The organism is Halosaccharopolyspora lacisalsi (assembly GCF_014137975.1).
Taxonomy (GTDB): Bacteria; Actinomycetota; Actinomycetes; order Mycobacteriales; family Pseudonocardiaceae; genus Halosaccharopolyspora; species Halosaccharopolyspora lacisalsi.
Window position 1 is genome coordinate 1 of sequence record NZ_JACGWZ010000005.1, and the last position, 114154, is coordinate 114154.

Annotated in this window: 107 protein-coding genes and 3 pseudogenes (1 of these 110 cut by a window edge); 65 read left to right on the forward strand and 45 right to left on the reverse strand. The window is 68.8% G+C overall.

What is annotated here, in order from left to right; all coding sequences use genetic code 11:
• Positions 1–1145, forward strand: a 1145-nt coding sequence (gabT, locus tag FHX42_RS16605; RefSeq protein WP_182545346.1) for a 4-aminobutyrate--2-oxoglutarate transaminase, incomplete at its 5' end; no start/stop codon positions are given.
• Positions 1146–1279: 134 nt separating this feature from the next.
• Here the strand turns inward: gabT and FHX42_RS27450 are convergent.
• From FHX42_RS27450 to FHX42_RS16620, 3 genes are all read right to left on the reverse strand, one after another.
• Positions 1280–2698: a helix-turn-helix domain-containing protein gene (locus FHX42_RS27450; protein ID WP_182545347.1), complete on the reverse strand. Its 1419-nt coding sequence runs from the start codon at positions 2696–2698 to the stop codon at positions 1280–1282.
• 12 nt (positions 2699–2710) lie between these two features.
• Positions 2711–4168 carry a PucR family transcriptional regulator gene (locus FHX42_RS16615; RefSeq protein ID WP_182545348.1) on the reverse strand — a complete coding sequence of 486 codons (1458 nt, stop codon included), beginning with the start codon at positions 4166–4168 and terminating at the stop codon, positions 2711–2713.
• A 679-nt stretch (positions 4169–4847) separates the two neighbouring features.
• Positions 4848–5306 (reverse strand): nitroreductase/quinone reductase family protein, encoded by a 459-nt coding sequence (locus FHX42_RS16620; RefSeq protein WP_182545349.1) that lies wholly within the window; start codon positions 5304–5306, stop codon positions 4848–4850.
• Between the two features lie 173 nt (positions 5307–5479).
• On the opposite strand from FHX42_RS16620, the pseudogene FHX42_RS16625 reads away from it, so the two are divergent.
• From FHX42_RS16625 to FHX42_RS16645, 6 genes and pseudogenes are all read left to right on the forward strand, one after another.
• A pseudogene (locus FHX42_RS16625) lies at positions 5480–6892 on the forward strand (type I polyketide synthase); the annotation flags it as partial.
• A 14-nt stretch (positions 6893–6906) separates the two neighbouring features.
• Positions 6907–7380 (forward strand): KR domain-containing protein, encoded by a 474-nt coding sequence (locus tag FHX42_RS26710; protein ID WP_328796273.1) that lies wholly within the window; start codon positions 6907–6909, stop codon positions 7378–7380.
• Positions 7361–7696 carry an acyl carrier protein gene (locus FHX42_RS26715; RefSeq protein ID WP_182545351.1) on the forward strand — a complete coding sequence of 112 codons (336 nt, stop codon included), beginning with the start codon at positions 7361–7363 and terminating at the stop codon, positions 7694–7696. The genes FHX42_RS26710 and FHX42_RS26715 overlap by 20 nt, the downstream gene beginning before the upstream one ends.
• Positions 7697–7724: 28 nt before the next feature.
• Positions 7725–8894, forward strand: a complete 1170-nt coding sequence (locus FHX42_RS16635; protein WP_182545352.1) for a geranylgeranyl reductase family protein — start codon at positions 7725–7727, stop codon at positions 8892–8894.
• A gap of 76 nt (positions 8895–8970) precedes the next feature.
• Entirely contained in the window at positions 8971–9168 is a 198-nt protein-coding gene (locus FHX42_RS16640) for a hypothetical protein (protein WP_182545353.1), read from the forward strand.
• A gap of 558 nt (positions 9169–9726) precedes the next feature.
• Positions 9727–10002: a hypothetical protein gene (locus tag FHX42_RS16645; RefSeq protein WP_182545354.1), complete on the forward strand. Its 276-nt coding sequence runs from the start codon at positions 9727–9729 to the stop codon at positions 10000–10002.
• Positions 10003–10219: 217 nt separating this feature from the next.
• On the opposite strand, the gene FHX42_RS16650 is transcribed toward FHX42_RS16645, so the two are convergent.
• The gene (locus FHX42_RS16650) at positions 10220–12046 is read right to left on the reverse strand and encodes a sigma-54-dependent Fis family transcriptional regulator (protein WP_182545355.1); all 1827 of its coding nucleotides are present in this window, start codon (positions 12044–12046) and stop codon (positions 10220–10222) included.
• Positions 12047–12240: 194 nt separating this feature from the next.
• Here FHX42_RS16650 and FHX42_RS16655 point away from each other — a divergent pair, with 194 nt between their 5' ends.
• The 10 genes from FHX42_RS16655 (at position 12241) to FHX42_RS16700 (ending at position 22827) form a co-directional block, all read left to right on the forward strand.
• Positions 12241–13875, forward strand: coding sequence for a ferritin family protein (locus FHX42_RS16655; RefSeq protein WP_182545356.1), 1635 nt, complete (start codon positions 12241–12243; stop codon positions 13873–13875).
• A gap of 134 nt (positions 13876–14009) precedes the next feature.
• Complete coding sequence (locus FHX42_RS16660; RefSeq protein WP_182545357.1) at positions 14010–15065, forward strand: FAD-binding oxidoreductase; 1056 nt, start codon at positions 14010–14012, stop codon at positions 15063–15065.
• A gap of 93 nt (positions 15066–15158) precedes the next feature.
• Positions 15159–16265: an aromatic/alkene monooxygenase hydroxylase subunit beta gene (locus tag FHX42_RS16665; RefSeq protein ID WP_182545358.1), complete on the forward strand. Its 1107-nt coding sequence runs from the start codon at positions 15159–15161 to the stop codon at positions 16263–16265.
• A gap of 2 nt (positions 16266–16267) precedes the next feature.
• Positions 16268–16612 carry a propane 2-monooxygenase effector subunit MimD gene (gene mimD, locus FHX42_RS16670; RefSeq protein ID WP_182545359.1) on the forward strand — a complete coding sequence of 115 codons (345 nt, stop codon included), beginning with the start codon at positions 16268–16270 and terminating at the stop codon, positions 16610–16612.
• Positions 16613–16835: 223 nt separating this feature from the next.
• Positions 16836–17294, forward strand: a complete 459-nt coding sequence (locus FHX42_RS16675; protein WP_407926268.1) for a hypothetical protein — start codon at positions 16836–16838, stop codon at positions 17292–17294.
• Positions 17295–17360: 66 nt separating this feature from the next.
• Entirely contained in the window at positions 17361–19010 is a 1650-nt protein-coding gene (groL, locus tag FHX42_RS16680) for a chaperonin GroEL (RefSeq protein WP_182545361.1), read from the forward strand.
• Positions 19011–19192: 182 nt separating this feature from the next.
• Entirely contained in the window at positions 19193–20221 is a 1029-nt protein-coding gene (locus tag FHX42_RS16685; RefSeq protein ID WP_182545362.1) for an NAD(P)-dependent alcohol dehydrogenase, read from the forward strand.
• 72 nt (positions 20222–20293) lie between these two features.
• Positions 20294–21337, forward strand: a complete 1044-nt coding sequence (locus tag FHX42_RS16690) for an amidohydrolase family protein (RefSeq protein WP_182545363.1) — start codon at positions 20294–20296, stop codon at positions 21335–21337.
• Positions 21334–22056 carry an iron-sulfur cluster assembly protein gene (locus tag FHX42_RS16695; RefSeq protein ID WP_182545364.1) on the forward strand — a complete coding sequence of 241 codons (723 nt, stop codon included), beginning with the start codon at positions 21334–21336 and terminating at the stop codon, positions 22054–22056. Before FHX42_RS16690 ends, FHX42_RS16695 begins: the two co-directional genes overlap by 4 nt.
• Before the next feature lie 159 nt (positions 22057–22215).
• Positions 22216–22827, forward strand: coding sequence for a hypothetical protein (locus FHX42_RS16700; RefSeq protein ID WP_182545365.1), 612 nt, complete (start codon positions 22216–22218; stop codon positions 22825–22827).
• A gap of 121 nt (positions 22828–22948) precedes the next feature.
• Here the strand turns inward: FHX42_RS16700 and FHX42_RS26720 are convergent, their stop codons facing one another.
• Complete coding sequence (locus FHX42_RS26720) at positions 22949–23176, reverse strand: hypothetical protein (RefSeq protein WP_235987443.1); 228 nt, start codon at positions 23174–23176, stop codon at positions 22949–22951.
• On the opposite strand from FHX42_RS26720, the gene FHX42_RS26725 reads away from it, so the two are divergent.
• From FHX42_RS26725 to FHX42_RS16730, 6 genes are all read left to right on the forward strand, one after another.
• Positions 23156–23497: an AMP-binding enzyme gene (locus FHX42_RS26725; protein ID WP_328796280.1), complete on the forward strand. Its 342-nt coding sequence runs from the start codon at positions 23156–23158 to the stop codon at positions 23495–23497. The genes FHX42_RS26720 and FHX42_RS26725 overlap by 21 nt on opposite strands.
• 163 nt (positions 23498–23660) lie before the next feature.
• Entirely contained in the window at positions 23661–24878 is a 1218-nt protein-coding gene (locus FHX42_RS16710; RefSeq protein WP_182545366.1) for a cytochrome P450, read from the forward strand.
• Positions 24875–25519 carry a TetR/AcrR family transcriptional regulator gene (locus FHX42_RS16715; protein WP_182545367.1) on the forward strand — a complete coding sequence of 215 codons (645 nt, stop codon included), beginning with the start codon at positions 24875–24877 and terminating at the stop codon, positions 25517–25519. The genes FHX42_RS16710 and FHX42_RS16715 overlap by 4 nt, the downstream gene beginning before the upstream one ends.
• Positions 25520–25546: 27 nt before the next feature.
• Complete coding sequence (locus FHX42_RS16720) at positions 25547–25747, forward strand: ferredoxin (protein ID WP_182545368.1); 201 nt, start codon at positions 25547–25549, stop codon at positions 25745–25747.
• Positions 25744–26943, forward strand: coding sequence for an NAD(P)/FAD-dependent oxidoreductase (locus tag FHX42_RS16725; RefSeq protein WP_182545369.1), 1200 nt, complete (start codon positions 25744–25746; stop codon positions 26941–26943). Before FHX42_RS16720 ends, FHX42_RS16725 begins: the two co-directional genes overlap by 4 nt.
• A gap of 210 nt (positions 26944–27153) precedes the next feature.
• Positions 27154–28431, forward strand: coding sequence for an RNA-guided endonuclease InsQ/TnpB family protein (locus tag FHX42_RS16730; RefSeq protein ID WP_182545370.1), 1278 nt, complete (start codon positions 27154–27156; stop codon positions 28429–28431).
• On the opposite strand, the gene lexA is transcribed toward FHX42_RS16730, so the two are convergent.
• Entirely contained in the window at positions 28432–29097 is a 666-nt protein-coding gene (lexA, locus tag FHX42_RS16735; RefSeq protein WP_182545371.1) for a transcriptional repressor LexA, read from the reverse strand.
• Positions 29098–29541: 444 nt separating this feature from the next.
• Between lexA and FHX42_RS16740 the strand changes: the two genes are divergently transcribed.
• Positions 29542–29742, forward strand: a complete 201-nt coding sequence (locus FHX42_RS16740) for a cold-shock protein (protein WP_182543966.1) — start codon at positions 29542–29544, stop codon at positions 29740–29742.
• A gap of 133 nt (positions 29743–29875) precedes the next feature.
• Here the strand turns inward: FHX42_RS16740 and FHX42_RS16745 are convergent, their stop codons facing one another.
• Genes FHX42_RS16745 through FHX42_RS16755 form a run of 3 tightly spaced genes read right to left on the reverse strand, consistent with a single transcriptional unit; the run spans position 29876 to position 33235 of the window.
• Positions 29876–31135: a cytochrome P450 gene (locus FHX42_RS16745; RefSeq protein WP_182545372.1), complete on the reverse strand. Its 1260-nt coding sequence runs from the start codon at positions 31133–31135 to the stop codon at positions 29876–29878.
• On the reverse strand, positions 31132–32019 hold the full coding sequence (locus FHX42_RS16750) for an alpha/beta fold hydrolase (protein ID WP_182545373.1): 888 nt from the start codon (positions 32017–32019) through the stop codon (positions 31132–31134). Before FHX42_RS16750 ends, FHX42_RS16745 begins: the two co-directional genes overlap by 4 nt.
• Before the next feature lie 37 nt (positions 32020–32056).
• A complete protein-coding gene (locus FHX42_RS16755; protein ID WP_182545374.1) occupies positions 32057–33235 on the reverse strand; it encodes a glycosyltransferase in 1179 nt (392 codons plus the stop codon).
• Positions 33236–33880: 645 nt separating this feature from the next.
• Between FHX42_RS16755 and FHX42_RS16760 the strand changes: the two genes are divergently transcribed.
• Complete coding sequence (locus FHX42_RS16760; RefSeq protein WP_182545375.1) at positions 33881–34264, forward strand: MDR/zinc-dependent alcohol dehydrogenase-like family protein; 384 nt, start codon at positions 33881–33883, stop codon at positions 34262–34264.
• A gap of 5 nt (positions 34265–34269) precedes the next feature.
• The gene (locus tag FHX42_RS16765; RefSeq protein ID WP_182545376.1) at positions 34270–34488 is read left to right on the forward strand and encodes a hypothetical protein; all 219 of its coding nucleotides are present in this window, start codon (positions 34270–34272) and stop codon (positions 34486–34488) included.
• Between the two features lie 186 nt (positions 34489–34674).
• Here the strand turns inward: FHX42_RS16765 and idi are convergent, their stop codons facing one another.
• Positions 34675–35283 carry an isopentenyl-diphosphate Delta-isomerase gene (gene idi, locus FHX42_RS16770; protein ID WP_182545377.1) on the reverse strand — a complete coding sequence of 203 codons (609 nt, stop codon included), beginning with the start codon at positions 35281–35283 and terminating at the stop codon, positions 34675–34677.
• 327 nt (positions 35284–35610) lie between these two features.
• On the opposite strand from idi, the gene FHX42_RS16775 reads away from it, so the two are divergent.
• From FHX42_RS16775 to FHX42_RS16790, 4 genes are read left to right on the forward strand one after another with little or no spacing between them, the layout of a single operon-like run.
• The gene (locus FHX42_RS16775; protein WP_182545721.1) at positions 35611–37011 is read left to right on the forward strand and encodes a family 2B encapsulin nanocompartment shell protein; all 1401 of its coding nucleotides are present in this window, start codon (positions 35611–35613) and stop codon (positions 37009–37011) included.
• 8 nt (positions 37012–37019) lie between these two features.
• Positions 37020–39368, forward strand: coding sequence for a terpene synthase family protein (locus FHX42_RS16780; RefSeq protein ID WP_182545378.1), 2349 nt, complete (start codon positions 37020–37022; stop codon positions 39366–39368).
• A gap of 50 nt (positions 39369–39418) precedes the next feature.
• The gene (locus FHX42_RS16785; RefSeq protein WP_182545379.1) at positions 39419–40825 is read left to right on the forward strand and encodes a family 2B encapsulin nanocompartment shell protein; all 1407 of its coding nucleotides are present in this window, start codon (positions 39419–39421) and stop codon (positions 40823–40825) included.
• Between the two features lie 13 nt (positions 40826–40838).
• Positions 40839–41876: a family 2 encapsulin nanocompartment cargo protein polyprenyl transferase gene (locus tag FHX42_RS16790; RefSeq protein WP_182545380.1), complete on the forward strand. Its 1038-nt coding sequence runs from the start codon at positions 40839–40841 to the stop codon at positions 41874–41876.
• Between the two features lie 50 nt (positions 41877–41926).
• Here the strand turns inward: FHX42_RS16790 and FHX42_RS16795 are convergent, their stop codons facing one another.
• The gene (locus tag FHX42_RS16795; RefSeq protein WP_182545381.1) at positions 41927–42781 is read right to left on the reverse strand and encodes an SAM-dependent methyltransferase; all 855 of its coding nucleotides are present in this window, start codon (positions 42779–42781) and stop codon (positions 41927–41929) included.
• A 197-nt stretch (positions 42782–42978) separates the two neighbouring features.
• On the opposite strand from FHX42_RS16795, the gene FHX42_RS16800 reads away from it, so the two are divergent.
• Both FHX42_RS16800 and FHX42_RS16805 read left to right on the forward strand, forming a co-directional pair.
• The gene (locus tag FHX42_RS16800; RefSeq protein WP_182545382.1) at positions 42979–43350 is read left to right on the forward strand and encodes a hypothetical protein; all 372 of its coding nucleotides are present in this window, start codon (positions 42979–42981) and stop codon (positions 43348–43350) included.
• A 295-nt stretch (positions 43351–43645) separates the two neighbouring features.
• Positions 43646–43912, forward strand: a complete 267-nt coding sequence (locus FHX42_RS16805; protein ID WP_182545383.1) for a substrate-binding domain-containing protein — start codon at positions 43646–43648, stop codon at positions 43910–43912.
• A 34-nt stretch (positions 43913–43946) separates the two neighbouring features.
• Here the strand turns inward: FHX42_RS16805 and FHX42_RS16810 are convergent, their stop codons facing one another.
• Positions 43947–44852, reverse strand: coding sequence for a LysR family transcriptional regulator (locus tag FHX42_RS16810; RefSeq protein WP_182545384.1), 906 nt, complete (start codon positions 44850–44852; stop codon positions 43947–43949).
• Between the two features lie 71 nt (positions 44853–44923).
• Here FHX42_RS16810 and hisD point away from each other — a divergent pair, with 71 nt between their 5' ends.
• From hisD to FHX42_RS16825, 3 genes are read left to right on the forward strand one after another with little or no spacing between them, the layout of a single operon-like run.
• Positions 44924–46252, forward strand: coding sequence for a histidinol dehydrogenase (gene hisD, locus FHX42_RS16815; RefSeq protein ID WP_182545385.1), 1329 nt, complete (start codon positions 44924–44926; stop codon positions 46250–46252).
• Entirely contained in the window at positions 46252–47448 is a 1197-nt protein-coding gene (locus FHX42_RS16820) for an ester cyclase (protein WP_182545386.1), read from the forward strand. Before hisD ends, FHX42_RS16820 begins: the two co-directional genes overlap by 1 nt.
• A 28-nt stretch (positions 47449–47476) precedes the next feature.
• Positions 47477–48283, forward strand: a complete 807-nt coding sequence (locus tag FHX42_RS16825) for a nitrilase-related carbon-nitrogen hydrolase (protein WP_182545387.1) — start codon at positions 47477–47479, stop codon at positions 48281–48283.
• 82 nt (positions 48284–48365) lie between these two features.
• Here FHX42_RS16825 and FHX42_RS16830 read toward each other — a convergent pair whose 3' ends face one another.
• From FHX42_RS16830 to FHX42_RS16845, 4 genes are read right to left on the reverse strand one after another with little or no spacing between them, the layout of a single operon-like run.
• The gene (locus tag FHX42_RS16830; protein WP_235987444.1) at positions 48366–49082 is read right to left on the reverse strand and encodes an HpcH/HpaI aldolase family protein; all 717 of its coding nucleotides are present in this window, start codon (positions 49080–49082) and stop codon (positions 48366–48368) included.
• Positions 49079–49846 (reverse strand): SDR family NAD(P)-dependent oxidoreductase, encoded by a 768-nt coding sequence (locus FHX42_RS16835; protein WP_182545722.1) that lies wholly within the window; start codon positions 49844–49846, stop codon positions 49079–49081. Before FHX42_RS16835 ends, FHX42_RS16830 begins: the two co-directional genes overlap by 4 nt.
• Positions 49843–50568 (reverse strand): alpha/beta fold hydrolase, encoded by a 726-nt coding sequence (locus tag FHX42_RS16840; RefSeq protein ID WP_328796289.1) that lies wholly within the window; start codon positions 50566–50568, stop codon positions 49843–49845. Before FHX42_RS16840 ends, FHX42_RS16835 begins: the two co-directional genes overlap by 4 nt.
• Positions 50561–51700 carry a cupin domain-containing protein gene (locus FHX42_RS16845; protein WP_182545389.1) on the reverse strand — a complete coding sequence of 380 codons (1140 nt, stop codon included), beginning with the start codon at positions 51698–51700 and terminating at the stop codon, positions 50561–50563. Before FHX42_RS16845 ends, FHX42_RS16840 begins: the two co-directional genes overlap by 8 nt.
• Positions 51701–51850: 150 nt before the next feature.
• Between FHX42_RS16845 and FHX42_RS16850 the strand changes: the two genes are divergently transcribed.
• The gene (locus tag FHX42_RS16850; protein ID WP_182545390.1) at positions 51851–52885 is read left to right on the forward strand and encodes a LacI family DNA-binding transcriptional regulator; all 1035 of its coding nucleotides are present in this window, start codon (positions 51851–51853) and stop codon (positions 52883–52885) included.
• Between the two features lie 66 nt (positions 52886–52951).
• Here the strand turns inward: FHX42_RS16850 and FHX42_RS16855 are convergent, their stop codons facing one another.
• The 3 genes from FHX42_RS16855 to FHX42_RS16865 form a co-directional block, all read right to left on the reverse strand.
• Entirely contained in the window at positions 52952–54298 is a 1347-nt protein-coding gene (locus FHX42_RS16855) for an MFS transporter (protein ID WP_182545391.1), read from the reverse strand.
• A gap of 184 nt (positions 54299–54482) precedes the next feature.
• The gene (locus FHX42_RS16860; protein WP_182545392.1) at positions 54483–56141 is read right to left on the reverse strand and encodes an alpha-amylase family glycosyl hydrolase; all 1659 of its coding nucleotides are present in this window, start codon (positions 56139–56141) and stop codon (positions 54483–54485) included.
• Between the two features lie 340 nt (positions 56142–56481).
• On the reverse strand, positions 56482–57243 hold the full coding sequence (locus FHX42_RS16865; protein ID WP_182545393.1) for a FadR/GntR family transcriptional regulator: 762 nt from the start codon (positions 57241–57243) through the stop codon (positions 56482–56484).
• Between the two features lie 156 nt (positions 57244–57399).
• On the opposite strand from FHX42_RS16865, the gene FHX42_RS16870 reads away from it, so the two are divergent.
• The gene (locus FHX42_RS16870) at positions 57400–58269 is read left to right on the forward strand and encodes a carbon-nitrogen hydrolase family protein (protein ID WP_328796293.1); all 870 of its coding nucleotides are present in this window, start codon (positions 57400–57402) and stop codon (positions 58267–58269) included.
• 56 nt (positions 58270–58325) lie between these two features.
• A complete protein-coding gene (locus tag FHX42_RS16875; protein WP_220480499.1) occupies positions 58326–59699 on the forward strand; it encodes an APC family permease in 1374 nt (457 codons plus the stop codon).
• A gap of 281 nt (positions 59700–59980) precedes the next feature.
• Here the strand turns inward: FHX42_RS16875 and FHX42_RS16880 are convergent, their stop codons facing one another.
• The gene (locus FHX42_RS16880; RefSeq protein ID WP_182545769.1) at positions 59981–60295 is read right to left on the reverse strand and encodes a hypothetical protein; all 315 of its coding nucleotides are present in this window, start codon (positions 60293–60295) and stop codon (positions 59981–59983) included.
• Positions 60296–60373: 78 nt separating this feature from the next.
• On the opposite strand from FHX42_RS16880, the gene FHX42_RS16885 reads away from it, so the two are divergent.
• The 5 genes from FHX42_RS16885 (at position 60374) to FHX42_RS16905 (ending at position 66314) form a co-directional block, all read left to right on the forward strand.
• Positions 60374–60856 carry an alpha/beta fold hydrolase gene (locus tag FHX42_RS16885; RefSeq protein WP_220480500.1) on the forward strand — a complete coding sequence of 161 codons (483 nt, stop codon included), beginning with the start codon at positions 60374–60376 and terminating at the stop codon, positions 60854–60856.
• Positions 60857–60950: 94 nt separating this feature from the next.
• Positions 60951–62084: a Gfo/Idh/MocA family protein gene (locus tag FHX42_RS16890; RefSeq protein ID WP_328796296.1), complete on the forward strand. Its 1134-nt coding sequence runs from the start codon at positions 60951–60953 to the stop codon at positions 62082–62084.
• Complete coding sequence (locus FHX42_RS16895; protein ID WP_182545396.1) at positions 62081–63001, forward strand: DUF6807 domain-containing protein; 921 nt, start codon at positions 62081–62083, stop codon at positions 62999–63001. Before FHX42_RS16890 ends, FHX42_RS16895 begins: the two co-directional genes overlap by 4 nt.
• Positions 63002–63580: 579 nt before the next feature.
• Complete coding sequence (locus FHX42_RS16900) at positions 63581–64921, forward strand: MFS transporter (RefSeq protein ID WP_182545397.1); 1341 nt, start codon at positions 63581–63583, stop codon at positions 64919–64921.
• A 232-nt stretch (positions 64922–65153) separates the two neighbouring features.
• Entirely contained in the window at positions 65154–66314 is a 1161-nt protein-coding gene (locus FHX42_RS16905; RefSeq protein WP_182545398.1) for a Gfo/Idh/MocA family protein, read from the forward strand.
• A 175-nt stretch (positions 66315–66489) separates the two neighbouring features.
• On the opposite strand, the gene FHX42_RS16910 is transcribed toward FHX42_RS16905, so the two are convergent.
• On the reverse strand, positions 66490–67707 hold the full coding sequence (locus FHX42_RS16910) for a metal-dependent hydrolase family protein (RefSeq protein ID WP_182545399.1): 1218 nt from the start codon (positions 67705–67707) through the stop codon (positions 66490–66492).
• The gene (locus FHX42_RS16915; RefSeq protein WP_328796300.1) at positions 67704–69206 is read right to left on the reverse strand and encodes a peptide MFS transporter; all 1503 of its coding nucleotides are present in this window, start codon (positions 69204–69206) and stop codon (positions 67704–67706) included. The genes FHX42_RS16910 and FHX42_RS16915 overlap by 4 nt, the downstream gene beginning before the upstream one ends.
• A gap of 169 nt (positions 69207–69375) precedes the next feature.
• Here FHX42_RS16915 and FHX42_RS16920 point away from each other — a divergent pair, with 169 nt between their 5' ends.
• Positions 69376–70323 carry an Lrp/AsnC family transcriptional regulator gene (locus FHX42_RS16920; RefSeq protein WP_182545400.1) on the forward strand — a complete coding sequence of 316 codons (948 nt, stop codon included), beginning with the start codon at positions 69376–69378 and terminating at the stop codon, positions 70321–70323.
• 172 nt (positions 70324–70495) lie between these two features.
• On the opposite strand, the gene FHX42_RS16925 is transcribed toward FHX42_RS16920, so the two are convergent.
• A complete protein-coding gene (locus tag FHX42_RS16925) occupies positions 70496–71707 on the reverse strand; it encodes a PucR family transcriptional regulator (protein ID WP_182545401.1) in 1212 nt (403 codons plus the stop codon).
• Positions 71708–71864: 157 nt separating this feature from the next.
• Between FHX42_RS16925 and FHX42_RS16930 the strand changes: the two genes are divergently transcribed.
• The 4 genes from FHX42_RS16930 (at position 71865) to FHX42_RS26730 (ending at position 77126) form a co-directional block, all read left to right on the forward strand.
• Positions 71865–73418: a GMC family oxidoreductase gene (locus FHX42_RS16930; protein ID WP_182545402.1), complete on the forward strand. Its 1554-nt coding sequence runs from the start codon at positions 71865–71867 to the stop codon at positions 73416–73418.
• A 58-nt stretch (positions 73419–73476) separates the two neighbouring features.
• Positions 73477–75813, forward strand: a complete 2337-nt coding sequence (locus FHX42_RS16935; protein ID WP_182545403.1) for a molybdopterin cofactor-binding domain-containing protein — start codon at positions 73477–73479, stop codon at positions 75811–75813.
• Between the two features lie 11 nt (positions 75814–75824).
• Entirely contained in the window at positions 75825–76301 is a 477-nt protein-coding gene (locus FHX42_RS16940) for a (2Fe-2S)-binding protein (protein ID WP_182545404.1), read from the forward strand.
• 192 nt (positions 76302–76493) lie between these two features.
• The gene (locus FHX42_RS26730; RefSeq protein WP_235987446.1) at positions 76494–77126 is read left to right on the forward strand and encodes an acetoacetate decarboxylase family protein; all 633 of its coding nucleotides are present in this window, start codon (positions 76494–76496) and stop codon (positions 77124–77126) included.
• Between the two features lie 233 nt (positions 77127–77359).
• On the opposite strand, the pseudogene FHX42_RS27850 reads toward FHX42_RS26730, so the two are convergent.
• Positions 77360–77776, reverse strand: a pseudogene (locus tag FHX42_RS27850) (Na+/H+ antiporter NhaC family protein); the annotation flags it as partial.
• 134 nt (positions 77777–77910) lie between these two features.
• Here FHX42_RS27850 and FHX42_RS16950 point away from each other — a divergent pair.
• The gene (locus FHX42_RS16950; protein WP_182545405.1) at positions 77911–78201 is read left to right on the forward strand and encodes a hypothetical protein; all 291 of its coding nucleotides are present in this window, start codon (positions 77911–77913) and stop codon (positions 78199–78201) included.
• A gap of 80 nt (positions 78202–78281) precedes the next feature.
• On the opposite strand, the gene FHX42_RS16955 is transcribed toward FHX42_RS16950, so the two are convergent.
• Genes FHX42_RS16955 through FHX42_RS16975 form a run of 5 tightly spaced genes read right to left on the reverse strand, consistent with a single transcriptional unit; the run spans position 78282 to position 84621 of the window.
• Positions 78282–79691, reverse strand: coding sequence for a rhamnulokinase (locus FHX42_RS16955; protein ID WP_182545406.1), 1410 nt, complete (start codon positions 79689–79691; stop codon positions 78282–78284).
• Between the two features lie 13 nt (positions 79692–79704).
• Complete coding sequence (locus FHX42_RS16960) at positions 79705–81753, reverse strand: bifunctional aldolase/short-chain dehydrogenase (protein WP_328796304.1); 2049 nt, start codon at positions 81751–81753, stop codon at positions 79705–79707.
• A gap of 29 nt (positions 81754–81782) precedes the next feature.
• Positions 81783–82958 carry an L-rhamnose isomerase gene (rhaI, locus tag FHX42_RS16965; protein WP_182545408.1) on the reverse strand — a complete coding sequence of 392 codons (1176 nt, stop codon included), beginning with the start codon at positions 82956–82958 and terminating at the stop codon, positions 81783–81785.
• Positions 82955–83320, reverse strand: a complete 366-nt coding sequence (locus tag FHX42_RS16970) for an L-rhamnose mutarotase (protein ID WP_182545409.1) — start codon at positions 83318–83320, stop codon at positions 82955–82957. Before FHX42_RS16970 ends, rhaI begins: the two co-directional genes overlap by 4 nt.
• Entirely contained in the window at positions 83317–84621 is a 1305-nt protein-coding gene (locus FHX42_RS16975) for an MFS transporter (protein ID WP_182545410.1), read from the reverse strand. Before FHX42_RS16975 ends, FHX42_RS16970 begins: the two co-directional genes overlap by 4 nt.
• A 645-nt stretch (positions 84622–85266) precedes the next feature.
• On the opposite strand from FHX42_RS16975, the gene FHX42_RS16980 reads away from it, so the two are divergent.
• Both FHX42_RS16980 and FHX42_RS16985 read left to right on the forward strand, forming a co-directional pair.
• Complete coding sequence (locus FHX42_RS16980; protein ID WP_182545411.1) at positions 85267–85437, forward strand: hypothetical protein; 171 nt, start codon at positions 85267–85269, stop codon at positions 85435–85437.
• A 163-nt stretch (positions 85438–85600) separates the two neighbouring features.
• A complete protein-coding gene (locus tag FHX42_RS16985) occupies positions 85601–85768 on the forward strand; it encodes a hypothetical protein (protein ID WP_182545412.1) in 168 nt (55 codons plus the stop codon).
• A gap of 135 nt (positions 85769–85903) precedes the next feature.
• Here FHX42_RS16985 and FHX42_RS26735 read toward each other — a convergent pair whose 3' ends face one another.
• Positions 85904–86401 (reverse strand): hypothetical protein, encoded by a 498-nt coding sequence (locus tag FHX42_RS26735; protein ID WP_235987447.1) that lies wholly within the window; start codon positions 86399–86401, stop codon positions 85904–85906.
• A 459-nt stretch (positions 86402–86860) separates the two neighbouring features.
• Between FHX42_RS26735 and FHX42_RS16995 the strand changes: the two genes are divergently transcribed.
• Positions 86861–90004, forward strand: a complete 3144-nt coding sequence (locus FHX42_RS16995; protein ID WP_182545413.1) for an amidohydrolase family protein — start codon at positions 86861–86863, stop codon at positions 90002–90004.
• Positions 90005–90069: 65 nt separating this feature from the next.
• Here the strand turns inward: FHX42_RS16995 and FHX42_RS17000 are convergent, their stop codons facing one another.
• Complete coding sequence (locus FHX42_RS17000) at positions 90070–90432, reverse strand: hypothetical protein (RefSeq protein WP_182545414.1); 363 nt, start codon at positions 90430–90432, stop codon at positions 90070–90072.
• Positions 90433–90477: 45 nt separating this feature from the next.
• Positions 90478–91269, reverse strand: a complete 792-nt coding sequence (locus FHX42_RS17005) for an SDR family NAD(P)-dependent oxidoreductase (RefSeq protein WP_182545415.1) — start codon at positions 91267–91269, stop codon at positions 90478–90480.
• Positions 91270–91465: 196 nt separating this feature from the next.
• On the opposite strand from FHX42_RS17005, the gene FHX42_RS17010 reads away from it, so the two are divergent.
• On the forward strand, positions 91466–91909 hold the full coding sequence (locus FHX42_RS17010) for a PPC domain-containing DNA-binding protein (protein WP_182545416.1): 444 nt from the start codon (positions 91466–91468) through the stop codon (positions 91907–91909).
• 131 nt (positions 91910–92040) lie between these two features.
• Here FHX42_RS17010 and FHX42_RS17015 read toward each other — a convergent pair whose 3' ends face one another.
• Complete coding sequence (locus tag FHX42_RS17015; RefSeq protein WP_182545417.1) at positions 92041–92319, reverse strand: WhiB family transcriptional regulator; 279 nt, start codon at positions 92317–92319, stop codon at positions 92041–92043.
• 225 nt (positions 92320–92544) lie between these two features.
• Here FHX42_RS17015 and FHX42_RS17020 point away from each other — a divergent pair, with 225 nt between their 5' ends.
• The gene (locus tag FHX42_RS17020) at positions 92545–93480 is read left to right on the forward strand and encodes an NADP-dependent oxidoreductase (protein ID WP_220480543.1); all 936 of its coding nucleotides are present in this window, start codon (positions 92545–92547) and stop codon (positions 93478–93480) included.
• 284 nt (positions 93481–93764) lie between these two features.
• Complete coding sequence (locus tag FHX42_RS17025) at positions 93765–94004, forward strand: hypothetical protein (protein ID WP_220480501.1); 240 nt, start codon at positions 93765–93767, stop codon at positions 94002–94004.
• Between the two features lie 240 nt (positions 94005–94244).
• Here FHX42_RS17025 and FHX42_RS17030 read toward each other — a convergent pair whose 3' ends face one another.
• Positions 94245–94460: a hypothetical protein gene (locus tag FHX42_RS17030; RefSeq protein WP_182545419.1), complete on the reverse strand. Its 216-nt coding sequence runs from the start codon at positions 94458–94460 to the stop codon at positions 94245–94247.
• A gap of 245 nt (positions 94461–94705) precedes the next feature.
• Between FHX42_RS17030 and FHX42_RS27855 the strand changes: the two are divergent.
• Positions 94706–94771: pseudogene (locus tag FHX42_RS27855) on the forward strand (hypothetical protein); the annotation flags it as partial.
• Positions 94772–94900: 129 nt separating this feature from the next.
• Here FHX42_RS27855 and FHX42_RS17040 read toward each other — a convergent pair.
• Positions 94901–95356: a DUF6098 family protein gene (locus FHX42_RS17040; protein WP_182545420.1), complete on the reverse strand. Its 456-nt coding sequence runs from the start codon at positions 95354–95356 to the stop codon at positions 94901–94903.
• A 151-nt stretch (positions 95357–95507) separates the two neighbouring features.
• Between FHX42_RS17040 and FHX42_RS17045 the strand changes: the two genes are divergently transcribed.
• Entirely contained in the window at positions 95508–95909 is a 402-nt protein-coding gene (locus FHX42_RS17045) for a ChaB family protein (RefSeq protein ID WP_182545728.1), read from the forward strand.
• A gap of 291 nt (positions 95910–96200) precedes the next feature.
• Entirely contained in the window at positions 96201–96758 is a 558-nt protein-coding gene (locus FHX42_RS17050) for a hypothetical protein (protein ID WP_182545421.1), read from the forward strand.
• Between the two features lie 97 nt (positions 96759–96855).
• Here FHX42_RS17050 and FHX42_RS17055 read toward each other — a convergent pair whose 3' ends face one another.
• Positions 96856–97395 carry a hypothetical protein gene (locus FHX42_RS17055; protein ID WP_182545422.1) on the reverse strand — a complete coding sequence of 180 codons (540 nt, stop codon included), beginning with the start codon at positions 97393–97395 and terminating at the stop codon, positions 96856–96858.
• A 365-nt stretch (positions 97396–97760) separates the two neighbouring features.
• Positions 97761–98471, reverse strand: a complete 711-nt coding sequence (locus tag FHX42_RS17060) for an NPP1 family protein (protein ID WP_235987480.1) — start codon at positions 98469–98471, stop codon at positions 97761–97763.
• 544 nt (positions 98472–99015) lie between these two features.
• Here FHX42_RS17060 and FHX42_RS17065 point away from each other — a divergent pair.
• A complete protein-coding gene (locus FHX42_RS17065; RefSeq protein ID WP_182545424.1) occupies positions 99016–99219 on the forward strand; it encodes a cold-shock protein in 204 nt (67 codons plus the stop codon).
• 166 nt (positions 99220–99385) lie between these two features.
• Here FHX42_RS17065 and FHX42_RS17070 read toward each other — a convergent pair whose 3' ends face one another.
• Positions 99386–100279 carry a hypothetical protein gene (locus FHX42_RS17070; RefSeq protein ID WP_182545425.1) on the reverse strand — a complete coding sequence of 298 codons (894 nt, stop codon included), beginning with the start codon at positions 100277–100279 and terminating at the stop codon, positions 99386–99388.
• Between the two features lie 601 nt (positions 100280–100880).
• Between FHX42_RS17070 and FHX42_RS17075 the strand changes: the two genes are divergently transcribed.
• The 3 genes from FHX42_RS17075 (at position 100881) to FHX42_RS17085 (ending at position 102682) form a co-directional block, all read left to right on the forward strand.
• The gene (locus FHX42_RS17075; RefSeq protein ID WP_182545426.1) at positions 100881–101216 is read left to right on the forward strand and encodes a hypothetical protein; all 336 of its coding nucleotides are present in this window, start codon (positions 100881–100883) and stop codon (positions 101214–101216) included.
• Positions 101217–101222: 6 nt separating this feature from the next.
• A complete protein-coding gene (locus FHX42_RS17080) occupies positions 101223–101570 on the forward strand; it encodes a hypothetical protein (RefSeq protein ID WP_182545427.1) in 348 nt (115 codons plus the stop codon).
• A 365-nt stretch (positions 101571–101935) separates the two neighbouring features.
• On the forward strand, positions 101936–102682 hold the full coding sequence (locus FHX42_RS17085) for an MBL fold metallo-hydrolase (protein ID WP_182545428.1): 747 nt from the start codon (positions 101936–101938) through the stop codon (positions 102680–102682).
• Positions 102683–102964: 282 nt separating this feature from the next.
• Here FHX42_RS17085 and FHX42_RS17090 read toward each other — a convergent pair whose 3' ends face one another.
• The 4 genes from FHX42_RS17090 to FHX42_RS17105 all read right to left on the reverse strand — a co-directional run bounded on the left by FHX42_RS17090 (position 102965) and on the right by FHX42_RS17105 (position 106857).
• A complete protein-coding gene (locus tag FHX42_RS17090; protein ID WP_182545429.1) occupies positions 102965–104170 on the reverse strand; it encodes a cytochrome P450 in 1206 nt (401 codons plus the stop codon).
• A gap of 29 nt (positions 104171–104199) precedes the next feature.
• A complete protein-coding gene (locus tag FHX42_RS17095; RefSeq protein WP_220480504.1) occupies positions 104200–105168 on the reverse strand; it encodes a PDR/VanB family oxidoreductase in 969 nt (322 codons plus the stop codon).
• Between the two features lie 72 nt (positions 105169–105240).
• Positions 105241–106017, reverse strand: a complete 777-nt coding sequence (locus tag FHX42_RS17100; protein ID WP_328796309.1) for an IclR family transcriptional regulator — start codon at positions 106015–106017, stop codon at positions 105241–105243.
• Positions 106018–106254: 237 nt separating this feature from the next.
• Positions 106255–106857 carry a TetR/AcrR family transcriptional regulator gene (locus tag FHX42_RS17105; protein ID WP_182545731.1) on the reverse strand — a complete coding sequence of 201 codons (603 nt, stop codon included), beginning with the start codon at positions 106855–106857 and terminating at the stop codon, positions 106255–106257.
• Positions 106858–106955: 98 nt separating this feature from the next.
• On the opposite strand from FHX42_RS17105, the gene FHX42_RS17110 reads away from it, so the two are divergent.
• The 3 genes from FHX42_RS17110 to FHX42_RS17120 all read left to right on the forward strand — a co-directional run bounded on the left by FHX42_RS17110 (position 106956) and on the right by FHX42_RS17120 (position 111406).
• On the forward strand, positions 106956–108023 hold the full coding sequence (locus FHX42_RS17110) for an NAD(P)-dependent alcohol dehydrogenase (protein ID WP_182545430.1): 1068 nt from the start codon (positions 106956–106958) through the stop codon (positions 108021–108023).
• Positions 108024–108583: 560 nt separating this feature from the next.
• Positions 108584–109462, forward strand: coding sequence for a glycoside hydrolase family 16 protein (locus tag FHX42_RS17115; RefSeq protein WP_182545431.1), 879 nt, complete (start codon positions 108584–108586; stop codon positions 109460–109462).
• Between the two features lie 147 nt (positions 109463–109609).
• Entirely contained in the window at positions 109610–111406 is a 1797-nt protein-coding gene (locus FHX42_RS17120) for a coagulation factor 5/8 type domain-containing protein (RefSeq protein WP_182545432.1), read from the forward strand.
• A 146-nt stretch (positions 111407–111552) separates the two neighbouring features.
• Here FHX42_RS17120 and FHX42_RS17125 read toward each other — a convergent pair whose 3' ends face one another.
• The 3 genes in view from FHX42_RS17125 to FHX42_RS17135 are tightly spaced (each overlapping or abutting the next) and all read right to left on the reverse strand, a layout consistent with a single transcriptional unit that may run on beyond the window.
• The gene (locus FHX42_RS17125; protein ID WP_182545433.1) at positions 111553–112485 is read right to left on the reverse strand and encodes an ArsA family ATPase; all 933 of its coding nucleotides are present in this window, start codon (positions 112483–112485) and stop codon (positions 111553–111555) included.
• Complete coding sequence (locus tag FHX42_RS17130; protein ID WP_182545434.1) at positions 112482–112790, reverse strand: cory-CC-star protein; 309 nt, start codon at positions 112788–112790, stop codon at positions 112482–112484. Before FHX42_RS17130 ends, FHX42_RS17125 begins: the two co-directional genes overlap by 4 nt.
• A protein-coding gene (locus FHX42_RS17135) for a carbon starvation CstA family protein (protein WP_182545435.1) crosses the window boundary here: on the reverse strand, positions 112780–114154 show its 3' portion. 344 nt of this gene lie beyond the right edge of the window; the window shows 1375 of its 1719 coding nt (coding positions 345–1719); its start codon lies off the right edge, out of view; the stop codon is at positions 112780–112782. Before FHX42_RS17135 ends, FHX42_RS17130 begins: the two co-directional genes overlap by 11 nt.

Sequence of the window (114154 nt, forward strand, 5' to 3'; positions counted from 1 at the left end):
TGGGTTCCGGGATCGCGGTGACCAACGTCGGCAACGCGGCCCCGGAGGTCGTCGAGCCGGTGCATCGGCAGGCGGACGCGTTCACCCACACCTGCTTCATGGTCACCCCGTACGAGAACTACCTCGAGGTCTGCGAGGAGCTCGCCGGGCTGACGCCCGGCGAGCACGCCAAGCGCACCGCGTTGTTCAACTCCGGCGCCGAAGCGGTGGAGAACGCCGTCAAGATCGCCCGTCGGGCCACCGGACGCCAGTCGGTCGTGGCCTTCGACCACGCCTACCACGGCCGCACGAACCTGACCATGGCCCTGACGGCGAAGTCCAAGCCGTACAAGCACGGCTTCGGCCCGTTCGCCCCCGAGGTCTACCGTGCTCCCATGTCGTACCCGGCGCGCGACGGGCGCGACGGGGCCGAGAGCGCGCGGGAGGCCCTCGAGCGGATCGACAAGCAGCTCGGCGCCGACACCGTCGCGGCCGTGCTGATCGAACCGGTGCAGGGCGAGGGTGGCTTCATCGAGCCCGCCCCCGGTTTCCTGCCCGAGCTCGCGGCGTGGTGCGCCGACAACGGCGTCCTGCTGATCGCCGACGAGATCCAGACCGGGTTCTGCCGCACCGGAGCCTGGTTCGCCTGCGACCACGAGGGCGTCGTGCCCGACCTCATCACCACGGCCAAGGGCATCGCGGGCGGTCTGCCGCTTGCGGCGGTCACCGGACGTGCCGAGGTGATGGACGCGATTCCGCCGGGCAGCCTCGGTGGCACCTACGGCGGTAACCCGCTGGCCTGCGCCGCCGCGCTCGGTGCGATCCGCGCGATGCGCGAACAGGACCTCGCCGCCGCCGCGTGCGGCATCGAGAACCTGGTGCTGCCGCGGTTGCGCGCGTTCGCGGCGGACTCGGGCCGGGTCCTGGAGGTGCGGGGGCGCGGCGCGATGCTCGCCATCGAGTTCGTCCGCCCCGGCGGTACCGAGCCGGACCCGGAACTGACCGCGGCGATCGCCAAGACCTGTCACGCGCGGGGAGTCGTGGTGCTGACCTGCGGCACCTACGGCAACGTGATTCGCCTGCTGCCGCCCCTGGTCATCGGGCACGACCTGCTCGGCGAGGGAATCGGCGTGCTCGAGGAGGCCATCGCCGAACGCACCCGCTGACCCTTCGAACTCGGGCCGCGAGTACCTGGCCGGGAGTGCTCGCGGCCCGGTTCGCTCCCGGCCGCTCCCGGCGCCGCGGCGGGCGAACGGCGCATCGCCGGGCGCCGTCCGGCCCGGAGCCGCTCCGTCGGGGGTCAGCTCTGCCGGAGGGCGCGCAGGGCGAGGTAGAGGTCGACGCGGTCGGAGGTGCGGGACAGGCTGCGCTCGGTCAGCTCCTCGACCCGGCTCATCCGGTGCCGGAGGGTGTTGATGTGCACGTGCAGCCGCTGTGCGGCCTCCTGCCACCGGCCTCCCGCGTCGAGGAAGACGGTCAGTGACGGCAACAGGTCGCCGCCGCGGCGCTCGTCGTGGTCGAGCACCGGCCCCAGCAACGTCTTCGACGTCGCCGCCAGCAGCTCCGGGTCCTGCACCGACAGCAGCAGCGTCGGACTGCTGAGCTGCTCGTGCGTCATCCACCCGCCGCCGGGCCGCGACGACATGGCCTCGGCCGCGTGTCCCGCCTGGAGCAGGCTCACCCGCAGCTCCGCAGCGGTTCCCGGTTTCCCGACACCGACGTGGACGATCTGTCCGGAGTTGTTGAGCGCGTCGTGGATCCGGCGCGCGAGATCGGCTTCGGTGCCGCGGATCCGCGCGAACGCGACCACCTCGCCGTCGCGCTGCACCGCGACGCCGTCGGTTGCCAGCAGATCTCCCAGGCGCGCCGAGTCGACGTCCGGGTTGGCGCTGCGCAGGACGACGGCCGCGAGCGGGCCGTCCGGCGGCATCCCCAGGGAGTGCAGCCGGGTGCGGACGGTGTCGATCGCGACCGTTCCACCGTGGACCCATTCGAAGAGTTCCCACGCGTAGCGGAGCTCGGTGGCCCGGACGGCGCGGGTGCGTTCGATCTCCAGCGCGATGAACGGCATCGCCTGCACGACGGCCGCGTGCTGTTCGACGTCCAGCTCTTCCAGCGGTCGCGGCAGCAGGAGTTCGGCGTCGGCGAGCCCCTCGCCGACCAGGGGCAGCGGATGGTTCGGCTCCGGCGCATCGCCTTCGACGAGCCCCGCGCCGTCACGCACCGCCACCGGCAGCCCGAGCTGGCCGGACAGCGTGCGCAGGACCGTCTCGACGCCCCGACGCATGCGCAGCGCCGCGACGATCGCGTCGTGCTGGCCGAGGTGGCGCCGCAGCGGACGTTCCCACTCCGCGCGCTTGGTGCTGACGAACGCCTCGACGATCTGCAGGAACGCGATGTCGACCGGCACGACGAAGCAGGTCAGCCCCTGTTCGCGGGCGGCATCGATGAACTCCTCGGGCACCTCGGTCTCGGGGGGCACGAGTCCGAATCCGACGGCCGCGACGTCGGCGTCGGCCAGGTCGGCGACGAAGGCTTCGGCGGTGATCCCGGCCGACCGCCACACCCCGGCGGTGAGCACCACCTCGCCGCCGCGCAGGAACCGTCCCGGGGCCCGCACCTCGATGGTGTGCACCCACCGGATCGGCCGGTCCACTTTGCCGCGCACCCGCACCTGCAAGGCAAGCTCGGGGTCGCGGAGAAGATCGTCGACTGTCACCGCGAACCTCCGTCATTCGGCTGGCCGGTCCAGCACCTGCAGCGCCAGCCACAGCTCCGCCCGCACCCCGGGCTGGTCGAGGCCGCGCCCGAGCAGTGCCTCGACCTTGCCCATGCGGTTGCGCAACGTGTGGCGGTGGACGCCGAGCCGACTCGCGGCCGGGTCCCACTGGCCGTGCTGGGTGAGCCATTCTTGCAATGAGCGTCGCAGTACATCATGCCCGCGCAGCGGCGCGAGCATCGATTCGGAGAAGGCCCGCGCCTCGTCCTCCGGCACGAGCCGCAGCAGCCCGCCTCCGGCGAGCTCGCCGAACCGGACGACGCCGCCGTGCCGCCGTGTCGCACCGGCGGCCTGCCGCGCTTGGCGGAGCCCTTCGGCCACCTCGTTCAGCGCGCACGGTTCGGAGATCCCGATGCGCAGTTCCAAGCTGGTCAGCCACCCCACGTCGTCCTCGGCGGCGAGGGCGACGACGGCGCCGTCGTGCTCGGCCAAGAACATCGGTGCGCTGGGCTTCTCGGTCTCCAGCCACTGCAGGAGGTCGTCCGGATCGCGCTGGCCGTGCAGCACCAGCACCCGCATCGGCTCGGCGGGCAGCTCGGCGTGCAGGTCGCCGGGGGCATCGCGGAGGGATTCACCGTGCACCAGGAGCCAGAAGAACCCGGCTCGGAGCCTGCGCCGCGCGGACCTGAGCACGTCGCCCTGCTCCAGGGCGAGTGTGAGCAGCGAGGCCGCGGAGTTGATCACGTGGTGGTCGGTCGTGGCGAACGGGCCCTCGCGGCTCACGGCGAGGAATCCGCGAACTCGGCTGCCCAGCACCTGCAGGCTGACTTCCCGCGACCCCACCGAAATCCCCGACGCGGCGAGACCCTGCTTCGCCCGCAGCCGATCGACTTCGGCGATCAGGGACTCCCGGCACGCGGCGGCCGAGGCGGGAGCCGCGTGCAGCAGCGTGCCCGCCGGGTCCAGCAGCAGCACCCAGGCGTCCAGCAGCGTGGCCAGCTTGCGTACCAGCGCCGCCACGCCGTTGGACGTGCCCGCCGCCTGCGCCAGTTCGTGCTGCGCCCGGCTCGTCCGGCGCAGCCCCGCGTACTCCTCGGCGGCGATCGCCCGCGACACCGCTTTGCTGAGCGCGATGAACGGGATTTCCCGCGGCACCTCCAGCAGCGGCAGTCCGGCCCGATCGGCGGCCGCGGCCAGCGCTTCCGGAACCGCGCCGTGGCTCAAGCCGATCCCGAAGCCGAGCCCGGCCACGCCCGTTGCGGTCAGTCGGTCCACGAACTCCGCGCATTCCTCGGGGCGCAGCGCCAGTCCTGTGGTAAGCAGCAGCTCGCCGCCGGCGAGGAACGGCGTGGGATCGGTCAACTCGCTGACGTGCACCCACGACACCGGGCGTTCGAGCGCCTCGGCGTCGGCGTGAGCGGTGAGCCGCAGCTCGGGATCTGCGAGCAGCGCGCGCAGCGTCACGGACATGTGCCACCTCCCTGACACTGTGTCGAATCGAAGTGGCCCGAGTTAACCAGATCGTCCACTGTTCGTTCCCCTCGCCTCCGGCCACGCTGTGCTCGTGACGACGTGACCAGGAGGGCCGCGCGACCACGGCGGTGACGCCGGTCTTCGGCACCGAAGAGCCCGGTGGCGTGCTCCGCGACGTCGAAGGCGAATCGCCGGGTTCGGTCCGTTTCCGGGACACCCGGCGTCGGCACCGAGTCCGGTTGACCGACTGCTTCACCCGCGCCGGCGGGCCCGCCGAGATCTGTGGTTGGTGCCGGTTCCGGCGATATGGCACCACTTCCGTTGGTCGTCTTTCTTCGGCGTGTGCGACCTCTCAGCTCGCTTCCGCGACCGCACTGGGTGCGGGAGTTCCGTCATCGGAATCCGCTGTGTGCTCAAAATACCGAAAGCATTAAGAGGTCATCGGCTGATCGATGCCTCCGGAATGTCGGCCGCAAGAGTTGCTCCACCGAGAGTGAGCGGCGTTTTCGATTTCCAGTCCTTCGGCTGAAGCAAAGGTTCGAGGGCGTCCCCGACTGTCGGGAGCGCGAGTCTTCGCGGTCCTGTTGTTCTGCGGTCGCTACGTGCCGCTCCGGGGTGGGGGAGGCGCGTCGCACTGCCCGCCGCTCCCTCTCGTCGAAGTGCCCGCGTGACCGAGTCATCGATGTGCGTCCGGTCGGAGGAGGAACATGCGGAGCTCGCGACCGGACCGTCGGGTATAGGTCTCGTACGGCGGCCAGGTATCCAGTACGAGAGGCCAGCGTCCGTCCCGCTCACGGCCGGTCAGCAGGCTCGCGTGCACCGGGATGGTGATGCCGTCGAGGGTGACTGTGGCACGCGGCTCGCACAGCAGGTCGTACGACCACTGCGGGTGCTTCGGGCGGCCACCGTGCGACCCGAGCACGAGGTGACCGTCCTCGTCTTCGGTGTGGATGAGTGGGACTGCGCGGTGCAGGCCGCTGCGGGCGCCACGAACGCCGAGCAGCAGCAGGGGGACGCCCAGCGCGCCGGTAATGCTGCGTCGTCCCCTGCTACGGATCAGGAGGGTTCGCTCCACGGGGGCGAGTCGCAGCGCCAGCTCGCCCGCCCAGTTGTGATGGCTCAGCTGCTGCGTCAATCGTGTCAGTGTTCGCATCCGTGGTCCCCCGATCGGTGGTCGGAATTCCTGCACGTGTTCACGACTTCTGGTGTCGAGCGGATATCCGATCGGCATGGCTTGTTGTTTCTCGATGTTCGCACCCCTCGGTTGGAGGTATTCGATTAGTTACGTAGATCATTACGATCTTCAGTATGCCTGAGAGCGGAACCAGTGACTTTCGACCGCAGTACGAGCCGATCGCGATCGTGGGCATCGGGTGTCGGTTCGCCGGTGGCGTGGACTCGCCGGAAGCGTTGTGGGAAGTCCTCAGCGAGGGTCGTGACGTGGTCACCGAAGTGCCCCCGGATCGCTGGAGCGTCGATGAGTCCTACGACCCGGAACCGGGTGTTCCCGGGAAAACGGTGTCGAAGTGGGGCGGTTTCCTCGACGACGTCGGTGGCTTCGATCCGGAGTTCTTCGGCGTTTCCGCGCGTGAGGCGGAAGCCATGGACCCGCAGCACCGCCTGTTGCTGGAAACGGCGTGGGAGGCCTTGGAGAACGCGGGGGTCCGACCGCGAGATCTGGGTGGTTCCCCGACCGGGTTGTTCATGGGGCTCTCCGGGCAGGACTACATGATGCGCACGCCGCACTCGGAGCTGTTCACCAATCCGTACGCGATGACGGGAAACGCGCGGAGCATGGCCGCGGGGCGCATCTCGTACCTGCTGGGGTTGCGCGGCCCGAGCGTGGTGCTGGACTCCGCGTGCTCGTCCGGTCTGGTCGCGACTCACCTCGCCGTGCAGAGCCTGCAGACCGGGGATGCCGGCCTCGCGCTCTCAGGCGGGGTCAACCTGATCTTCGGAGCCGATACGACGATCGCCTTCTCCAGCTGGGGCATGCTGTCGCCCGCCGGGCGGTGCCGCGCGTTCGACGCCGATGCGAGCGGCTTCGTCCGTGCCGAGGCATGCGGCGTACTCGCGCTCAAGCGGCTGGCCGATGCCGAACGCGAGCACGACCGAGTGCTCGCCGTGCTGCGGGGATCCGGCGTGAACCAGGACGGACGATCCAACGGAATCACCGCTCCCTCCGGCGAGGCGCAGCGGGAGTTGCAGCAGCAGGTGATCGCACGTGCCGGGATCGATCCGTCCCGGGTGGGCTTGGTCGAGGCGCACGGAACCGGTACTCCGGTAGGCGATCCCATCGAGTTCACCGCCCTGGCGGACAGCTACGGACGCGGTGCGCAGCCGTGCGCGCTCGGGTCGGTGAAGACGAACATCGGCCACGCGGAGACGGCGTCCGGCATGGCGGGGATGATCAAGGCGATCATGGCGTTGCGCCACGGTGAGGTCCCGGCCAACCTGCACTTCAACGCGTGGAACCCGGAAATCGACCACGAGGGAAGCCGGCTGTTCGTTCCGACGTCGACCGAACCGTGGCCGGCGGCCGGCGGCGCTCGGCTCGCCGCGGTCTCGTCGTACGGGTTCTCCGGGACCAATGCGCACGTGCTGATCGAGCAGGCGCCCGAGCACGATCCTCGGACCGGGGAGGAAGCGTGTGACGGGCGACCCGTGCTGGTCCCGATCTCGGCGAGCTCGCCCGGCGCGCTGTCGTGCATGGCGCGGCAGTCGTCGAGGACAGCGTGGTCTCGCAGCTCGACGAGGACGGCGCGAACCGGGTATGGCTCCCGAAAGCGCTGGGCGCCTGGCACCTGCACGAGGCACTCGGCTACGACGGATACGAGGACGAGATCGACTGGCTCCTGCTGTTCTCCTCGGCCGCCGCTCTGATCGGCAATCCCGGACAGGGCGCGTACGCCGCCGCCAACGGGTTCCTGGACGGACTCGCCACGGCGCGGCGGGCTCAAGGACTCGCGGCGACCAGCGTGTCCTGGGGCGCCTGGGCCGAGCACGGCCGCGGTGCGGTGATGGCCGAGCGAGGGTTCGCGATGATCGAACCGGACGAGGGGATCGCGGCGTGCGACCGCCTGCTGCGGTACGCGCGGACCCGCACCGGCTACCTGCCCATCACCGACGCGAGCTGGCTCGACGCGGTGGGGGAGCGGGCACGTACGTCCACGTTCTTCGCTCCCCCAGGTGGCGCAGTCGGCCGGTGACGCCGACGAGACGGGTGCCGACCTCGAGCTGCTCGAGCGCCTCTCCGACGCGGACGCACCGACCAGGCTGAGTTCGCTGACCGGGTTCGTCATCGAGCAGGCGGCGGCGATCCTGCGGGTGGACCCCGCGGGAGTCGATCCCGGACGATCGCTGCTCGACTACGGCCTGGACTCGTTGATGGGGCTGGAACTGCGTACTCGCATCGACAAGGCACTTCGCGTGCGCGTCCCGACCAAGCAGTTGTGGGCACACCCCGATCCGGAATCCCTCGCCGGCTGTCTCGCCGAAAAGCTCGGCGGGTCCGCCGACAGTTAGACGAGTACCGCGGAAAGGAGCCGATCACATGTCGAAACGCCTTCCCCGGGGGACATGGGACGTCGTCGTTGTCGGTGCGGGTCCGGCAGGAGCTGCTGCGGCGCGCGTCGCCGCTGAGCACGGATGCACCGTGCTCTTGGTGGAGCGGGACGGGATCCCGCGCTACAAGACGTGCGGTGGCGGGTTGGTGGGCGGTTCGCCGGCGTCCTTGCCGGAGGGTGCGAAGGTCGAGATTCACGATGAGGTGCAGCGCGTCACGCTGTCCATGAACGGACGGTGGGAACGGACTCTGCCCTCTCGGCCACCGTGGGCGAAGATGGTCTTTCGGAGCGAGTTCGACGCGGCGTTGGTCGAAGAGGCCGCGCGAGCGGGGGTGTCGGTCCGGGACCAGTGCGCCGTCAAGGGCGTGGAGTCCACTGAGGACGAAGTGCGATTGCGGGTCGGCAGTGGTGAGTACCTGCGGGCCAGGGCGGTCGTGGGTGCGGATGGCAGCGCCAGCCGCATCGCGAAGTTCGTGGATGTGCGGTGCCGGCAAGTGGATCTGGCCCTCGAGGTCGAGGTTCCCGTCGGCAGTAGGCTGTCGAAATCCTGGAGCGGGCGTGCGCTCATGGAGTGGGGTCCCTTCCCGGACTCGTTCGGGTGGGTGTTCCCCAAGGGCGACGTATGCACGGTGGGCGTGGTCGGTAGCCGGGGATCGCCGGACGCGACGCGCCGATACATGCGGGATTTTCTCGAGCGCCAGGAGGTGGCGGGCATTGAGCCCATTCACGATTCGGGACACCTGACACGGTGCAGAGCAGCGGATTCACCGCTTTCTCGGGGTCGCGTCCTGGTCGCGGGTGACGCGGCGGGACTGGTGGATCCGTGGCTGCGGGAGGGGATCTCCTTCGCGTTGCGCTCCGGTGCCTTGGCGGGTCGGGCAGGGGCGTCGATCGCGGGTTCCGAACGCGGCGCGGACGTCCACTCCGAGGAACGGCGGTACGGCCGGGCGGTGGAACTGGGTAACGAGATGACCTCGAGCGAGCAGGTTTCGAGGATCTTCGCCCGGCATCCCGCGCTCGTCCACACGGCTCTCACGCGAGTTCCGCTGGTGTGGAGTCGGGTGGACGACTACCTCACCGGTCGGGCGACGATTCCGGAGGTGCTGAGCTCTCGACTCGTTCGCCCCGTGGTATCCGCGCTGGCCGCGCTGAGCTAGGCCGCGAGTACGAACACTGCTGTGCCGGTTATCGGCTCGGGGCCGACGCGTTGGTGGGCGCTCCGGTGCCGGGCAGGTGGGTGTACCAGTCGGCGATGGCGCGGCCGATGTCGTCGGGGAGTCCTCCTGGAGGAAGTGGTTGCCCGGCACGGTGACTTCGCGCTGGTCGGTCCAGGTGCGGACCCGTTCCCGCTGGGGTCCGGTGAGGATGGCGCCGGGGTCGGCGTTGACGAGGAGTCTGGGCACCGCGCTGGTCGTCAGCCAGTCGCCGTAGGACTCGACGATGCCGACCACGTCGGCGGGTTCGCCGTCGATGGGAACCTCGCGCGGCCAGGTCAGGGTGGGACGACGGTCCTCGACCGGCGTGCTGAAGGGAGATGACGTCGCGCCACGACCGCGACGAGCTCGGGTTGCCGTGCAGGAACGCGATGGCCCACGTCGACGTAGGTCATCGCGCGCCCCGGCGCCTCGACGAACTTCCTCTCGAACGGCATCAGCGACGTTCCCGGTCCTTTCCCGAAGTCGTGCCGCCACGCATGGCGCGACCGGCTCGGTCCTGCCGTGCACCGGATTCACACCGCGGTCGGAGGCCCCGACCTCAGTGGCCCCGCACCACGCGGGTGCGGTGGCTTCGTGGGATGGTTGAATAGTCAACGACTTAGGATGGCGCCGACGGAACCGGCGCGTGTGCTGCTGCCTCGCCGAGGAGTTTCCACATGGCATCGTTGCCGACACGCACGCCGCAGGCTCACCTCCACCCGCTGTTGCGGCGGGATCGCGGCCTGGTGGTCCCGGCCCACCCGGATGGGGACCTCCAGCAGTTGCGCCGGGTGTGGCAGCACCTGCGGACCCGGACCGATCATCGGCCGCGGGGGGAGCGCTGATCCCGCGATCCCGCCCGGCTCCCTCGGACTCCCCCGGCGGGCGGGAGGGGGCGGGATGGCCGAGTGAACCGACCGAACTGCTGCGGTGGTACGGACAGTTGGCCGCCGAACTGGAGGAGACCACCGAACCTGCGCGGCAGGCCGACCTGCGCCGATGGCTCGACGAGCTGGACGCACGGCTGGACCTGACCGGCCCGGCCCGGACGGAAGACCCCCTCTCGTGAGGACGCCGGTGAGGTGGACGTCGGGTGAGGCGTACCGGTGTGTCCGGGAGCCCGCTACCGCCCGGTCGCAGCAACGCCGGTGCGGCGGCCACTCTCAGCAGCACATGATCCCCGGGTGAGACGCCACCGCGGGTCCGGCCGCCCGGGCCCGCGGTGAGCGGTTCCCGCTGATTCCAGGGGCGGGGAACACCGTGCCGCGGACACCGGGAGTTCGTGTTCACTTCGAGGCCGGGGCGCAGGCGATCCCGTATTCGTTGATCTTGCGGTAGATCGTCGCTCGCGATATTCCGAGGCTGCGTGCTGCCTGCGCGCGATTGTGCCCGGACTCCGCGAGAGCGTTGACGATGGCGTCGCGCTCCATCGATTCGAGAGGCGTGAGAATTCTGCGGTTGTGACTGTGGCACTCCGGGGGCAGGTCGTCGAGTTCGATGACTTCCGCTCTGCTCCTCCTGACCGCCGACTGGATGGTGCGCTGCAGGTCGGTGACGTTGCCGGCCCAGCTCCTCCGCAGCAGTGTCCGCATCGCCGCCGAGGAGAACCGCACGTCGGAACGCTTGGTGATTCGTCGCAGCATCAGGGGCGCGATTTCCTCGATGTCCTCGAGGTGGTGACGCAGTGGTGGCACCTCCACGGACCGGGGAAAAGCGGTGAGGAGCTCGTCGAGCTCCGGGAGGTCCCCCAAGTCCCTGTTCAGGGTCGCCGCGATCCACGTGCTCGGGTTGTCGCCGGCGTGCTCGCGCAATGTGGTGTTCAGTCGCTTCAGCACCTGCGGACCGAGCTGGTCGAGATGGCGGAGAACGATGGTGCCCGCGCCGACGGCGAGCTCGTGACGCACGTCTTGTACCCAGTTCCGGTCCGGGGCGGAATCGGCCGCGTCGAATACGCGTAGACGTGTCTCGGGGGCGCGGTGGAGGTGGACGGACTGGATCAACGCGAGTTTGCCGACGCCGGCCTCTCCTTCCAGGACGGTCCAGTTGCCTTCGAGGAAGTCGCGGTCCAGCTTGCGGCAAGCCTGTTTCCAGAGCGCTCCGGAACCTGCTATTCCGGGCAGGCTCGGGGCGTCGCGGAGCTCCGGTACGTCGAACCGCTGGGGGGAGTCGACGAGTTGGACCCGGGCGAGCGTGCCCGCGTACCTGTTTCCGTGGTGCACCTGTTTGAAGTGGACGCGGCAGTACGTGCCACTGGGGAGGGCGAGTTCGGCGGACAGGCGCTTGGCGGGCGTGTCGAGCTCCTCGCGGAGGTACTCGCTCACGGCGGTCTGGTCCTGCGAGCTGAGCAGCTGCCGGGCCTTGTCGTTGAGCATGAAGACGCTCCCGTTGAACGCGAGAACGGGATCGAGACAGCGGCGCGAGGTCTGCAGGTACTCGTTCAGCAGAGTCGTCTCCCGTCCTCGCACGTGAGCGAACAGGGTCGCTTCGATGCTCTGAGCGGCGCTGTTCGCCATCGCCATCAGCAGCGGGTTGGCGTGCTCCGCCCAGCAGGTGATGTCCAGCAGGCCTTCCACCTGCCGCGTCGTCGGATTGCGCAGCGGTACTCCGGCACAGGCGAGGTCGCCGAGGGGCTCGGTGTAGTGCTCTCGCTGGTAGACGTACGTGGCCTGCCCGGACTCCAGGGCCGTTCCTATTCCGTTGGTGCCGACGAACTGCTCGGCGTAGCTGAACCCCGGGGCCAGGGAGACCTCGTCGAGGTAGTGCTCGAGACCGCGGCTGCCGGTGCGCCGAGCGAGGACGTAACCCTCGGGGTTGGTCAGCACGACGCTGACCGGTTGGTCGCTGAGCTGCTCTCGTAGCTGGTCGAGCACCGCTGTCGAGGCGTGCACGAGACGCCCGTCGGTGTCGAGGTCCCCGTGGTACGGCGCTGCCAGCTGATCTCCTGTGACGTTCCACTGCGCCGACCGCTGCCACGAGGCCGCGATGGTGCGCCTGATCGCGTCGGGGACGCGGTCACCGGTGAGGAAGTTTTCGCGCGCGAGCGCCAACTCGGTCTCGGGCGTGGTGGGTGCGCCTTGCTGCTGTGGGATTTCGTGGCGGGATCGGCGGGTCATGATCGGGCCTCCTCGGGACGGCCGCTCGGCAGGAGCCTGTCGTCCGTTCGGCTATCAGCATGACACCGACACGCAAGTCGCCCTCCGAGCGTCTCATATTGAGATGAACACCGGGGCTTCACTGGTGTGTGATTTGAACCATCCCGGAACCGCGACGATCCAGCCGGGGCCACGTCACGTGCAGGAGGCAGAGCGTGAGCCGACAGAGTCTGAGCAAAGCTCACCAGAAGATCACGGAGCTGTCGTGGGAGCCGTCCTTCGCCACGCCGGCGCAGCGGTTCGGTACCGACTACACGTTCGACAAGTCGCCGAAGAAGGACCCGCTCAAGCAGATCATGCGCTCCTACTTCCCGATGGAGGAGGAGAAGGACGACCGCGTCTACGGTGCGATGGACGGTGCCATCCGCGGCAACATGTTCCGGCAGGTCCAGGAGCGCTGGATGGAGTGGCAGAAGCTGTTCCTGTCGATCATCCCGTTCCCGGAGATCTCGGCGGCGCGGGCGATGCCGATGGCCATCGACGCGGTGCCGAACCCGCAGATCCACAACGGACTCGCGGTGCAGATGATCGACGAGGTCCGGCACTCGACGATCCAGATGAACCTCAAGCGCCTGTACATGAACCACTACGTCGATCCGGCCGGATTCGACATGAGCGAGCAGGCGTGGGCGAACAGCTACTCGGGCACGATCGGTCGTCAGTTCGGCGAGAGCTTCATCACCGGTGACGCGATCACCGCGGCGAACGTCTACCTGACGGTGATCGCCGAGACCGCGTTCACGAACACCCTGTTCGTGGCCATGCCGGGGGAGGCGGCGGCCAACGGGGACTACCTGCTGCCGACGGTGTTCCACTCGGTGCAGTCCGACGAGTCGCGGCACATCAGCAACGGTTATTCGATCCTGCTGATGGCGCTGGCCGACGAGGACAACCGCGTGCTGCTCGAGCGCGACCTGCGGCACGCGTGGTGGAACAACCACTGCGTGGTCGACGCGGCGATCGGCACGTTCATCGAGTACGGAACGAAGGACCGCCGCAAGGACCGCGACAGCTACGCCGAGATGTGGCGGCGGTGGATCTACGACGACTACTACCGCAGCTACCTCCTCCCCCTGGAGAAGTACGGGTTGGAGATCCCGCACGACCTCGTCGAGGAGTCCTGGAACCGGATCGTCAACAAGTTCTACGTGCACCGGGTCGCGCAGTTCTTCGCCACCGGTTGGCCGGTGAACTTCTGGCGCATCGATCCGATGACCGACGAGGACTTCGAGTGGTTCGAGGAGAAGTACCCGGGCTGGTACAACCAGTTCGGCAGGTGGTGGGAGGCCTACAACCGGCTGCGCTACCCGGGGCGCAACAAGCCCATCGCCTTCGAGGACGTGGGCTACGAGTACCCGCACCGGTGCTGGTCGTGCATGGTGCCGTGCCTGATCCGCGAGGACATGGTCGTGGACAAGGTCGACGGGCAGTGGAAGACCTACTGCTCGGAGACCTGCCACTGGACCGACGCGGTCGCCTTCCGGCCCACCTACCAGGGTCGCGAGACGCCGAACATGGGGAGGCTGACCGGAACGCGGGAGTGGGAGTCCCTGTATCACAACTGGGACCTCGCCGATGTGCTCAAGGACCTCCAGTACGTCCGGGACGACGGCAGGACCCTGATCCCGCAGCCGCACCTCGACCTCGACGACGGGAAGAAGCTCTGGACTCTCGACGACATCAGGGGCATCCCGTTCGCCAGTCCGAACATCGCGCTCAACGAGATGTCCGACGAGGAGCGCGAGCAGCACGTCGCGGCCTACCGGGCCAACCCCAACGTGACCGCGTGATCGACGCACGAGCGCGGCCGGCGGCGCCGCGGGGGTGAGGCGGGCAGGAGCCCGCGTGGCCCCGGATGAGTCATCCGGGGCCGCACCCCCCGGCCGGGTCGACGCACGTCCGCGTGCCGAAAGGGAGTGAGATCGTGAGTGAGACTCACCGTGTGCGCTTCGATCCCGTCGACATCGAGATCGAGGCGAACGAGGACGAGACCGTGCTCGACGCCGCGTTCCGGCAGGGCGTGATGCCGCTGCACGGCTGCAAGGAGGGGCAGTGCTCGTCCTGCAAGTCGTTCCTGCTCGACGGCGACCTGCAGATGGACCGCTACTCGACCTTCGCGCTCGCCGACTACGAGAGCGACGAGGGGTACGTGCTGCTGTGCCGGGCGCACGCCTACAGCGACCTGGACATCGAGCTGATCAACTACGACGAGGACATGATCCTGGCGGGTCTGCCGGTGGTCACCGTCCGCACGCGGGTCGAGGCCGTGGAAGAGCTCACCCACGACATCACCCTGCTGCGTGTGACCGTCGTGGGCGACGACGAGTTCAAGTTCCATCCCGGGCAGTACGTCGACATCGCGGTACCGGGTAGCGACGAGCACCGCTCGTTCTCCATGGCGAACCTGCCGAAAAGCCACGACGGTGAACTCGAGTTCATCATCAAGCGCTACAGCGGGGGCAGGTTCTCGAGCCTGCTGGAAGACGGGTTGGACGCGGGCGCCGAGCTGGACGTCACCGGTCCGTACGGGACCTTCACCCTGCGGGCCGACTCCGAACGCAGGCTGGTGTTCATCGGTGGCGGTGCGGGGATGGCCCCGATCCTGTCGCTGCTGCGCCAGGTCGCGGCCAAGGAGGACTTCGGCCGGGAAGTGGTCTTCTACTACGGGGCCCGGACGGCGGCGGACCTGTTCCTGCTCGACGAGCTGGAGGAGATCGGGGCGCGGATTCCCGGTTTTCGCTTCGTGCCGTGCCTGTCCGACAGCGACCGGGTGGATTGGAACGATGTCGGTCACGACGGAAGTATCGGCGTGGTGACCGATGTGGCGGGTGCCGGTGAATCGGACCTGGCCGGGGCCGACGTCTACATGTGCGGTCCACCCCCGATGATCGACGCCGGTCTGGAAATGCTGGAAGACCGTTCCGTACCGCGGGAGCGGATCTTCTACGACAAGTTCACGGTGTCCGCGGAAGCGGACTGACATCGACAGTCGTGCCGGACGGGTCGACGCCCGCGTTCCGCCGGGCCTCTCGACGCGATTCCGGCGTCGCACCGGATGACGAGGAAATGTTTCATGGTAATCCAGGACGAGAGCAAGCGACGAAGCTTCCCGAAGCCGGAGTTCACCGACGCCGAGGCCGGAGCGGTGGATTTTCCCAGTTCCGAAAGCCGCAGTTACAACTACTTCACTCCGAAGAAGAAGCGAGCCACCGTCTACGAGGACGTCACGGTCGACGTCCAGCCGGACACGGATCGCTACCTCAGTCAGGGCTGGATCTACGCGTTCCAGAACGGTCCCGGCGGGTACCCGCTTGAGTGGACGAAACTGGAGTCGGCCGATTGGCACCGGTTCCGGGATCCCAACGAGGAGTGGGAAAAGACGATCTACCACAACAACGCCAATGTTGTGCGCCAGATCCAGCAGAACCTGGAGAACGCGAAGAAGGCCGGTGCCTACGATGGCTGGTCGCGCGGGTGGACTCGGTTCGTGGAAAGGCATCTGGGTGCCTGGATGCACGTGGAGAACGGACTGGGCATGCACGTGTTCGTGGCCGCCCAGCGCTCCGGACCCACGAACATGATCAATACTGCGATCGCCGTGAACAGTGCGCACAAGATGCGGTTCGCCCAGGACCTCGCCCTGTACAACCTGGACCTCAGCGAGTCGATCGAGGACTTCGACGGCAGCGCGCACCGGAGCACCTGGCACTCCGAGCCGGTGTGGCAGCCCGTCCGCGAGGTCGTGGAGAACCTGACGGCGATCGAGGACTGGGCGGAAGCGCTGTTCACCACCAACGTCGTCTTCGAATCCCTGGTGGGCGTGCTGTTCCGCAGTCATCTGGTGATGCAGATCGCCGCTCGCAACGGTGACTACGTGACCCCGACGCTGGTCGGTGCCGGAGAGAACGACTACGAGCGCGACCTGAAATACACCCGGGAGCTGTTCGCCATGCTCGTCGGAGACCCCGAGCACTCCGCCGCGAACAAGCGAACGCTGCAGGAGTGGGTGGACAAGTGGGCCCCGCGCTGCTGCGACGCCGCGCGCGAACTGCAGCCGATCTGGTCGCAACCGCAGGAGAAGGTCATCACGTTCAACGAGTCGTGGAGTGCCGCTGTGGACGGGTTCCGCAGCTTGTTGACCGAGTTCGACCTCGAGGAGCCGAAGGAGCTGGCGAAGTGAGCATGACGGGGAATTTCACGGCGAACGAGACCGCCTCGGAGCTGTGCGGCGTTACTCTGATGAACAACCAGAACGGTCACGTCGTGGCCGAGATCATGGCCGCCAAGGACGACGTGGAAGTCGACCACCTGCCCTCCATGATCCGGGTCGACGGTCTGAGGAAGCTCGTGTTCGATTTCGACGAGATCGCCGAGGAGCTCGGTTTCGAATTCGACCAGTCCGACTTCGAGGAGATCATGTCCACGCACTACGGGCGGATGGTCCACCTGGACGACAAGACCGTCCTGTTCGCCAGGCCCGAGGACGCCGCCGAATACATCGACTTCGACCTGAGGCCGGTGCGGTAGGGGAAACCCGATTGGGCGGGTGCCGGGGGCGGGGCCGCGAACGCCCCGCTCCCGGCACCGAGACGCAGCTGTCTACACCGGTGGTGGACGTCCTCGCCCGTCCACCGCTCGGTGCGTCGCTCCGTTTCGGGGGAAACACGTGTCCGGTCGATGTGGCCGGTCGTTCGCGGGAGGAGCGCTGTCAAGAATGAGAGATCCGTCGTACACACCCCTCTTGGACGAGGTGTGGACAACGCTCGGCGGGATCCGTCCGCCGGGTGCGGACAATTCCCTGGAAGAATTGGGGCTCGTCGCCGCCGTCTCGACCGACGGTGCGGTGGTCCGGGTGTTGTTGCGCCTGCCTGCCGCGCTGTGCCTGGGAGCGGAGCGCGGTGATTTGCTCGACGATATTGAAGAATCGGTCCGAAACGTGTCATCGTTGGGGCGGGTCGAACTGTACACGAAGCCGAGCTGGCCGGGGTGGGCCGCGGCAGTGCCGAACAACAGGAGGGCGCCCTTCTCGGCGCACTCCACCTGCTTCGAGAGCGCGGTCGCGGGCTCGTCTCAGAACGGTTGGGTGCTCGACGGATTCCAGCAGCGGATTTCTGCGGCATCCCGGGACGAGGAAAACCGTCCTGACGGGGTCCACGTGATGGTCCGGGCACGAATCGCTCCGGAAACGACCCCGATCGAGGTCGCCTGATACTCCACCGGAACATCTCGTTCATTCCTCCGCGACGGAACAACGAACCAGAAGGACGATGCAGAAATGGCTAAGGACCTCCGCTTCAACGTGGAAGCACGGCAACTGCTGGTGGCCGGCGTCGACGCCCTGGCCGATGCCGTCAAAGTGACGTTGGGCCCCAAGGGGCGCAACGCCGTCATCGAGAAACTCACCGGCCCGCCCAGCATCACCAACGACGGTGTGACCATCGCTCGCGAGATCCAACTGCGCGATCCGTTCGCCGACATGGGAGCGCAGCTGGTGAAGGAGGTCGCCAACAAGACCAACGGCGTCGCCGGCGACGGTACGACCACGGCGACGGTGCTGGCACAGGCGTTGGTGCACGAAGGGCTGCGCGCGGTGGACGAGGGCGCCAACCCGATGCTGCTGAAATCGGGCATCCAGCAGGCCGCGAACGCGGTGATCGAGGTGCTCAGGGCAGGTGCCCGGCCGGTGAGCAGCAAGAAGGACCTCGCGCACGTGGCCACGTTGTCGGCCAACAACGACTCCGAGGTCGGTGACATGATCGCGGTCGCGATGGAGCGCGTGGGTACGACCGGTGTCGTGACCGTCGAGGAGTCACCGACCTTCGGTCTGGACGTCGATTTCGTGGACGGGATGGAGTTCGACCACGGATACCTCTCGCCGTACATGATCACCGACGAGCATCGCAGGGAGACGGTCTTCGAGGACGCCTACATCCTGATGACCAACGAGAAGATCACCCACGTGCAGACCTTGATGCCGGTGCTGGAACAGGTGACCCGCACCGGCAAACCCCTCGTCGTCCTCGCCGAGGACGTGCAGGGGCCCCCGCTGGGCATGCTCGTGCACAACAACGTTCACGGCACTTTCAAATCCGTCGCCGTGCGTTCTCCCGGGTTCGGACACCGCCGCCTGGAGCAACTGGGTGACATCGCCGCGTTGTGCGGCGGCCGGGTCATCAGCGCGGACGCCGGCTTGCAACTGGACTCGGTCAAGCTGGAGCACCTGGGACGGTGCGGCAAGATCACGGTGACCGAGGACAGCACCACCATCGTCGACGGTGCCGGCGACGAGGGCACCGTCAACGCCCGCATCGACCAGCTCAAGCGGGAGTTCGAACGTGCCGAGAACCCCCACGACCAGGACTCGCTGCAGGAGCGGATCGCGCGCCTGTCGGGTTCGGTCGCCGTCCTGCGGGTAGGAGCGGCGACGGGGGTGGAGCTCAAGGAGAAGCAGCACCGGGTCGAGGACTCGGTGTCGGCGACCCGGGCGGCCATCGAGGAGGGAACCCTCGCGGGTGGTGGGACGGCCCTTGCCAAGGCCGCCGCCGGCCTCGGATCGACCGGTCTGTCCGGTGACGAGGCCGCGGGCTACGAGATCGTGCGGCGCTCGCTGCTCGAACCCCTGCGCTGGATCACCGTCAACGCGGGGTATCCGGCCGACGAGGTGCTCGAGCGCGTTGCCGGTTCTCCGGAGGGGGAGGGGTTCAATGCCCTGACCGGGGAGTACGGCGGCATGTACGAGTTCGGCGTCATCGACCCGGTCAAGGTCACTCGTTCCGCCCTGGAAAGCGCCGCCTCGATCGCTTCGCTGCTGCTCACGACCGAAACCCTGCTGGTCGAGGAGAACGTCCAGAATCCCGGAGCGATCACCGCGCCGGGGTTCGGCGACCTCGCCGAGGGAATGGTGCGCCCCTCCAACATCGCTTGATCGGGCGATCAACCCGCATCAGCGCGAGCATGTCGCTGAGGCCCGTGAGCTGCCGACCACGGTCGGCGGGAGGGCTCGTGGGGTCTCGGGCGAGTCGCGGCGGTCGGGACCCCACGAGCGCGTTCGATCGCGTTCCCAGCAGTACCACGAACAGTCCAACACGAACGAGGGAGTGACTCCCGGTGAAAGCGGTACGCGTGCACGCCTACGGCGAACGAGCACGGATCGAGTCCGTTCCCGACCCCGAAGTGGCCGGGCCGCTGGATGTCCTGGTCGAGGTCAACGCGGCCGGTGTGTGCCGGACGGACCTGCACATCCTCGAGGGCCAGTGGGCGGACAAGAGCGGAGTGTCCCTGCCCTACGTCATCGGGCACGAGAACGCCGGAACCGTGCGGGAGGTCGGTTCGGCGGTGCGCAACGTCGAGCCCGGTGACAAGGTCATCCTGCATCCGCTGGTGACCTGCGGGCTGTGCCGTCCGTGTCGTTCGGGTGATGACGTGCACTGCGAGAACTCGCTGTTCCCCGGCATCGACACCGATGGTGGCATGGCCGAACTGATGCTCACCAACGCGCGTGCGGTCGTCAAGCTCGACGAGGGGCTGCGTCCGGCCGACGTCGCGGCACTGGCGGACGCCGGGTTGACGGCCTACCACGCGGTGCGCAAGGCCGTGCCGCTGCTGTACCCGGGCACGCACGTGGTGATGATCGGTGCCGGCGGCCTCGGCCACATCGGGCTGCAGTCGTTGACGGCGTTGACTCCGGCCGAGATCACGGTGGTGGACCGTTCCCCGGAAGCGCTGAAACTCGCCGCCGACCTCGGTGCGCACCACACCGTCACCGCCGACGGCGGCCAGCTCGAGGCGGTCCGTGAGATCACCGGCGGCAAGGGGGCCCACGTGGTGCTGGACTTCGTCGGGGAGTCCGGCACCGAGGACGAGGGCGTGGCGATGACGCGCAACGCGGGCTCGTACTTCGTCATCGGCTACGGCGGCGCTGTCAACGTGCCCACCATCGACATCATCTCCCGCGAGATCAACCTCATCGGCAACCTGGTGGGTTCCTACAACGACCTCGACGAGCTGATGACGCTGACCGCCCGGGGCAAGGTGTCCCTGCGTACCCGGACCTATCCGCTGGGTGCGGCGCTCGAGGCGCTGGACGACCTCGACCACGGCCGGATCCCCGGCGGCCGCGCCATTCTCACCTCCTGACCCCGCCCTCCCGCCACCGGACCCGGGGGCGGTTCGCCCGGACCTGTCCCACCCATCACGAAAGAGGATCCGATGTACGAGAAAAACGGTGAGAAGTACTTCGTCGTCGACAGCCACATCCACTTCTGGGACGGGACTCCGGCGAACCAGGCCAATCGCTACGGCGAGGGGTTTCTGAACTGCTTCTACGACTACCACCGCAACCTGAGCCCCGAGTCCGAACTGTGGTCGCTGGAGCACTTCCAGAAGCAGAGCGAGGCCGACCTGCTGCACGACCTGTTCGAGGTCGGCTACGTGGACAGGGCGATCTTTCAGCCCACGTACCTGACGGACTTCTTCGTCAACGGCTTCAACACCACCGAGCAGGACGGGGCGATCGCCGAGAAGTACCCGGACAAGTTCCTCGTCAACGGTGCGTGGGACCCGCGCGACGGCGAGGTCGGGCTGGCCGCGCTGGAGCGGCTGGTCGAGCGCTGGCAGCCTCGCGGCATCAAGCTCTACACCGCCGAGTGGAAGGGCGAGTCGAAGGGCTGGAAGCTGTCCGACCCGTGGTCGTACCGCTACCTGGAGAAGTGCCGACAGCTGGGCGTGCGCAACATCCACGTCCACAAGGGCCCCACGATCTATCCGCTCAACCGGGACTCCTTCGACGTCGCCGACGTCGACGACGTGGCCACCGCGTTCCCGGACCTGAACTTCATCGTCGAGCACGTCGGGCTGCCCCGGCTGGAGGACTTCTGCTGGATCGCCACCCAGGAACCCAACGTCTACGGCGGTCTGGCCGTGGCGATGCCGTTCATCCACTCCCGCCCGCGCTACTTCGCCCAGATCCTCGGTGAACTGCTGTTCTGGCTCGACGAGAACCGCATCACCTTCTCCAGCGACTACGCCATCTGGACGCCGAAGTGGCTGGTGGAGAAGTTCGTCGACTTCCAGATCCCCGAGGACCTGCAGTCGGAGTACGGCACGCTGACCCCCGACATCAAGCGCAAGATCCTCGGGCTCAACGCGGCGAACCTCTACGACATCGACGTGCCCGCGGGGTTGGGGGTCGCCGAGCCGGCGGCACGCACTGCGGTCGCCTCGGAAACCAACGAGGGGGCGATGTCCTCATGAGCACCGCGGCCCCCACCCTGCGGACCGAGGTCTGGCGGGCGCTGGGCACCGTACTCGACCCCGAACTCGACGAGTCCGTCACCGAACTCGGCTTCGTCGCCTCCCTGCGGGTCGACGGCCCGGAGGTGCGGGTCGAACTGAGGTTGCCGACCTACTTCTGCGCCCCCAACTTCGCCTACCTCATGGTCGCCGACGCCCACGACGTGCTGACCGAGCTCCCCGGAGTCACCCACGTGCAGGTCCGACTGCTCGACCACTTCGCCTCCGACGCGATCAACACCGGGGTCGCCGCCGCCGACGGATTCGACGCGTCCTTTCCCGGCCTGGCCACCGGAGAGCTCGACGACCTGCGGCGCACCTTTCTGGCCAAGGCCCACTCGGTCCGCCAGGAGCAACTGGCCACCGGCCTGCTCCGCGAGGGCCGCACCCACCAGCAACTCCTCGAGGTGCGGCTGCGCGACCTGCCCGGCAGTACCGAGCTGACGCGGCTCCAGCGCCGTCGTGAGCGGCTCGCGATCCCGTCCGGGCCGGACGCGCTGCTGATGCTCGACGATCGGGGACGAGCGATGGACCTGGGCACGCTACCGATGAGGCTGCGCCTGGCCCGCACCACACGGGTCGGCGTCGAGGCCAACGCGGGGTGGTGCCGCGGCCTGCTCAGCACCCGCTACGGCGACCGGAGCGGGGACGACGTTCCGCGGGAATCGCAGCCCTCCTGATCGGGCCCCGAGTCGTCATGGTCGCGCCGGTCGAGTGACCAGGAGGTCGCCGGGTGGGGCGAGCACCCGCTCTCGCCCCACCTCGACCGAGACGGCACGGATATTCCCCGAGAACCCTTTTGCCTGGGGTCTTACGCGTGGAAAAGGTGGTGTGACCGGATGGAACGGGATCCTTCGTCGATGCGCCCTCCCGAGACCGTGCGGCAGCTCCGGACGCCGGCTGCCCTGGAGTTGGCGGACCTGACGGCGATTTTCGAGGATTTGACCAAGGTCGTGGGGTGTTGTGAGCGGATTCTTTCGACCCAGGAACGGGACGGGGCCGGAGAAGTCCTGCTGGAATCCCTCTGGGTCGCCGCGCTCGTCTCGTACCGACGATGTTTCTCCGCCAACGAGCACGGTGTGGCTCTGAGCGAACAGGACCTCCACGAGACCGGCCTGCAGGGCGATGTCGTTCAGTGGCACGAGATGCTCGAGAGAGTGCGCGCCCACTACGTCGACAGCAGCGTCAACGCCCGCGATCACTTCGTCGTCGGAGCAGCTCAGGATTCCGACGGCAATGCCGATGGCATCGCGATCACGTCGACCCCCCGGCCCCGACCCGATGAGACCACGGTTCGACAGACCGGCCGGATCGCCCTCGAGCTGAGCAGGATCGTCGACCAGCGCATCGAAACCCGGCAAGAAGCCGTTCGTGATGCGGCACGGTCCATGAGTCCACGAACCCTCTCGTCGCTGCCCGTCGTCCGGGTCGCTGTTCCCGAGGAGGCGTGAGCGCTCCGAGCGGGTCATCGATCGGCGAGGGAAGCGGTCACTTCTGATCCGTTTCCCTCGCCGGTCGCGTCGTCCTCGTCGGCACCGGTGGCGAAGCCCGTTGCCACTCGCGGCGCAGCCTTCACCCGTGGGTGCTCAGCAGGTCGAGCCGCTGGGGGAGCTCGTCCTCGGACGGCTCGACGGCACCGCCCCTTCCGGACAGCAGGTGCAGCGGGGCGCGGTGGAACGCGCCGTCGAGCAGCGCGTACGCGGCGCCCGCGGAACTCGCGGGCCGGACTCCGGCGAGTTCGGCGTAGCGGCTGACCCCCTGCCAGATCATGGCCTCGCGGTGTTCGTCGATCTCCAGCACGTCTTCGCGGAACGAATCGTCGAGCAGGCTCTGTTCGCGCACTCCGCCGTGCAGGACAGCGCCGTAGTCGGGCTGCGGGACGACCGGTGGGGCGAGCGGGTCACGGCGGTCGTGCAGTTGCGCACGGGGCAGCAGGCCACGGCCGGGGAGCTCACCGCGTTCGTCAAGGAACGACTCGGCAGCGTGAAAACCCCGAAACAGGTCGAACTCCGGTCGGATCTGCCGCGTTCGAAACTCGGCAAGGTGTTGAAGGCGGACATCACGACGCGGCTGACCGATCCTGAGCCCGGATCGGGTGCGTCCCAAAGATCAGCCGGGTAGTGAACGAAGCCCGGATCGCCATCGGGGAGGTGTTCGTCCTGGTGCGGTCGGCATCGCAGGGGCGCTGCCTCTCAGCGCTGCTTCTAAGTCAGTTGATTGACTTAAGTCGGCGGATGCGGTTTCCTGGAGCGGACAGCGATCCAGGATTCCAGGAGGTTCCACGGTGTCCGAGGCCGACGAGCGCGTGCTGGACTATCCCCTTCCCGCTCCGGAGGCGCTCGAGCCTCCGGCCGAGTGGGACGAGCTGCGGCAGCGCTGCCCGGTGTCGCGGGCCAAGCTGCCCAGCGGGGACGAGGTGGCGCTGCTGACCCGATACGCCGACGTCAAGCAGGTGCTGTCGGACGACCGCTTCGACCGGCAGCTCAACCAGCCGGACGCCGCGCGGCTGTCGGACACAGACTCGGGCGGGGTGTTCAACAGCGAGATGTCCTCGACGCTGCCGCAGGGCGGTGAGGGGCACCTGCGCTGGCGGCGGTTGCTGAACCGGTGGTTCACCGCGAAGCGGACGAACGCCCTGCGCCCCGAGATCGCCGGGATGGCCGAGCAGCTCATCGACGAGATGATCGCGAGCGGCCACCCCGCGGACCTCAAGGCGGGGCTGGGCTTTCCGCTGCCGGTGTGGGTCATCTGCGACGTGCTCGGCGTGCCGAGCGACGACCGGGACCGGTTCTCCCGCTGGTCGGACATGTTCCTGAACCTCACCCGCTTCACCGGGGAAGAGGTCAAGACCGCCGAGCGCGAGTTCTTCGAGTACATGCGGGACCACATCACGGCCAAGCGGGAGGACCCGGGCGAGGACGTGCTCAGCGAGCTGATCGCCGCGACCGCCGAGGAGGGCGAGCCGATGAGCGACAAGCAGCTGGCGGCCACCGGCCTCGGGCTGCTCATCGCCGGGCACGAGACCACCGCGAACATGATCGGCAAGATGGTGGCGATGCTGCTGGCCGACCGCGACCGCTGGCGGGCGCTGGTCGCCGACCGCACCCTCGTCCGGACCGCGGTGGAGGAATCGCTGCGGTTCGACGCCAACTCCGGGCTCGGCACGGTGCGCTACCTCGGCGAGGACGCCGACGTCGCGGGCGTGGAGCTGCCGCGCGGCACGACGGTCATGTGCAGCATGGCCGCGGCGAATCGGGACGCCGAGGCGTTCGAGGGCGCGGCGGAGATGGACCTCTCGCGCAGCCCGAACCCGCACCTGGCGTTCGGTGCCGGTGTGCACTCCTGCCTCGGGCAGGCGCTGGCGCGCACCGAACTGCAGGTGACGCTGGAGGTGCTGCTGGAGAAGCTGCCGACGCTGGAGCTGGCGGTGCCGGCCGAGCAGCTGCGGCAGCTGGAAGGGCTCGTGGTCGGCGGGTTGCGAGAGGTCCCGGTGCGTTGGTGACCGGGCGCAACGGAGCCGAGCGGGTGAGCCTCACCCGCGAGCTGCTGCTGTCCGCGGCCGAGCGGCTGTTCGCCGAGCACGGTGTGGCCGCGGTGTCCAACCGGCGGATCAGCGAGGCTGCCGGGCAGGGCAACAACACCGCGGTCGGCTATCACTTCGGCGGCCGGGACGACCTGGTGCGGACGATCGTGCGCAAGCACCACGGGCAGATCGAGCACCACCGCGAGGCGATGCTGGCGCGGATGACCCCGGGCGCCGGGGTGCGGGACTGGGTGTCGTGCATGCTGCGCCCGGTGGCGCAGCACCTCACCGAGCTCGGCTCGCCCACCTGGTACGGGCGGTTCAACGCGCAGGTCATGACCGAGCCGGACTACCGCGACGTCGCGGTGTCCGAATCGCTGAGCTCCCCGTCGCTGGCGCGCATCAGCGACCAGCTCGTCCGGTGCCTGCCCGAACTGCCGCGGTCGGTGTGGGAGGAGCGCCGGGACATGTCCCGGCAGTTGATGGTGCACGTGGTCGCCGAGCGGGAGCGCGCCCTGGCCGAGGGCGACTCGACGCCGCGCGAGACCTGGCAGGAGGCCGCGACGGGGTTGATCGACGCGGTGACGGGGCTCTGGTCGGCTCCGAGCACGGTGCAGTAAGTGTCCTACGTGGAAGGAGTTTCTCGGGTGAAGATCACGGTGGACGAGGAGAAGTGCTGCGGCGCCGGGACGTGCGTGCTGACCGCGCCCGACGTGTTCGACCAGCGCGATGAGGACGGTGTGGTGGTCCTGCTCGACGAGTCGCCCGGCGCGGATCTGCAGGCGTCCGCGCGGGAGGCGGCGAGCACGTGCCCGGCCCAGGCGATCCTGCTGAGCGAGCGGGCATGAGCGCGCCTTCGTCCGTGCTGGTGGTCGGTGCGTCGGCGGCGGGTCTGTCCGTCGCGGAACACTTGCGGCACAGGGGTTTCGAGGGTGACCTGACGGTGCTCGGGGCGGAGCCGACCGCGCCGTACGACCGGCCGCCGCTGTCCAAGCAGGTGCTGGCCGGGGCGTGGGAAGCGGAGCGGGCGCGGTTGCGCGACGAGGTTCGGTTGTCCGAGTTGGACGCTTCGTTCGTGCTCGGTGATCCGGCCGTCGGGCTCGACGCGGCGGGACGGGAGGTGTGGACCGCTTCCGGCCGCCGCTTCGGTGCCGATGCCGTCGTGGTGGCGACCGGGGTGCGGCACCGGGCGCTGCCCGGGCAGGACGAGCTGGCCGGGGCGCACGTGCTGCGCACGCTCGGGGACTCGCTGGCGCTGCGGGCGGATCTGCTGGGTGCTTCGAGATCGGTGGTGGTCGGGGAGGGCGTGCTCGGCGCCGAGGTCGCGGCCACTGCCCGGGCGATGGGCGTGGACGTCACGATGGTCGGGCCGCAGCCGGCGCCGATGGCCGCGCAGGTCGGCCCGCTGGTGAGCGCTCGGTTGGCGGAGCTGCACGCCTCCCGCGGTGTATCGCTGCGGCTCGGCGTCGGCGTCCGGGAGCTCGTCGGCGATGCCGGGCGCGTCGTGGGCGTGGGCTTGGATTCGGGTGAGGTGCTGGACACCGACGCGGTGCTCGTCGCGGTCGGGGCGGTGCCCAACACCGGCTGGCTCGCCGGCAGCGGGTTGGAGCTCGCCGACGGCGTGGTGTGCGACTCGCGTTGCCGTGCCGCCGACGGGATCTACGCGGTGGGTGACGTCGCTCGCTGGTGGCACGACGACTTCGGTCGCCTGATGCGGTTGGAGAACCGCACCAACGCCACCCAGCAGGCCCTGACCGTGGCGGGCAACGTGCTCGGCGAGGACCACGCCTTCACTCCGGTGCCCTACTTCTGGACCGACCAGCACGACGTGAAGATCCAGATGCACGGTGTGCTCGCCGCGGGCGCCGCGGTGTCCGTCGTGGACGGTTCTCTCGACGAGGACCGGTTCGTCGCGCGCTACGAGCGCGACGGCCGCGTCATCGGAGTGCTCGGCTGGAACATGCCCAAGCAGAGCGGGCTCCGGCGGAAGGAGATCGTGGCCCCGCTGAGCGACCCCGCCGGACCACTGGAGACGCGGAAATGACCCGAACCGCGGTCGAAGGTCCAGGGGAGCACCGCGAGTAGCAGGCCGACGACGACCTGCCCTGCGTGCTGTCGGATGGCACCGCGGTCACCTCGTGTCCAGTCGGCGGAAGTCCCGGCGTTCACGCCGGGGAGGAGCCGGTCCCGAGTGGTTCTGGGTGACCACGCACTCGTACTTACTCGTGATCGATGGACGTGTAAGCTGACCGGTTTGCGGACGGCGTACAAGTGCCGGACTTACCCGGACTCCGAGCAGGCGGCCCAGCTGGGGCGCACGTTCGGGTGTGTGCGCCTGGTGTGGAACAAGACCCTCGACGCACGGCATCGCCGCTACCACACCGAAGGTCGGTCCACTTCGTACACAGAGACCGACGCGGCCCTGTCGCAGTGGAAGAGGACCGAGGACCTGGGGTTTCTGTCCGAGGTGTCGTCGGTGCCGCTGCAGCAAACGCTGCGGCACCAGCACACCGCGTTCTCCAATTTCTTCGCCGGACGGGCGAAGTACCCGCGGTTCAAGTCCCGCACCGGCAAGCAGTCCGCGCACTACACCCGCAGCGCGTTCCGCATCCGCGACGCCCAGCTGTTCCTGGCGAAGCAGACCACGCCGTTGCGTTTCGTGTGGTCGTGGCCCGAGGTCGACCCGACCACGATCAACCCGACGATGGTGGTGGTCTCCCGTGAGCCGGACGGGCGCTGGTACGTGACGTTCGCCGTGGACACCGACGAGCCCGAACCGCAGCCGCCGACGGGTGAAGCGATCGGCGTGGATCTCGGAGTCAAGGACTTCGCGGTGCTGTCGACCGGTGAGACCATCGCCAATCCGAAGCACCTAGATCGTAAGGCGCGGAACTTGGCGCGGTATCAGCGACGGATGGCCCGCAAGCAGCGCGGCTCGAACAACCGCCGCAAAGCCAAGCGCAAGGTCGCTCGCGCGCACCGCAAGGTCCGCCACGCCCGCCAGGATTTTCTGCACCGCACCACGACGAATCTGGTTCGTCGGGCCGACACGATCGCGATCGAAGACCTCCACGTCGACGGGATGACCAGCAGTGCTCGCGGTACCACCGAGCAACCGGGCCGCAACGTGAAGCAGAAAGCCGGGTTGAACCGGCGCATCCTCGATGCGGCGTTGGGCGAGTTCCGGCGACAGTTGGAGTACAAGACCACTCGCGTGGGCACGACCCTGGTCGTGGTCGACCGGTGGTACCCCTCGTCGAAGACGTGTTCCGCGTGCGGGCACCTGCTGAGCAACCTGAAGCTGTCGGTGAGGCACTGGACGTGCCCCGACTGCCGCACCCGGCACGACCGGGACCACAACGCGGCCAAGAACATCTTGGCCGCTGGTCAAGCGGTAGCCGGGCAACACCCCGGCCAAGCCTGTGGAGCTGATGTCAGCCGTGCCGGATCTTCCCGCACGCAGTCGGCTATGAAGCAGGAACTATCGGGCGCGAGCCCGACGGGAATCCCCGCCCTTCAGGACGGGGAGTAGTCAAACGCTGCGCAGCACGGAGATGACGGTGCCCAGCACGACGGCCCGGTCGCCGTCGAGGGTGTCGTAGTCGGGGTTGCGCGGCTCGAGGTGGACGTGCCCGTTGCGACGGCGGTAGACCTTGATGGTGGCCTCGTCGTCGATCATCGCGGCGACGATCTGGCCGGAATGGGCCTCGGCTTGCTGCCGCACCACGACGATGTCGCCGTCGCGGATCGCGGCGTCGATCATCGAGTCACCACGCACGCGCAGACCGAAGGTGCTGCCCCGCCCGGCGAGTTCGCGGGGCAGCGTCATCACGTCCTCGACGTGCTCTTCGGCGACGATGGGGCTGCCTGCGGCGACGTGACCGACCACGGGCACTGTCACCGAGTCATCGGCGGGTTCTTCCGAGGTGGAAGGTTCCCGCAGGAACGCGCGCACGTCGATCGGCCTGGAGAGCGTGGCGCTGCGCCGGAGAAAGCCCTTCTCCTCCAGACTCGCCAAGTGCTTCGACACCGATGACGACGACCGCAGGCCGACGGCGTCGCCGAGCTGCCGAGTGCTGGGCGCGTACCCGTACCTGACCACCCAGTCCCGGATGGCGACCAGGATTCGCCGCTGACGTGACGGCAGGGCCGAGGTGTCCAGGTGCTCGCACGCGTCAAGATCGTCGTAGGCGGTCATTCGCGGAATGGTAGAGGTAAGCACCGCCGACGAAGCCACCGGTACGTGAGTCCGTCGCGGCGGCGCCGTCGACGAACCCGACCGCGTCTGCGACGCGTGACGATCTTCCGGGACTCGGTTGGCCGGCGCTTTCACCGAGCACGCGCAGGCGCACATCACCGGGTCGGGATCGACCGGCCACGGCTGAGCACGCACCCGCGGTGGGCGGTGATTCGGAGGTCCTGAAATCGTGTGCCGGTCTTGGGAATACTGGTGGTGGGTTGTAGGTTGTGTGGGGTGGTCGTCAGGTTTTTCTGAGTTCGTGCTTGTGCACGCTCGCAGGATGTTGATGCGGGCGCGCTGCTGTCTTTGGTTGTTGCTGGAGTAGTTGCCGTCTGTGAAGGCCGAGCGGCCCCTCGCTGTCGTGTGGTGCGGCGGTGATCCCAGCGCAAGGAGGAGGCGGACATGGCACAGGGAACGGTGAAGTGGTTCAACGACGAGAAGGGCTTTGGTTTCATTGCCCCGGATGAGGGTGGTCCGGACGTGTTCGTGCACTACTCGGCCATCGATGCCAGTGGTTTCCGCAGCCTGGCGGAGGACCAGCAGGTGACTTACGAGGTCACGCAGGGCCCGAAGGGTGCGCAGGCCAGCAACGTGCAGGTCTGACCCGTTCTCTGGGAGGGTGGCTCGGCCGGGCTCCCGGCCCGGCGCCACCCCCTTCAGCAGGAAAATCGGCCCCTCTCCGCGGAGAGGGGCCGATTTCGCATCTCCAGGGCCTGCGGGGTTCGTGCGGAACGCCTTATCCGTGCAGGTGCACCGGCAGGTGCTCGATGCCGCGCAGCGTCGTGCCGGGGGAGCGGTAGGTGGGGGCCCGGGCGAGGCTCATGTGCGGGAAGCGCTGCAGCAGGCGGGGGAGCAGCGCCTGTGCTTCTGTCCGGGCGAGGAAGCTTCCCAGGCAGTAGTGGGCGCCGCCGCCGAAGCTTAGCGGGCTGGGGCTGGCCCGCGTGAGGTCGAGGACGTGGGGTTCGGGCGTTCGGTCGGGGTCCCGGTTGGCGGCCCCGAGCAGACCGAGCACGGTCGTGCCGGGTTCGATCGCGTGCTCGCCGATGTGGACGGGCTGTTGGGCCATGCGCACCGTGATCTGGATGGAACTGTCGTAGCGGAGCAGTTCCTCGACCGCGGAGGGGGCCAGGTCGGGCCGGTTCCTCAGCAGCTCGGCCTGGTCGGGGTGTTGCAGCAGTGTTCGCACTGCCAGACCGAGGAAGCCCACGAGGGTTTCGTGGCCCGCGGTGAACAGGAACAGCAGATTGCCGACGAGTTCCTCGTCGTTCGCCGGATCCGGGCCGCCGCAGGCTTCGATGACCGACGAGAGCAGGCTGCTCTCCTGCGCGCCCGCGCGTGCGGCGATCAGTTCGCGGAACGCCTCGAGAAGCTGCGTGCCGGCGTGTTCCATGCGTTGTTGCTGGGCGGGCGAACGGATCAGGTCAAGGGTCGGTGCTGTGAGGTGGCCGAGGCGGGCGAGTTCCCGCGCCGTGTCGGAATCGAGGCCGAACAGCGTTCGCATCACGGCGACCGGTAAGGGGCGCGCCGCGGCCTCGATGAGATCGACGGGATCGGTGCTCGGGGTGTGCGCGGACAGCGAGTCCAGGAGATCGTCGACGGTCTCGTCGATGAGGGAGTGCAGCTCGGTGATGTGACGGGGCGTGAAGTGGGGGGCCATGGCCGCCCGGAGCCGGGTGTGGTCGGGGGGATTGCGGAACCCGATCGCCTGGTGCACGTGGTGAGCCGTGCGGCTGGTTCGCCAGTGGGGCTGCACGGTGTCCATGTGGGTGGGGTCTATCGAGGCGAACGCGCGGTCGCGGAGCAGGTGCGCGCAGTCCTCGTGGCGGGAGAGCACGTATCCGCCGAGCGCCGCCGGTAGTGGGCTCTTGAGGACCGGGGCCAGCTGCCTGATCCGGTCGTACTCGCGGTAGGGATCCGGGTTCCCCCGCGGTTTCATCAGCTGTTGCAGGTGGACGACCGCTTGCTCGTGCGCGGTGTCGTGGATCGATGTAGTCACGTGGTGGCGCTTTCGTGTGCGGCGACTGATTGCGCGGTCTCGCGGTCGAGGAAGTCCTTGAGCACGGTGGTCGACGTGCTCGGGCGTTCGAGCAGTGGCGAGTGACTGGCGCCGTCGACGGCCACGGGGCTCGCTCCGATACGCCGGCCCATCGATTCCTGCGTCTCGGGCGTGAAGATGCCGTCGTCGGTGCCGTAGACGACGAGTTTCGCGAGGTCCAGTTCGCGGAGTGGCGCGGTGGGAAACCGCGCCGATGCCACGGCGCGGGAGAAACCGGTGAGGTGGTGGAGCTGGCTGCCGAACAGGTTCCGCTTGAGCACCTCGAAGGCCCGTCCCAGCGTGGGTGGGCCTTCGGGGGACTGGCCCAGCAGGCCGATCACGCAGTCCAGGAGTCCCTGCCTGCCCTCGGAGGAGATCGTCGAGGCGACGTAGTCGGCGAGGTCCGGGGAGGCCGATTCCTCCAGCGTCGTTCCGGAGGAGATCAGCGTCAGGCTGCGGGCCGCGTCGGGGTCGTGGAGCACTGCTGTGCGCGCGACGAAACCACCGAAGCAGCTTCCCATGAGGTGCACCGGGTTTCCGTCGTCGAGGCCGCGTGCCACCGCGAGCATGTCTTCGGCGAGCGCGCGCAGGGTGTAGGCGTCGGGATCGTCCGGACCGGGTGAGTCGGGCAGGCCGAGATGGTCGTAGGCACAGATCCGGTAGCCGTGCCGGGAGAGGCGCAGCATGGTGGGCACCCACAGTTCCTTCCCGAGCAGGAAACCTCCCGCGATCACGGCGTGGCCACGGGTCGGTACGTCCTGCGGGGGGTGGGCGTCGAGGCAGCCCAGCGGGCCCCGGGGCGTGTCGATCGACCGTGTCTGCAGGCGGTGCGCGTCGCGCGTCATCGCTGTCCTCCTGAACTCGTCCTCGCCGACGGGCGGGTCAGTCGGCGGCTTCGGTGGTCGTGGCGACACCGACCGGTGCGTCGCCGGTGGTGTTTCGGGCGACGATGCGTTCGACGACGGTGGCCACCTCGGTGGGAGCGGGCATGGTGGCGATCTCGTTTCGCACCTCGTGGGCTCGGTGCCGATAGGAGGGCTCCGCGAGCAGGGTTCGCACGGCTCGGCACGTCCGGTCCGCGGATCGTTCGTGCAGGTCGAGCTTTTCCGCGACACCGCGCTGCACGAGTTGGTCGGCGTTGGCGAACTGGTCGCCGAGTTGCGGCAGGACGAGTTGCGGAAGTCCGTGGTCGAGTGCGGCCATCGAGCTTCCCGCGCCGCCGTGGTGGACCACCGCGTCGCACGTCGGCAGCAGCTGGTCGTGGGGGATCCAGCCACCCGCGCGGGCGTTCGCGGGAAGCTCGCCCAGCGACGAATCACGTGAGCCCGCGCCGGCCACGACCACTTCGACGGGTAACTCGGCGAGCGCGTCGACGGTGACGCGCAGGCCCTCGATTCCCGCTTCCAGGGGCAGGCTGCCCATGGACACGCAGATGCGAGGGGCGGTGCTCCCGTCGAGCAGCCACGCCGGCATGATGCCCGCGCCGCAATAGGGGACGTAGCGCATGGGAACGGCCTCGTCGGACTCGGAACGGCGCAGACTGGGCGGGCAGTTCTCGACCACGACGTGCTCCGAGGGGGTTTCGTCGAAGAGACCGTGGTGGTGGTGCAGTGCTGCGAGCCTGGAATGCACCGCGTCGGTGAGGGCCGTCTGCAACTCCTCGGGAAGTTGCAGTCCCCATCGGTGGGTGACCAGCGGAATCCCGTGCAGGGCGGCGACCATGGGTCCGGTGAGTTCCATCGGTTCGGACACCACGACATCGGGTCGCCAGGCCTCGCCGAGACTCAGGACGTCGTCGGCCGTTCGCTCGGCGACGGAGATGCCGAATTCGGCGATGGCGTGGTTGTCCCGTCCCGTCGGGTCCGCGCTCGCCGCCCACATTTCCCGTGGTGAGACGGTTCCCACGGCCGTGCTGGGCAGCCCCGCCGTCCGTGCTTCCTTCGCGATCGAACGCGGTCCGGCCACCATGACCTGGTGCCCGGAGCTGCGAAGAGCCCAGGACAGGGCGACCATGGGGAAGAAATGTCCGCATGCCGGAACGGTGGTGATGAGGACACGCATCAGCTGTTGAGGGCCCTTTCCCGCGATAGTCGCATAGTGACGAGTGTGCCCGGTGAGTACCACTGACCCGGGCACACATTTTTGTGCGCGCTTCTTCGGTCGTTGATGGATACTGTACGTACTTCGCAGCGTAATCAATGCCCCGGGGGAAGTAACTCTCATGAACACGGTCAAGTTATCCGATGTCCGAAATATTAACTTTGCCGACTACGCTGTGACGTTTTGTTGATCGATGAACTCCGGTCGGGCTTATTCGACCCGCTTGCCCGGTGGAGTATTCTGTTTTGGTTTCGTGTCGCGACGCAGCGCCATCGATCTTGGCGCGAGTGCATGTCCGAGGTGATGCGTCGCGGTGTTTCCCCGGGCGTGCCGCATTGGCGCGCTGCCGCCATAGGCGCCGTGACCAGGGAATTTCGTGATAACTCCGTGATTGGCGTGGTGACGAAACGATCCGGATTTGGTTTCCGAATGCATCTATATTGGCGCGCTCGGGATTCGCCGTGGCCGAACGGTCCCGAACGCCGGTGTCGGATGGTTGCGCTGACTCGCGTCCGCCCCGATGGTCACCGTCTTCTCGGTCGCGGGCGTGCTTTCTCCCGGAGGTCGGTTTCGCCGCGTCGGGAAGAGCAGTACTGCCTCAGCGGAATGGTGCTGACCTATGCGGGCACCGATCAGCACGGGCAGTCGACGCGAGGCGGGTACTCCACGCGCATCGTGGTGACCGAGGACTTCGCCCTGCGCATCTCCGACGGCCTCTCGCCGACCGAGGCCGCGCCGCTGCTGGGCGCCGGCATCACGACTTGCGCGCCGTTGCGGCAGTGGAACGCCGGCCCCGGCAAGCGGGTCGCGGTCGTCGGCCTCGGGCACGTGGCGGTCAAGCTCGCCCGCGCGATGGGTACCGAGGTGACGGTGCTGTCGCGAACGCTGACCACGCAGGACGACGGTTTCGGCCTCGGTGCGCACGACTGTCGCGCGACCGGGGGTCCGGCGACCTTCGAGGAACCGGCCGGCTCGTTCGACTCATCGTGAACACGGTGAGCGCGTCCCCGGAAGTGAGCGCCCATCTGTCGCTGCTGGGACTCGGCGGGGCGCTGGCGAACGTCGGCGCACCGCCGGATCCGGTGTCGTTCAACGTGTTCTCGCTGCTGGGCAACCGGCGGTCGATGTCCGGTTCGCTGATCGGTGGCATCCGCGAGCCCCAGGAGATACTGGACTTCTGCGCCGAGCCGGGATCGGTGCCGAAGTCGAGGTGATCGGCGCGGAGCGGACCAACGACGCCTACGAGCGCGTGCTGGCCTCCGACGTGCGGTACCGCTTCGTCATCGACATCGCGACGCTGGTATGACCCGGGTGCCCGGCGTTCGGAACGCGTCGGATTCGGTTGCGGGGAGTGCGATGAGAGCTGCGGGGTGCGCTGATCCGTCCGGGGAACATCCCCCTCAGCGGGATTCCTTCCGGTCCGGCCGGGTACCGGAGCTCCTCGCCGCGGCGGGCAACTCGGACTCGTGGGCTGCCGGCCAGTGCCGTGCGTCGGCCCCGAGGACGCGGAGCTGGTGGACCTGTTGGAGGCACCAGGGTGAGAGCCCCGACGTCCCGGACACGGCGGTCTCGCCGAACTCGTCCCAGTCCGTCCACCGCACGGAGTCGACTTCGGTGGGCGCTGGCCGGGGGTGATGTTCCGCGCGGGCACGAAAGACCGGGCACATCTCGTTTTCGACGGTGCCGTTGTCCATGACGGCGCGGTAGCGAAAAGCCGGGAGTATCAGCTCCGCGCTGTCGACGTCGAGGCCCAGTTCTTCGTGCAGTCGTCGCGTGACCGCTGTCGTGAGGGGCTCACCGGGAGCCGGATGCCCGCAGCAGGAGTTGGTCCACACCCCGGGCCAGGTCGTCTTCGTCAGGGCGCGTCGGGTCAGCAGCAGTTGGTTGCGGTCGTTGATGACGTAGCAGGAGAAGGCCAGGTGCAGCGGGGTGTGGCTGTGGTGCACGGTGGCTTTGTCGGCGACGCCGTTGGCGTGACCGCTCTCGTCGAGCAGCACGACTTGTTCCACTGCGGTTCCTCTCTGAGTGCGGTCCGGTGAAGCCTCGTCGATCCTGCCCGTTGACCGTCCGCCGAGTCGACGTCTCGTTCGTGTGTCATACCACGGACGGATACGTGTCGCTCCCAGTGGTATCAAGGACACCCAGCGTGTCAACAGGAGATTGATCACTTCGATCGGTGATCGACAATGTCACCTGTGTTAGCCAAGATCGCCTTGGTGCCGTGATCTGGGGTCGATCAACGAGGCAACCCGAGGTGGGGGATCACCGACTCTGGTGCGGCACTCAGGTGTTGGCATGACTCGGATTGGTGGTATGTGGTGACAAGTGCGGAGTCGATGGCCGGTCAGGGCAGTGGTGACGGGCAGTCGCCGTTGAGCCTGGGGACGGCGGCGGCGCGGAACCTGTCGACGACGACGAAGACGCCGCCGCAGATGCAGTCGGTCACCTCGCGGTGGCTGCCGCGCCTGCTGCCCTGGGTGCAGGCTTCCGGCGGGGCGTACCGGGTCAACCGTCGGTTGACCTACCAGCTCGGTGACGGACGGGTGACGTTCACCAACACCGGTGCCGACGTGCGGGTCATTCCCGCCGAGCTGTGCGAGCTGCCGGTGCTGCGCGGGTTCGGCGACACCACGGTGCTGGAGGGCTTGGCCGATCGGTTCACCCAGCGCGAGTACGCGGCGGGTGACGTGATCGCGGAGGTGGGCCGCCCGGCCGACGAGGTCGTGCTCATCGCGCACGGCAAGGTCAACAAGCTGGGTACCGGTCCCTACGGGGACCAGGCGGTGCTGGGGGTGCTGGCCAACGGGGAGCACTTCGGCAGCCACGCGCTGGTCGGCGAGCAGAGCCAGTGGGAGTTCACGGCCAAGGCCGTGACCTCGTGCACCGTGCTGAGCCTCTCCCGGCAGTCGTTCGAGGAGTTCGCCGGGCGGTCCGAGGCGCTGCGGAGCCACCTCGAGCAGGTCCGGACCAGTTCGCAGCCGACGCACAATTCGGAGGGGGAGTCCACGGTCGCGGTGGCCTCGGGCCACGCCGGGGAGCCCGATCTGCCGGGGACCTTCGTCGACTACGAGCTCAAGCCCCGCGAGTACGAGCTCAGCGTGGCCCAGACGGTGCTGCGGGTGCACAGCCGGGTGGCGGATCTGTACAACCAGCCGATGGACCAGGTCGAGCAGCAGCTGCGGTTGACCATCCAGGAGCTGCGCGAGGAGCAGGAGAAGGAGCTGATCAACAACCGCGACTTCGGTCTGCTGCACAACGCCGACCTGCGCCAGCGCATCCACACCCGCACCGGACCGCCCACGCCGGACGACATGGACGAGCTGCTGTCGCTGGTGTGGAAGGAGCCGGGCTTCTTCCTGGCGCACCCGCGGGCGATCGCGGCGTTCGGCCGGGAGTGCAGCCGCCGCGGTCTGTACCCGGCGAGCGTGGAGGTCGGCGGACATCACGTGCCCGCGTGGCGCGGGGTCCCGCTGTTCCCGAGCAACAAGCTGCCGATGAGCAAGCACCGCACGAGTTCGATCATGCTGATGCGCACCGGGGAGCACAACCAGGGCGTGGTCGGGCTGCACCAGACCGGCATCCCGGACGAGTACGAGCCCGGCCTGTCGGTGCGGTTCATGGGCATCAACGAGAAGGCCATCATCTCCTACCTGGTCAGCACGTACTACTCCGCCGCCGTGCACGTCCCGGACGCGCTGGCCGTGCTCGACGACGTCGAGGCCGGCAGGGAAAACTGATCGCCGCCATGGGTGAACAACCGTTTGACCTCCCGGAGTTCTACCTGCCCTGGCCCGCTCGGCTGAACCCGCATCTCGAAGGTGCGCGCGAGCACAGCAAGACGTGGGCGCGCCGGATGGAGATGGTCACCTCCGGTGGGGCGGTGGGCAGCGGTGGGGCGTTCGCCTGGGACGAGCCCACCTTCGACTCGGCCGACTACCCGCTGCTGTGCGCCTACACCCACCCGGATGCCACCGCTGAGGACCTCGATCTCGTCACCGACTGGTACGTGTGGGTGTTCTACTTCGACGACCACTTTCTCGAGCACTACAAAAGAACAGGAGATCTGACCGGGGCACGCGAGTACCTGACAGGGTTGTCGGCCTTCATGCCGACGCGGTCGACCGACCACGTCCCCACCGCGACGAATCCGGTGGAATGGGGCCTGGCCGATCTGTGGAAGCGCACCGCCTCCATCATGTCGCCCGAATGGCTGGGTCGTTTCGCCGCCAGCACCCGCGATCTGCTCGAGGACTGCGTGTGGGAGCTGACCAACATCACCCAGAACCAGGTTCCCAACCCGATCGAGTACATCACCATGCGTCGCAGGGTCGGTGGGGCGCCCTGGTCGGCCGGGCTCGTGGAACTCGCCGCCCGAGCGGAGATCCCGGATTCCATCGCCGCGAGCAGGCCGATGCAGGTGATCACCGACACGTTCTCCGACGGGGTGCACCTGCGCAACGACCTGTTCTCCTACCAACGCGAGACGCAGGAGGAAGGTGAGCTCAACAACGGGGTGCTGGTCATGGAGACTTTCTTCGGAACCAGCCCGCAACGGGCCGCCGAACTCACCAACGACCTGTTGACCTCGCGGTTGGAGCAGTTCAACAACACCGCGCTGACCGAGGTGCCGGCCCTGTGCGACGAGCGCGCCCTGGACCACGCGGAACGCGCGAGTGTGCTGGCCTACGTCAAAGGACTGCAGGACTGGCAGGCCGGTGGTCACGAGTGGCACGCCCGGTCCAGCCGGTACATGAACGAGCACGTCACCGCGGCATCCAGCGCCCCGGTGTTCCAGGGCCCCACCGGATTGGGCACCTCGGCGGCACGCGCGTTCACCCGATTGCGGCCCGGCGTGCGGCGTCGAACGCAGCAACATTCCCACAGGCCGTTCCAAGCGGTGGGGCATTTGACGCTGCCCGAGTTCGACATGCCGTATTCGACTCGAATGAGCCCGCATCTGGACAGCGCACGGGTCCACGAGGTCGACTGGGCGCGCCGGATGGGCATGTTCGAGTCCGTGCCCGGAGTGGAAGCCGGTGGGGTGTGGAGCGAGCACCGGTTCATCCGGTTCGATTTCTCCTATTGCGCGGCGATCATCCATGCCGACGCGGATCCGGAGCAGCTCAACCTGTCGACCGACTGGTTGACGTGGGGCACCTACGGGGACGACTACTTCCCCCTCGTGTTCGGGAGCACCAACAACCTCGCGGGTGCCAAGGCCTGCAATGAACGCCTTTCACTGTTCATGCCGTTGGACCTCGGCACCGTTCCGGAGGCGACGAATCCCGTCGAGCGTGGCCTGGCCGACCTGTGGCGCCGGACCGCCGCTCCCCTGAACACCGCCGCACGACGCCAGTTCCGAACCGCGGTGGAGGAGATGACCACCAGCTGGGTATGGGAATTGGCCAACCAGATCCAGCATCGCGTGCCGGATCCGGTCGACTACATGGAGATGCGTCGTAAGACGTTCGGGGCGGACATGACGATGAGCCTGTCCCGACTGACCCAGCTCGACGCCGTACCCGCCGAGGTGCAGCAGAGCACGGTGGTGCGGCAACTGGAAACCGCCGCACAGGACTACACCAGCCTCGCGAACGATCTGATCTCCTACCAGAAGGAGATCGAGTTCGAAGGCGAGATGCACAACCTCGTCCTGGTCGTGCAGAACTTCCTCGACGTGGATCGGTGGCAGGCCCGCGACGTCGTGGTCAACGTGATGAACGCCCGCAGGCACCAGTTCGAGCGGATCCTCACCGAACAACTTCCCCGGCTCTGCGAGGAGTTCGACCTCGACGAGTCGGCCCGCGGCGTCCTCACCGAGCACGCCGAAGGACTCCGGGAGTGGATGGCGGGAGTGCTGGCATGGCATCGCTGGTGCGTGGTGCGCTACTCCGAGCCCGAGCTGCGCGCCTACCACCAGCCGACATCCGGCGCGCCACCCGCTCTCGAACCACACGCGCCGTCCCAGGCCGTCGACGTCGGGTCCGCACCGGTACGGCGGCTGCTGGCCGGCCCCACCGGGCTGGGCACCTCCGCGGCCCGGCTCGCGTCGCGTCACGGCAACGCGAGCACTCGGTCCTCCCAGGTGCGGTGACCGAGCTCCCTCTTTTTCTGCCCACCACGACCCGCGATGGGTGAATCCTCATGACCGATGCCGAACCGACCTCGACGGCCGACCACAGTGGTCAGGGCCAGCTCAGCCTGGGCACGGCAGCTGCCCGCAACCTGGCCAGTACGACCAAGACGCCGCCGCAGATGGCCTCGATCAGCCCGCGGTGGCTGTCGCGCATGCTGCCCTGGGTCGATACCACCAGCGGTTCGTACCGGGTCAACCGCCGGTTGACCTACACCTTCGGTGACGGCCGCCTGACCTTCGCCAACACCGGTGATCAGGTCCGCGTCCTGCCCCCGGAACTGCGCGAACTGCCCTCGCTGCGCGACCTCGGCGACGACGCGGCCCTGAGCGCGCTGGCCGAGCGGTTCGCCCAGCGCCACTACGCGCCGGGCGAGGTCATCACCACCGCCGGCGAGCCGGCCGAGGAGGTGGTGTTGCTGGCCCACGGGAAGGTCAACACCTTCGCCAAGGGGCAGTACGACGGTGAGACCTCCCTGGAGGTGCTCGCCGACGGCCAGTACCTCGGCGACCAGGTGTTGGCCGGTGCCGAGCAGACCTGGCCGGTCACGGCCAAGGCACTCACCCCGTGCATCGCGCTGACCCTGTCCCGGCAGGACCTCGCCGAGCTCACCGACCGGTCCGAGACGCTGCGCACCCACCTCGAACACGTTCGCAGCGCACCGAAGCCCGCCCACAACAAGCACGGCGAAGCCGCCATGCAGCTGGCCTCCGGCCACGACGGCGAACCCGACCTGCCCGCGACCTTCGCCGACTACGACCTCAACCCCCGCGAGTACGAGCTCAGCGTCGCCCAGACCATCCTGCGGGTGCACACCCGGGTGGCCGACCTCTACGACGAGCCGATGGACCAGCTCGAACAGCAGCTGCGGTTGACCGTCGAGGAACTGCGCGAGCAGCAGGAGCACGAGCTGGTCAACAACCGCGAGTTCGGGCTGCTGCACAACGCCGACCTGCGCCAGCGCATCCAAACCACCACCGGCCCACCCGTCCCGGGTGACCTCGACGAACTGCTGTCCCGGCGCCGCAAGACCGAGTTCTTCCTGGCCCACCCCCGCACCATCGCCGCCTTCGGCCGCGAGTGCACCCGGCTGGGGGTGTATCCCGACAGTCTCGACGTTCACGGCACCAGGGTGACCGCCTGGCGCGGAGTGCCGCTGCTGCCCTGCAACAAGATCCCGATCACGGACAGGGGGACCAGCTCGATCCTGGCCCTGCGCACCGGGGAGGAGCACCAGGGCGTGGTCGGGCTGCACCAGACCGGCATCCCCGACGAGTACGCACCGAGCCTGAACGTGCGGTTCATGGGGATCAACGACAAGGCCGTCACCTCCTACCTGGTCAGCGCGTACTACTCCGCCGCCGTACTCACTCCCGACGCGCTCGGTGTGCTGGAAAACGTCGAAATCGCCCGGTGAAAGGAGCGATGCCATGGTCTCCACCGAAGTGATGCCCCACGAGAGCCAGGCGCGGGAAGCGCTGGCATGGAGCCGTCATCACGTCGATCCCGCGCTGCGGGCCGCGATCGACACGTTGCCCGAGGACCTGCGCCACATCGCTGGGTATCACTTCGGCTGGTGGGACGAGCACGGCCGGCCCATCGAGGCCACCGGCGGCAAGACGATGCGCTCAGCCCTGGTCCTGCTCACCGCCGAGGCCGTCGGCAGCACAGCTCAAGCGGCGGTACCCGCCGCGGTCGCCGTCGAGCTCGTGCACAACTTCTCCCTGCTGCACGACGACGTCATCGACGCCGATGCCACCCGCCGCCACCGCCCCACGGCCTGGAGCGTGTTCGGCGTCAGCGCGGCGATCCTGGCCGGTGACGCGCTGCTGTCGCTGGCTACCGGTGTGCTCGCCGACAGCGGGAACCCAGTCGCCCTGCGGGGAGTGCGGCTGCTCAACACCGCGGTGCAGGGACTGATCCAGGGCCAGATCATGGACCTGGCCTTCGAGCAGCGCAGCGACGTCGACGTGGCCGAATGCCAGCGCATGGCCCGGAACAAGACCGGAGTCCTCCTCGGAGCCGCTTGTGAACTCGGTGCCCTGTTCGGTGACGCAGGCGGCGAGCAGACCGAACACCTGCGCGACTTCGGCAACGAACTGGGGCTGGCCTTCCAGCACGTCGACGACCTGCTGGGCATCTGGGGCGAGTCCGAGCACACCGGGAAACCGGCGTATTCGGACCTGCGCAGCCACAAGAAAACCCTGCCCGTGGTGTTCGCGCTGAACTCCGACACCTCGGCCGGACGGGAACTCGCCTCGGGATACCACCACGACACCCCCGACTCCGCTCCCGAGCCGACCAACACCGCGGAACTCGTCGACCGAGCCGGGGGACGTGCCTGGAGCCGGGCCCAGTCCGACCAGCTCCTCGACCGGGCCCTGCACCACCTGCACGCGGCGGCCCCCGTCGCCCGAGCCACCGAGCTGGAGGCGCTCGCCCGGTTGACCACCCACCGCGACCACTGACGGCTCGGGGGCGAACCGTCGCACGGCCAGCGGCCGGACCGAATCCCGGCTCAGGGATGGTCCGGTTCGCCGGGCAGGTTCCCCACGGCGGCGTAGCAGTTGGTCTCGATGGCGGTGGCCTCGTCCACCGGGCTCTCGGGGCGCCACTGGTCGAGCGGTACCAGGCCGGGGTCGAGGAGCTGGTAGCCGTCCAACAGGGCGGCGACCTGGTCGACGGTGCGGAAGGTGGCGGGGGTGGGGGTGTTGCGGTAGCTGGCCAGGAAGCGCTCGTACTGCTCGTCGGTCAGGGTGGTGCGCACTCCGTGGGTCAGGACCAGGGCGCTGCCCGGTGCGCAGACCTTGCGGTAGTCGGCCATGAGCCGGGCGGGCTGGTCGGTCTCGGGCAGGGCGTGCAGGACCGCCACGGCCAGCACCGCCACCGGTCGATTGAAGTCCAGCAGCTCGGACACTCCTGGTGCGGCCAACACGTGGTGGGGATCGCGAATGTCGGCCTGGGTGATGCTGACTCGGTCCTCGTCGCTCAGCAGGCGACGAGCGTGGGCGACCGCCACGGGTTCGCAGTCGACGTAGGCGATGCGGGCGTGCGGATTGTGCCGGTGGGCGATCTCGTGGACGTTGCCGATGGTGGGGATTCCGGAGCCCAAGTCGAGGAACTGGTCGATGCCCCGCTCGCTCAGGGAGGCCACCGCTCGTCCCAGGAACGAGCGGTTGGCCCGCGCCCAGCGGCCCATGGCGGGGAAGGCCTCGAGGACGCGCTCGGCCTCGGTCCGGTCGACGGCGAAGTTGGCCGAACCGCCCAGGTAGTGGTCGTACATCCGCGCCGAGTTCGGACTGTCCACGTCCACCTCGGAGATCGCCTCCGGGGACTGTCTCAGCGGATCGGTACTGTGCTCGTGACGCCCCATGATCGCCCTCCTGCGACGTGGCTCGTGCTGATCAACGACAGTAGTCCGACGTCGGTCGACCACACCAGCCGTTCCGGGACGACTGTTCGGGTCGGGCTCCGTCTTTCGCGGACAACGTGCCGGAGGGGATGAGCGATCGCTTCACGGCTCCGCGAGAGTCGCCGTCAACGACCCCGTTCGCGGTTTAGGGCGGGGAGGTGCGTGTTGAGCCGGTCGATGAGCGCGACAGTGCCTGGGAGGACTCCCGTCCTCGGTTCCGGGTTTATCTCTCCGAGGGTGGCGAGGCGAGCGATGCCCGGAAATGCCCCCGGACCACCGACACTTGTGACGTCGTCGACGCTGACGTGCTCCAGGTCGTCAGCTGGGCCCAGGATCAGGCCGGTGACGACGAGCTTTATGCGGTCGCCTTGGTCGGCGAGGACGGGCCGGTGCCTGCCGGACAGCGTCGCGGCCTGACCTGGCTGGTCGGTATGGATGCCAACGAGGTCGTCCAGGACGACGCCGAGCGGCAGTGCTTCGAGAGGACGCTGGCACGTCGCGGGCGACGTGTCGTTGACATCGGGCAGTGATGGCCGGCTCGGTGGGAGGAAAAGGCCGTTCGGACCTCGCGGCTGCCCGCACAGCACGGTGACCTGGTGCGGTCCTTCGGGCCGTCTCACCGGTGGCTCCCCATTGCCACCGGTGAGGACGATGCCCGTCGCGGGACTGTGCGCACCTGTGATCGGCGCTCAAGCCCGGTCGGTTCGCGGAAGTGGGGAAGGGACTGTTCCGCCCTCGACAGCGGGACGGCTCCCTTCATCCCGCGTGCGGTTCAGCTAACCGGGCTGGTGATGGTGCCGCCCGCGGGGGGCCGTCGACGGGGCGGTGTCGCTGGCCAAGCGCGTACCGGAGGACGTGTGGGTGGTCGGCTACGACGACATCGCGATGACGGCGTGGGACTCCTACGACGTCACGACGGTCCGCCGGCCGATCGCGGAGATGGCCCGCGCGGCCGTGCACTTGCTGCTGGAACGCATCGAGGACCGCTCCGCGCCGGCCCGCAAGCAGTGCTTCCCCGGCGAACTCGTCGTCCGCGGCTCCACCGCGCACACCCGGAGCGCCGAGTTCGGCCGATCGGTTCTTGTTTCGTGATGGCGGGAGCGGCGGGGACACCCGTGCGGATGGGTCAGTCGTTCCCGGAGTGCTCCAGGAGCATTCGCCGGGCCAGACCGGCCAGTTCGCGGGTGGCGGGGGAGAGGGTGGCTCCGCGGCGGCGGACCAGGGCGATGGTGTCGTGGAGGGGTTCGCGGAAACCGATCGTGTGCAGGTTCTGCGGGCAGGCGGAGCTCTCGGCGACCGCGCGGGCCAGGACGGTGTCGCCGATTCCGCGCTGCACCAGGGAAAGCGCGCCCTCCACGTGCTCGACCTCGATCCACGGTTCGAGCTTGAGCCCGGCGAGCTGGGCGCGATCGGCCAGCTGCCGGCGCGTCGGGTCCGACCAGCCGTAGTGCGCGTCGTAGAGGATCAGTCGCGACCGCGCGAAGTCCTCGATCGACACCGGTTCCGCGGCCCGCGACGGATCGGCGGTGGCGTAGCGGACCTCGTCCCGCAGCAGCGGCGTCACCTCCAGGTCCGCGTCGTCGATCGGCAGTACCACCAGTCCCGCCTCTATGGTCCCGGCCGCGACCGCGGACGCCACGTCCGCCGAATTCCGCCCGATCAGCCGGATGCGCACGTCGGGATGACTGTCGTGGAACCGCTGCGCCAGGTCGGACAGCAGGTAGTAACCGGCGTTGCGCAGCACCCCGAACGTCGCGACACCACCGTGCAGGCCGCGCACCGATCGCAGCGCATGCGCACCGTCGTCGGCGGCGACCGTGGCCTGCTCGGCGTGCGGCAGCAGGGCCTCCCCGGCGGCGGTGAGCACCAGCCGACGCGCGCCCCGGGTGAACAGCGGAGTCGCGTACTCGTCCTCGAGCTTGCGGATCAGTTCCGAGATCGATGCCTGGGCGATGCCCATGCTCGCCGCGGCACTGGTGAACGAGCCGGTCCGCGCGGCGAGCACGAACGCGCGCAACTGTTTCAACGTCATAGGGAAACCCTATGAAAGGAGCAGGATTTCGTCACCTTGTCCTTTGATCGCGGCGTTCGTACAGTCGCGCCATGCGATTCGCGCCCTCCCTGCTCAGTGAAATCGGCGATTCCTGCAGAACGCTCAAATCCCCCGAACACGACGGTTCGGCCGCGCAGCGCGATCCGGCCGTGGTGCAACGGGTCTCGGAGATGCTCACCGAGATCGAACGCGACGGGATGAACGCCGTGCTGCGCTACGCGAGCGAGCTCGACGGCTGGTCCGACGGCGATGTCGAACTCGACGCGGCGGCCGTCCGGCGCAGCGGCGACCGGCTCACCGCCGAGCACCGCGCGTCGTTGGAGCTCGGCGCCGAGCGGACCCGGGCGTTCGCCGAGGCCCAGCGCGAACACCTGCGCGACTTCGAGACCGAGCTGACCCCCGGGCTGATCACCGGGCACAAGTACGTGCCGGTGCAACGGGTCGGCGCCTACCTGCCGGCGGGGCGGTTCCCGCTGACGGCCGGGGCGTTCATGACCGTCGGGGTGGCCAAGGCCGCCGGAGTCGACACCGCGCTGGCGTGCGTGCCGCCCGGCCACGACGGCACCCCCGATCCGGCGGTGCTGTACTCCGCGCACCTGTCCGGAGTGGACCGGGTGCACGTGCTCGGGGGCGTGCAGGCGCTGGCCGCGATGGCGTTCGGGCTGCTCGGGGAACGGCCGGTGGACGTGCTCGTCGGTGCGGGCAACGCGTTCGTGGCCGAGGCCAAGCGGCAGCTGTTCGGCACCGTCGGTATCGACCTGCTGGCCGGGCCGTCCGAGGTCGCGGTGCTCGCCGACGACACCGCCGACGCGGAACTGGTCGCCGCGGACCTGCTCGGGCAGGCCGAGCACGGGGTCAACTCCCCGGCCGCGCTGGTGACCACCTCGCAGCGGCTCGGCGACGACGTGATCGCCGAGGTGGACAAGCAGCTGAAAACCCTGGACACCAAGGAGATCGCCGGCCCCGCCTGGCGTGATCACGGTTCGGTGACCTGGGCGCGGGACCCGGCGACCGCGGTGGCGCTGGTGGACGATCTCGCCCCGGAACACCTCGAAGTGCAGACCGCCGACGACGAGCACTACCACCGCGAGCTGCGCAACTACGGCTCGATCTTCCTCGGCCCGTGGAGCACGGTGGCGTACTCGGACAAGGGGATGGCCGGTACCAACCACGTGCTGCCGACCGCGGGGGGCGCCAAGCACAGCGCCGGGCTGTCGGTCTCCCGGTTCCTCAAGCCGCTGACCTACCAGCGGGTGGCCGAGCACGCGACGCCGCAGCTGGCCGACGCGGTCGACGTCATCTCCGACTACGAGCGGATGGCCGCGCACCGGACCACCGCCACCATCCGCACCACCCGCCACCAGGAGGGAACCCGCTGATGACCATCGAGCAGAACTCGCAGTTCGCACCCGCCGCAGCACCGCAACCGAGTCGACGCGGCGCCCCGGAGGGCACGATGCACCCGCCCGCGCGGACGATGCCGACCGATCACACCATTCGCGTGGACTCCGGGCACGGCATCGACGAGCCGCACCGCGTCGACCAGGATCGGGTGCCCGGCCGGCGCCGCCAGCCGATGCGCGGCTTCGAGGACACCTACACCGACATCGTCGACTACATCGTGCGGATCACCCACCGCATCTGGGAGGACCAGGACGTCGGCTACGTCTACGACACCTACAGTCCCGGGTGCCGGCTGCACGGCGACGACGGCTTCTCCTACGGCGTGGAGCAGCTCGTCGACGGCACGATCCAGACGATCAACGCGTTCCCGGACTGCCGGCACTACGCCGACGACGTGATCTGGGCCGGCGACGAGGACCAGGGCTTCGTCACCTCGCACCGGGCGCTGAACATCGGCCACCACACCGGCCCGTGGCGCTGGGGCCCGCCGACCGGGCGCAAGCTCGACACCTGGGTCATGGCGAACTGCGTGGTGCGGGAGAACGAGATCTACGAGGAGTGGGTCCTCTACAACACCGCGGCCAAGCTCCAGCAACTCGGCATCGACGTGGTCGAGGCGGCCCGCGCCTACGCCGCCGAGGGCGGCATCGCGCCGCTGTCGGCGCGCAGCTTCAGCGAGCCGCAGCGGCTGGTCGGCGGTCGCAAGCCGGAGGCGATGGCGCTGCCGGAGCAGTTCGACGTCGATCAGGTCGTGCGCGCGCTGTTCCACAACGTCTACAACCGCCGCGACCTGAGCATGTTCGACCGGGTTTACGCGGAGTCGGTGAACTACCACGGCACCACCAACCGGGTCGGGCGCAACCGCTCCGACGTGCGCGGCATGGCGCGCTCGCTGCTGGCCACGTTCCCGGACCTGGGCGTCTCGGTCGACGAGGTGTACTGGATGGGCAACGAGACCGACGGGTTCAGCGTCTCGGTCCGGTGGTCGGGCACCGGGACGCACCGCGGCTACGGGCTCTACGGCAAGCCGACCGGGCGGCGGGCGCACCTCTGGGGCATCTCGCAGCTGTACTTCGCCGGTGGGCGGATCGTGGAGGAGTGGTCGCTGTTCAACGAGTTCGACGTGCTCGCCCAGCTGCTGGGCGACGAGCCGCCGTCCCTGCTCGGATGAGCGTGCGTCCACCGCGGAGGGACCGGCCGTGACCAGCGTGCTGTGCACCCAGCTGGCTCCGCGCATCGCCGATCTGCCGTACAACCGGGAGTTGTCGGTGGCGGCCGTGCGCGGGGCCGCCGGGCGCGGGGCCGAGGTGATCGTGCTGCCGGAACTGGTGACCTCCGGATACCGGCTCGAATCGGTGGCCGAGGCGGCCTCGGTGGCGATCCCGGCGGAGGACCCGCTGTTCGCCGAGTGGGGGCGAGCCGCCCCGGAGGCCGTCGTGGTCGGCGGGTTCTGCGAGCTCGGCGCCGACGGGCGGTTGTACAACAGCGCGGCCGTGCTCGACCGGGGAGAACTCGTCGCGGTCTACCGCAAGACGCACCTGTGGGACTCCGAGAAGTCGCTGTTCACCCCGGGTGCCGAAGCACCACCGGTGTTGGACACCAGTGGCGGCAGGATCGGCGTGTTGATCTGCTACGACCTCGAATTCCCGGAACTGACCCGGATACTGGCCCTGGAAGGCGCCGAACTGCTCGCCGTGCCGACGAACTGGCCGCTGCTGCCGCGTCCGGCCGGGGAACGCGTTCCCGAAGTGGTCGTCGCGATGGCCGCGGCGCGGGTCAACCGGATCGCCATCGCTTGCTGCGACCGCAGCGGAACCGAGCGCGGCGGTGCCTGGAACGAGGGCACCAGCATCGTCGGACCGGACGGATGGGTCCGCGCGGAGGTGGACACCGCCGGAATCGCCCGGGCCGATCTGGAACTGAGCGCGGCCCGGGACAAGCGGCTCACCGAACGCGCGCACCTGTTCGCCGACCGTCGGCCCGAGCTCTACGGCCCGCTGGCCTGAGTCGCGCGGCCGGCCATCGGGCGCCTGCGGGATCCGCGGCTTGAACGGATCCCGCAGGACCCACTCCGCGAGTGGCAGGTGCTCAGAGCGTCCGGAACGTGTTCAGGAGGATGTGGGCGAGGTTGTAGACCACGAGCTCGGCTTCGCTGGCCGAGCCCTGCTCGGCGCTGGACACGATGCTCATCACCGACACCCCGGCCGCCCGCGCCTTCTCGTGCACCTCGTCCGTGGCGCTGCGCACGGCCGGGTCGCCGGGCGGAACTCCCAGCGACACGGCCAGATCCGCCGGACCCACCCACACCGCGTCGATCCCGTCCACCGCGACGATGTCGGCGGCGCGCCGCACACCCGCCGCGGTCTCGATCATCACCACCACGAGCACGTCCTCGGCCGCGCTCAGGTGTTCGGTGGCGGTGACCGCACCGTAGCGGCCGGCCCTGCTGTAGGTCGCGAAACCGCGCTCGCCGCGCGGCGGGTAGTGCGCCGAGCGCACCACCTCCTCGGCTTCCCGAGCGCTTTCCACGTGCGGCGCGATGATTCCCTCGGCGCCGAGGTCGAGCACCCGCAGCACCTGGTTCGGTTCGCCACGCCCGATCCGCACCAGCACCGGCAGGTCGTGCGCCTGCGCGATCGCGACGTGCTGCTGCAGCGCGAGCAGGTCGTCCGGACCGTGCTCGCAGTCGACGAGCACGTAGTCCAGCCCGCCGATTCCGGACAGTTCCACCAACATCTCGGCCGGAGTGCGCAGGATTCCCCCGCGCAGCCGGGAACCTTCGCGCAACCGCTTCTTGAGCCTCAACGTCCCACCATTCCCGCGGACAGATCGATGTCGGCGGCACACAGCCCCGGCATTCGCAGCATCGCCACCAGCGCGGCGCCGACCTCCTCTTCGGTGACCATCCGGCCGAGCGCCGCGCGGGAGACGAACTCCGCCTCGGCCTGCTCGGCGGTCTTTCCGGTGCGTTCGGCCTCCAGCCGGAAGTTCCGGGCCATTCGCGGCCCGTCGACCGGTCCGGGTGACAGCGAGTTGACCGCGACCCCGAGCGGACCGACCTCGGCGGCCAGCGTCGTGGTCAGCCCCAGTACCGCCGTCTTCGAGGCGCAGTACGGGGTTCTCCGCTCCAGCGGGCGCTTGCCGGACACCGAGGCGATGTTGACGACGTTCCCGCTGCCGCGCTCGGTCATGGCCGGGAGGAAGGCGCGGCACATCAGGTAGGTGCCGCGCACGTTCGCGGCGAACACCGCGTCCCAGTCCGCGGGCTCGATCTCGGTCAGCGGTGCGACCGGGCCCGCGACTCCGGCGTTGTTCACCAGGATCGAGACGTGCTCGTCGGTCAGTTGCCCGATGAGCTCGCGAACCGCGTCCGGATCGGCGACGTCGCAGGTCACCGCGCGTCCCCGGATCGGGAGCTCCGCGATCGTCTCGTCCAGAGCGGACTGGTTTCGCCCGGTGGCGATCACCCGCGCCCCGGCCTCCGACAGCGCCCGGCACATCGCCCGTCCCAGCCCGTTGCCGCCGCCGGTGACCAGGGCGGTACGCCCGGAGATCGGTTCGGGAGTCATCTCGGACACGGTGCGTCTCCTCGGTCGTGTGGCGCCGGACCGCAGCGGCGCAGCAGCCGGTTCAGCAGCTCGGCGGTTTTCTCGGGTGCTTCCAGGGGGAGCAGGTGCCCGGAGTCGGGCACCTGGTGCAGTTCGGCGTCGGGGAGCCGGTCGGCGATGTCGCGATGGAACTCCGGTGGGCACAGCGCGTCCTCGGTACCGCACGCCACCAGCGACGGAGCGTCGATCGCGGTCAGCCCTGCGCGGGCGTCCGTGCGAGTGGCCTGCGCGGCGAGCTGGGCGAGGAACCGCTGCTCGCCCACCCGGCCGGCCATCCCGCGGTAGGCCCGCGCCAGCCGGGACGGGGGCAGGGGAGTGGCGAACATGGCCGTCAGCGTCTCCTCGACCACCGACGCGAACTCACCGGACTCGCTGTGCTCGGCCATCCGGCGCCAGGCCCGCAACTGGTCGGACCGCGGCCCGGTGGCGTTCGTGGACAGCGCGGCGAACCCGACGACCCGCTCCGGGGCCAGACGTGCCACCTCGAAGCCGACGATCGCCCCGAGGCTCAGCCCGATGAGAGTGAACGGTCCGTCCGTGCTGGACAGAACCTGCTCGGCCATGCCGGTGATGCTCGGTTCGCTCAGCTGGGCGTGCACCGCGGTGACGTCGAGCGCGGGCTCGACCTCGGCCCAGAGCCCGGCGTCGCAGAGCATGCCGGGCACCAGCACCGCCTCAGCCACGGTTGCGCGGTACGAGCGCGTACGGCGCCACGTAGCCGTTGTGGTCGATCGAGTACCCGGAGTCGGCGGCGGACTTGACGACCTCCTCGTCCCAGCGCGGACGCACCCGCCCGTCCCCGGAGTTGATCACCAGGAGCTTTCCGGTGTCCTCGCCGACGTTGCGGATGCTGCGCCAGGACCCGGGCGGCACCGAGAGCATGTCCCACTCGCCGAGCTCGACCCCGACCTGGTCGTGGTCGTTGAGCGTGACCTCCCAGCGGCCCTCCTTGACCATGAGCACCTGCGTCTCGTCGACGCGGTGCCCGAGCATCCCGGCGCCCGGAGCGGCCCGCAGCCAGGCGAGGTTGTGCCCGTGCGGGTTGTGGATCCGCGGCTCCTGGTCCAGGTCCTCTGTCATCCCGAACCCGATCACCAGCGCCAGCTCCGTCTCACCACCGGTGACCGACGAGCACAGGAACGGGTGCGAGCACCACTCCAGGTCGTCCTGGGTGACCACCCGGCGGCGCATCTTCTCCGTCGAGAACGACCGCAGCCGATCGATGTGCTCGTCGGAGACGGGCCGGACGAGCTCGACCTCGTCGGGCGGTTCGTCCCCGGCCACGGTGTCGATGAGCTGGCCGTCCTCGGTCAGGTGCAGCCCGTGCCCGGCGGCTTCCCGCAGCACCGAGGGACCCCAGATGATCCCGCCGGTGTCGTCGTGGCCGAGCGAGGTGAACAGGAAACCGTCGTCCGGACCGATGTTGGTGAACCCGCGGAAGATCCAGGTCGGGATCGAGGCGATGTCGCCCTCGCGCAGCACCAGCTCGCCCTCGTCGCCGTCCGCGCCCCACCGCAGGAGGTACTCCCCGCGGAAGCACAGGAACACCTCGGCGGTGAAGTGCAGGTGCAGGTTGTTGGTCACGCCGTGCGGCATCGCGGCCGCACCGATGTTGTAGCCGTGCGGTTCTCGCAGGTTGATGGCCTGCTTCGAGTTCTGCGAGACGCCCGGGCCGATCATCGCGTAGTTCTCCTTGCGATCGGATCCCGGCGTGCGGCAGTCGATGAACGCCTGGGCGCAGGACACGAAGTCGCTGCGGCGGATCGTTCGGCGCGCGAGCTCGTGCTCGTCGACGCGTACCGGCTCCTGCTGCATCCGTCCCACCTCCGGTTCTCAGTGTGTATACGTATGCATTACAGCACTGGATCGCGCGGTGGTCAATAACTCGCTCGACCGCGCCGTGGAAACCGGCGTGCGTCCGTTCGCGGGGTGCTCCCGTTAGAATTCGTATTCCGGGGAGGTGGAATGTTGATCACGAGCCATGACGTGGCCAGGTTCGCCGGGGTGTCCCAGGCGACGGTCTCGCGCGCGCTGCGCGGTGATTCGCGGGTGTCCGCGGCGACCCAGGACCGGGTCCGCCGCGCCGCGGAGGCGCTCAACTACGTGCCCAGCGAGGCCGGCCGGAGCCTGTCCACGCGCACCACGCGGCGGATCGGCGTGCTCGTCAGCGACCTGACCAACCCGTTCTACCCGCACCTGATCGGGCCGCTGCACGACGAGCTGGAGCGGTGCGGCTACCGGATGATGCTGCTGGCCGAGCGCTCCGACGACGCGCTGGTCACCGAGCAGCTGCTGGACCACTCCATCGACGGCGCGGTGCTGACGACGACCAGCACCGGATCCGGACTGCCGGATGCGCTGCGGCGCAAGCAGTTGCCGTTCGTGTTCCTCAACCGCGTCGACGGGCGGGACGGCGTCGACGGGCGGAACGGGGCGGATGCCGCCGTGGTCGACAACGAGCGCGGCGGCAGGATCGCCGCCGCGGAGCTGGCCGAGCTCGGGCACCGCGCCACCGGCCTGCTCGGGGGCTCGGACGACACCAGCACCGGGCGCGAGCGGGAGCAGGGGTTCGTCGCCGGGCTCGCCGACGCGGGCATCGTGTTGCCGGACAACCGGATCCGCCGCGGGCCGTACGACTTCGACACCGGCTACTTCGGACTGTCCGAGCTGCTCGCCGCCGATCCGTCGATCACCGCGGTGTTCTGCGGCAACGATGTGGTGGCCATCGGCGCCTACAACGCCGCGCTGCGGGCGGGCGTGCGGATTCCCGACGAGCTGACCCTGGTCGGGTTCGACGATCTGCCGATGGCGTCCTGGGAGGCGTTCGCGCTCACCACGATCCGCTACGACCTGCGGGCGATGGCCCGGGCTGCCGCCCGGCTGCTGCTCGAGCGCCTTTCCGGGGAGGCACCCGATTCCGCGCAGCGAGTCGTCGTCGACCCCGAACTCGTCCGTCGCGGCACGCACGCACCGCCGCTCACGGCCCGCGAGGAACGCTGATCGGAGTTCGGATTTCCCCGGCCTGACGGCGCGTCAGGTCTCCCGCGCCGCCACGCGAAGGCGGGGTCAAGCGAACTTGTCGTCGCCGAGATCGCTGCGGTAGGTCTCCTTCATGAACACCGTGATGACGAACAGCGCGAGCACGGCCGCGGCGGCGAGGTAGGCCCACACCGCGTAGATCGTGCCGAACCGGGTCACCAGCAGCGCCGCGACGAACGGCGTCACGCCCATGAAGATGGAGAACGAGCTGTTGTAGGCGATGGCACTCGCGCTGAAGCGGGTGCGCGTCGCGAACAGCTCGGCCGAGCAGGTCGTCACGATCCCGGTCAGGAAGAACTCCGGGATGATGTAGACGAGCTGGCCGAACAACGCTGCGGAGAACGTGCCCTGCTCACCGATCGCGAACGCCAGCGGTACGAGTCCGATGCAGGCCAGCGCTCCGCTGATCAGCATGGGCTTGCGCCCGATCCGGTCGGAGAGCTTGCCGGCCAGCGGCAGCAGCGGCATCAAAACGGCCACCGAGATCAGATTGGAAGAAAGCGCCTGTGCCCGGGACAACCCGAGCGAGTTGACCAGGTACTGCGGGTAGTAGGTGACCCAGATGTAGGACAGGATCGCCAGCATGATCGAGGCGCCGCAGAAAACCAGGATGGGCTGCCACTGCTCGCGCAGGGCCTCGCGGATCGGTGCCTTGACGGGCTTCGAGCCGCCGTCGGTCTCGCGCATGAACTCCGGCGTCTCACCGATCCGGCTCCGCAGCCACAACCCGACCAACGACAGTGGCAGCACTGCGAGGAACGGAACGCGCCAGCCCCAGGAGGCCAACTGCTCCGCTGGGAAGACGGCACTGACCAGCGCAGCCACGGCCGCCCCACAGAGGATGCCGAGGAAGCAGCTGTTCGAGGCGTAGGAGGTGTAGTAGGCGCGCTTGTTCGGATGCGCCCACTCCACGATGAACGCGACCGCGCCGACGTACTCCCCGCCGGAGATGATCCCCTGGAAGGTGCGGATCACGACGAGCAGCAGCGGCGCCAGGAACCCGATCTGCGCGTAGCTCGGCAGCGCACCGATCAACGCGGTGGAGACCCCCATCATCACGATCGTCCACAGCAACGCCTTCTTCCGGCCGACGCGGTCGCCCCAACGACCGATGAGCGTGCCGCCCAGTGGCCGGAAGAAGCAGGCCACGGCCAGTACTGCGTACGAGCTCAGCACCGCGGCAGCGCTGTCGCCGTTGGGGAAGAACGACGCGGCCATGATCGGTGCCATGTAGCCGTAGAGGCCGTAGTCGAACTGCTCGACGAAGTTGCCGACGCTGCCCGCGTAGATCGCCTTCCGAATCGTGGTTTTCGACGCCTGTTCGCTCCCGGGGGAGCGGGTGGTGGTAGGTGATCCCGGTGTTTCGAGGGACATGGGCATCTCCGGTGATCCGACGCCGGTGGCAAGTACGCAGCGGGTGTGCATACGTATGAAAACGGAGAGTAGACCGATGCCCCCGACGCGTCAAGGATCGGTTGTGCGGATCGGGGAGCACCGTCCCGGTGGGCCCGCGGCGGTGCGTGGACGGCCCGCGCGGCGGCGGGCCGTCCACGGGCGCTCAGTTGTTCAGGTCGAGGATCGCGTAGCCGAACCCGGGCACGGTGATCGCCTCTCCGTCGACTCGCACGCCGCTGTCCTCAACGGATCGGGCTCGGCTCACCCGGCCGTCCGGCACGGTGACCGTCGCCTCGTCGCGCCGCGGATTGACGGTGACCAGGAACCGGTCGCCGCGCAGGTAGGTCAGCGGGTAGCCGTCGTGGAACACCCGCACGTCGGACCGCGTGCCCAGCTCCGGGTTCCGCTCGCGCAGCGCCAGGAGCCGGCGGATGAAGTGCAGGAGCGACCCCTCGTCGGCACGCTGTTGTTCGACGGTCGGCCGGTTCGGGTCCGGATCGACGGGGATGTAGAGCTGATCGGCGGGGGCGCTGGAGAACCCGGCGTTGGGACCGGAGTCCCACTGCATCGGCGTGCGGTTGCGCTGCCGCCCCGAGCTGCCCTCGACGTCCGGCAGTCCCCGGATCATCCGCATGCCGATCTCCTCGCCGTAGTACAGCGCGGGAACGGTCGGCCAGGTGAGCAGGAAGGCGTAGGCGGCGGGCAGCTCTTCCGGAGTGCGGACGCCGTCGTTGAGCCGGTTGGCGGAGTCGTGGTTGGCGGTCGGCACCATGATGTGCCCGCCGCTGCCGATCTTCTTCGTCGCTTCGGCGAAGGCCTCCGCGAAGATCTTCGCGGAGCCGGTGCCGTCCGCGCCGAAGTACGGGTCGTCCCGCCAGAGCGACTTCCACGGCGCACCGTCGCCGGGTCCGTTGACCGGGAGGAAGAAGTCCGCGTCGAAGCCGGCGGGCACGGACACGGCCGGGTCGCCCCACTCGGAGATCAGCACCGCGTCCGGATGGTTCCGGTCCAGCCACTCCCGCATCTCGCCCCAGAGCTTCCCGGTCTCCGTCCACCCCGGATCGTCCTTGACCAGCGTGGCGGCCAGGTCGCAGCGGAACCCGGAGATGCCCAGCTCCAGCCAGTGGTCCATCACCTCGCGCATCGCCGCGCGGTTGCGCCGCGGGCCTTCGGCGTCGACCGGTTGGCGCCACGGCTCGTCCGGGTTCGTCCGCGCGTACCCGTAGTTGAGCGCCGGTTGCGTGGCGTAGTAGTTCTTGTAGAACGCGCCCTGGCGCGGGCCGGGCGAGGCGACGAACTCGTCGGGCAGCGTGCCGTCATCGGGCAGTTGCTCCGGAGCGGCCCAGATGTAGCGGTCGTCGTTGTCGTCCCGCAGCGAGTGCTGGAACCACGGGTGCTGGTCCGAACTGTGCCCGGCGACCAGGTCGAACAGCACGCGGATGCCGCGGCGGCGCGATTCCTCGACCAGCCGCACCACGTCCTCCTCGGTGCCGTAGCGCGGGTGCACGCCGACGTAGTCGGAGATGTCGTAGCTCGCGTCGGTGAACGGCGACGGGAACACCGGGTTGACCCAGATCGCGCCCACGCCGAGCCACTGCAGGTGGTCGAGGTGCTCGATGATGCCGCGCAGGTCGCCGATGCCGCTGCCGTCGGTGTCGGCGAAGCTCTGCGGGTAGATCTGGTAGAGCACGCTGTCGGCCAGCCACGAGGGCTGGTTCTCCACCGCGAACGCCGACGGTGCGCGCAGCACCGGGGGTGCCAGCGCTGCCCCCGTGAGTGCCGCACCGGTGCCGAGTACGAACGACCGCCTGGAAATAGCCATTGATCCGCTCCCGCCTTTATGACTACGTATGTATAGACTGCGATCAATCTACTGATCCACCGGGCGGATCGGTAGACCTCCAGCCGCAGTCCTCGCTTCGGTCGCCTGTCGGGGCCGGCGTCGGCACGCTCGGTGCGTGTCTCGGCACCAGCCGCCCGCGGGCGAAGGACACCCGCGAGGTGCTGGTCATGCTGTTTCGCGGGCGTTTTGGAAGGGGAGCGGATGATGGGCGAGGGATTCGGTGGTCCGGTGTGGACACCCGGACCACGGTGACCGCGTCATCTCGTCCGAGGAGAACGATCAGCGTCCCGCGCACGAGAAAACCGGACACGCCCTCGATCTACTCGTCGGTGAGTCCGATGAACATCGTTCGGTGCAGGGCGGTGACGTGTCGTGTGGCGACGTCGGCGGCGCCGAGAGGGTTGCCGTGGCGTATCGCTTCGAGGAGTTCGCGGTGCTCGCGGTTGGACTCCCGCAGGTGGTCCAGCGGGTAGGGGAGGTAGAACCGGTACAACTCGTCCAGCGCGGGACCGTACTGCTCGTGGATCGTGTCGATGCCGGTCGTGGCCGCCACGGCGTGGTGGAATCGTTCGTCCTGACCGTGGAACTCGGCCCAGCTGACGGCGTGGTCCATCTGCTCGACGAGTTCCTCCAGGTGCGTGATCTGCTCGGCCGTGGCGTGGTACGCGGCCAGGTGCGCGATGCCGCACTCGAGGACGAGGCGCCGGTCGATGAGCCGATGGACCTCGGCGCTGGCCGACCGGTAGGCCTCGGTTTCGCGCACGGCCGTCCGGACGGGGTGCTCGACGACCCGTGTTCCGCCTCCGCGGCCGCGGCGACGTTCCAGCAGGCCGTCCTTGCACAGCGACACCAGGGCGCGTCGGGCGGTGATCTCGGACACCTCGAGCGCTTGGGCGATCTTGTCGTTGGTGGGCAGCCACTCACCGGGCCGGAGCAGACCGAGCTCGACCGCGAGCGAGATGCGGGCGCGCACCGTGTCCACGGCCGACAGGCGCCGGATATTCGCCAGCGCGGGCGCTGTGAGCGGGTACGCGTGCTGGGCGTCCTCGGATACCTGGGCGTCAGCGGAGGACCCGGTCATGAACCTACGGTAACCACCCCGGCACGAATGGATCAAAGTACGTCCTCTTGTTTAACTGATCACCTTGCTCTATTTTTCTTCGGCAAGGCCCACCGCCCCCCAGCTGAAGTCGCCGCCCGGAGGAGAAAGCAGGTTCCCGTGTCTCGATCATTGTCCGTGACGTTGGTTCAGGAGACCCAGCACGCGGCAACCGCGCCGACGGCGGAGTTCGCCGCCGGCGCGGAGGCGTTGCTCGCGGAACACCCCCGGACGCGCTTGCTTGTTTATCCGGAGTTGCACCTGTGCGGGGTCGAGGACTCCGCGGTCGAGAAGACCGCGCAATTGCAGGACGCGGCCGAGCCGCTGCACGGACCTCGCGGCAAGCTGCTGGCCGAACTCGCCGGCGATCTGGGCGTCTGGTTGGTTCCGGGCAGCGTGTGCGAACGCGGCGAGAACGGCGAGCTGTTCAACACCGCACTGGCGTACTCGCCCCGAGGTGAACTGGCTGCCTGGTACCGCAAGGTCTTCCCGTGGCGGCCGTACGAGCCCTATGTACCGGGGGATCGCTTCGTCGTGTGCGACGTGCCCGGGATCGGCCGGATCGGTTTCTCGATCTGCTACGACTCCTGGTTTCCCGAAGTCGCCCGTCACCTGGCGTGGATGGGTGCCGAGGTGATCGTCAATCCGGTCCGGACCACGACCGGCGACCGCGCGCAGGAACTCGTGCTGGCCCGGGCGCACGCGATCGCGAACCAGGTCTTCGTGCTCAGCGTGAACACCGCCGGCCCCCTCGGCGCGGGGCGCAGCCTCATCGCCGATCCCGAGGGTCACGTTCGAGCAGAAGCGCCGGGGGCCGAGCCGACGACGTTGACCGACGTGGTCGACCTGGACGACGTCACCCGCGTGCGCGACTTCGGCACGGCCGGCCTCAACCGCATGTGGGCGCAGTTCACCGACGCGGACGCGCCCATCGACCTCCCGCTCTACCAGGGTCGGATCGACCCCCGCCACTGGAACCCGGCGACCCCGGACCCCACCGCCTTCTGACGTCCGCGCCACTTTCCCGCTGCCGCAACGACGCGGCGACTCCACGAGGAGCAGCAGTGTCCGAGACTCCGACTCTGCACCGGTCCCTGACGGTCAGGTCCGTCGTCCTGTTCGGGCTGGCCTACATGACTCCGCTGATCGTGCTCGGCACGTTCGGCGTGGTCGCCGACCTCACCCGAGGATCGGTTCCGACCGCGTATCTTCTCGCGCTCACGGCCATGGCGTTCACGGCCTTCAGCTACGGCAGGATGGCCTCCGCGTTCCCGGTCGCCGGCTCGGCCTACACCTACGCCAGTCGCACGATCGACTCCCGGTTCGGCTTCCTCGTCGGCTGGGTCGTGCTGCTCGACTACTTCTTTCTGCCGATGGTGATCTGGCTGCTCGGCGGTACCTACCTGCAGGCCCAATTCCCCTCGACCCCGTTCTGGGTGTGGATCGTCGGGTTCGTGGTGATCACCACGGTGCTCAACATCCTGGGAATCCAGGTCGCGGACAAGGCGAACTACCTGCTCATGGTGTTCCAGTTCCTGGTGATCGCCCTGTTCGTGCTGCTCTCGCTGCGGCACGTGCTCGACGTCGGCGGCTCGGCCGGGTGGTTCAGCACCACTCCCTTCGTCAATCCCGCGACGACCGTCGCGGGCATCTCGGCCGGTGCCGCCCTGGCGGCCTACTCCTTCCTCGGCTTCGACGCGGTGACCACCCTGACCGAGGAAGCGGTCGACCCGCGCCGGACCATGCCCCGAGCGATCCTGCTCATCACGATGATCGGGGGTGGAGTCTTCGTTCTCGTCGGCTACGTCGCCCAGCTCGTCCACCCGGGAAGCGCGTTCCACGATCCGGACTCGGCCGTCTTCGAGATCGTCACCACCATCGCCGGCGACGCGGTCGCCTCCGTGTTCCTCGCCGGCCTGGTGGTCGCGCAGTTCGCCTCCGGACTCGCTGCGCAGGCCAGCGGTTCGCGGTTGCTGTACGCGATGGGGCGCGACGCGGTCCTGCCGCGCAGGGCTTTCGGCTACCTGCACCCCCGGTTCCGGACTCCGGCGATCAACATCGTGCTCACCGGAGCCATCGGGTTCGTCGCGGTTTTTCTCGACGTCTCCACGTCCACCTCGTTCATCAATTTCGGCGCCTTCGTCGCCTTCACCGCCGTCAACCTCAGCGTGATCGCCCTGTTCCTCCGTCGACGCCGAGCCGGGCACCGATCCGCTCCGCTGCCGTACGCCGTCATTCCCGCTATCGGTGCGTTGATCGACCTGTGGTTGCTGATCAATCTCGACCCCGCCGCGCTGATGCTCGGATCCAGCTGGCTCGTGGCCGGTGTCGCCGTGCTCGCCTGCAGAACCAGGCTGTTTCGCCGTCCGGCTCCCGAAGCGACCACCGCCGAGGATCCGGAGAACACGGCGAACGGCGGTGACACCGCCCGCACGTGATCCCCGGACCCAGGAGTCGGGTCGACGTGGGCGCAGCTCCAGCGGTGGCACGGGTTTCGCCCGTGTAGCAGCATGACCCGGGTGAATCGGTGGTCGCCGACGATCGATCAGCGACCGAGTCGGGACTTCCGTCGCACGGGGGACAGCGTCGATGACCACGGCCACCCGCACGCCTTCGCCGGAGTCCTGGGCGAAAAGTTTTCGCGTCACCAGCGACGCGGATCCGGGGCCCGCGCCCACGGTGGGTGCTTCACGTGCTCGTACATGCTGGACACGACGGATCACTCGTTCGTGGTGACGATGGAGTCCGGTCGCGTTTCCGGCATCGCGATCGATCCCGGACCGCTCGACGTTCCTTGCCAGTTCTCGAGCCGCGCGGGTGCCGAGACCTGGCGCAACTTCGGCGTCGCCGTGCTGCCCCGAGGTATCACGGAACCTGGTCGTGCACCTTCCAGCGGGACATGCGACTCGAGGGCAACGTTCTCGCGCTCATGCAGAATCTGCGCTGCATCACCGAACAGATCGAGCTGCTGCGCATCGTCGGTGTGCCCGTCCGAAAGGAACGACGGCACGACGGCCGAGATTTCTCCCGTCACGGGCCGTTACGTCACCCTCGAGGTCGACGGACTGGAATACAAGCTCGTCTCCCCGAGAACGGTACCGGCCAGCCCCTCGTGTGCCAGCACACCGCAGGCTGCCACGACCACCAGTGGCGCGATCTGCTCGAGGACGAGGAGATCACCGCGAACTACCGGGTGATCGCCTACGACCTGCCGCGGCACGGGAAGTCGGACCCGCCGGAGAACGCCGAGTGGTGGAAAGAGGAGTATCGGCTCTCCGCCGACCACTTCGCCCGCTTCATCGTCGCGCTGTACGACGCGCTCGAGCTGGAGGAGCCGATCTTCGTCGGCTCCTCGTCCGGCGGTGACATCGCGCTGCAGCTCGCGCACCGCCGCCCCGACCGGTTCGCCGGCGTGATCCCGGTGGAGGGTGCCGACTACTCCGCACCCCGCTCGGTCCGGCTCGGGTCTTCGACGCTCGGCCGGTCAGCGCCGGTGCTGACCGGCCGAGCGCTTCCGCGCGCCCGCACTCGCACCGTCGGCCCGGCACTTCCCGGCCGGGGTTCGCGTCAGAAACTTGCTCGTTCCCCCTTGTGACGGCCATTACGTAGGGGTTAGCGTCTTGTTCCAACAGGAAAGCGCTTTCCAGTGTTTTCGGCCGGCGCCGTCCCGACCAAGGCGTGCACGAGAGGTGAGAACCACGTCCACCAACAAGCCCCGGACCCGTGCCGTCATCGTCGGTGCGGGCGCCGTCGCAGCCAGTCACCTGACCGCGTTCCGCGCGTTCGGCGACGAGGTCGAACTGGTCGCGGCGGTCGACCCCGACGAGTCCCGGCTGAACACCTTCTGCGCTCGGGTCGGGCACGTGCGGGGTTACACCGACCTGCACAAGATGCTGGATGCCGAGCGCCCCGACCTGGTTTCGATCTGCACGCCGCCGGCGCTGCACGTCGACCAGGTCGTGCGGGTGCTGCGTGCCGGTGCCTGGGTGTGGTGCGAGAAGCCGCCGTGCTTGTCGCTGGCCGGCTACGACGAGATCGTCGCCGCCGAGTCCGACCGCGGGCCGTACGCCTCCTTCGTCTTCCAGCACCGCTTCGGTTCGGCCGCCCGGCACGCTCGGCAGCTGATCGCCGCGAGGGAACTGGGCAGGCCGCTCGTCGCGCACTGCCAGACCACGTGGTACCGAGACGCCGACTACTTCGCCGTGCCCTGGCGGGGACGGTGGGAGACCGAGGGCGGTGGGCCGTCCATCGGACACGGCGTCCATCAGATGGATCTCATGCTGCATCTGCTCGGTCCGTGGACCGAGGTGCGGGCGATGACGGGTCGGCTGGTGCACGACGTCGAGACCGAGGACGTCTCGACGGCGCTGGTCCGGTTCGACTCCGGTGCGATGGCCACAGTGGTGAACAGCGTCGTGTCTCCGGACGAGGTCAGCCGCATTCGGCTGGACTGCTCGGATGCCACGGTCGAGCTGACCCACCTGTACGGGTACGGCAACGAGGACTGGGTCTACACCCCGGCCCCGCACGTCACCGACGCGACGCGGGTCAAGCACTGGCGCGGTCCTCCCGAGTGCGAGCCCAGCTCGCACACCGCGATGCTTCGACACCTGCTCGCCGCGATGGACGCGGGCGAACGTCCGGTGTGCAGCGGAGCTGAGGGACGCGCGGCGTTGGAGTTCGTCGCCGCGCTGTACAAGTCCGCGGCCACCGGCCTACCGGTGCGTTCCGGGGAGATCGACCCGCAGGACCCCTTCTACGCGCTCATGCACGGCGACGTGCCGGAACGATTGACGGCGGCCGGAGAGGAGACCGAAGCATGAGCGAGCCGATCACGGTCACGCACCGGCACGGCGAACGGATCACGGTGGAGGCCGCGGGGGTCGAGCTGATGACCTACGTGTACGAGCCCGACCCCGTGGAGTTCGAGTCACGCAAGCCGTACGCCCATCCGCTGCGCACGCCGTCGGGGAACACGGTCACCGGGTACCGGCCGAATGACCACCGGTGGCACAAGGGGCTGCAGATGACCGCGAGCCACGTGTCCGGGCAGAACTTCTGGGGTGGCAACAGCTACGTCCGGGGTGCGGGGTACCAGGCGCTGCCCGAGCGCGTCGGCTCGATGCGCCACGACGACTTCGAGCGCTTCGACGTCGCCACGGACCGTCTGAGCTTCGTCGAGCGGCTGACCTGGCTGGAAAACGGCGGGCAGCCGTGGGCGGAGGAGAAACGCGGTCTCGACCTGCACTCGGTCGACACGGAGGAGGGGTCGTGGGCGCTGGACTGGTCGATCCGTCTCACCAACCTCCGCCCGGAGCCGCTGCGCTTCGGAAGCCCCACGACTGAGGGCCGGGAGATGGCGGGCTACACCGGACTGCACTGGCGCGGCCCTCGCGATTTCACCGGTGGAGAGGCGCTCGGCGCGGACGGGCGCCGGGGTGCGGCCGAGTTGATGGGGCAGCAGGCTCCGTGGCTGGGTTTCGTCGGCGCGCACGACGGTGTCGACCGCCATTCGACGGTGGTCTTCGCGCACGCACCCGAGAACGCGGGGGCGATCCACGAGTCGCACTGGTTCGTGCGCGCGGAACCGGCCCCGACCGTCGCCGCGTCCTGGGCGTTCTTCGAGGAGTTCGAACTCGCTCCCGGCGACGACTTCACCTATCGCTATCGCGTCGTGGTCGCCGACGGTGCCTGGGATCACGACCGGATCGAGCGCTACCTCAAGATCCATTCCTGGTAGGAGTCCTCATGACCACGACGTACTCGCGTCGCCGACAGCGGTGCGGGGCGATCCCGCGCCATCGGATTCTATCGGGGGATCGCGGCTCTGCCCGTGACAGCGCTTGCCTCTTCGACGGGCTTCGCTCTGGCTTTCTCGGATCGGTGGTGATCACTTTGCCCTGATCGAAAAAGATCAGCGGATTCACCGCGGTTTCGACCGTGCTCCTGCTGCTCACGGCCGGTCCGGTCTCGTCGTTCGTGCCGCGCCGATTCAGCAGTCCTTCGCTTCTCACCTTGGAAACATCTCCTCTCCGAGTTTCCGGAGAAGCTGCCGAAACACGCCGGTGAACCGGAAGACCGCTGATTTGCGCAAGTTTCGGGAATTGACAGTGAAGGCCGATGCTGGTTTCTTTGGAAAGCGCTTACCGATTTGCCCGGGTTCCGAGAAGCGGGGCGTCTCATCGAACCTTCGGCACCGAACGCGCACGGCACGGAACACGGTCGCTCGAATGACGTGAACGAATCATCCCAGGAGACGACATTGAGACGCGAGACAGTGGAGCGCTCACCTTCGCCCGAACAGCGAAGCTCCCGAAGAATGGCGAACAAGGCCGCGGCGAGCGGTTGGGTCGGCAGCGCCCTGGAGTACTACGACTGGTTCCTTTACGGCACGGCCGCCGCCCTGGTCTTTCCCGGTATCTTCTTCCCCGAGGGCAGCTCCGCCGTCGCGTTGATCGCGTCGTTGGGCACGTACGCCGTCGGGTACGTCGCGCGGCCGATCGGTGCGGCCGTCCTCGGGCACTGGGGGGACAGGCGGGGTCGCAAGAACCTGCTGTTCCTCTGCATGATGTTGATGGGCGCGTCGGTGTTCGCGATCGGGCTGCTGCCCACCTACGGCCAGATCGGCATCCTGGCTCCCATCCTGCTGGTGCTCCTGCGGCTCGTCCAGGGGTTCGCCGTGGCCGGTGAGCTGAGCGGCGCCAGCGCCATGATTACGGAGCACGCGCCGTTCGGACGCCGCGGGTACTACGCCAGCTTCAGCCTTCACGGCACGCAGGGAGGGCAGATCCTCGCCGCCGCGGCCTTCCTCCCGCTCACGGCGCTACTGTCCGACGAGGCCTTCCGGTCCTGGGGATGGCGCATTCCGTTCCTGCTCAGCGCGGTCATCATGGTCGCGGGATACATCATCCGGCGCCGGGTCGAGGAGACCCCCGTGTTCCGCGACAAGAACGCCCGCCAGGAGATCGCGAAGGCACCGATCCTCGAGGTGCTCCGGAAGAGCGGGCTGGACGTCGTGCGAGCGGTCTGCATGACGCTGGTCAACGTCATCGGGGTGACAGTGTCCGTGTTCGGCGCGGCTTACGCGACTCAACCGGGTTACGGGATCGGGATGAGCGAGTCCGTCTACCTGTGGATCCCGGTGGTGGCGAACCTCGTCGCGCTGGCCGTCATCCCGCTGTTCGGAGACCTGTCGGACCGGTTCGGCAGACGGCCGCTGATGATCGTCGGATCGTTGGGCGCGGGCTTGCTGTCCTACGCTTACCTGTTCGCGGTCAGCCAGAACAACGTGCCGTTCGCCGTCGTCTTCGCCATTCTGACGTGGGGCGTCCTCTACCAGGTCTGGAACGCGACGTTCGCCAGCTTCTTCCAGGAGCTGTTCCCGGCGCGGACCCGGGTCACCGGGTTCGCGCTCTCCCAGAACATCGGGCTCGCCATCACGGCTTTCCTGCCGAGCATCTTCACGTTGGTCGCTCCTCCGGGGTCGTCGCACGTCCCGCTCACGGTCGGGACCCTCTGCTTCGGGATCACGATCATCGGTGCCGTGGCCGCCTGGTCCGCCCGGGAGACCCACCGCGTTCCCGTCGAGGAGCTGGGGAAGCGGGACGGCGAACCCGTCTCGCGTGAGGAGTTCGCCCGGATCCGGGCCGAGACGCGGTGACCGGAACGTCGGACCGTCGAGCGACGGGCCCGGGCGCTCGGTGCTCGGACCCGTCGCCTCGTCGTCGGGCGAACCGGCCGTCGAGCAATCGCGTCAGCCTCGGTACGACCCCCGGGGATGCTTCGCCGATCACGGGTGTCGCGCATCGGGAAAGCGCTGTCCAAACATCTTGCGCAGCACCACCGGTTCGCCCTAGTCTAACGGAAAGCGCTTTCCAGAAAGGCGGTAGTACATGTCTGAGCGACGGCTCGGCGTCATCATGAACGGCGTCACCGGACGGATGGGGTACCGGCAGCATCTGCTCCGTTCCGTCCTCGCCATCCGCGAGCAGGGTGGTATCGAGCTCTCGGACGGCACGCGAGTGCAGGTGGATCCGATTCTCGTGGGCAGGAACGACGAGAAGCTGCGGGAGATCGCGGAACGCCACGGCATCGACCGCTGGACCACCGATCTCGACGAGGCCCTGTCCGACGCGGCCGACACCCTGTACTTCGACGCTCAGCTCACGACGGTGCGGGAGTCCGCCCTCAGCAAGGCGATCGCCGCGGGCAAGCACGTCTACACCGAGAAGCCGATCGCCGACGACGTCGAGGGGTCGTTGCGCCTGGCGCGGATGGCGGATGCCGCGAACGTCAAGAACGGCGTGGTGCACGACAAGCTCTACCTGCCGGGGCTGCTCAAGTTGCGGCGGTTGGTCGACAGCGGTTTCTTCGGGCGGATCCTGTCGCTCCGCGGCGAGTTCGGCTACTGGGTGTTCGAAGGCGACTGGCAGTCGGCACAGCGCCCGAGCTGGAACTACCGCCAGGAGGACGGCGGGGGCATGTCCACCGACATGTTCCCGCACTGGAACTACGTCATGGAGAACCTCTTCGGCCGGGTGGAGGCGGTCACCGCCAAGGTCGTCACGCACATCCCCGATCGGTGGGACGAGCGCGGGCAGCGCTATGACGCCACCGCCGACGACGCCGCCTACGGTCTCTTCGAACTCGAGGGCGGCGTCATCGCCCAGATCAACTCGTCGTGGGCGACGCGCGTCCATCGCGACGAGCTGGTGGAGTTCCACGTGGACGGGACCCACGGCAGTGCGGTCGCGGGGCTGAACCAGTGCGTCGTCCAGCACCGCACCCAGACGCCCAAGCCGGTGTGGAACCCCGACCAGGTGGAAAAAACCCCGTTTCGGCAGCAGTGGTACCCCGTGCCCGACAACGCGGAGTTCGACAACGGCTTCAAGGCGCAGTGGGAGCAGTTCGTCCGGTACCTCTTCGACGACGGGGACCACCCGTACGACTTCCTCGCCGGTGCGCGCGGCATCCGCCTCGCCGAGGCAGGACTGACCTCGTCCCGCGAGGGCCGCCGCGTGGATCTCGGGGAGGTCGAGCTGCCACGCTCCTGAGGGGCGCACCCTCGGCGACTTCCCTCTCCGGAGGCCGCGCCGTCGAACGCGTACTCGCACGTCCCCCGTCGAACTCCTCGAGGAGCTCGGTGCGGACCGCCTGTCTTCCGTCCGTGTCGGCGCGGCTGGTCTCGCGGTCAATTCGGCCGTGGCGTGTTCGACGTCGCGGCCCGAGTCAGGTATCGGAGGTTCGTCGCGCACCGGCTACGGCACGACCGTCCTGGTAGACGGCGCGGATCCGCTTGCCGAGGTGGTCGACGTCGAGGGGGTCGCCGTCGACCACCACCAGGTCGGCGCGCTTACCGGGCTCGATCGAGCCGAGCGTGCGGTCCAGCCCCATCAGTTCGGCCGCCGACAGCGTCGCAGCGTGCAGCGCGTCGGCGGGGCGCAAGCCGTTCTCGACGAGCAACTCGAGCTCGACCAGGTTCTCCCCGTGGGGGTGCAGGGGCGCGTCGGTGCCCATGGCGATGGGCACTCCCGCCTCCACGGCGCGCCGCATGCTGTCGTCGCCTGCCGACTCCTCGATCTTCGCGAGCACGTGGCTCGGGTACTGGTCGCCGGACTCGATCGACCGGCGCAGGCCGATTCCCGAGCTGAGCGTGGGAACGAGCCAGACCCGCCGCTCGGCCATCATCGCCAGCGTCTCGTCGTCGAGCTGGTGGCCGTGCTCGATGGAGCGCGCCCCGTTGCGCACGGCGGCCTTCGCTCCCGCGCCGTGGGCGTGTGCCATGACATGCAGCCCCGCCGCCGTGGCCTCCCCGACCATCATGGCGATCTCGTCATCGCGGAAGTGCGCGAATTCCGGACCGCCCCCGCTGGAGACGAGACCACCACTGGTCGCCACCTTGATGACGTCCGCTCCCGCGCGGACCAGTTCCCTGACCTTGCGTCGGATCTCCTCCGGCCCGTCGACGACGATCGGCGGCCTGCCCGGGTGCGGAGGCAGCAGGTCCATGACGCAGGTCGAGGGCCACCACGGGTCACCGTGCCCGCCGGTCTGGCTGAGCATGTTGAGCGACACCTGCATGCGCGGGCCGGGAATCATTCCGCGTTCCTGCGCGACCCGCATGCCGAGATCGGCGCCCGCGGCGTCGCGCACGGTGGTCACTCCTGCCGCCAGCGTCTTCGCCATGTTCAGCGCGCCCTCGTAGAACTGCAGCGAGAACGGCTCCTGGGCGATGCCGAAGAGGTCGGTGCTGCTCATGGTGAGGTGCACGTGGCAGTCGAACAGCCCGGGAAGGATCCCGCTGCCGGTGCAATCCACCTCCACGTCCCCGTCGAGCCCGCTGCCGACGTCGACGATCCAGCCGTCCTCCACGGCGATGTCGGCGCGGTCGGCCGAGCGGGACGCGGCATCGTAGAGCGTTCCGCCTCGAAACACCGTGCGCGTCATTGATGGGCCTCCTGCTGGTTGAGTACTGCCGGACGGACGTCGCCTGGAACGCCTTTGGCTTCGGTCTGCCTGCGGATGACGGGCAGGAGCGCCAGCAGGACCAGGCTGACAACGATGGTCGCGGCGCCGATCGCGCCGAAGTAGACGCCTGCCGTGTCGGGACTGTAGAACTTGACGAGCTGAGCTGCGATGCCCTGTCCCGCTGCGCCCGCCGTGAGCCAGAGTCCCATCGTCTGCGTGGCGAACGCGGCGGGAGCCAGCTTCGCGGTCGCCGAGAGCCCGATCGGGGAGAGGCACATCTCCCCGATCGTGACCAGCACCAGGCTGCCGACCAGCCACAGCGGGCTGCTGTCGCCGTCCTGCAGTGAGGGCAGCACGAGCACCAGGTAGGACACTCCCGCGACGGCCAGTGCGAAGCTGAACTTGCTCGCCGTCGACGGCGGGCGCGCCGAGGAATCCATCCTCAACCACAGCGCTGCGAACAGCGGTGTCAGGACGATCAGGACGAACGAACCCACCGACTGGAACCAGGACGCCGGGACGGCGAAACCGAACGCGTCGAGGTCGGTGCTCCTGTCCGCGTACTGCGCGAGGACCGTCGCGCCCTGCTCCTGGATCATCCAGAAGAAGACGGCCGCGATGAACAGCGGTATGTAGCCCCGGACCCGGGCGCGTTCCGCGGGCGTGGTCCGCTTGCTGCGGAGCATGGCGGTGAAGTACGCGATTGGCAGCGCGACGGCCAGCGCGCTGATGGAGTTCACGACGGCGGTAACGCCGAGAAGGCCCGCGGCCGCCGCCAGCGCGATGCTCGCGGTGAGTCCCGCGAGACTGGCCACGAACCAGACCGCCCGCGTTCGCGGGACATCGCTGAGCCGCAACGGGTTCTTCGGCCTGCTGCTGATGTCGCTGAGGTGCCGCTGCGTCCGGACGTAGACCACGAGCCCCAGCGCCATCCCGATCGCGGCGATGCCGAAACCCAGGTGGTAGTCGTACTTCTGACCGATCGTGCCGACCACGAGCGGTGCGGCGACAGCGCCGACGCTGATGCCCATGTAGTAGATGCTGAACCCGGAGTCCCTGCGCGGGTCGTCCTTCGCGTACAGATCTCCGACGGACGAGGAAACGGTCGGCTTGAGCAGTCCCGTGCCGCATGCGATGAAGATCATCGATGCGAACAGGGCGCCCGCGCCCGCAGGAAGGGCGAGGCAGATGTGGCCGCACATGATGAGCACGCCGCCGAGGAAGGTCGTTCTGCGGTCGCCGAGCAGCCGGTCACTGATCCAGCCGCCCAGGATCGCCGCCATGTAGGTGGCCGATCCGTACACCGCGACGACGGACTTCGCGGTGTCGGCGGGGATGCCGAGCCCACCGTCGGTCACTTGGTCGTACATGTAGTACAGCAGCAGCGCCCGCATGCCGTAGTAGGAGAACCGTTCCCACGCTTCGGTGCAGAACAACCCCACCAAGCCACGAGGTTGGCCGAAGAAGGATCTGTCCACGCCGTACCTCCGATGCAGCCGAACCAATGGACGCAGACGTTATATCCGTGATCGGGCGCACACAAGAGTCAATTCGTCGAAATAGTGGTCGATATATCGACGAAAAATCTGCTACAAGCGCTCTGCGACGTCAGGGGAGGCACGCTTAAGGCGGTGATACGTTGGAAGCGTGGATCCGGACGAGGTCGACGAGCAGCTCGTTCGTGCGCTGCAGGTGGACGGGCGGGCGTCGTACGAGGCGCTGGCGCGGATGGTCGGTCTCGCGCGCTCCACCACCAAGGCCCGGGTGCGCCGGCTGCTCGATGAGGGTGGCCTCCGGTTGATCGGCGCCGTCCATCCCGCCGCCCTCGGCCTCAACCAGCTCGGGCACGTCATCATCGAGGCGGATGGACCCGCGCAACCCGTCGCCGAGCGAGTGGCGGAACTCGACGAGACGTCGTTCGTCACCACCACGGCGGGGCGGTTCGCGCTCACTGCCGAGCTGCGAACGCCGACTCTCGACGCGTTCTCGCGCGGGCTCGCGAGGGTCCAAGCCGTCGAGGGAGTCCGGTCCGTCCAGACCGCCACCTACCTGCAGATCTGGAAGGACCCCTACTTTCCGCCCGGCCCCCTCGAGAGTCCCGGACCGCTCGACGACATCGACCTCGACCCTTCCGACCACGCGCTGATCGAGCACCTGCGCGTTGACGGGCGAGCGTCGTTCGCCGATCTCGCCGGCGTCACCGGGCTGTCCGCGGGAGCGACGCGCGCGCGGCTCCTCCGCCTGCTGGACTCCGGCGTCGTGCACGTCGGTGCGCTCGTGCGGCTCAACCCCTTGAGCCATACGCACACGATCGGCTTCGCGCTCTCGCTCAGCGGCGAAACCGCACCGGTCGCGCGCGAAGTCGTCGAGCTCGACGAGGTCGACTCCTTCGCCACCGGCATCGGCTGGTGCAACGGCATCGGCACCATCCGCGCCAACTCGCACGATGGCGTGTTCGCCACGCTCGAACGTCTCCGCTCGCTGCCCGGGGTGCGCGCAGTCGAGTCGTGGGCCCACCTGCGCGCGATCAAGGAGGAGCACGATCTCGCCCGTCCCCTCGCGGGGAACGTCCGAGGCCGCGTAGCCGGGCGGTGATTGGTGGATCTTGTGGTCGCTGGTTGGGCGTGTCGTACGGGGCTCCGAACACGAACCGCCGGTCACGCCCGGGACGTCCTGGCGGTGAGCTCGGTCGAAGCCGTGCTCGCCGGGTCGGCTACGGTTGTGCGCTGATCAGCCCGCCCGGGCACCGCTCGCTCCGAGATTCGGCTCAGCTCGGGAGAGTCGCTCGCACTCCGTCGTCGTTGCCCAGGCGCGCTGCCTGCAGGGCGAGGCAGAGTTCGCCGGCGGAGTACGCGTCGGTGGCCTGCCGACCGGTCAGCGCGGCGATGCGGTTGAGTCGATACAGGACGGTGTTGCGGTGGCAGTGCAGGTGTTCTGCCGCCCGGGTGGTCGACCCGCCGGTGCTGAACCAGGTGTCCAACGTTTCCAGCAGGACGCTCTGCTCCGCCTCCGGCAGCGTGCGCAGCGAGCCGAATATGGTGCGCGTCGCTTCCGCCGCGGTATCGGGTGAGGCCGCTACGAGCAGGGCGATCGGTGAACTGCCGTAGGTGTGGGCGTCCTGCTTGCCCGGCGGCAGGCACCGCACCGCCAGCTGGGCTTCCTGCCGTGCGGCCGAGGTGTGCACGGGGGAGGTGAACGGACGGCTGATGCCGATCCGGGACACCGCGCCCTCGGCGAGTCGGTCGCGCGCCGATATGACCGCGCGCTCGTTCGGCAGCGCGAGCAGGCCCATCCTCGTGCCGGTTTCCAGGACCCATTCGCAGCCGATGCCGACGGCTCGCAACCGCGCCTCCACGGTAGGTACCGGTTCGGCGTCGTCACCGGTCTCGGCGCACACGACCAGGAACGGGCCGCCCACCCGGTCCAGCCGCAGGACCCGCACGATCTCCCACGCACCGGCACTGTTCCCGACGCTGCCGTCGAGCAGCGTCGTGAGCATCGTGCTCCGGGCGGTGGCATCGCGACGGGTTTGCTCCTCGACCGTGGCCCGGTAGGCCTCGGCGGCGGCGCTGGAGTACTCGTCGATCACCACCCACACGTCGGAGGCCATGCCCAGCAGCACGGTGGCACTGTCCTCTTCCACGGCCAGCGCGACCAGCCGGTCCCAGATGAACCTCCCGGCGAGCCGGTACGCGTGCAGCAGCGCGGCGAGCGGAATGCCCTCCTCGGCCTTCAGGCGCCCCGCTATGCGGGGTGCTTCCAGGGAGAGCGGTCGCTCGCCGTGCAGTGCTGCGAGCAACGTCCGGAGGTTGTCGTGCACGGTGGTGCGCAGCTGCTCGTGGCTCAGCGTGCCCTCGGTGTAGGCGTGCTCGTCGGTGAGGATCTCGGCGGTCAGCTCGTCGACCAGCGAGTCCACCGAGCTCATCAGGCGGCCGACCAGCGTGGCGACGCACTCGTCGGCGTTCAGCTGTGTCGCCATCAACGCAGAGCGTACGGCCCGTGCGGGCTGAGCATAAGCCCTCGGATTGTGCCCGTGCACAACGAGAGGGGTGGTTTTTCCTCGCCACCGCCTATGTCCGGAGCCACGCTTCCGCTGTGACGATGCACACAATCTGCGCCGGATCGGAGGAGATCGGATGAGCACTTACGACTACGTCGTCGTCGGGGCGGGCTCGGCGGGCTGCGTGCTGGCGGCGAGGCTGTCCGAGAACCCGGACGTCCGGGTGATGCTGGTCGAGGCCGGTGGTCCCGACACCGCGCAGGAGATCCACGTCCCCGCCGCGTTCAACCAGCAGTTCAAGAGCGATCTCGACTGGGACCTCGATTCCGAACCGGAACCCGGTCTCGGCGGGCGCCGTGCCTACCTGCCCAGGGGAAAGGTGTTCGGCGGCTGCAGCTCGATGAACGCGATGATCTACATGCGCGGGAACCGGGCCGACTACGACGACTGGGCCGCCGCCGGCGCCACCGGCTGGTCCTACTCGGAGGTCCTGCCGTACTTCCGGCGGTCCGAGGACAACCAGCGCGGTGCGGACGACTTTCACGGCGTGGGCGGACCGTTGACGGTCGGCGACAGCAGGTCCGACCATCCGCTGTCCGCGGCGTTCGTCGACGCCGCCGTGCAGGCCGGGCACAAGCGCAACGCCGACTTCAACGGCGAGTCCCAGCTCGGTGTCGGGATGTACCAGGTGACCCAGCGCGACGGCATGCGCTGCAGCACGTCCGGTGCCTACCTGCACCCCGCGCTGGACCGGCCGAACCTCACCGTGCTGTCCTCGGCACAGGTCCACCGGGTCGTCGTCGAGGACCATCGTGCCGTCGGGGTCGAGATCGCCCGGGGCGGCGCGATCGAAGAGGTCCGCGCCGAGCGCGAAGTGATCCTCTCCGCGGGCGCCTACGAATCCCCGAAACTGCTGATGCTGTCCGGGATCGGGCCGGCCGCGGCGCTGTCGGCGTTCGGCATCGACGTGGTGCGCGACCTCCCGGTGGGCCAGGGGCTGCAGGACCACTACATGACACTGCTGAACTTCCGCACCGACGTCGAGTCCCTGATGACGGCGGCGAGCGCGGAGAACGCGGCCCTGCTCGAGAACGAGAGGAGGGGGCCGCTGACGTCCAACATCGGCGAGGCCGGCGGCTTCTTCCACAGCCGATCCGGCCTGCGTGCCCCGGACGCGCAGTTCCACATGGCTCCGGTGCTGTTCCACCAGGAAGGACTCGGTGCCCCGACCGAACACGGCCTGGCCTTCGGTCCGTGCGTTCTCGCGCCGACCAGCCGAGGGCAGGTGGCGCTGCGCTCCGCGCGGCCGGACGCCGCGCCCCGGATCGTGCACAACTACCTGACCACGAGCGAGGACCGGGACTGCATCGTCAGCGGCATCCGCAACGCGCTGGAGATCGCCGAGCAGGACGCGGCGACCTCCGTGATCACCGGCCCGTTCGACGTCCCCTCCTCGGACTCCGACGCGGACATCCTCGCCTGGGCGAGGCGGTCCGGGATGACGCTGTTCCACCCGACGTCGACCTGCGCCATCGGGTCGGTGGTCGACCCCGAGCTGCGCGTGCTCGGAACGGCGGGCCTGCGGGTCGTCGACGCGTCGGTGTTCCCGTCCGTGCCGAGGGGCAACACCAACGCGCCCACCATCATGGCCGCGGAGCGGGCGGCCGACCTGCTTCGGGAAGCCATGTGATGACGGCGCCACTTCGGCCGACCACCGCCCGTTCGGGCAGGGCGAAAGGACTTTCTTGATGAACCACCCTCGTTCACCCCACGTCGAACCCGGCTCGGGAACCGTGGAACGCCGCCGGTTCCTCGGGTACCTGCTCGCCGGCCCCACCCTGGTCGCCGCGGCGCAGCTGGGCGTGGAGCCGACAAGGGCGGCGGCCGCGGTCCCGTCGGTACCGGAGCCGTCCGAGGTCTACGACCTCAACGACCTGCTGACCCTGGCCGCGACACCGACGTCCAACCTGATCGCGGTCGCCGTCCATCCCGACGGCACGGCCTCGTTCGACATGCCGCGGGCGGAATCCGGTCAGGGCATCACCACCGTGGCGGCGATGCTGATCGCCGAGGAGCTGGACCTGCCCCTGGACAGGATCAACGTGACCCTCGCCGACGCGCGGCCCGAGTTGGTGTGGAACCAGCTCACCGGCGGGTCGAACACCACCATCGCCATGTACGCGCCGATCCGGGTCGCCGCCGCGATCGCCCGGGGCCGGCTGCTGAAGGCGGCGGCGATGAAGCTCGACGAGACCGTGACCCGGTTGACCCCCCACCTCGGAGTCGTCCGGGCGCCGGACGGCAGGACGGTCGACTACGGCGAGCTGGCGGAGGCCGCCGCGGGGCGGGAAACCGAGCAGCTCGAGACCGAGCTGAAGCCGGAGTCGGAGTTCCGGGTCATCGGGACACCGCGCAACCGGACCGACGCGCTGGAGGCGGTGACCGGGCGCAAGAAGTACGCCATGGACCTCGACGTCGCGGACGCGCTGCCCACGATGGTGTGCCGCCCGCCGACCATCAAGGGCACGGTCGGGTCCGTGAACAACGCGGCCGAGGTGCGGCGGATGCCGGGCATCACGGACGTGGTGGCGATCTCGACCGGCGTGGCGGTGCGGGGACGGACGTTCGGGCAGTGCGTCACCGCCATCCGGGCGCTGGACGTCTCCTGGGGCCCGGGCACCGTGGACGGAATGTCCGACGAGGACGTCCTGGCCGACATCAGGAAGGCCGAGATCCCGCTGGCGGTGCCCGATGTGGACCCGCTGGCCGAGACGGTCGAGGGCGAGTTCACCTTCCACTTCCGCAACAACGCCGCTCTCGAACCGCAGACCGCGGTGGCCGACGTGCGCTCCGACAGCGCCGAGGTGTGGGCGCCGCTGCAGTCGCCGATCCTGTGCCAGGAACTGGTCGCCGAGCAGCTCGGCCTTCCCGTCGACGCGGTCACGGTGCACGTGGAGCAGGCCGGTGGTGCGTTCGGGCGGCGCTTCTTCAGCGATCCCGTGATCGAGGCCGTCGAGGTCTCGCGGAAGACGGGCAAACGAGTCAAGCTGATGTGGCACCGCGTCGACGAGTGCCGGCAGGGACGCACGCATCCGATGTGCACCTCGCGGATCAGGGCGAGCTTGCTGGGCGACGAGGTGCTGACGTTCGAGCAGCGCCACACCAGCGTGGCCACCGACTACACCATGGGGTTCGGTGAGGTCATCACGGCCATGGCCGGGAAGATCCCGCCGCTGGGCCAGGGCAACGAGCTCGTCTACTCGGACACCATCTTCCTGACGACCGTGAACGTGCCGTACAAGTTCGGGGCCGTCACGCAGCTGCTCAACGAGATCTACGAGTACGACACCTTCCCCAGCGGCAGTAACCGAAACCTGGTCAACCCCGACGTGCGCACCGCCCAGGAGCTGATCGTCGATCGGATCGCCGCGAAGACGGGAAAGGACCCCTACCGGTTCCGCAGGGAGTTCGTCGACGACGAGCGGGTGCTCGCGGTGCTGGACAAGGTCGCCGAGGTCGGCGACTGGGGACGGGAGATGCCGGCGAACACCGCGCAGGGCATCACCGTGCACAAGGAGTACAAGGGAGCGATCGCCACGCTCGTGGAGATCGACTGCAGCCCGGAGACGGTGAACCGCGAGATCCGCAACGCGGTGACCGGTCCACGAGTGACCAAGGCGGTCATCGCGGTGGACACGGGGTTCGCGGTCAATCCGCGCGGGCTGGAAGCCCAGATGCAGGGCGGCCTCATGGACGGCATCGCACAGGCGCTGACCTCGAGCCTGCACCTGCGCGACGGCGTGTTCCTGGAGGGCAGCTGGGACGACTACTTCTACACCCGGCAGTGGAACGCTCCCCTCGACGTGCAGGTCGTCGTCATGCCCCCGACGACGGGTGAGCCGGGCGGGGCCGGCGAGCTCGGCGTGCCGTCGGCCATGGCCTCCGTCGCCTGCGCCTACGCCCGCGCGACGGGGACGATGCCCACCAGCTTTCCCATCAACCACGACGCGCTCGGCTTCGCCCCGAAGCCGACCGTGCCACCGCTGCCGGCCTCACCCACCAACGGCCTGAAGTACGCGTACTGAAGGAGATCCCCGTGCCCGAACACACCTTCACGCTCAACGGCGAGCAGGTCACAGTGGACGTCGACGGCGACGTCCGGCTGCTGTGGGCGATCCGCGACCTCCTCGGCGTCACCGGCCCGAAGTACGGCTGCGGCATCAACGTCTGCAAGGCGTGCACGTGTCACATCAACGGCAAGGCCTTCAACCCGTGCTCGGTGCGAGTGGCCGACGTGGGCCCCGACGACGAGATCACCACCATCGAGGGGCTGCCCACGACCGTGGGCGAGGACCTGCACCCGATGCAGCAGGCCTGGCTCGACCACGACGTCGCGCAGTGCGGCTACTGCCAGCCCGGGCAGATCATGGCCGCTGTCGCCAAGGTCCGCCAGGCCAGAGCGGAAGGCCACGAGGTCCGGGACGAGGACCTGGACGAGATCCGCAACATCTGCCGCTGCGGCACCTACAACCGCATCCGGGATGCCATTCGCTCCGGAGCCGAACACATGTGACCGCGCGTGCGCAGTGCCTCGATCACGGTGTCTGCTCGGCGCGCTCCAGGACGGTCAGCCGGCGGCGGCAACACCGGGACGTTTCGCAACGACAGCGTTCCACACCGTTCGGACGCGGTCGGCGTATTCTGCGGGAGCGCGAACCCGCCGGAGGCACCGTGGTCTTCGGCTGCCTGGTGATCTGGAGCGGAGATGTCCTACCCGCCGCAACCCTGGCGGTTGTGCGGTGAGCTGTCGGTGTCCCTGTGGCGGCTGCCGAAGCGGTTGCTTCCCGCTGTTCCGGCGGGGCTGTCACCGGTACTGCTGGGGAACGCGGGCATCGTCGGCACCGCCTGGGTCCTCTACCGGGCCGGCAGCGTGCTGGAGTACAACGAGCTGCTTGCGGCTGTGCTCGTACGGCGAGGACTCCGGTTCCGCGCGTGCGTCACCCACATCTGGGTGGACAGCGAGGCCTCCCGCCAGGGCGGTCGCGAGCTGTGGGGCATTCCCAAGGAAAGGGCTGCGTTCGAGGTCGCGGCCGTGGAGCCGTTGCGGATCGAGGCGCGTGGGATCGCTTCGGCGACCGTGGCCGACCGGCTGACGCTGCCGAAGGAGTGGTCGCTGGGTTACCGGATCGCGCAGTCGATGGCCGGTGGCGTCGTGGAAAGTCGGGTGCGGGTGCGCGGTCGCGCTGCCGTGCGCACCGCGTCGTGGCACCCGGACCCGCACGGCCCGCTGGGATGGCTCCACGGCCGTCGCCCCTTTCTCAGTGCAGCGATGCACGACTTCACGATGCGGTTCGGCGCGGAATCCCCGGCCGGAGCTGGGTCCGGGGAGGGATCCTGAGCGCGGTCGTCATCCTGCCCCCCTCGTGACTCGACAGGCCCGCGAGGACTTCTTTTTCGTCGACCACGAGCGAGCTGTCCGGTACTCCCGACCGGTTGGTTCTGGTCATGGTATCGGCTTTTCGGGTTTGTCGACGTCTCACCGGACGGTTCCCGTCTCTTCGGTCGTGCGCATCCCGAAGTTGCCCGTGACGGGGCGATGAAAGCGACCAGGGCGGAAAACGCGAAACCGCTCCAGTTGAACACGGCCCACGGCAGGAACGCGAAGTTCGAAACTCCGAGAGCGGTCGCGAAGAACACGCCGGACACCGTCCACGGCATCAGCACTTCCGTGATCGTGACGGAGTCCTCCATGGTTCGGGACAGGTCGACCGGGTGGAGCTTGTTCCTCCTGAAGGACTCGCCGTGCACGTCCTTCACCAAGAAGTAGGTGATCAGTGCGTTCGACGTGGCGCTGACGATGGCGAACCCGCTGGCGAGGGTCGTGAAGACGAGCGTCCCGCTGGACTTCAGCGCCCGTATCACCTGTTTCAGCAACGTGTTCAGGACGTTCGAGACCTCCAGCGAGGAGGTGAAGAAGAAAGCGCAGAACACGAAGAAGGTCGGTTCGTACATCGAGTACAGCCCGCCCCTGTCCAGCAGCTCGCTGAGCTCCTTCGCCGCGTACGTCGTCGCTGCCGCGTGCGAGGAAGCGGGGTGGAGCGGTTACGCCACGGATCCGTTGCTGCGGCGGTGGGGCGTACTCGGGGGCGGTGTCCTGAGCGGCGTGGTCTGGGCAGCCCGGCATGTCGTGCCGTGGCTGCAAGTCCGCGATCCGGCCTGGGTGGTCTGGCAGTGCCCTGTTCACGGTCGCCGCGCGCGACGTCAACGTGTGGCTCTACAGCAGCACCGGCGACAGCGTGCTCGCGGCGACCTTGTTCCACGCCGTGATCAACGTGAGTTGCTCGGCGTTTCCGGGCAACGGCTCGTCCTACGATCCGGTCTTCCTCGCTGCGATCATGGTGTTCGTGGCCGTAGCGGTAACCGCGGTACCGACCGGGTGGGCGAGACAGCCGATGTGGCAACGAGGACCGTAGAACACCCGCAGGAGCCCTCGAGCGGAATTCGCGTTCGAGGGCTCCTGCGGTTCCGGTGGTTGACTCGGTAGGTGCGGGGATCAGGGGTTGTAGCGCCGAAGCTCGCTCGTGCGGCGTACCAGGTCCCGCATCGCTTCCAGGCTCCCGGTGAACAGCCCCGCGGTACGGGCCTGCACGAGGATGTTGCCGGATGCGGTGGCCTCGACCGGCCCCGAGATCACCGTTCGCCCCGTGCGCTCGGCCGTCAGCCGACACAGCAGCGTGTTCTGACACCCGCCACCGACGACGTGCACCGTGGATATCGATCGGCCGGTGAGCCGTTCCAGCTGGTCGACGGAAGCCGCGTACGCCTCGGCGATGCTTTCCAGCACGCAGCGCACGAACTCGCCGCGGGTTCCCGGAACCGGCTGGTCGTGCTCGGTCAGCCACTCCGCGATGCGGGCGGGCATGTCGCCGGGTGGCAGGAAACGCGGGTCGTCCGCGTCGAAGACCGGGACCCGTTCGGTCGGGACCTCGGCCGCTTCGGCCAGCAGTGGTTCCAGGCTGACCGAGGGGTCGGTTCTGCTCCAGTGCGCGACCGACTCGGTCAGCAGCCACAGTCCCATCACGTTGTGCAGGTAGCGGATCCGGCCGTCGATCCCGCGCTCGTTGGTGAAGTTCGCGGCCCGGCCCCGCTCGGACAGCACCGGCCGGTCCGTCTCGACCCCGACCAGCGACCAGGTGCCGCAGGAGATGTAGGCGAACTCCTCGTCCGCGGCGGGGACCGCCACCACCGCGGAGGCGGTGTCGTGCGAGCCGACCGCGGTGACCGGCAGTGAAGCGCCGAGCTCCGCGGCGACGTCATCGGTCACCGCACCGATCCGCTCTCCCGGTGAGATCAGCGGTGGCAGCAGCTCCGGTTTCAGCCCGAGCCGGTCCAGCAGTTCCGCCGACCACTCGCCGGTGCGCACGTCGAGCAACCCCGTGGTGGAGGCGTTCGTGCGCTCGGCGACCTGCTCACCGGTGAGCCAGTAGGCGAACAGGTCCGGCAGCAGCAGCAGCCGGTCGGCGAGCTCCAACATCCCCGTTCGCCGCTCGGCGGCCAGCTGGAAGGTGGTGTTGAACGGCAGGTGCTGCAAGCCGTTCAGCTCGTACAGTTCGTCCGGCCCGACGACCTCGTGCACGTCCGGCACCGCCGCGGCGTTGCGGTCGTCGCGGTAGTGGTGTGGCATCCCGAGCACCCGGCCACCGCGCAGCAGCGCGTAGTCCACCGCCCACGAATCCACCGCCACGCCCGCGAGCCCGGACTCCTCGCGCACGGCCTGCGCGATGCCCGCGCACATCTCGCGGTACAGCTCCAGGACGTTCCAGTGCAGCCCGTCGCGAGTGCGCACCGGTCGGTTCGGGAACCGGTGCGCGGTGCGTATCCGCAGCTCGTCGGGCCCGACGCGGCCGACCACGACACGCCCGCCGGAGGCGCCGAGGTCGACCGCGGCGAGGGCCTCGTTCATCACCCGGCTCCCTTCAGCGCAGGAACGCCGCGGCGACACCGGCGTCCACCGGTACGTGCAGGCCCGTCGTGTGCGTGAGGTCCCCGCCGAGCAGGGCGAAAACCGCGTTCGCGACGTTCTCCGGCAGCACCTCCCGCTTGAGCAGCGTGCGCTGCGCGTAGAACGAGCCGAGCTCCTCCTCCTTGACCCCGTAGACCTTGGCGCGCTGGGCGCCCCAGCCGCCGGCGAAGATCCCGCTTCCGCGCACCACGCCGTCCGGATTGACCCCGTTCACCCGGATCGCGTGCTCGCCCAGCTCAGCGGCCAGCAGCCGAACCTGGTGCGCCTGATCGGCCTTGGTGGCCGAGTAGGCGATGTTGTTCGGCCCGGCGAACACGCTGTTCTTGGACACGATGTAGACGATGTCGCCGCCGAGTTCCTGGTCGATGAAGACCTCGGCGGCCGTGCGGCTGACCAGGAACGAGCCCTTGGCCATCACGTCGTGCTGCGTGTCCCAGTCGGCTGCGGTGGTTTCCAGCAGCGGTTTCGACAGCGACAGCCCGGCGTTGTTGACCACCACGTCGAGCCCGCCGAAGGCGAGCACGGCCGCACCGACCGCGGCGGTGATGTCGTCCTCGCTGGTCACGTTCGCGCCCACGCCGACGGCGACGTCGGTCGAGCCGATCTCGGCGGCGGCTTCGCGCGCCTCGTCGCCGTCGAGGTCGACGAGCACGACGTTCGCGCCGTCGCGGGCCAGCCGCGTGGCGGTGGCCTTGCCGATACCGGAGGCCGCGCCGGTGACCAGGGCGACCTTGGTGGCCAGCGGCTTGGGCGCGGGGCGGCGCCGCAGCTTGGCCTCCTCCAGGGCCCAGTACTCGATGCGGAACTTCTCGCGCTCGTCGATGGGCGAGTAGCGGGAGAGGGACTCGGCGCCGCGCATCACGTTGATCGCGTTGACGTAGAACTCCCCGGCGACGCGGGCGGTCTGCTTGTCGCCGCCGTAGCTGAACATGCCCACGCCCGGGATCAGCACGATCGCCGGGTCCGCTCCGCGCATGGCGGGGGAGTCGGAGTCGGCGTGCCGCTGGTAGTAGGCCGCGTAGTCGTCCCGGTACTGCTCGTGCAGCTGCTTGAGCCGTTCGACCGACTCCTCGACCGAAGCGGTGCTCGGCAGGTCGAGCACGAGCGGCTTGACCTTGGTGCGCAGGAAGTGGTCGGGGCAGCTGGTGCCGAGCTCGGCCAGCCTGGCGTGCTCGGAGCGGGCCAGGAAGTCCAGCACCTCCGGTGCGTCGGTGAAGTGCCCGACCTGCCGCTTGTCGGTGCTCACCAGACCGCGCAGCACCGGCGCGAGCGCGGCCGCCTTCTCCCGCCGCTGCTCATCCGGCAACGGTTCGTACCCGTCGAGGACCGCTCCGAAGGGTTCCGACTTGCCGTGCTCGGCGATGTGGTCGGCAGCGGTGTCGATGATCCACAGCGAGTTGCGCTCGCACTCCTCGCTGGTCGCGCCCCAGGCGGTGATGCCGTGCCCGCCGAGGATCGTGCCGATCGCCTCCGGGTGCGCGCGCTTGATCGCGGCGATGTCCTCGCCGAGCTGCCAGCCGGGACGCCGCCACGGCACCCACACCACCTTCTCCCCGAAGATCTCGCGGGTGAGCTCCGGACCGTCGGCGGCGGTGGCGATCGCGATACCGCTGTCCGGGTGCAGGTGGTCGACGTGGTCGGCCTCCACGAGCCCGTGCATCGCGGTGTCGATCGACGGCGCCGCCCCGCCCCTGCCGTGCAGGGTGTGGTCGAACGCCGCGACCATCTCGTCCTCGCGGTCCACACCCGGGTACACGTTGGACAGGGCGCGCAGCCTGTCCAGGCGGAGCACGGCGAGTCCCTGCTCGGTGAGGGTTCCCAGGTCACCACCCGAGCCCTTCACCCACAGCAGGTCCACCGGCTCGGCGGTGACGGGATCGGTGTCCCGCCCCTTGGCCGAGGTGTTGCCGCCGGCGTAGTTGGTGTTCTTCGGCTCGGCTCCCAGCCGGTTGCTCCGAGCGACCAGTTCCTGCTCGACGGCACCGGAATTCGCGTTGCCCACTGCGTTTCCCTCTCCTGCTCGGTTGCTCATCAGGCTCCCCACCCGGCCTGCGCACCGCCGACGCGCTGCTCGGCGAGGTACTGCTGGTGCCCGGATTCGGCGTAGGCGCGCAGCGGTTCGGCGGGCAGCCCGCGCGATGCGCGCCACTGCGCCAGGTCCGGTCGCACGTCGGTCTGGAAGGCGTCCATCAGCACGGCGTTCGCGCCGAGCACGTCGTGCTCGGACTGCGCCTTCTCGAGTGCCGCGCGGTCGACCAGCAGCGCGCGTGCGGTCATCTCCTGCACGTTGAGCACCGAGCGGATCTGACCGGGGATCTTCTCCTCGACGTTGTGGCACTGGTCGAGCATGAAGCGCACCGGGGACCCCTCGTCGAGTCCGCCACCCGCGACGACTTCGTGCATGATGCGGAACAGCTGGAACGGGTCGGCCGCCCCGACGATCAGGTCGTCGTCGGCGTAGAAGCGCGAGTTGAAGTCGAACGAGCCGAGCTTGCCCAACCGCAGCAGCTGCATGACGATGAACTCGATGTTCGTGCCCGGCGCGTGGTGGCCGGTGTCCAGGCAGGTGAAGGCCCGGTCGCCGAGCGCGCTGACCTGCGCGTACGAGGTGCCCCAGTCGGGCACGTCGGTGTGGTAGAAGGCCGGTTCGAAGAACTTGTACTCGAGCACGAGCCGCTGGTGCTCGTCCAGCCTGTCGTAGATCTCGGCCAGCGACTCGGCGAGCCGGTCCTGGCGCGCCCGCAGCGAGCCCTGGCCGGGGTAGTTCGTCCCGTCGGCCAGCCAGATCTTCAGATCCGTCGAACCGGTGGCGCGCATGATGTCGAGGCACCGGAAGTGGTGGTCGACGGCCTTGCGCCGCACCGCCGGGTCGGAGTGGGTGAGGCTGCCGAACTTGTAGTCCTCGTCCTGGAACGTGTTCGAGTTGACCGTGCCCAGCTGCACGCCGAGCTCCTCCGCGTACGCCTTGAGCGCGGTGAAGTCCTCCACGTGGTCCCACGGGATGTGCAGCGCCACGGTCGGCGCGAGCCCGGTCAGCTCGTGCACCTTGGCGGCGTCGGCGATCTTCTCGTGCGGTGTGCGCGGGGTGCCGGGCGTGCCGAACACCTTGAACCGGGTGCCGGAGTTGCCGAACGCCCAGCTGGGCAGCTCGATGGATTGGCGAGCGAGGGTTTCGGTGATCTCGCCGAAACGGCCCGGAGCGGTCATCGTTCTCCTTCGTTCGGATCGGACTCGCCGATGTTGGCGAGCTGGTCTTCGAGGTGGAAGACCTCTTCGAGGACCGTGGCCGTCTGGTCGGCACGGCCGCTCCGGCCGACGAAGAGGTCGGCCATGTGTTCCTCCCAGACCGCGGCCACCCGTGATGCCGCGAGGTGGGCGTCCGAGCGGGTCACGGAGTCCGTCTCGTAGTAGCCGATCAGCAGGCCGTCCGGGCGGAGGAACAGCGAGTAGTCGCGCCGTCCCGAGGCTTCGAGCTCGCGCAGCATCTCGGGCCACACGGCCGCGTGGCGGCGCCTGTACTCGTCGATGCGGTCGGGGTCGACCTGCAGCTGGAAGCACACGCGGGTCATGAGGTCACCACCGCCTCGTCAGCGGTCGTGGTGGCCCCGTAGCGCTCCTCCTCGATTTGCTGCAGGCTCCTGCCCCGGGTACGTGGTGTCCACACTGTACCGATGAGCAGGGAGGCGGCCAGCAGTCCGAGGATGAGCAGACCGAGCCCCTTCAGCCCGATCTGCGCCAGCAGTACCGGGAACCAGACGCTGAGCAACCCGACGAGCACTCGGGCGGCCAGGAACAGCACTCCCTGCGCGCTGGCGCGGTAGCGCGTCGCGAACAGCTCGCTGGTCCACAGCCCGTAGAACGCCTGCGCGCCGACACCCATGGACAGGCCCCAGCCGATCGCGAAGAACAGCATGGTGAAGGCGCTGGGCGGGGCGTAGATCAACGCGGCCCAGGCGAGGAAGCCGAGCGCCGCGCTGGAGCAGTACAGCCACCGACGGCTCATCCGGTCGGCGAGCAGCATGAACCCGAGGTAGGTGGCCACGCTGGTGCAGCCCCACATGAGGACCTGCAGCAGGTACTGCTCGGTCACCGAGGTGACGCCCGCCGCTTCGTACACGCGCGGCTGGAAGATCCCGGACTGGCCGGCCACGGTGTTCCACAGGGCGTAGACGCCGAACAGGAACAGCAGCGCGGTGAGGTTGGCCTTCTTGGTGAACAGGCCGCGCAGGCTGCTGAGGAAGGAGGGGCGCTCGCCCGGGACCTCGTTCCTGCTGCGCCAGATCTCGGATTCCGGCAGGCCCCGCCGCACCCACCACGTCACGGCGGCGACCAGGAACAGGTGCGCGAAGATCAGTCGGCTGCCGAGCAGTCCGATCGGGGCGACGACGACCGCCAGCAGGTAGCCGATCATCGGCCCGATCGACCAGGCCAGCTGGGCGGTGCCGACGTGCGCCGCCCGCTGGTGCGGTGGGGCCTCCTCGGCGATGTAGGTCCACGACGCGGTCACTCCGGCACCGACGGCGATGCCGGTCAGCACGAAGGCGGTCAGCAGCATCCCGTAGGACGTGGCGAACACCGCCAACAACACGCCCACCATGTACAGCAGCAGGTCGTAGGTGTAGATGAACTTCCTGCCGTAGCGGTCGCACAGCGGACCGCCGATGGCCGCTCCCGCCGCGGCCCCGAACGCGTTGGCGCTCAGTGAGGCGAGGAGTCCGACCGCCAGGTTGTCCAGGCCGAACCGTTCCTGCCACAAGCTGAGGCTCGTGGCGATCGCGATGATCGACCCGGCCTCGATGTAGTTCGACATGGCCACGGCGATCGTTGCCCGCCACCCTGTCGTGCGTTTGCTGCCGAACCGGACTCCCATCGGACCTCCTGTCCATCGGCCTTGGTGCCACGGGCTCCGGTTGCTGGACCCGCAAAATGTAAATCGTTTCAAAGTGATGCTCACCATAGCGGCCGTCGTGACTGCGAACAAGACCGTGCGCGACACTCGTGCGACCGGGGCGGATCGCAACCACGTGTCGGTGGCGCGCACTGGGAGCCGCTGCTGATCTCGTCGAGAGCACCCGCGGCGCGGACTGGGGCGATAACTCGGGTGACGGAGCCTGGCCGGGGTTCGCCTTCAGGGCGTGTCACTGCTGCGAATGCCCGAGCGTGAGGAGCATCCCTGTGCCCAGCTAGTCTTCAGGTGTGGGGCTCCGGCCGTCCCGCCGAGGTGCCCGGCGGGACCGCGTTCTGCCCCGATGGGCAAGACCCGACCGGGAGTGGGGGGCGTTTGTGCGGCGTCATTCGTTTCGCGTCGGCTCGCGGGGCCGCTAGCATGCCGGGTGGCCGAGGGGCCGTCGCCAATCACCACGGCGGCCGCCGAGGCGGGTAAAACGTTTTACTCGGGCAGAGGAGAGACGAGGTCGTGCTCGAACCGAGGGAGGCTAGGGTGCCAGCTGGGTCCCGGGTGAGGACGAGGGCATGGCCGTTCCGGAGATCGAGTGGAGCACGTGCCTCCGGGCCGGTGCCGGGGGAGGCGAGTCCGGACGAGGGGACTCTGACCGGGCCGGACGCGGCCGTGCTGGAGTTGCTGGAACAGCACACGGCGACTGCGGGGCGGTGCTGGTTCGGCGTGTGGGACGGCTACGGCTGGGAAGCGGTGTCGCGTGCTCTCGGCCCGCGGGCACCGCGGTGACGGAGCAGCCGGACCTGCCTGGTGGGACATCGCAGCGGCTGCCCGACCGGTTGAGCGATCCGGTTCCGGAGTGGGTGGCCGAGGCGGTCGGGACTGCCGTGGCGGAGCTGGTGGAGCACGGTGTGGCGACGGTGACGGCCCGTGGGGCACCGTGCGGGCCAGCTTGCGACGCCCTGCACCGGGAAAGCCGGGATGGCTGAACCTCGGCTCCGAGAGCGTCAACGGGTCCACGGGCGGCGGCACCATCGTCGAGCGGGCCTCCGAGGAGGAGCTGCGCGGCAGGACTTCATCCGGACTCGTCGAAGTGGTCACCGAATTCGTCGACCAATGATGTTCGGTGACGGCGTTCCGGCCGCGAGTTCGGGCGCCGTTGCCGTCGGGGCGGGCTCCGGGGGCCGGGCACGAGCTCGGGGAAGGGGACCGTTCCAGCCTTGAACAACGGGACGGTCCCTCTCCCACGTCCGGGTCAGCTGACCGGATTCGTGATGGTGCCGGCTCGCAGGGGGCCGTCGACGCCGCCGCGGACCCAGCCGATGTGGATCGGGGTGGTGTCGCCGGGCAGGGTGAAGCTGACCGAGGTGGCTCGGGCCGGCCCGTTGGTCTTGGGGCCGCTGAGGTACACGGCGGCCGGTTGGCCCGCGGCCACGACGACTTGTTCGCCGGTGCCCGGTTCGGGCGTGTCGACGGGCATGGGCAGTGCGCCGCTGGGGCCGTAGAAGATCATGTTCTGGGGTGCGCCGCCGGCCAGGCAGGTCGTACCGGGGGTGGCTCGGATGGTGAGCTCGTAGAGCCGTTCCTGGGCGACCGGGGCGGGTAGCTCGGTGGTCGAGACGGTCACGTCGTCGGCGCCGCACCGGGGCGGTGCGGCCTGTGCCGGGACTGCTGCGAGCACGCTGAGCCCGGTCACTGCCGCTGCGGTGAGGGCGACCGCGGCCCCGTTGCGCTTCGTGGGCTTGGTGTCCATCATGGTGCTCCTTCCTCGTGGCTTTTTCTGCTCCGGCAGACGCGCGGAACCCTCGGGATGCGTCGCGAGCACCAAGAGTGCGATTGATCTCCGGGGCGCAACCTGATCGTGCCTCGGACGTCGGTGGATCTTCTCGCCGCTTTTCGGCTCTCGTCGAAAAACCGGAACGGGATCGTGCGGAGAAAGCAGGTCACGGCGCTGAGTCCACTTGCGGCGGCCCGCCGGGGATGACCGGCGAGTGCGTCGTGGGGTCGTATCCGCCGGCACAGCCGCGTCACCGTATCGGCCGTACCACCAGCAGCGGAGTGTCTGCTATTCCTGACCGTGCCCCCGCGGTCACAGTACGAGCTGTCGGGGTGAGGACTCCGTACGCTGCTTCTCCCGGCGTAGCCACGGCAGCGTCGCCCGCGTCCGTGCAGGATGACGAGCATGTCGAGTTCGAGGACGGACGGTGATTCGATGGGTACCGAGTCCGCGCGGCAGCCTGACCAGGAAGCTGGCTCAGCAGCTGCTCTCAGCCGGCGAAAGGTGCTGCAAGCGGGTGCCGGGGCGGTGACGTGCGCGCTGGCCTCATCCGGCGGGACGGGTTCGGTGCTCGCCGAGCCTCGCCTCGGGGGTTCCTCCGGGGACGAGTCGGTGGGGGTGCGGTTGACGGCGGGTACGAACCTGTGTGCAGCGCCGGCGCCGGAGGGCTCTCGGGTCGCCTTCGACGTGGTGAACGCGATCTGGGTGGCCGGTGCCTCGGGGGAACCGGCCCGCAGGCTCACCGACCAGCTGCAGGACGCCACGCAGCCGGACTGGTCCCCGGACGGCCGCAGGCTGGTGTTCCAGTCCTACCAGGACGGTCGTTTCCACCTCTGGGTGATCGGTGTGGACGGACAGGGGTTGCGGCAGCTGACGGAGGGCGGTTGGGATCACCGGGAACCGCGGTTCTCGCCGGACGGTCGCCTGATCGCGTTCAGCTCGGACCGGTCGAACGCCGGGTACCAAATTTTCACCCTGGAGGTGGACACGGGACGGATCTCCCGAGTGACCACCGCACAGCAGGACGTCCGGACGCCGAGCTGGTCCCCGGACGGGAGCGCGCTGATCTACCTCGCGGGTGGGGCGGCGATCGAGCGGGTGCAGCTGGCCAGCGGCGCGGTGCGGCGGCTGGTGGAGGAGGACCCGGCGAGCACCACGCTGTTCGGCCCGAGCCTCGCGCCGGACGGGACGAGCGTGGGCTACGTGCACCGGACCGGCTCCCGCTCGGATCTGATGGTCGATCAGCGAACGGTCACCGAGGGCGAGGACGTGTTCGGGTTCGCTCCCCGGTGGCTGTCGGCGGGAGAACTGCTGTACACCGCGGACGGACGGATCCGACGGCGCCGGCTGGACGGAGGCAGCGACGAGGTGCCGTTCACCGCGAGAGTGCCGGTGCGCACGGAACGCTCCTACCCGCGGCGGCGTCCGGGCGTGCGGGGGAACCGGGTACTGGGCATCGCCGGCCCCGTGTGCTCCCGGGACGGCACGCGGGTGGCGTTCCGCGCGCTGAACTCGGTGTGGGTGATGGTCCTCGGGCAGGAACCCCGCAAACTGGTCGACGACGGTTACTTCGCCTCCGACCCCGATTTCTCCCCGGACGGGCGCCGGGTGGTGTACGTGTCGGACCGGGGCGGCACCGCCGACCTGTGGCTGCGGGAACTGGACTCCGGCGCGGAACACCGGATCACCGACGTCGAGGGTGCCCAGCTGGCCCCGCGGTTCTCCCCGGACGGCACGCGGATCGCTTACCAGGATCAGGACGGGGCGACGTGGGTGGCCGAGCCGGGAAGCGGTCGGACGCGGCAGGTGGCCCCGCCGCTGTTCCAGCCGGGACGGCCGGACTGGTCCCCGGACGGGCGAGTGCTGGTGCTGGCCGCGGTGAAACCGTACAGCCGGCGCTTCCGGGAAGGCACCAGTCAGATCCTGCGGGTCGAGCTGGATTCCGGTGCGTTGCACTACACCGAGCCGCTGCCGTTCCGGTCGATCAGCACCCGCGGGGACGACGGCCCGGTGTGGTCACCGGACGGTGCGCACCTGGCGTTTTCACTGGAGTCGCGGGCGTGGGTGGTGCCGGTGGACGCACTCGGCCGGTTCACCGGACCGCCGCGGCGGGTGACCGACGAGCTGACCGACTCGTTGGCCTGGCGGGACGCCGAACACCTGCTGTTCCTCAACGGTGGTCACCTGCGGTCGGTGCACATCGGCACCGGGCGGACCAGCACGATCCCCCTGCGGCTGCGGTGGTCCCCGGCGCGGACCGAACAGCACCGAGCAGTGCATGTCGGTGCCCTGTGGGACGGGCACGCGAACACGCTGCGACGGGGCGTGGACATCGTGCTCGCGCACGACCGCATCGCGGCCGTACTGCCGCACCGGCCCGGGCGGCCCACGTTGGAGGCGGGCGAGCTGACCGCGATCCCCGGGCTGATCGACGCGCACAACCACTGGCACCTGCGGGGCCGCCAGTGGGGCGACCGGCAGGGGCGCGCGTGGTTGGCCTACGGCATCACCACGACCCGGTCACCGGGGGACCCCGCTTACCAGATGCAGGAGACCCGGGAGGCGCTGGCCTCGGGCGCACGGGTCGGACCGCGCTACTACGCCACCGGCGAAGCCATCGACGGCAGCCGCGTCTACTACAACTTCATGCGACCCACGCTCAGCGCTCAGCAGCTGCGCCTGGAGATGGAGCGGGCGTCGAAACTGGGGTACGACCTGATCAAGACGTACGTGCGGCTGCCCGCGTCGCTGCAGCGGGAGGCCGTCGCGCTCGCCCACGAGCTGGGAGTTCCCCTGACCTCGCACTACCTGTATCCGGCCGCCGACATCGGCGTGGACGGGATGGAGCACACCGGCGCCACCAACCGGCTCGGCTACTCGCACACCGTCAGCGAGCTCGGCAACGCCTACCAGGACGTGATCGACCTGTTCACCACCAGCGGCATGTCGATCACCCCGACCCTGTTCAGCTCGGCCGCGCTGTACGCGTTCGACCGCTCCCTCGTCGAGGACCGGCGTACCGCGGCGCTGTTCCCGCCGTGGGAGTACGAGAGCCTGCTCGCCAAGGTCGAACAGGCCACCGGACCCGAGGGGGAGGTCTGGCGCGCCGAGCTCGCGAACAAGGTGACCATGCTGCTGCGCATCCACCGCGGTGGGGGGTTCGTCATCGCCGGAACGGACGCGCCGCTGGACGACGTCGCCCTCTCCCTGCACATGAACATGCGCGCGATGGTGCGCCACGGCTTCACCCCCCACGAAGCGCTGACCGTCGCCACCCGCAACCCGGCCCGCTGGCTCGGGCTCGGGGAGGAACTCGGTCACGTCCGTCCCGGCGCCTACGCCGATCTCGCCCTCGTCTCCGGAAACCCGCTGAACGACATCACCGCCGCGGCCGCGGTCCACACCACCATCAGGGGAGGCCGGGTGTACACCGGCGAACAGCTCCTGCACCCGTTCACCTCGCCCTCGGCGGACCGACCCGCGCACGTCCGGGGCGTTCACCGGGCCGAGCCCGAACGCGACCCGGCCCTGTGGTGGCACGAGCCCGAACGGGCGCGCCTCCTCTGCTGCGGGACCTGACTCACGGTCTCTTGCCGGTGGGGCGCTCGACCAGCCCACCACGCACTGTCACAGTGGTGGATTCGTTACTGACCGAACGTGTACCTGAGATTCGCGTTGACGAGTCGGTTCAGGCGCTTGCGCATGTGGCCGATCAGTGCGGCATCCGGTGCGGGGTGGTCGACCAGCAGCGTCCAGCACAGGTCCGTTCCGTACCCGTCGCGCTCGGCAGGCAGGTCGAAGCGCACCACCGCATCCGGTCGCTTGTTCCACAGCGACGACCGGACGACGAGTGCCGGCTCGTCCACTTCGACGAGGCGAGGACGCCGTTCGTCGTCGAGCAGCGTCAGCCACGGCCGCGCCGGATCACGGTCGGGATCGGTCAGCTCCTCGAAGACGACATGTGGTGGTGCTGGTTGGTTGCGCGTTCGACGACCCACTTCAACCATGCTCGCAAGCCTACGAGCAGGTGCCGCGCGTCCTCGTGGCCGGCTTCACCGCCCGGAGCGGGGCTTGGACAACAGGCTGTGCGCGGCGGCCTTGACCTTGTCCGGTAGCACCGAGTTGGCGGCTCCCATCGCCTTGGTCGTCCCGGATCCCGCGACGATCTTCTGCCGACCCGCCATGAGCGCCTCGAATCCCTGCTCGGCGACCTGCGCGGGGTCGTCCTTCGGCCCCTGGCCGATACGTGCGCTCTTCAGCCGAGCACGCCGGAAGAAGTTCGTCTCGGTCGGTCCGGGTTCCAGCGAGGTCACGGTGACCCGGGTCTCCCCGAGCTCGTCGGCCACCGCCTCGGCGAACGACTGGAGGAACGACTTCGACGCGTTGTAGACCGCCTGGTACGAGCCCGGCACCATCGACGCGATCGACGAGGTGATCAGCATTCTGCCCTCGTCACGGGCGACCATGTCGGTCAGCAGGCGCTTGGCCAGGTGCACGGTCGAGGTGACGTTGAGGTTGATGACCGCGAGCTCGTCGGCGAGGTCGTTGTCCACGAACGAGCCGCCCTGGCCCACGCCGGCGTTGAGCGCGGCGGCGTGTACCGGCCGTCCCGTCACGCCGATCGCGGCGTAGAGCTTTTCCACACCGTCGTAGTTGGTCAGATCCGCCTGCACGGGCGTGACCTCGGCTCCGGTCTCCCGGAGTTTCTCGGCGGCACCGTCCAGCCCCGTCTCCTCGGAGTTGATCAGCAGGTCGAAGTCGTTGTGCGCGAACTGCCTGGCCAGCTCGTAGCCGATGCCGCTGGAGGCGCCGGTGACCACGGCCAGTCGTTTGGTGTCTGCCATACCAGCGGATACCCACCGCCGCGGCTCCGTACTCCGGAGATCCGCGATCGGCGGCGCCGCGCTTGCCTCCGGGAAGCGTCCTCGGCGTACACGACGAGGTGGGGTACCCGAAAGGCCCGGATTTTCGGTTGAGCGACCGCGCCGCCCGTGACCGACGGTTGGTTTCATCGCGGCGGGACGTGGTTAGTCACTGGCCATGCGAAGCAAGCTGCTGCACGAGGTCGACGGGTTGCGCACTTTCGTGGTCGTCATGGACAAGGGGGACGAGGCCGCGGCGGAGCTGGCGACGTTCGCGCGCGAGCAGGAGATCACGGGTGCCGGGTTGACGGCGGTGGGTGCCGCCAGCGAGGGCACCCTGGGTTACTTCGACCCTCAGGAGAAGGCTTACCAGGACATTCCGCTCGTCCGGCAGGCCGAGGTGCTTTCCTTCGTCGGGGACATCGCCGTGCGGGGAACGTCCCCGGCCCTGCACGCGCACGCGGTCTTCGGACTCCGGGACGGCTCGACGATAGGCGGGCACGTTCGGCGTCTGAGCGTGTGGCCGACGCTCGAGGTGATCGTCACCGAGACGCCGACGCATCTGACGAAGCGGGTGGACGAGGAGACCGGCCTGGCCCTGATCCGGCCGGACGCGGAATGAGCTGCGGCCGGCCTCCTCGCCCCTGCGGGAGATCGTGAAGTCGAGTTCTGCGGCGATCGTCTTCGACGGGCTCGCTCGGGCCGGGCGGCCGGGGGCCGCCGGCGGCCCCCGGCCGAGCTTCGTGGAGCGGGTCAGGCCGTGTGGGCCAGCAGGGAACGTCGTTCGCTTTCGCCGAGACCACCCCACACGCCGTAGGGTTCGTGGGTCTGCAGCGCGTGGTGGAGGCATGCGCGCTGTACCGGGCAGTGACCGCAGATGGCCTTGGCCGCGTTCTCGCGGCGTAGACGGGCTCCTCCGCGTTCGTGTTCGGGGTGGAAGAACACTGTGTCCCCGTACTCGCGGCAGGCGGCGTGCCGCTGCCAGTCCCAGTGCTCGGTGCGCGGCCACGGCAGACGGCGTGTGTCGGTCACGATCGTCCCTCCAAACAAGGCTCTTGATGAACCTTCGGTGTTCGTGTTAGTGCATTCCGTTGCCGGCAGGGTCGCCCGCAGGGGAGATCTCGAAACCCGACACCGCTGTGATCCGGCTCAACGAACGCGGTCCGGACGATCGGCAGGACTGCTTCGGAGCAGGCGGGGCCCGTTTGCGTGGTGGTCGTCGCGCGGCATCCTGGAGGTATGAGTGCAACGAGCACGATGCGTGCCATGAGCCAGGATGTCCTCGGCGGCCCCGAGGTGCTGCACGAGGTGGAGGTCGAACGCCCGGATCCCGGGCCGAGCCAACTGCTGGTGCGGGTCCACGCCGCGGGGCTCAACCCGACGGACTGGAAGCACCGGGCCGAGGGAATGTTCCTCGGCAACCCCCCGTTCGTCCTCGGCTGGGACGTCTCGGGCGTCGTCGAGGCCATCGGCACCGGTGTCACCCTGTTCAAGCCGGGTGACGAGGTTTTCGGCATGCTGCCCTACCCCCACGGCGTGGGTTCGCACGCCGACTACGTCACCGGGCCCACCCGTGCCTTCGCGCGCAAGCCGTCCCGGGTGGACCACGTGCAGGCGGGGGCTGTTCCGCTGGCCGCGCTGACCGCGTGGCAGGCGCTGGTGGACACCGCCGACGTCCGAGCCGGCCAGCGGGTGCTGATCCACGCGGCGGCCGGCGGTGTCGGACACCTCGCGGTGCAGATCGCGAAGGCCCGTGGCGCGCACGTGATCGGAACCGCCAGCGCGGGTAAGCACGAGTTCCTGCGCGGCCTCGGCGCCGACGAGCTCGTCGACTACCGCGAGGTCGACTTCGGCGCGGCGGTCAGCGACGTCGACGTCGTGCTCGACACCATCGGCAGTGACGACTACCGGGCCCGGTCGCTGGGCGTCCTGCGTCGCGGTGGTCTGCTGGTGTCGATTCTGCCGATGGGCCGGGCCGAACTCTCCGCCGCGGCTGAGCGAGCCGGGAAGCGGGCCGAAGTGCTGCTCGTCGAAGCCGACCACGCGGGCATGAGCGCGGTCGCCGACCTCGTCGAGGAGGGCAAGCTGCGCGCCGAGATCGCCGGGACGTTCCCGCTGACCGAGGCGGCGAAGGCGCACGAGCAGGGCGAAACCGGTCACGTCACCGGCAAGCTGGTGCTCGAGGTCCAGTAGTCCCGAACGCGCCACGAGGGCGTGGCTCAGCAGCGGACTTCGTCGGTGCCCTCAGGACGGACACGGCGTCCGCGGGCGTGACCGGATGCGGGGCGTGCGATGGCGGCGTTTGGCCGAACCCGCCCTCGGGCGGGGAGATGTGGACGGTCCCGCGCGAAGGAGAAGTATGCCCAGGGCAGCCGTCGTGGTGCTGGCGGATACCGAGAGCCACGCCGACCTCGGGCGCGTGTTCAACGCCGTGATCGCGGCCAAAGGAGCTCAAGCAGGCCGGCGACGAGATCCGCATGATCTTCGACGGTGCGGGCACCAAGTGGCCGAGCGCGCTTTCCGGCTCCGACCATCCGGTGCACCAGCTGTACCAGCAGGTCGCCGACGTCATCTCCGGAGCGTGCGGATTCTGCGCGAAGGCCTTCGAAACCGAGCAGCACGTGCATGACGCGGGTGTCGGGACGATCGAGGAGCACGAGGGGCACCCGAGCTTTCGCAACCTGCTCGTCGAGGGTCACTCGGTGCTGACTTTCTGACGGGCCGTGACCGCGTCCATCGCCCGGTACCGACGCGCGCACGCTTGACACTTAAGCGGTTAACTGGTGAGCCGAATCCCGCTCGTTGTTCGGGTGCAGTGGGTCGATGCACGTCGTCGAAAGAGCGCTGCTACTCGGGCGGTCTCGGCGGGATCGAGTCAGGTGGGCGCTCGGCGGGGTTCGTGCCGGGGAAACACGGCACCGAGCTCGTGAAGTGCGACACGTCCCCGGCGAGAGCCGTCATTCACGCGATTCGATCCATTTACGCACGTCGTGGCGGGTGAGCAGCAGTGCGACGACGGGCAGGCGCAGCACGCCCGACACCAGTAGGGCAAGACCGGAAAACAACAGCGGAGCAAGGCCGAAAAGCAGCCTCGGGGCATGCCGGAAAAGCGCCAGCGCCACCATGACCGCGAGCAGCAGGACTCCCATCAACATGCCGTAGATTCGAGCCATCGCTGTGGCGTAAGGACCACCACGCCATATCCGAAACAGCCACGTGGTTATCCTCACCAACGGCGCAAGAATGAGAGCGCCGAGTATGGGAGAGCCGACGACAGCGGGGGGTCCGCGGTTTTGGTGTATATTTTTTCGACGGAAAAGCCGCCGTCCAGCATTTCCAGGTGAGGTGTCCGCTACCGCGACCCGGCGGCCCCGAGTTTTTCGCGGACTGGGGCAGGACCGCCAACGACGCGGCGGCGATGCTGCGCCCGGAAGCTGGCCGCAACCCGCATGACCAGGCATTGATCGAGCTGAGCGGGGAACTGCCCACCCAAGGCGAGGTCTTCCTGGGCCTCCTGCGACGTGCAGTCCCACCGCAGCGGACAAAAGCGGTTGCGGCACCCGGTCGACGAGTTCGCCCGGCGAGGATCCGGCTCTCCGGCCGTGGTCGCCGATCACCCCTCCCGGTTCAGCGGTCGCCAGTCGCCGTGCTGCTCCGTCACCACTCGGCGCGCCTCCCGCATGGTTTCTTCGGCGATCCAGCCCAGCGCCTCCTCGCACCGGACCAGCGGCTCGTTGTCCGGCCCACGAGCCAGCTCGTGACCCCTCAGCAGCCAGGCTTCCACGTTCGATCGCTGCTGGCGACGCCGCAGGTGCTCGTAGTCGTGGAGGCGCCGCGCGACCCACAGCCGCAGTGAACGGTCGCCCCACCACGGTTCGACGCGCAGGGGATTGGCGGACAACCCCGGCAGCTCCACCCCGGTCAGCGCGTCCCGACTCGTCGCTCCCGTGTCCCACTCCGGACCACGTGACCAGCGAACGTAGAGGTCGAGTCCGCTCTCGTCGTGCCGCACGATCTCGGCGAGCCGGTCGAGATCGCCCACTACGGGAAGGTCGTTCGACGCCGTCATGGCAGTGGGCTACCCACAGCGGTCGGGATCCCATCGCGCCCTGCGCCCCGGCTCCCGATCGAGCAGCTCCCCTGGTCGTGTCACCGGCTTGTTTACTCCTCCGGGGCGCGGGGCAAGCACTCTGGGAGGCGAAGAGACGGAGGTGAGTGCTGTGCCCGCTCGTGAGGAATTGCCCTCGACCTTGCAGCGGTCCCCGAAGGAAGCTCAGGAAACGTGGCTGAAGACCCATGACAGCGCTGTACAGGAGTACGGGGAGGGCCAGCGGGCCCACCGGACCGCCTTCGCGGCGTTGAAGCACGATTTCGAGAAGGTGGGCGATCGCTGGAAGCCCAAGCCCGAGCGCGGCCCGTCGGACGAACAAGCACGCCGGGGAGCCGGCAAGCAGGACAAGCCCACCAGCGGTGGAGTGGACGCCCGGGCCAGCAAGCAGCATCTCTACGAGCGTGCCCGGGAGCTGGACGTGCCGGGGCGGTCCTCGATGAGCAAGGAGCAACTGGTCGAGGCGTTGCAGAAGAAGAGCGGGCAGCAGACCCGCCAGGCCAGGCAGCGATGAGCAGCGATCGGTGCCCGCGAGCGCAGTGGGGTGGCAGGCCTGAGCTCTCGTGCTCGCCACTTTCGGCGCCACATGTGCGGAACGGGTTTCCGGTGGCTCCTGCCTGCGGCATCATCGGGTGCCCGCTCAAGTGGGCACGCTCCGGTGTGGCTCGTCATCGGGGGCGTGCTGGTTCGAAGGGCGGGCGTCGGCAGGGCGCTGACCGTGTACTGCTCGGTGAGTATCGCTCGGCTTTCGAATGCGTAGGACTACGGATGCCCGTCCCAGGCCGCCGCTGGTGTGGTGGTGGCCATGGGTTGTGACGTCGATGTGCGTTCCCGAGAGTCGCTCGTGCGGGCGGAGGGCGAAACCGCGCCGAGGCGCGGTAAGGCCCCGCGGCGTTCTTGTGACACCGGAGCCCGGACGGCGGAGCGCGCGGGGGGAGGGACTCGACGTCGCGCCGAAGCGCCGGGCAGCTGGCTCGAGGACCGGATCGGGCCGATCACGGACGTTCGCGACCTTCTCGGACTGGGGCTGCTGGCCGTTGGCGGCGTGGGGATGGTCGTGCTGGAGTTGGCCGTGGCGGTCGGTGGGGGTTCCCGGCACCCGCTGGCGATCGTGCTGATCGGCGGGAGCGCCCTGTGCCTGCTCGGCGGGGGGCTGCGCCGGGCCGGCGAGACGAAGTGGTTCGTCGGCCTGCTGTGCTTCGCCGTCAACGCCGTGGGGGTCTACGCGTTCGACAGCGCCCTGTACGCGGGCGACGTCGCCAAGGCGTTGCTCCTGGTGCCGATGCTGTTGCTGTTCAGTGCTGGTGCGGTGCTCGTATTGGCCCTGAATGAACCCGACCAGCACGGCGATGGCGGGCGCTGAGTCCGCAGCCGAACGGAACCGTTCGAGTCGTGGCTGACCGGCCTGACCGACCACGGGACCGGGAGCAGTTTGATCCGGTGGTCGGTACGGGGCCTTACTAGCCCAGAGGTGCTCCCGGGGTGACTTCTACGGTCTCCAAGGCGGGGTTGTCGAGAATTTTCCGGATGCAGTCCCGGCTGCCTCCGACGAATGTCGAGTCGTGACCGATGTCGGTGGCCACGCACCAGGAGCGCTCCGCGTTCCACCACAGGTTGACGGTCTGCCGTACGTCGGTGCACAGGGACCGTGCGGCGAGGTACACGGGGCCGCGCAAAGCTACGTGATTTCTGCCCATCGGGAGGTGTATGCGAGCCGACGTGCGTTTCCGGAGGTCGTCGAGGTAGGCGAAGCCCTCCCGCACGCCGAAGAAGCACTCCAGTGGTTTCGCCGTCTCGGCGGCGAGCGTGTCGATGAGCTGCCACGCCTCTTCGGCCGGCAGGGACCCCTCTTCAGGAGGAATGTCCCACAGGGGGTTGTCCTCGATCGGGTCGTTCAGTTCGCGGCCCGTGAGTGCATCGATGTTGCCCTGATCGTGCAGGCTGCGGTCGTAGTAGTGAGCCAGCTTGCTCCACGACACCGGGATGTCGGGCCCGTGCATGTGAGAGTGGTAGACCGGGTGAAGAACACGGACGTACCGGTCGAACACCTCGGGCAGCATCGGGCTGAGCCCTCCTGGCCCGATCCTGCTTTCGATCCATTCCCCCGGATTCTCGTTCTCGAGTATCTCGAATGACCGGTAGCGCCCGGTGACTGGCATCCGTCCAGGTTGTCCCGGCGTGTGTTGCTCGGTCGATCCGTACGGAGATGCGGGTGCCGTGGCGCTTCGGAGGATCCCGCCGCGGCACCCGGTGCGGATTTTCGACGGAATCCCGTCGAAACTCCTACCGTGATCGTTCCACTGGCTCCCGGGACGGCCTACCCGGCGTCAACGGCTCCGACAGCGTTCCCGGATCGTCCGTGAGCTCATGCCTGCGGATCGAAGGGGATCCCGGAGGGCTCGGCCTTGGCGAGGCTGTCGGCGAACCGGGCGTCGGCGAGGTCGAGCTGGGCGGACCCGAAGTCGGCTCGGACCAGCTTCTCCCGAATTCCCGCGGGGAAGTTGTTCCAGCTGACCAGTGCCGGGTACTGGAACGTCCCGTTGTGGTTCTCGGCCTGCTCGCCCTCGGCCGCGAAGCGGAACGCGTGCGTACCGGCGCCGTCCTTGTGGTAGACGATTTTCGGGTGGGTCCCCTCGAAGACGACCTCGGAGCTGGGCCTGGTGTCGTAGTCGCCGTGCGCGGACGCCGACACGTACTCGACCCCGCCGTCCCGCACCCAGACCACGACGTGCTCCAGATCGTGCCGGTGCCCGAAGGCGTCCAAGCCGGGGACGGCCTGGTCCTTCTCGAAGTACAGCGCGTACATGTACGCGCACCACCCGTTGTTGCACTCGGAGCGCGCGTAGGAGTTGGTGTTGTCGAGATCGGACGGATCGTGGCAGTTGCCGTCGAGAGCACCCGAGTTGTTCAACCCCGGGTTGATCGTCCCGTCGACGCCGATGGCCGGTGTGGGGTAGCAACCGTCCCCGTCGTAGTCGAAGGCCGGCTGCCACCTGCCGTCGGGATCGGCGACGCTGGAAGGCAGCGCCTCGGGAGGCTCCGCCCAGGCCGTGGCCGGCGCGACGGCGACGGACATCACCGTGGACAAGGCGAGAGCACCCAGACCGACCGAGACTCTCCGCCACCAGGCGACGTTCGACTCCGGCCTCGAGGCCGGAGAAGTGGTCCCAATGAGAGACATCGTTGCCCTTCCATCGCTTGCTGTGTCTGGCGCGAAGCATTCTGTTGGAGGCAGGTAACATCCGTGCGGGCCAACGAGACACGATCGTGCGTCTCGCGGGTAAATCCACTGCGCGGAAGCCGAAGCGCCGATTGTGCTGGGACCGTCGCCGAACCGGGTTCACCCGCGGAGGACCGCGGCGGTGGGCCACCCGGTCGGGCACCGCGCTACGAGTCCGACATGTCGAGGGGCGTCGCCGGGAATACTGGGCGGACCGGGGGTGTTGTGCCGGGCGGTCGTCAGTTTCTGTGGTTCGTGCTTGTGCACGCTCGCTCGGATGTTGAAGCGGGCGCGCTGCTGTCTTTGGTGTTGCTGGAGTGGTTGCCGTCTGTGAGATCGACGACCCGGGTGACCACGAGGCGTGCGTCGCCCGCAACCGACGACGTCCAAGGAGACAGACATGGCACAGGGAACTGTGAAGTGGTTCAACGACGACAAGGGCTTCGGTTTCATCAGCCCGAACGACGGCGGTGGGGACGTGTTCGTGCACCACTCCTCGATCGACGCCACCGGCTTCCGCAGCCTCACTGAGGGGCAGCAGGTCAGCTACGAAGTTACCCAGAGCCCCAAGGGAGAGCAGGCCAACGACGTGCGCGTCCTCTGAGCCGATTCCCGGTGGTTGCCTCGACCGGCGGTAGCCGGCGGGGACACACCCCAGGACCTACAGCCCCTCTCCTCGCGAGGAGAGGGGCTGTTTCAGGTTCGAAGGCCTCTTCGCGCGCGGTTCCGTGACGCGTCGCCCACCTCCTGAACCCGGTCCGCCGGGAACGTCATTCCTCCTTCGCGGCGTGCTGGGCGGCCGTGTGGTGTTGCCGTTCCGTCCGCCGTTTCGCCGCACCGTCCAGGAGTTCGGCCACGGTGCGGTGGGAGGGAGCGGGGTTGGTCGTGGTGGTCTCGTCACGGAACCGGCGCAGCAGCTCCATCCGGACGACGGCAGCCTGGTCCCGCACGATCCGACGGAGGAGCTGATCCTTCTCGGCAGCGGGCAGGTTCGTCACCCAGGTCGTGAGCTGGTCGGGTTCGTCGGTGACTTCCCGGAGCGGAGGGCTCACCTCGGCGGCGACCGCGAGGAGGCCCTCGTCGAGACGGAGGAAATCGGCCAACTCGCGTTGGGCGGTGGTGAGCGTGCGCAGTCCCGGCGGTACGGGTGGCTCGCTCTCGTCGTCCTGGGCGCGGTCGAAGGCGTCCTCGTCGCGTTCCCACGTGCCGTACCCGGCCAGCCAGGCCAGGTAGAGCGGTCGGTGGTCCCCGGCGGCGAGTTCTGCTCGGGCCCCGACGATGGCGGACAGCGATTCCCGCACATCGACGTCCCGTTCGCCGGGATCGTCTTCGCTCGTCAGGTCGAGCACGAGGTGCTCGCCGACGGTCCAGGCCGTGACCTGGTCACCGACGCAGTACTGCTCGGCCACGTCCAGCTCCAACAACCCGCGCGGGAGGCGGAGCATGACTCGTCGGGTTCCCCAGTTGGCCAGGTACAGGTGCGCGTCGTAGCAGCGCTCCACCAGCTCGCCCGGCTCACCGCGGAAATCGCCCTGGTGGTACTCGTCGACGAAGCTGGTGGCGGTGATCCGCGCGCTGGTGGACAACGACCGCATCTCGGCCTGCTGGCGGTCGTCCAGCGGCCGGTCCACCGCGACGAACTCGTAGTACTGGTACTCGCTCATTACCGTCCCATACAGCGGCTCGTGAACCGCGACGCGCGGAAACCCGAATCATTTCCGACGGGGGGTCGATGGAGTCTCGGCCCCACATGTCCGTCTCCACGGTCCTCCGTCGGCCCAGCGGGCTCATCGCTTCCTTCTTCCCTGCCGTACTGATGGTGCCAGGCCGGACACCGCGCGGGGCCCTCGGCACTTCGATGGTGACCGCAAGTCTGGATCCGCACGTTCCGGAAGGGCGCGTGTACGGCTTCGGCTGCTGGACCTCGACGACAACCGGGCCCCCGGGTCGTGCACACCGCGCGCCCGCAGGACCACCTCGACAAGCGGGTCCGCAACTACTCACCATTCGGAGCATTGTCGGAACACTCGGGAAAACGGAATTGTTTCTTTTCGCTGTCGACGAGTTCCGCTGGAGGGGTAAATCCCTTGAGTCGAGCGGGAGATCGTCGCCGTAGCTCGTAGTGATGCTGTGACCGTCGGGCGAAACTGTTCGTGAACAGAACACGCGGTGACAAAATCGGCATGACGGTCGGCGAGGACGGTCGTACCGGTTGGAACACCATGTACGCCCTGACCCGGGTTTTGCAGGGGGAACCGGGCGTACGTGCCTTGTCGAACATTTTCGGCCCCTCCGCGCCGGCTACGCTCGCCGAGGAGTACCCCCCACCTGAACCGCGCCACCGTCCTCTCGGCGAATTTCTGCCGAATCATCCGGCCCGCCACGTATTGCAAGGGCTACGACGACGGGAACATCGACGGAACCTACAATGCGCACCAGATCGGCGTCGCGCGTCCGGCGCCCAACACCAGTCAGGACGTCCCCCGGCAGCTCCTCGCCCGTTACACCGGAACCAACGAGGACGCCCAGCAGTACGGGCGCGAGCTCGTCGGTCTGTACCGGGTCCTGGAGAACTACAACGCCATCGCCAGGAGTAACTGACCCGCCATGACTCTCCGTACTACGTCGCGGCTGCGCTGGATCGCTTCCATCGTCGCGAACCTCCTGCTCGGCTGCATCGCCGTCATTCCACTCTGGTTGCTTTGGCTCTTCGCCCTGGATTTCCCGTTCGCGGCGCTGGGACTCACCCGGCGGGCACCGACCGAGAACGACGGAGTGCTGCCCTGGCTGATTGTCCTGGTGCCGCTGCTGACGGTGTTGGTGGCGTTGTGGATATTGATCAACTTCTGGATGCGCCGCAAGTCCGAAATGCCAACGCGTACTTACTGGGTGGCCAGTTCGGTGGTGATGCTGTTTCCCGTGATCTTTTCCTCGATCGTGGCGGGGATCCCGTGAACACCTGCTGAGGTGTCTGCGGACCGAACCGGACGGACGAACGGGGAGGACGAGCACGAAATGGAATCGGAAATAACGAGACGCTGTATCGCCAGGGGAGCTTTTGCCGCCGGCGCTGCCGCGCTGATGGGCGGCACGTTGCCGTCCCTTTCCGGCGTGGCGGCGGCGGAGCGACCCCGCCCCGGCGCCGCCGACAAGCGGCCCACCTCGCGCAATGGGTCCTCGGCGGTCTGCGACTTCGAACTCGTCTCGCCGCGATGCGTTGCGTGTTCTCCCGAACCGGAGCACGGGCGCGGTACTGGCCTGTCCGCCGCGGGGGAGTGGTCCGGGGGTGTGGTCGATTCGGTGCTCGTAGGCTTGGTGGTGTGCGGATCACCGTGTTGGGGGCGTGTGGGGCGTGGCCCGAGGTCGGGCGGGCGTGCAGTGGTTATTTGGTGGAGCACGCCGGTTTTCGGGTGGTGATGGATCTGGGGTATGCCACGCTGCCCCGCCTGCTGGAGTACGTGGAGCCTCGTCGGGTGGACGCGGTGCTGATCAGTCATGGTCATCCGGACCACTGCGCGGACCTGAACCCGTTGCTGCGTGCCCGGGCCTTGTCGAGTCCTGCGGCGCCACCGCTGCCGGTGTACGCCCTCTCCGGAGTACTGGATGCGGTGCTGGCTCTGGACGAGCCCCACGTGCTCGCCGACGCCTGCGCGCTGCATCCGCTCACCGGTGGTGATCACGTCGAGCTCGGCCCCTTCACGGTCCGCACCGTCCGGTTGCCGCACTTCGTGGCCAACGTCGGCTTTCGCCTCTCGGCGGGTGGCTCGGTGGTGGCCTACACCGGTGACACCGGGCCGAGCCCGGCCGTGGTCGAACTGGCCCACCGGGCCGATGTGCTGTTGGCCGAGGCCACTTTCGTCGACCACGTGCCGGATTCCGAGGCCGGTTTTCTCACGAGTGCGGTGCAGGCGGGTCAGCAGGCCACCGCGGCCGGTGCGCGGCAGCTGGTGCTGACCCACCTGTGGCCCGGCACCGACCCCGAAGCAGCACGCCGAGCCGCCGAAGACACCTTCCCCGGCGACGTCCGCGTAGCCCGCGGCGGACTCGTCCTCGATCCCGCCGGGTGAAACCGCCGAGGGACTACGGGCTCCGGACTCCGCCGACGAACTCACTGAGGTTTTCCGGTCGGCTTGTTGTCAGATTCTGGGCCGCCGTCTCAAAGGGTGAACGGGCCGTTTTGGTGCTCACACCGCCAAAACGGCCCGTTCACCACGACGCCGGGGCCTCCTCCGGCCGAACCTGTCGACAAAGCAGCAGTGAGGTCATGTGCTCGTACTCCGAGGGACCACGGCGTTCCTCATGCCCTCGGGCGGGGCTTCGGGAGGCGGTGAGGTGCCGAAAAGTCCCGGTCAGCCGAGATGCACGCGCACTGGGAGTGATCTCCAGGCGCGGAGCGTGTTGTTGTGGTGGCGCCGCGTCGAGCCGGCGAGCTCGATGTGTTCGACCCGGTGGGCGAGGGCCGTCAGCAGCGCTTCGGATTCGAGGCGGGCGACGTGCTGGCCGACGCACTGGTGGATGCCCATGCCGAAACCGACGTGGCCGGACGGGTCCCGGGAGAGGTCGAAGACGTCCGGTTCGTCCCACCTGCGCGGATCGCGGTTGGCCGCACCGAGCAGCATCAGGATCTTCTCGCCTTCGGCGATGCTCGTTCCGCCGAGCTCGACGTCGGTCGTCGCCGTGCGGAAGAAGGTTTGCACGGGCGATTGCCAGCGCACGGCTTCGTCGAAGGCGACGCGGGCCAGTTCGGGTTCCTGCCGCAGTCGTTGCCACTGTTCGGGGTGGGTGGCGAAGGCGTACAGGACGGCGGCCAAGCCGTGGACGGTGGTGTCCACACCGGCCGACAACAACGAGCGCACGATCAGCGGTGCCTGTTCGTGGGTGATGTCGCCGCGATCGGCGGCTGCCCAGATCGCCGCACCGAAACCGGTGTCCTCCAGAACCGTGCGCCGGCACTGGTCGTCGACCCACGCGGAGAGCTCGGCGAGGCGTGGTCGGCCCTGTTCGACGAGCTCGTTGGCGGGGCCGAAGGAGTTGAACAGGAAGTCCCCGTAGGGCAGCAGGTTCTCGCGGCCTTGTCGGGGAATGCCGACCGCGTCGGGGAACACCCGCAGCGGAAAGGCCTCGGCCAGCTGCGTGACGGCGTCGAATTCGTGCCCGGTCAGGACCTGGTCGACCAGCTGGGCTGCGTCGGCGAACCAGTCCTCGCGGAGTTCGCGCAGCGCGCGTGGCCCGAGAGTCCTCGCCAGCACCGTCCGAGGGGCGTCGTGGTGCGGCGGATCGGCCTCCAGCAGCAGGCTCGGTGGCCGCCACGGCTGTTCGTAGCGGAAGTTGCTCAGCCCCACGCCCGCGGCGGACTGGAAGGACTGCCAGTCGCAGAGCGCGGCGCGGACTTCCTCGTAGCGAGCCGTGGCGTGGATGCCGTAGCGCCCCAAGCGCACTACCGGACCGGCCTCGCGCAACTCGGCCTGCATGGGCAGGGGGTCTTCGAGCGTCTCGGGGCAGAAGGGGTCGACGTCGGTGTGCGGAATGTCCTGTGCTGCCGAGACGGGTGCCATAATCCTGTCCTTCTCGAAGAGGGTGGGTATCAGAGGTCGAGGGCGAGGCTGTCGGTGCCCGAGCGGGACACGCAGGGGAACATGCAGTTGCCACGGGCTCGTTCGTCGTCGTCGAGGATCGAGTCGCGGTGGTCCGGTTCGCCGGCGAGCACGGTGACCTCACACGTGCCGCAGAGTCCCTGGCGGCAGGAGGAGAGCACGTGGACTCCGGCGTCGTTGAGGGCCCGCAGCACGGATCGTTCCGGCGTGACCGTCAGCGACAGCCCCGACCGGCGGAGTTCGACGTCGAAAGCCCCGGACCGGGCCGGGGTTCGGTCCCGGGCCACGAAGCGTTCCGTGCGCAGCAGTCCGGTCGGCCAGTCGGCGCAGTGCTGGTCCACGGCATCCAGCAGTGGAGCGGGCCCGCAGCAGTACACCTTGGTATCGGCCCGTGGGGCGGACAGCCACGCCGGTAGGTCGAGCGGACCGCGCTCGTCCTCGGGAGCGACGGTGACCCGTCGACCGTAGGTTCGTAACTCGTCCAGGAACGCCATCGAGGCGCGCGAGCGTCCGCCGTAGAGCAGTTGCCAGTCGGCGCCGACCAGTTCGGCTTGGTGGATCATGGGCAGCAGGGGAGTGATGCCGATGCCACCGGCGATGAACACGTACCGCGGCGACGGGGCGAGCGTGAAGTTGTTGCGTGGTCCGCCGAACGCGACCGTCTCTCCTGCGGAGAGCTCGTCGTGGATGCGGGTCGAGCCGCCGCGGCTGTCGGGCTCGCGCAGCACGCCGACGCGGTAGGTGCGTGCGTCCCATCGGTTCCCGCACAGCGAGTACTGCCGGGTCAGCCCGCACGGAAGCGTCAGGTCCACGTGGGATCCGGGGGTCCAGTCCGGGAGGCGCTCGCCCCGGGGATGGCGCAGGGTCAGTGTCACGACGCCGTCGGCGACCTCGGTCTTGTCGGCAACGCGCAGCTCGTCCGCGGTCGCCCGGTCCGCGGGGGAGGTGTCCATCGTCATCGAGGCTCCTCGTGTCCGTGAGTGGGACCGAGGGTGGATCAGCCGTGTCGCACACCACTACGGTGTTCTCGTTCAGTGAGAGAAATGCCGAGGTACGCCTTGTGGATCTTGAACTCCCGCGGCGCGGGAGATTCCGCGCGCGGCGGCTTGCAGGGCTGGGATGTGCATCCGCGCGTTGTCATCGTTGGGCACGATCACCGACAGTGCTGCGATGACCGTGTTCTCCGAGTCGCGCAGCGGCACGGCCACCCCCGTGGCGCGGGTGTCGATGAATCCGCGGCACAGGGCGACCCCACCTTTGCGCACGTCGGCCAGCATCGCCCGCAGCTCTCCGGGATCGACGACTGTCCGCGGGGTGTAGGCGTGCAGCGGCCCGGCGAGCACCTGCTCCTGCAACCGGCCGGGAGCGTGCGCGAGCAGCACGACTCCGGAGGAGGACGCGTGCAGCGGGAGTCGACCGGCGATGCGGGTGAGGTTGATGACCGCCCCCGGTGCGGAGAGCCGTTCGACGAACAGGGCCTCGCGCTCCTCGCGAACACCGAGTTGGACGTGGTGCCCGACCACGGCGTGCAGGTCTTCCAGGAACGGCATCGCGGCCTCGCGCAGTCCCAGGGTGGGCGAGGCGCGCGAAGCCAGTTCCCACAGCCGCACCCCGATCCGGACCCTCCGATCGGCCTCTTTGCGCAGCCAGCCGTAACCGACGAGTTCCTCGATCAGACGTGAGGCCGTGGCTACGTGCAAGTCGGCACGTCGGGCGATCTCGGAGACCCGCAGCGCAGGCGTCTCCGAGCCGAACGCCTCGACGATGCGTACCACGCGCGAGAGCACGGATTCTCCTGATCCAGCCACGAGGACAGTGTGTGGCCGAATCCCGTGGCCTGTCGATCCCGAGCTCGCGTGCGGGGGAACCGTTCGGGGTCGTGGTGCGGACGGGTCGTGGAGTTCCCGCGAGGTCGTCGGATCCGCCTCAGCGATCTCTCCCCGGGGATTCGTCCCGTGCTTCGGGGCGGTGCACGGTGCTGGTGGGCACCTCCTCCCGTGACCTGCCGGTCACTCGGACCGTCACCCTGCCCCGACCCGCCCCGGTCAGGCGCGAGCGTCGCGCTGTCGGTGTTCGATGATGACGATCCGCGCGGCCTCGACGGACTTGTGCACCACGAGTTCGGCGCTGTAGCCGTGCTGGACGAAGACCCCGTCCAAGTGGAACGTCGCGTACCCGTGGGCTTGAGCGAGCAGCTGCTCCATCAGCTCCAGCGCCGCGTGCGCGTCGGGTGCCACCGCGAAGGCCAGCTCCAGGAAACCGTCCATGAGGCCGCGCCTGCTCTGGTGCAGGTCCTCGTGCCGGGAGTTTCGCAGGTCGGGCGCGAAGATCACGTGCAACCCGGCGCGGCTTTCGATCGTGAACTCCGTGTAGCTGCCCGCGGCCGCGGCGAGCTGGTCGATCGGATCGGTGTGCCGGGAGACCGCGAGCCGGACTCGCTCGGAGAGTTCGTCGGCGACCGTGCCCGCGACCGCGGCGAGCAGGCTGTCCCGGTCGGCGAAGTGGCGGTACGGCGCCGCGGTACTGACTCCGACCCGCCTGGCGACCTCGGCGACCGAGAAACCGCGCAGTCCCTGTTCGGCGATGAGTTCCAGCGATCCACTGATCAGTGCGGAACGCAGCCTGCCGTGGTGGTACTGGCGCGGCATGGCGCTGCTCACCCCCTCTCCGCTCCGATGTAAGTGGTCTCTTACATTGGAGTCGTATTCACGCATGACGATGTCTCGGCCCGCAGCCGCGGGCCGCTATGGAGGATCTCATTTCACAGACGCTCGCGATCCACGTTCCCCCCCCCCCCCCGGGGGCGGCGCTGGAGCCGACCACCCTCGAGCGCCGTGAACTGCGCCCGGACGACGTGCGGATCGACATCGCCTACGCCGGCATCTGCCACAGCGACATCCACCAGGCCAAGGAGGAGTGGGGAAGCGCGATCTTCCCGATGGTGCCCGGCCACGAGATCGCCGGCGTGGTCTCGGAGGTCGGCTCCGGGGTGACCACCCACGAGGTCGGCGATCGCGTCGGCGTGGGCTGCATGGTCGACTCCTGCGGTGAGTGCGAGTACTGCCGGGCCGGCACCGAGCAGTTCTGCCTGCGCGGCAACGTGCAGACCTACAACGGCGTCGGCTTCGACGGCGAGAACACCTACGGTGGCTACAGTCAGCAGGTCGTGGTCAAGGACCACTTCGTGTGCCGGATCCCGGAGGGCATCGGACTCGACGTCGCGGCGCCGCTGCTGTGCGCGGGCATCACCACCTACTCACCGCTGAACCGGTGGAACGCGGGCCCGGGCAAGAAGGTCGCCGTGGTCGGACTGGGCGGTCTCGGCCACGTGGCCGTCCGGATCGCCGTGGCGATGGGCGCCGAGGTCACCGTGCTGAGCCAGAGCCTGAAGAAGCAGGAGGACGGGCTGCGCCTGGGCGCCGAGGACTACTACGCCACCAGTGACGAGTCCACCTTCACCACGCTGCGGTCGAGCTTCGATCTGATCCTCAACACGGTCTCCTCCGAGATTCCGGTCGACTCCTATCTCGCGATGCTGCGGGTCGGCGGGGCGATGGTCAATGTCGGCGCCCCGAGCGCCCCGCTGTCCTACAGCGCGTTCTCGCTGATCGGGGGGAACAAGGTGCTGACCGGTTCGATGATCGGCGGCCTTCCGGAGACCCAGGAGATGCTGGACTTCTGCGCCGAGCACGGCATCGGTGCCGAGGTCGAGACCATCTCCGCGGATCAGGTCAACACCGCCTACGAGCGCGTCCAGAACAGCGACGTCCGCTACCGGTTCGTCATCGACACCGCCACCATCGGCCAGCAGTGACCGCCATCGGGGTGGTTCGGACCTGCTCCGGGCCACCCCGATTCGCGCCCCGAGCGCACCGGTGCTCGAGCAGCAGCGGAAGAATGGCTCGCGGTGGGTTTTCCGCTGGTCAGCGGATTTCGCGCGACCGCGTCCACCGCTCCGACCGCCAGACCTCTCGGCCCGCCACATTTCGTGCGGATCGGACTCGGATCCGTGCGCTTCCCTCGTTTTCCCCGCGGTGGCGGGACGCAACGTGCTCTCGACCGGTACCGCCGGTGGGCGCGATCTCGCCGTCTTTCCTGTTCAGAATCCAGTGACCTCCTGATATCGTGGTCCGGGGCAGGAGTCGGGCGATTCTGTTGTGGATTGTTCGATCTGGTCGCGGCCGAGGATTCCCCGTGCTGCGATCGGAGTACTGACAATGCTCCGATCGCAGCATTCCGCGATGAGGTGAATCGATACAGCAGCTATTCGCCCTTTACCGGCAGGTGGTCTAGACGTTTCCCTCTTTATGCATTGAGAAGGTTTTTCGTGCTCCCGGCGCACCCGTTCGGTGCGCCGCTGGAAGGAGGGCTTCCATGTCCTTGAAAACCCGTGTCGCGATCGTGGCGGCGACCGCCCTGCTGCCGTTGTCGGCGGCCCCGGCGGCCGCGGCCGAGCAGGAGAGTTTCTTCGACGATTTCTCCGGCGCTTCCATCGACCGGTCGAAGTGGACCGTCGAGGTGACCGGGGAGAACTTCGGGACCGTCAACTCCGAGCAGCAGGCCTACGTCGACTCCCCGGACACCCTCTACGTCGACCAGGACGCCGCCGGTTCCCAGAACGGCGCCCTGGCCATCCACCCGCGCTACAGGCCGGGTTACCAGGCCCCGGACGGCAACACCTACGACTTCGTCTCCGGGCGCCTGAAGAGCCAGGGCAAGATGGAGTTCACCTACGGCACGTACTCGGTCCGGCTCAAACTCCCCGAAGGCGCGAGCGCGCCCGGTCTGTGGCCGGCCGCCTGGTCGCTGGGCAGCAACATCGGCTCGGGAGCTCCGTGGCCGGAGTGCGGCGAGATCGACCTGATGGAACACGTCGGCGAGCCGTGGACCAGCGTCGCGCTGCACGGCCCCGGCTACTCGGGTGACACGCCGATCACCGGCCAGCAGAACTTCTCCGGTGGTAACCCCGGCGGCTGGCACGTCTACTCCGTGGACTGGAGACCGGACGGTTTGACCTTCTCCGTCGACGGCACCGAGTTCTACCGGGTCAGCAAGGCCGATGTCGAGCGGTACGGGCGCTGGGTCTTCGACAGCCCGCAGTTCTCGGTCCTCAACTTCGCCCTGGGCGGGAGCTACCCGCACGGCGTCAACGGTGTGAACGAACCGTACTTCGGTCTCCCGCAGAGCACCGTCGACAAGGTGAAGTCGGGCAATGTTCGCTACCTCGTCGACTGGGTCCGCGTCGAACCCTGAGAAAACCAGCTTTTCCCGGGGATCGTGTTGTCTTGCCCGACCCCGGACAGGGACGAGAAAAATCACGTGTCGACAGCGTTCCCGTCTTTTCGAAAAGAGAATTCCCGAACGCCGCGACCGATCATCTCCGCACCAGGAGGACTCCTCGTGTCCACCTCTTCACCCGAGAACCAGGAATCCGGCGGGACCGCGTTCTCCCGCCGAAGCGCACTCGGCGCGATGGCCGCCGCCGTGGCGACTCCGGCCGTACTCGCCGGTTCTTCGCAGCACTCCGCCCAGGCCGCCACGACGACGTCGTCGAGTGCCGACGTCGACCTCGGGCCGAACGTGCTGGTCTTCGATCCCAGCACCCCCGACATCCAGACGAAACTGGACCAGATCTTCGCCGAGCAGGAGGCGGCCCAGTTCGGCACGGGCCGCTACCAGCTGTTGTTCAAGCCGGGTACGTACAACGGGCTCAACGCCCAGTTGGGCTTCTACACCTCGATCGCGGGGCTCGGCCTGTCTCCCGATGACACGACGATCAACGGCGATGTCACCGTCGACGCCGGTTGGTTCGAGGGCAACGCGACGCAGAACTTCTGGCGTTCCGCGGAGAACCTCGCGCTGACGCCGGTGAGCGGAACAGATCGCTGGGCGGTCGCCCAGGCGGCGCCGTTCCGGCGGATGCACGTCAAGGGCGGGCTCAACCTGGCGCCGACCGGGTACGGCTGGGCCAGTGGTGGCTACATCGCCGACAGCCGCATCGACGCGGCGGTGAGCCCGTACTCGCAGCAGCAGTGGTACACCCGCGACAGCGCCGTGGGCAGCTGGAGCAGCGGCGTGTGGAACATGGTGTTCTCCGGTGTCGAGGGGGCTCCGGCGCAGAGCTTCCCCGAGCCGCCGTACACGACGCTGGCGACGACCCCGATCTCCCGCGAGAAACCGTTCCTCCACCTCGACGGCGGCGAGTTCAAGGTCTTCCTGCCCGCAATGCGCACCGGCTCCAGCGGAACCACCTGGGAGGGCGGCGCGCCGGCGGGCACGTCACTGCCGCTGTCCGACTTCCACGTCGTCAAGCCCGGGGCCACCGCGGCCACGATCAACGCCGCGCTCGAGCAGGGCAAGCACCTGCTGGTCACGCCCGGCATCTACCACCTCGACGAGCCGATCCGGGTCAACCGGAAGAACACCGTGGTCCTCGGGCTCGGCTATGCCACGCTCATCCCGGAAAACGGGGTCACGGCCCTGAAGGTCGCCGACGTGGACGGGGTGCGGATCGCCGGGTTCCTCGTCGACGCCGGAACCGTCAACTCGGAGACCCTGGTGGAGATCGGCCCCGCAGGAGCCTCCGCCGGCCACGCGGCCAATCCGATCTCGGTGCAGGACCTGTTCGTCCGCATCGGTGGTGCAGGCGCCGGTAAGGCCACCACCAGCGTGGTCGTCAACGCCCACGACACGCTCATCGACCACACCTGGCTCTGGCGCGCCGACCACGGCAGCGGCGTCGGCTGGGAAACCAACCGCGCCGACTACGGCTTGGTCGTCAACGGGAACAACGTGCTGGCCACGGGCCTGTTCGCCGAGCACTTCAACAAGTACGACGTGCAGTGGTACGGACAGCACGGCCGGACCGTGTTCTTCCAGAACGAGAAGGCCTACGACGCTCCCGACCAAGCCGCGATCAACCACGACGGAATCACCGGATACGCCGCCTACAAGGTCGGCGACTCCGTGACGAGCCACGAGGGGTGGGGGATGGGCAGCTACTGCAACTACACCGCGGACTCGAGCATTCGCCAGGGACGCGGCTTCGCCGTACCGAACGCACCGGGCGTGGTCTTCCACGACCTGCTCGTCGTCTCGCTCGGCGGCAAGGGGCAGTACCTGCACGTCATCAACGACACCGGAGCCCCCACGTCCGGTTCGGACACGGTGCCCTCCACCGTCGTCTCCTATCCCTGACCGAGGTTTCCCGCCACGGCGGTCCGGCCGGGTGGCCGCGGTGAACGCGTCGTTACCGGCGGTGTGAGCGCCACGACGACGCGTTCACCACGGAGCCGAGCGTGCTGCGCCTCACCCGTCGCAGCACGCTCGCACGTACGGGGGCGCTACCAGCCCGCTTCGGCGAGGATCCCGGCGATGCCGGCGAGCTCGCCGCGGCCGGTGAGCGCTCCCGGCAACAGCGGCACCTCGGTGACGCCGTGCTCGCGGAAGCGTTCGTGGATCGTGGCGCGCACCTCGGCTTCCCGGTGTGCGCGATCGGCCAGCAACCCCGTGGCCTCCGGCGGTGCCACGCGGTTGACGGCCAGCGAGCCGAGGGGGAGACCGTCCTCGGTGAGCGAGCGCGCGGTCCGCTCGGTCTCGGCCAGGGGCAGCCGTTCGGGCACCAGCACCAGGTGCACCACCGAGTCGTGCAGCATCCGGTCGCGGGTGCGTTCGAGCCGGGCACGACGTTCGTGCAGGCGGGTCAGCAACGGGTCCTCACCCTGGTCGGCACGGCCGAGCAGCCCGGACAGCATGCGCTCGGTGCCCCGGGCCCGCTCACGTTGCCGCGACAGCCCCTCGATCCAGGGAGTCAGCAGGGTGGGCAGGCTGAGCAACCGCAGCATGTGCCCCGTCGGTGCGCTGTCGACCACTACGTGGTCCCACCGGTCGCCGATCTCGTCGAGCAGGTCGGTCAACCGGTCCACCAGTGCCGACTCGACCGTTCCGGGACTGTCGGCAGCGCGCTGCAGGTGATGGTGCACGGCCGGCATGACCTCCCGCGGCACGGCCTCGCGCGCTTCGGCGGCCACTTGCTCGACGCGGCGGCGCGCCGCGTTCTCCCCGCTGATCTCGCAGGCCCACAGTCCTCCGCCCAGCTCGGTGGGCTCGTCTCCGAGCGGGGTCGCCAGCACGTCGCCGAGCGAGTGCGCGGGGTCGGTGGAGACCACCAGGACGCGCTGTGCGCGTCCGGCCAGCAGCAGCGCGTAGGACGCGGCGAGCGTGGTCTTGCCGACGCCGCCCTTGCCACCGAAGAACGCGACGGCGGCCGGGCTCAACAGCACGTCCCCGGGTCGCCGAAGGTGTCCTGCCCCATGCGCTGGTGCCAGGCGTGCAGGTCGCCGACGAGGTGGGGGATCAGTTCCATGGTCTCGTAGGCCACCGGGTTCTCCACGCCGAGGGCGTCCAGCATGACCAGCGCGCGGAAGGTGTCGTCCTGGCGCCGGGCCTCGCGCTCCAGGCCCTGGCGCCAGGGCGCGACGAACATCTCGTCGTGGAAGGCCTCGAAGCGTCGCCAGGCGGCCACGACGCGGTGCCAGGAGTTCCGCGTGCTCAAGGGTGCCGCCCGGCTGTCAGGACTCATCCAGCTTCGCCTCCGGCTCCGGCTCACTCGTGCGGTCGTTCCAGGCCCGCCGCAGCGCCAGGCCGGCTTCGACGATGAGCCAGATCGCCAGCACGAAGATGATCATGTCCAGCGGCGCCAGCACCCACTGGCCCTGCCCGATGAACTCCAGCATGTTGATGACGAGTGCCCACGTGGTCATGACCAGCAGGAACACCAGTGGCACGAGCACGGCCACGGGGTTGCGCCGCCGCTTGGTCACCCACACCGCGATCACGGCGAGCGCGAGCCCGGCGGTGAGCTGGTTGGTCGTGCCGAACAGTTGCCAGAGCACGCCGAAGGTGTAGCCCTTCTCGCCACCACCGGGAAGCAGTGCCATGGCCACCGGGACGAGCACCGCGAGGGCGGTCGCCAGGGGGATGTTGCGCGTCAGCGGTCGGATGTTCAGCGTGCTGCCGATCTCCTGGACGACGTAGCGCTGCAGTCGCACGCCGGTGTCCATCGTGGTGGCGGCGAAGCTGACGACCACGACCGCCGCGAACACCGTGCCGTAGGCCACCGGAAGTCCGAGGTTGTTGGCGAAGCCGGCCACTCCCTCGACGAAGTTCTGGGTGGCCCCGCCGGAGGCGGCGGAGAAGCTGGAGTACAGCCGGTTCCACTCGGTGGTCGAGGCCACGGCGCCCGCGGTGACCGCCAGTACCGAGGCCACGGCCAGCGAGCCCTCGCCGAGAGCGCCCATGTAGCCGACGTAGCGCGCGTCGGTCTCCTTGGCCAGCTGCTTGGACGTGGTCCCCGACGACACGAGGCTGTGGAAGCCGGACACGGCACCGCAGGCGATGGTGATGAACAGGAACGGGAACCAGTGCTTCGACCCGGGCGGGACGTCGTTGACCACCGGAGCTTGGATCACGTCGAAACCGACGAGGAGGCCGAGCAGGATGATGCCCAGCGCGATGAACAACTGGTGCGAGTTGATGTAGTCGCGGGGCTGCAGCAGGACCCAGACCGGTAGCTGCGAGGCGACGAACGTGTAGGCGAACAGGACGACGACCCACGTGGCGCGTTCGCCGATGCCGAGAGCGCTGGTCAACGGCTCGATGGAGAGCGGGAAGGCCATGCCCAGCAGGATCGACAGGTAGAGCACCAGCACGCCGATGATCGAGGGCAGTAGTGCCGAACTCCGAACGCGGTAGATGTACTGACCGAGGCCGATCGCCAGCGGGATCTGCAGGAAGATCGGGATGACCGCCGCGGGGTTGGCGATCAGCAGGTTGCTGATGACCACCGCGAACACGGCGTTGACCAGGGTCAGCAGGAAGAAGATGATCAGCAGGAACAGGGTGCGGGCGCGGCGGGTGATCACGTCGCTGGCCAGGGTGCCGATG

Excerpts from the sequence above, each read along its gene's own strand:
- FHX42_RS16615 (WP_182545348.1), bottom strand. The coding sequence starts at position 4,168 with ATGTCCGTGACGCTGCGCGCGCTGCTCGCAGATCCCGAGCTGCGGCTC.
- FHX42_RS16635 (WP_182545352.1), top strand. The coding sequence starts at position 7,725 with ATGTCGAAACGCCTTCCCCGGGGGACATGGGACGTCGTCGTTGTCGGT.
- FHX42_RS16650 (WP_182545355.1), bottom strand. The coding sequence starts at position 12,046 with ATGACCCGCCGATCCCGCCACGAAATCCCACAGCAGCAAGGCGCACCC.
- FHX42_RS16665 (WP_182545358.1), top strand. The coding sequence starts at position 15,159 with ATGGTAATCCAGGACGAGAGCAAGCGACGAAGCTTCCCGAAGCCGGAG.
- mimD (WP_182545359.1), top strand. The coding sequence starts at position 16,268 with ATGACGGGGAATTTCACGGCGAACGAGACCGCCTCGGAGCTGTGCGGC.
- groL (WP_182545361.1), top strand. The coding sequence starts at position 17,361 with ATGGCTAAGGACCTCCGCTTCAACGTGGAAGCACGGCAACTGCTGGTG.
- FHX42_RS16690 (WP_182545363.1), top strand. The coding sequence starts at position 20,294 with ATGTACGAGAAAAACGGTGAGAAGTACTTCGTCGTCGACAGCCACATC.
- FHX42_RS16695 (WP_182545364.1), top strand. The coding sequence starts at position 21,334 with ATGAGCACCGCGGCCCCCACCCTGCGGACCGAGGTCTGGCGGGCGCTG.
- FHX42_RS16700 (WP_182545365.1), top strand. The coding sequence starts at position 22,216 with ATGGAACGGGATCCTTCGTCGATGCGCCCTCCCGAGACCGTGCGGCAG.
- FHX42_RS16725 (WP_182545369.1), top strand. The coding sequence starts at position 25,744 with ATGAGCGCGCCTTCGTCCGTGCTGGTGGTCGGTGCGTCGGCGGCGGGT.
- lexA (WP_182545371.1), bottom strand. The coding sequence starts at position 29,097 with ATGACCGCCTACGACGATCTTGACGCGTGCGAGCACCTGGACACCTCG.
- FHX42_RS16740 (WP_182543966.1), top strand. The coding sequence starts at position 29,542 with ATGGCACAGGGAACGGTGAAGTGGTTCAACGACGAGAAGGGCTTTGGT.
- FHX42_RS16750 (WP_182545373.1), bottom strand. The coding sequence starts at position 32,019 with ATGACGCGCGACGCGCACCGCCTGCAGACACGGTCGATCGACACGCCC.
- FHX42_RS16755 (WP_182545374.1), bottom strand. The coding sequence starts at position 33,235 with ATGCGTGTCCTCATCACCACCGTTCCGGCATGCGGACATTTCTTCCCC.
- FHX42_RS16760 (WP_182545375.1), top strand. The coding sequence starts at position 33,881 with ATGGTGCTGACCTATGCGGGCACCGATCAGCACGGGCAGTCGACGCGA.
- FHX42_RS16775 (WP_182545721.1), top strand. The coding sequence starts at position 35,611 with ATGGCCGGTCAGGGCAGTGGTGACGGGCAGTCGCCGTTGAGCCTGGGG.
- FHX42_RS16780 (WP_182545378.1), top strand. The coding sequence starts at position 37,020 with ATGGGTGAACAACCGTTTGACCTCCCGGAGTTCTACCTGCCCTGGCCC.
- FHX42_RS16785 (WP_182545379.1), top strand. The coding sequence starts at position 39,419 with ATGACCGATGCCGAACCGACCTCGACGGCCGACCACAGTGGTCAGGGC.
- FHX42_RS16790 (WP_182545380.1), top strand. The coding sequence starts at position 40,839 with ATGGTCTCCACCGAAGTGATGCCCCACGAGAGCCAGGCGCGGGAAGCG.
- FHX42_RS16795 (WP_182545381.1), bottom strand. The coding sequence starts at position 42,781 with ATGGGGCGTCACGAGCACAGTACCGATCCGCTGAGACAGTCCCCGGAG.
- FHX42_RS16810 (WP_182545384.1), bottom strand. The coding sequence starts at position 44,852 with ATGACGTTGAAACAGTTGCGCGCGTTCGTGCTCGCCGCGCGGACCGGC.
- hisD (WP_182545385.1), top strand. The coding sequence starts at position 44,924 with ATGCGATTCGCGCCCTCCCTGCTCAGTGAAATCGGCGATTCCTGCAGA.
- FHX42_RS16820 (WP_182545386.1), top strand. The coding sequence starts at position 46,252 with ATGACCATCGAGCAGAACTCGCAGTTCGCACCCGCCGCAGCACCGCAA.
- FHX42_RS16835 (WP_182545722.1), bottom strand. The coding sequence starts at position 49,846 with ATGACTCCCGAACCGATCTCCGGGCGTACCGCCCTGGTCACCGGCGGC.
- FHX42_RS16845 (WP_182545389.1), bottom strand. The coding sequence starts at position 51,700 with ATGCAGCAGGAGCCGGTACGCGTCGACGAGCACGAGCTCGCGCGCCGA.
- FHX42_RS16850 (WP_182545390.1), top strand. The coding sequence starts at position 51,851 with ATGTTGATCACGAGCCATGACGTGGCCAGGTTCGCCGGGGTGTCCCAG.
- FHX42_RS16855 (WP_182545391.1), bottom strand. The coding sequence starts at position 54,298 with ATGTCCCTCGAAACACCGGGATCACCTACCACCACCCGCTCCCCCGGG.
- FHX42_RS16860 (WP_182545392.1), bottom strand. The coding sequence starts at position 56,141 with ATGGCTATTTCCAGGCGGTCGTTCGTACTCGGCACCGGTGCGGCACTC.
- FHX42_RS16865 (WP_182545393.1), bottom strand. The coding sequence starts at position 57,243 with ATGACCGGGTCCTCCGCTGACGCCCAGGTATCCGAGGACGCCCAGCAC.
- FHX42_RS16895 (WP_182545396.1), top strand. The coding sequence starts at position 62,081 with ATGAGCGAGCCGATCACGGTCACGCACCGGCACGGCGAACGGATCACG.
- FHX42_RS16900 (WP_182545397.1), top strand. The coding sequence starts at position 63,581 with ATGGCGAACAAGGCCGCGGCGAGCGGTTGGGTCGGCAGCGCCCTGGAG.
- FHX42_RS16905 (WP_182545398.1), top strand. The coding sequence starts at position 65,154 with ATGTCTGAGCGACGGCTCGGCGTCATCATGAACGGCGTCACCGGACGG.
- FHX42_RS16910 (WP_182545399.1), bottom strand. The coding sequence starts at position 67,707 with ATGACGCGCACGGTGTTTCGAGGCGGAACGCTCTACGATGCCGCGTCC.
- FHX42_RS16925 (WP_182545401.1), bottom strand. The coding sequence starts at position 71,707 with ATGGCGACACAGCTGAACGCCGACGAGTGCGTCGCCACGCTGGTCGGC.
- FHX42_RS16930 (WP_182545402.1), top strand. The coding sequence starts at position 71,865 with ATGAGCACTTACGACTACGTCGTCGTCGGGGCGGGCTCGGCGGGCTGC.
- FHX42_RS16935 (WP_182545403.1), top strand. The coding sequence starts at position 73,477 with ATGAACCACCCTCGTTCACCCCACGTCGAACCCGGCTCGGGAACCGTG.
- FHX42_RS26730 (WP_235987446.1), top strand. The coding sequence starts at position 76,494 with ATGTCCTACCCGCCGCAACCCTGGCGGTTGTGCGGTGAGCTGTCGGTG.
- FHX42_RS16950 (WP_182545405.1), top strand. The coding sequence starts at position 77,911 with ATGTCGTGCCGTGGCTGCAAGTCCGCGATCCGGCCTGGGTGGTCTGGC.
- FHX42_RS16955 (WP_182545406.1), bottom strand. The coding sequence starts at position 79,691 with ATGAACGAGGCCCTCGCCGCGGTCGACCTCGGCGCCTCCGGCGGGCGT.
- rhaI (WP_182545408.1), bottom strand. The coding sequence starts at position 82,958 with ATGACCGCTCCGGGCCGTTTCGGCGAGATCACCGAAACCCTCGCTCGC.
- FHX42_RS16970 (WP_182545409.1), bottom strand. The coding sequence starts at position 83,320 with ATGACCCGCGTGTGCTTCCAGCTGCAGGTCGACCCCGACCGCATCGAC.
- FHX42_RS16975 (WP_182545410.1), bottom strand. The coding sequence starts at position 84,621 with ATGGGAGTCCGGTTCGGCAGCAAACGCACGACAGGGTGGCGGGCAACG.
- FHX42_RS26735 (WP_235987447.1), bottom strand. The coding sequence starts at position 86,401 with ATGGACACCAAGCCCACGAAGCGCAACGGGGCCGCGGTCGCCCTCACC.
- FHX42_RS16995 (WP_182545413.1), top strand. The coding sequence starts at position 86,861 with ATGGGTACCGAGTCCGCGCGGCAGCCTGACCAGGAAGCTGGCTCAGCA.
- FHX42_RS17000 (WP_182545414.1), bottom strand. The coding sequence starts at position 90,432 with ATGGTTGAAGTGGGTCGTCGAACGCGCAACCAACCAGCACCACCACAT.
- FHX42_RS17005 (WP_182545415.1), bottom strand. The coding sequence starts at position 91,269 with ATGGCAGACACCAAACGACTGGCCGTGGTCACCGGCGCCTCCAGCGGC.
- FHX42_RS17010 (WP_182545416.1), top strand. The coding sequence starts at position 91,466 with ATGCGAAGCAAGCTGCTGCACGAGGTCGACGGGTTGCGCACTTTCGTG.
- FHX42_RS17020 (WP_220480543.1), top strand. The coding sequence starts at position 92,545 with ATGCGTGCCATGAGCCAGGATGTCCTCGGCGGCCCCGAGGTGCTGCAC.
- FHX42_RS17025 (WP_220480501.1), top strand. The coding sequence starts at position 93,765 with ATGATCTTCGACGGTGCGGGCACCAAGTGGCCGAGCGCGCTTTCCGGC.
- FHX42_RS17030 (WP_182545419.1), bottom strand. The coding sequence starts at position 94,460 with ATGGCTCGAATCTACGGCATGTTGATGGGAGTCCTGCTGCTCGCGGTC.
- FHX42_RS17040 (WP_182545420.1), bottom strand. The coding sequence starts at position 95,356 with ATGACGGCGTCGAACGACCTTCCCGTAGTGGGCGATCTCGACCGGCTC.
- FHX42_RS17050 (WP_182545421.1), top strand. The coding sequence starts at position 96,201 with ATGGGTTGTGACGTCGATGTGCGTTCCCGAGAGTCGCTCGTGCGGGCG.
- FHX42_RS17055 (WP_182545422.1), bottom strand. The coding sequence starts at position 97,395 with ATGCACGGGCCCGACATCCCGGTGTCGTGGAGCAAGCTGGCTCACTAC.
- FHX42_RS17060 (WP_235987480.1), bottom strand. The coding sequence starts at position 98,471 with ATGTCCGTCGCCGTCGCGCCGGCCACGGCCTGGGCGGAGCCTCCCGAG.
- FHX42_RS17065 (WP_182545424.1), top strand. The coding sequence starts at position 99,016 with ATGGCACAGGGAACTGTGAAGTGGTTCAACGACGACAAGGGCTTCGGT.
- FHX42_RS17070 (WP_182545425.1), bottom strand. The coding sequence starts at position 100,279 with ATGAGCGAGTACCAGTACTACGAGTTCGTCGCGGTGGACCGGCCGCTG.
- FHX42_RS17080 (WP_182545427.1), top strand. The coding sequence starts at position 101,223 with ATGACTCTCCGTACTACGTCGCGGCTGCGCTGGATCGCTTCCATCGTC.
- FHX42_RS17090 (WP_182545429.1), bottom strand. The coding sequence starts at position 104,170 with ATGGCACCCGTCTCGGCAGCACAGGACATTCCGCACACCGACGTCGAC.
- FHX42_RS17095 (WP_220480504.1), bottom strand. The coding sequence starts at position 105,168 with ATGACGATGGACACCTCCCCCGCGGACCGGGCGACCGCGGACGAGCTG.
- FHX42_RS17105 (WP_182545731.1), bottom strand. The coding sequence starts at position 106,857 with ATGCCGCGCCAGTACCACCACGGCAGGCTGCGTTCCGCACTGATCAGT.
- FHX42_RS17110 (WP_182545430.1), top strand. The coding sequence starts at position 106,956 with ATGGAGGATCTCATTTCACAGACGCTCGCGATCCACGTTCCCCCCCCC.
- FHX42_RS17115 (WP_182545431.1), top strand. The coding sequence starts at position 108,584 with ATGTCCTTGAAAACCCGTGTCGCGATCGTGGCGGCGACCGCCCTGCTG.
- FHX42_RS17130 (WP_182545434.1), bottom strand. The coding sequence starts at position 112,790 with ATGAGTCCTGACAGCCGGGCGGCACCCTTGAGCACGCGGAACTCCTGG.